At 60.3% G+C, this 105,296-nt stretch carries 98 protein-coding genes and 2 pseudogenes; 58 read left to right on the top strand and 42 right to left on the bottom strand.

Annotated features, from left to right (window positions below; all coding sequences use genetic code 11):
* The first annotated feature begins 66 nt into the window (after positions 1-66).
* Positions 67-4,401, top strand: a complete 4,335-nt coding sequence (locus tag H096_RS27710; protein ID WP_156717534.1) for an RHS repeat-associated core domain-containing protein — start codon at positions 67-69, stop codon at positions 4,399-4,401.
* 84 nt (positions 4,402-4,485) lie between these two features.
* Here H096_RS27710 and rhlB read toward each other — a convergent pair whose 3' ends face one another.
* Both rhlB and H096_RS27700 read right to left on the bottom strand, forming a co-directional pair.
* Entirely contained in the window at positions 4,486-5,955 is a 1,470-nt protein-coding gene (gene rhlB / locus H096_RS27705) for an ATP-dependent RNA helicase RhlB (RefSeq protein WP_206542906.1), read from the bottom strand.
* A 96-nt stretch (positions 5,956-6,051) separates the two neighbouring features.
* The gene (locus H096_RS27700; RefSeq protein WP_033902501.1) at positions 6,052-6,708 is read right to left on the bottom strand and encodes an alpha/beta hydrolase; all 657 of its coding nucleotides are present in this window, start codon (positions 6,706-6,708) and stop codon (positions 6,052-6,054) included.
* A gap of 346 nt (positions 6,709-7,054) precedes the next feature.
* Here H096_RS27700 and H096_RS27695 point away from each other — a divergent pair, with 346 nt between their 5' ends.
* From H096_RS27695 to H096_RS27680, 4 genes are all read left to right on the top strand, one after another.
* Positions 7,055-8,086: an amino acid ABC transporter substrate-binding protein gene (locus H096_RS27695; protein ID WP_016978213.1), complete on the top strand. Its 1,032-nt coding sequence runs from the start codon at positions 7,055-7,057 to the stop codon at positions 8,084-8,086.
* Between the two features lie 72 nt (positions 8,087-8,158).
* Positions 8,159-9,340, top strand: a complete 1,182-nt coding sequence (locus H096_RS27690) for an amino acid ABC transporter permease (RefSeq protein ID WP_033902500.1) — start codon at positions 8,159-8,161, stop codon at positions 9,338-9,340.
* A 10-nt stretch (positions 9,341-9,350) separates the two neighbouring features.
* A complete protein-coding gene (locus H096_RS27685) occupies positions 9,351-10,448 on the top strand; it encodes an amino acid ABC transporter permease (RefSeq protein WP_016978216.1) in 1,098 nt (365 codons plus the stop codon).
* An 11-nt stretch (positions 10,449-10,459) separates the two neighbouring features.
* Positions 10,460-11,224 (top strand): amino acid ABC transporter ATP-binding protein, encoded by a 765-nt coding sequence (locus H096_RS27680; RefSeq protein WP_003171943.1) that lies wholly within the window; start codon positions 10,460-10,462, stop codon positions 11,222-11,224.
* A gap of 51 nt (positions 11,225-11,275) precedes the next feature.
* On the opposite strand, the gene H096_RS27675 is transcribed toward H096_RS27680, so the two are convergent.
* Both H096_RS27675 and H096_RS27670 read right to left on the bottom strand, forming a co-directional pair.
* Positions 11,276-11,770 carry a type II toxin-antitoxin system MqsA family antitoxin gene (locus tag H096_RS27675; protein ID WP_033902499.1) on the bottom strand — a complete coding sequence of 165 codons (495 nt, stop codon included), beginning with the start codon at positions 11,768-11,770 and terminating at the stop codon, positions 11,276-11,278.
* Positions 11,767-12,078 carry a type II toxin-antitoxin system MqsR family toxin gene (locus H096_RS27670; protein WP_033902508.1) on the bottom strand — a complete coding sequence of 104 codons (312 nt, stop codon included), beginning with the start codon at positions 12,076-12,078 and terminating at the stop codon, positions 11,767-11,769. The genes H096_RS27675 and H096_RS27670 overlap by 4 nt, the downstream gene beginning before the upstream one ends.
* Positions 12,079-12,254: 176 nt before the next feature.
* On the opposite strand from H096_RS27670, the gene H096_RS27665 reads away from it, so the two are divergent.
* Entirely contained in the window at positions 12,255-13,508 is a 1,254-nt protein-coding gene (locus tag H096_RS27665; protein ID WP_033902498.1) for a CynX/NimT family MFS transporter, read from the top strand.
* Here the strand turns inward: H096_RS27665 and H096_RS27660 are convergent.
* From H096_RS27660 to H096_RS27610, 11 genes are all read right to left on the bottom strand, one after another.
* Positions 13,505-14,128, bottom strand: a complete 624-nt coding sequence (locus H096_RS27660; protein ID WP_033902497.1) for a DUF1120 domain-containing protein — start codon at positions 14,126-14,128, stop codon at positions 13,505-13,507. The two genes, H096_RS27665 and H096_RS27660, sit on opposite strands and share 4 nt — an antisense overlap.
* A gap of 30 nt (positions 14,129-14,158) precedes the next feature.
* Positions 14,159-14,779 (bottom strand): DUF1120 domain-containing protein, encoded by a 621-nt coding sequence (locus tag H096_RS27655; RefSeq protein ID WP_033902496.1) that lies wholly within the window; start codon positions 14,777-14,779, stop codon positions 14,159-14,161.
* 27 nt (positions 14,780-14,806) lie between these two features.
* Positions 14,807-15,451: a DUF1120 domain-containing protein gene (locus tag H096_RS27650; RefSeq protein WP_033902495.1), complete on the bottom strand. Its 645-nt coding sequence runs from the start codon at positions 15,449-15,451 to the stop codon at positions 14,807-14,809.
* Positions 15,452-15,461: 10 nt separating this feature from the next.
* Entirely contained in the window at positions 15,462-16,589 is a 1,128-nt protein-coding gene (locus tag H096_RS27645; RefSeq protein WP_033902494.1) for a DUF1120 domain-containing protein, read from the bottom strand.
* A gap of 11 nt (positions 16,590-16,600) precedes the next feature.
* A complete protein-coding gene (locus tag H096_RS27640; protein ID WP_033902493.1) occupies positions 16,601-19,048 on the bottom strand; it encodes a fimbria/pilus outer membrane usher protein in 2,448 nt (815 codons plus the stop codon).
* A gap of 126 nt (positions 19,049-19,174) precedes the next feature.
* The gene (locus tag H096_RS27635; RefSeq protein WP_237142547.1) at positions 19,175-19,921 is read right to left on the bottom strand and encodes a fimbria/pilus chaperone family protein; all 747 of its coding nucleotides are present in this window, start codon (positions 19,919-19,921) and stop codon (positions 19,175-19,177) included.
* Positions 19,922-19,923: 2 nt separating this feature from the next.
* Positions 19,924-20,550, bottom strand: coding sequence for a DUF1120 domain-containing protein (locus tag H096_RS27630; RefSeq protein WP_033902492.1), 627 nt, complete (start codon positions 20,548-20,550; stop codon positions 19,924-19,926).
* An 82-nt stretch (positions 20,551-20,632) separates the two neighbouring features.
* On the bottom strand, positions 20,633-21,253 hold the full coding sequence (locus tag H096_RS27625; RefSeq protein WP_033902491.1) for a DUF1120 domain-containing protein: 621 nt from the start codon (positions 21,251-21,253) through the stop codon (positions 20,633-20,635).
* 40 nt (positions 21,254-21,293) lie between these two features.
* Positions 21,294-21,908, bottom strand: coding sequence for a DUF1120 domain-containing protein (locus H096_RS27620; protein ID WP_033902490.1), 615 nt, complete (start codon positions 21,906-21,908; stop codon positions 21,294-21,296).
* A 29-nt stretch (positions 21,909-21,937) separates the two neighbouring features.
* Positions 21,938-22,576 (bottom strand): DUF1120 domain-containing protein, encoded by a 639-nt coding sequence (locus tag H096_RS27615; protein ID WP_033902489.1) that lies wholly within the window; start codon positions 22,574-22,576, stop codon positions 21,938-21,940.
* A complete protein-coding gene (locus H096_RS27610) occupies positions 22,573-23,211 on the bottom strand; it encodes a DUF1120 domain-containing protein (RefSeq protein ID WP_033902488.1) in 639 nt (212 codons plus the stop codon). The genes H096_RS27615 and H096_RS27610 overlap by 4 nt, the downstream gene beginning before the upstream one ends.
* Positions 23,212-23,623: 412 nt before the next feature.
* Here H096_RS27610 and H096_RS27605 point away from each other — a divergent pair, with 412 nt between their 5' ends.
* The 8 genes from H096_RS27605 to dacB all read left to right on the top strand — a co-directional run bounded on the left by H096_RS27605 (position 23,624) and on the right by dacB (position 31,930).
* Positions 23,624-24,352, top strand: a complete 729-nt coding sequence (locus H096_RS27605; protein ID WP_033902487.1) for a response regulator — start codon at positions 23,624-23,626, stop codon at positions 24,350-24,352.
* A 181-nt stretch (positions 24,353-24,533) separates the two neighbouring features.
* The gene (locus H096_RS27600; protein WP_033902486.1) at positions 24,534-25,169 is read left to right on the top strand and encodes a response regulator transcription factor; all 636 of its coding nucleotides are present in this window, start codon (positions 24,534-24,536) and stop codon (positions 25,167-25,169) included.
* A 198-nt stretch (positions 25,170-25,367) separates the two neighbouring features.
* Entirely contained in the window at positions 25,368-26,012 is a 645-nt protein-coding gene (locus H096_RS27595) for a DUF1120 domain-containing protein (protein ID WP_033902485.1), read from the top strand.
* A 96-nt stretch (positions 26,013-26,108) separates the two neighbouring features.
* On the top strand, positions 26,109-26,579 hold the full coding sequence (locus H096_RS27590; protein WP_033902484.1) for a nuclear transport factor 2 family protein: 471 nt from the start codon (positions 26,109-26,111) through the stop codon (positions 26,577-26,579).
* A 37-nt stretch (positions 26,580-26,616) separates the two neighbouring features.
* Entirely contained in the window at positions 26,617-26,892 is a 276-nt protein-coding gene (locus H096_RS27585; protein WP_016978233.1) for a GIY-YIG nuclease family protein, read from the top strand.
* A gap of 75 nt (positions 26,893-26,967) precedes the next feature.
* A complete protein-coding gene (locus H096_RS27580; RefSeq protein ID WP_033902483.1) occupies positions 26,968-27,903 on the top strand; it encodes a glutathione S-transferase family protein in 936 nt (311 codons plus the stop codon).
* A gap of 109 nt (positions 27,904-28,012) precedes the next feature.
* Positions 28,013-30,433: a TonB-dependent receptor gene (locus H096_RS27575; protein WP_082461908.1), complete on the top strand. Its 2,421-nt coding sequence runs from the start codon at positions 28,013-28,015 to the stop codon at positions 30,431-30,433.
* A 51-nt stretch (positions 30,434-30,484) separates the two neighbouring features.
* The gene (dacB, locus tag H096_RS27570) at positions 30,485-31,930 is read left to right on the top strand and encodes a D-alanyl-D-alanine carboxypeptidase/D-alanyl-D-alanine-endopeptidase (RefSeq protein WP_033902481.1); all 1,446 of its coding nucleotides are present in this window, start codon (positions 30,485-30,487) and stop codon (positions 31,928-31,930) included.
* A gap of 1 nt (position 31,931) precedes the next feature.
* Here dacB and H096_RS27565 read toward each other — a convergent pair whose 3' ends face one another.
* Entirely contained in the window at positions 31,932-32,711 is a 780-nt protein-coding gene (locus H096_RS27565; RefSeq protein ID WP_033902480.1) for an IclR family transcriptional regulator, read from the bottom strand.
* A gap of 120 nt (positions 32,712-32,831) precedes the next feature.
* Here H096_RS27565 and hmgA point away from each other — a divergent pair, with 120 nt between their 5' ends.
* Genes hmgA through H096_RS27545 form a run of 4 tightly spaced genes read left to right on the top strand, consistent with a single transcriptional unit; the run spans position 32,832 to position 37,467 of the window.
* Positions 32,832-34,115 carry a homogentisate 1,2-dioxygenase gene (hmgA, locus tag H096_RS27560; protein WP_033902479.1) on the top strand — a complete coding sequence of 428 codons (1,284 nt, stop codon included), beginning with the start codon at positions 32,832-32,834 and terminating at the stop codon, positions 34,113-34,115.
* Positions 34,116-34,118: 3 nt separating this feature from the next.
* Positions 34,119-35,405, top strand: coding sequence for a fumarylacetoacetase (gene fahA, locus H096_RS27555; RefSeq protein WP_033902478.1), 1,287 nt, complete (start codon positions 34,119-34,121; stop codon positions 35,403-35,405).
* Positions 35,406-35,417: 12 nt separating this feature from the next.
* On the top strand, positions 35,418-36,059 hold the full coding sequence (gene maiA, locus H096_RS27550) for a maleylacetoacetate isomerase (protein WP_033902477.1): 642 nt from the start codon (positions 35,418-35,420) through the stop codon (positions 36,057-36,059).
* Between the two features lie 40 nt (positions 36,060-36,099).
* Positions 36,100-37,467 (top strand): aromatic acid/H+ symport family MFS transporter, encoded by a 1,368-nt coding sequence (locus tag H096_RS27545; RefSeq protein WP_033902476.1) that lies wholly within the window; start codon positions 36,100-36,102, stop codon positions 37,465-37,467.
* Here the strand turns inward: H096_RS27545 and H096_RS27540 are convergent.
* Entirely contained in the window at positions 37,464-38,267 is an 804-nt protein-coding gene (locus H096_RS27540; RefSeq protein ID WP_033902475.1) for a transglutaminase family protein, read from the bottom strand. The two genes, H096_RS27545 and H096_RS27540, sit on opposite strands and share 4 nt — an antisense overlap.
* A gap of 187 nt (positions 38,268-38,454) precedes the next feature.
* Here H096_RS27540 and H096_RS27535 point away from each other — a divergent pair, with 187 nt between their 5' ends.
* Positions 38,455-39,474, top strand: a complete 1,020-nt coding sequence (locus H096_RS27535; protein WP_033902474.1) for a Glu/Leu/Phe/Val dehydrogenase dimerization domain-containing protein — start codon at positions 38,455-38,457, stop codon at positions 39,472-39,474.
* Between the two features lie 8 nt (positions 39,475-39,482).
* Here H096_RS27535 and H096_RS27530 read toward each other — a convergent pair whose 3' ends face one another.
* Positions 39,483-40,790 (bottom strand): acetamidase/formamidase family protein, encoded by a 1,308-nt coding sequence (locus tag H096_RS27530; RefSeq protein WP_033902473.1) that lies wholly within the window; start codon positions 40,788-40,790, stop codon positions 39,483-39,485.
* 246 nt (positions 40,791-41,036) lie between these two features.
* On the opposite strand from H096_RS27530, the gene H096_RS27525 reads away from it, so the two are divergent.
* A complete protein-coding gene (locus H096_RS27525; RefSeq protein WP_033902472.1) occupies positions 41,037-41,750 on the top strand; it encodes a dienelactone hydrolase family protein in 714 nt (237 codons plus the stop codon).
* Between the two features lie 89 nt (positions 41,751-41,839).
* On the opposite strand, the gene H096_RS27520 is transcribed toward H096_RS27525, so the two are convergent.
* Positions 41,840-42,100 carry a YebG family protein gene (locus H096_RS27520; protein ID WP_016978245.1) on the bottom strand — a complete coding sequence of 87 codons (261 nt, stop codon included), beginning with the start codon at positions 42,098-42,100 and terminating at the stop codon, positions 41,840-41,842.
* Positions 42,101-42,547: 447 nt separating this feature from the next.
* Between H096_RS27520 and H096_RS27515 the strand changes: the two genes are divergently transcribed.
* The 5 genes from H096_RS27515 (at position 42,548) to H096_RS27500 (ending at position 44,396) form a co-directional block, all read left to right on the top strand.
* Positions 42,548-42,793 (top strand): DUF6124 family protein, encoded by a 246-nt coding sequence (locus H096_RS27515; protein ID WP_033902471.1) that lies wholly within the window; start codon positions 42,548-42,550, stop codon positions 42,791-42,793.
* A 153-nt stretch (positions 42,794-42,946) separates the two neighbouring features.
* The gene (locus tag H096_RS27510) at positions 42,947-43,135 is read left to right on the top strand and encodes a hypothetical protein (RefSeq protein ID WP_033902470.1); all 189 of its coding nucleotides are present in this window, start codon (positions 42,947-42,949) and stop codon (positions 43,133-43,135) included.
* Positions 43,125-43,394, top strand: a complete 270-nt coding sequence (locus H096_RS33680) for a type II toxin-antitoxin system RelE/ParE family toxin (protein WP_082461904.1) — start codon at positions 43,125-43,127, stop codon at positions 43,392-43,394. Before H096_RS27510 ends, H096_RS33680 begins: the two co-directional genes overlap by 11 nt.
* A 168-nt stretch (positions 43,395-43,562) precedes the next feature.
* Positions 43,563-43,886: a phosphate-starvation-inducible PsiE family protein gene (locus H096_RS27505; protein ID WP_033902469.1), complete on the top strand. Its 324-nt coding sequence runs from the start codon at positions 43,563-43,565 to the stop codon at positions 43,884-43,886.
* 60 nt (positions 43,887-43,946) lie between these two features.
* The gene (locus H096_RS27500) at positions 43,947-44,396 is read left to right on the top strand and encodes a phosphate-starvation-inducible PsiE family protein (protein ID WP_033902506.1); all 450 of its coding nucleotides are present in this window, start codon (positions 43,947-43,949) and stop codon (positions 44,394-44,396) included.
* 253 nt (positions 44,397-44,649) lie between these two features.
* On the opposite strand, the gene H096_RS27495 is transcribed toward H096_RS27500, so the two are convergent.
* The gene (locus H096_RS27495) at positions 44,650-46,257 is read right to left on the bottom strand and encodes an AAA family ATPase (RefSeq protein WP_033902468.1); all 1,608 of its coding nucleotides are present in this window, start codon (positions 46,255-46,257) and stop codon (positions 44,650-44,652) included.
* 116 nt (positions 46,258-46,373) lie between these two features.
* Here H096_RS27495 and H096_RS27490 point away from each other — a divergent pair.
* Positions 46,374-46,625: pseudogene (locus H096_RS27490) on the top strand (phosphate-starvation-inducible PsiE family protein); the annotation flags it as partial.
* On the opposite strand, the gene H096_RS27485 reads toward H096_RS27490, so the two are convergent.
* The 3 genes from H096_RS27485 to H096_RS27475 all read right to left on the bottom strand — a co-directional run bounded on the left by H096_RS27485 (position 46,622) and on the right by H096_RS27475 (position 49,883).
* Positions 46,622-46,936, bottom strand: coding sequence for a DUF3509 domain-containing protein (locus H096_RS27485; protein ID WP_016978247.1), 315 nt, complete (start codon positions 46,934-46,936; stop codon positions 46,622-46,624). The pseudogene H096_RS27490 and the gene H096_RS27485 overlap by 4 nt on opposite strands.
* A 218-nt stretch (positions 46,937-47,154) precedes the next feature.
* Positions 47,155-48,444 carry a serine/threonine transporter gene (locus tag H096_RS27480; protein WP_033902467.1) on the bottom strand — a complete coding sequence of 430 codons (1,290 nt, stop codon included), beginning with the start codon at positions 48,442-48,444 and terminating at the stop codon, positions 47,155-47,157.
* A 62-nt stretch (positions 48,445-48,506) separates the two neighbouring features.
* Positions 48,507-49,883: an L-serine ammonia-lyase gene (locus H096_RS27475; protein WP_033902466.1), complete on the bottom strand. Its 1,377-nt coding sequence runs from the start codon at positions 49,881-49,883 to the stop codon at positions 48,507-48,509.
* A gap of 137 nt (positions 49,884-50,020) precedes the next feature.
* On the opposite strand from H096_RS27475, the gene H096_RS27470 reads away from it, so the two are divergent.
* Complete coding sequence (locus H096_RS27470; RefSeq protein ID WP_033902465.1) at positions 50,021-50,968, top strand: LysR substrate-binding domain-containing protein; 948 nt, start codon at positions 50,021-50,023, stop codon at positions 50,966-50,968.
* Between the two features lie 212 nt (positions 50,969-51,180).
* Entirely contained in the window at positions 51,181-51,591 is a 411-nt protein-coding gene (locus tag H096_RS27465) for an HPF/RaiA family ribosome-associated protein (RefSeq protein WP_016978251.1), read from the top strand.
* A 64-nt stretch (positions 51,592-51,655) separates the two neighbouring features.
* Here H096_RS27465 and fecA read toward each other — a convergent pair whose 3' ends face one another.
* From fecA to H096_RS27450, 3 genes are all read right to left on the bottom strand, one after another.
* A complete protein-coding gene (gene fecA / locus H096_RS27460; protein WP_033902464.1) occupies positions 51,656-53,992 on the bottom strand; it encodes a TonB-dependent Fe(3+) dicitrate receptor FecA in 2,337 nt (778 codons plus the stop codon).
* 91 nt (positions 53,993-54,083) lie between these two features.
* Positions 54,084-55,025, bottom strand: coding sequence for a FecR domain-containing protein (locus H096_RS27455; protein WP_033902463.1), 942 nt, complete (start codon positions 55,023-55,025; stop codon positions 54,084-54,086).
* Positions 55,022-55,510 carry a sigma-70 family RNA polymerase sigma factor gene (locus tag H096_RS27450; protein ID WP_033902504.1) on the bottom strand — a complete coding sequence of 163 codons (489 nt, stop codon included), beginning with the start codon at positions 55,508-55,510 and terminating at the stop codon, positions 55,022-55,024. Before H096_RS27450 ends, H096_RS27455 begins: the two co-directional genes overlap by 4 nt.
* A 170-nt stretch (positions 55,511-55,680) precedes the next feature.
* Here H096_RS27450 and H096_RS27445 point away from each other — a divergent pair, with 170 nt between their 5' ends.
* Genes H096_RS27445 through H096_RS27425 form a run of 5 tightly spaced genes read left to right on the top strand, consistent with a single transcriptional unit; the run spans position 55,681 to position 59,418 of the window.
* Entirely contained in the window at positions 55,681-55,983 is a 303-nt protein-coding gene (locus H096_RS27445; RefSeq protein WP_033902462.1) for a DUF3649 domain-containing protein, read from the top strand.
* The gene (locus tag H096_RS27440; protein WP_033902461.1) at positions 55,980-57,542 is read left to right on the top strand and encodes a PepSY-associated TM helix domain-containing protein; all 1,563 of its coding nucleotides are present in this window, start codon (positions 55,980-55,982) and stop codon (positions 57,540-57,542) included. The genes H096_RS27445 and H096_RS27440 overlap by 4 nt, the downstream gene beginning before the upstream one ends.
* Positions 57,543-57,869 carry a DUF3325 domain-containing protein gene (locus H096_RS27435; RefSeq protein ID WP_033902460.1) on the top strand — a complete coding sequence of 109 codons (327 nt, stop codon included), beginning with the start codon at positions 57,543-57,545 and terminating at the stop codon, positions 57,867-57,869.
* A gap of 8 nt (positions 57,870-57,877) precedes the next feature.
* Positions 57,878-58,444 carry an RNA polymerase sigma factor gene (locus H096_RS27430; protein ID WP_033902459.1) on the top strand — a complete coding sequence of 189 codons (567 nt, stop codon included), beginning with the start codon at positions 57,878-57,880 and terminating at the stop codon, positions 58,442-58,444.
* Positions 58,441-59,418, top strand: a complete 978-nt coding sequence (locus H096_RS27425; RefSeq protein ID WP_033902458.1) for a FecR family protein — start codon at positions 58,441-58,443, stop codon at positions 59,416-59,418. The genes H096_RS27430 and H096_RS27425 overlap by 4 nt, the downstream gene beginning before the upstream one ends.
* Here H096_RS27425 and H096_RS27420 read toward each other — a convergent pair whose 3' ends face one another.
* The gene (locus H096_RS27420; RefSeq protein ID WP_033902457.1) at positions 59,419-59,769 is read right to left on the bottom strand and encodes a glutaredoxin family protein; all 351 of its coding nucleotides are present in this window, start codon (positions 59,767-59,769) and stop codon (positions 59,419-59,421) included.
* Positions 59,769-60,773: a nucleoid-associated protein YejK gene (yejK, locus tag H096_RS27415; protein WP_010212893.1), complete on the bottom strand. Its 1,005-nt coding sequence runs from the start codon at positions 60,771-60,773 to the stop codon at positions 59,769-59,771. Before yejK ends, H096_RS27420 begins: the two co-directional genes overlap by 1 nt.
* A gap of 396 nt (positions 60,774-61,169) precedes the next feature.
* Here yejK and H096_RS27410 point away from each other — a divergent pair, with 396 nt between their 5' ends.
* Positions 61,170-61,451, top strand: a complete 282-nt coding sequence (locus H096_RS27410) for an HU family DNA-binding protein (RefSeq protein ID WP_003188840.1) — start codon at positions 61,170-61,172, stop codon at positions 61,449-61,451.
* Positions 61,452-61,515: 64 nt separating this feature from the next.
* Here H096_RS27410 and rlmF read toward each other — a convergent pair whose 3' ends face one another.
* From rlmF to H096_RS27385, 5 genes are all read right to left on the bottom strand, one after another.
* On the bottom strand, positions 61,516-62,535 hold the full coding sequence (gene rlmF / locus H096_RS27405; RefSeq protein ID WP_033902456.1) for a 23S rRNA (adenine(1618)-N(6))-methyltransferase RlmF: 1,020 nt from the start codon (positions 62,533-62,535) through the stop codon (positions 61,516-61,518).
* Between the two features lie 112 nt (positions 62,536-62,647).
* Positions 62,648-65,494, bottom strand: coding sequence for a valine--tRNA ligase (locus H096_RS27400; RefSeq protein WP_033902455.1), 2,847 nt, complete (start codon positions 65,492-65,494; stop codon positions 62,648-62,650).
* Positions 65,495-65,595: 101 nt separating this feature from the next.
* A complete protein-coding gene (locus tag H096_RS27395; RefSeq protein WP_033902454.1) occupies positions 65,596-65,979 on the bottom strand; it encodes a hypothetical protein in 384 nt (127 codons plus the stop codon).
* A 7-nt stretch (positions 65,980-65,986) separates the two neighbouring features.
* Positions 65,987-66,415, bottom strand: a complete 429-nt coding sequence (locus tag H096_RS27390) for a DNA polymerase III subunit chi (RefSeq protein WP_033902453.1) — start codon at positions 66,413-66,415, stop codon at positions 65,987-65,989.
* 54 nt (positions 66,416-66,469) lie between these two features.
* Positions 66,470-67,960 (bottom strand): leucyl aminopeptidase, encoded by a 1,491-nt coding sequence (locus tag H096_RS27385; protein WP_033902452.1) that lies wholly within the window; start codon positions 67,958-67,960, stop codon positions 66,470-66,472.
* 283 nt (positions 67,961-68,243) lie between these two features.
* Here H096_RS27385 and lptF point away from each other — a divergent pair, with 283 nt between their 5' ends.
* From lptF to tadA, 10 genes are all read left to right on the top strand, one after another.
* Positions 68,244-69,362 carry an LPS export ABC transporter permease LptF gene (lptF, locus tag H096_RS27380; protein ID WP_028618984.1) on the top strand — a complete coding sequence of 373 codons (1,119 nt, stop codon included), beginning with the start codon at positions 68,244-68,246 and terminating at the stop codon, positions 69,360-69,362.
* Positions 69,355-70,434 (top strand): LPS export ABC transporter permease LptG, encoded by a 1,080-nt coding sequence (gene lptG / locus H096_RS27375; RefSeq protein ID WP_033902451.1) that lies wholly within the window; start codon positions 69,355-69,357, stop codon positions 70,432-70,434. Before lptF ends, lptG begins: the two co-directional genes overlap by 8 nt.
* Before the next feature lie 151 nt (positions 70,435-70,585).
* Complete coding sequence (gene lepA / locus H096_RS27370; protein WP_003210439.1) at positions 70,586-72,385, top strand: translation elongation factor 4; 1,800 nt, start codon at positions 70,586-70,588, stop codon at positions 72,383-72,385.
* Between the two features lie 5 nt (positions 72,386-72,390).
* Positions 72,391-73,245 (top strand): signal peptidase I, encoded by an 855-nt coding sequence (gene lepB, locus H096_RS27365; protein WP_033902450.1) that lies wholly within the window; start codon positions 72,391-72,393, stop codon positions 73,243-73,245.
* Between the two features lie 150 nt (positions 73,246-73,395).
* Positions 73,396-74,085, top strand: coding sequence for a ribonuclease III (gene rnc / locus H096_RS27360; RefSeq protein WP_033902449.1), 690 nt, complete (start codon positions 73,396-73,398; stop codon positions 74,083-74,085).
* Entirely contained in the window at positions 74,078-74,980 is a 903-nt protein-coding gene (era, locus tag H096_RS27355; RefSeq protein ID WP_033902448.1) for a GTPase Era, read from the top strand. Before rnc ends, era begins: the two co-directional genes overlap by 8 nt.
* 144 nt (positions 74,981-75,124) lie before the next feature.
* A complete protein-coding gene (gene recO / locus H096_RS27350; protein ID WP_016978272.1) occupies positions 75,125-75,814 on the top strand; it encodes a DNA repair protein RecO in 690 nt (229 codons plus the stop codon).
* A 51-nt stretch (positions 75,815-75,865) separates the two neighbouring features.
* Positions 75,866-76,609 (top strand): pyridoxine 5'-phosphate synthase, encoded by a 744-nt coding sequence (gene pdxJ, locus H096_RS27345; protein WP_033902447.1) that lies wholly within the window; start codon positions 75,866-75,868, stop codon positions 76,607-76,609.
* Between the two features lie 103 nt (positions 76,610-76,712).
* Positions 76,713-78,089, top strand: coding sequence for a multicopper oxidase family protein (locus H096_RS27340; RefSeq protein ID WP_033902503.1), 1,377 nt, complete (start codon positions 76,713-76,715; stop codon positions 78,087-78,089).
* Positions 78,089-78,586, top strand: coding sequence for a tRNA adenosine(34) deaminase TadA (gene tadA, locus H096_RS27335; protein ID WP_033902446.1), 498 nt, complete (start codon positions 78,089-78,091; stop codon positions 78,584-78,586). Before H096_RS27340 ends, tadA begins: the two co-directional genes overlap by 1 nt.
* Positions 78,587-78,589: 3 nt before the next feature.
* On the opposite strand, the gene cmoB is transcribed toward tadA, so the two are convergent.
* The 7 genes from cmoB to H096_RS27300 form a co-directional block, all read right to left on the bottom strand.
* Positions 78,590-79,546 (bottom strand): tRNA 5-methoxyuridine(34)/uridine 5-oxyacetic acid(34) synthase CmoB, encoded by a 957-nt coding sequence (gene cmoB / locus H096_RS27330; RefSeq protein WP_033902445.1) that lies wholly within the window; start codon positions 79,544-79,546, stop codon positions 78,590-78,592.
* The gene (gene cmoA, locus H096_RS27325; protein ID WP_033902444.1) at positions 79,543-80,286 is read right to left on the bottom strand and encodes a carboxy-S-adenosyl-L-methionine synthase CmoA; all 744 of its coding nucleotides are present in this window, start codon (positions 80,284-80,286) and stop codon (positions 79,543-79,545) included. Before cmoA ends, cmoB begins: the two co-directional genes overlap by 4 nt.
* Before the next feature lie 124 nt (positions 80,287-80,410).
* Positions 80,411-80,833, bottom strand: coding sequence for a hypothetical protein (locus H096_RS27320; RefSeq protein ID WP_156487796.1), 423 nt, complete (start codon positions 80,831-80,833; stop codon positions 80,411-80,413).
* Between the two features lie 151 nt (positions 80,834-80,984).
* Positions 80,985-81,644 carry a lysoplasmalogenase gene (locus H096_RS27315; protein WP_033902442.1) on the bottom strand — a complete coding sequence of 220 codons (660 nt, stop codon included), beginning with the start codon at positions 81,642-81,644 and terminating at the stop codon, positions 80,985-80,987.
* Position 81,645: 1 nt separating this feature from the next.
* Positions 81,646-82,035, bottom strand: a complete 390-nt coding sequence (locus H096_RS27310) for a protease inhibitor I42 family protein (protein ID WP_033902441.1) — start codon at positions 82,033-82,035, stop codon at positions 81,646-81,648.
* 192 nt (positions 82,036-82,227) lie between these two features.
* Positions 82,228-84,648 carry an endopeptidase La gene (lon, locus tag H096_RS27305; RefSeq protein WP_033902440.1) on the bottom strand — a complete coding sequence of 807 codons (2,421 nt, stop codon included), beginning with the start codon at positions 84,646-84,648 and terminating at the stop codon, positions 82,228-82,230.
* Positions 84,649-84,740: 92 nt separating this feature from the next.
* Positions 84,741-85,730 carry a GntR family transcriptional regulator gene (locus H096_RS27300; protein ID WP_033902439.1) on the bottom strand — a complete coding sequence of 330 codons (990 nt, stop codon included), beginning with the start codon at positions 85,728-85,730 and terminating at the stop codon, positions 84,741-84,743.
* 337 nt (positions 85,731-86,067) lie between these two features.
* Here H096_RS27300 and H096_RS27295 point away from each other — a divergent pair, with 337 nt between their 5' ends.
* From H096_RS27295 to H096_RS34640, 14 genes and pseudogenes are all read left to right on the top strand, one after another.
* Positions 86,068-87,390 carry an amidase gene (locus H096_RS27295; RefSeq protein WP_033902438.1) on the top strand — a complete coding sequence of 441 codons (1,323 nt, stop codon included), beginning with the start codon at positions 86,068-86,070 and terminating at the stop codon, positions 87,388-87,390.
* Between the two features lie 11 nt (positions 87,391-87,401).
* A complete protein-coding gene (locus H096_RS27290; RefSeq protein WP_033902437.1) occupies positions 87,402-88,280 on the top strand; it encodes a polysaccharide deacetylase in 879 nt (292 codons plus the stop codon).
* Between the two features lie 24 nt (positions 88,281-88,304).
* Complete coding sequence (locus H096_RS27285) at positions 88,305-89,645, top strand: MFS transporter (protein ID WP_033902436.1); 1,341 nt, start codon at positions 88,305-88,307, stop codon at positions 89,643-89,645.
* A 10-nt stretch (positions 89,646-89,655) separates the two neighbouring features.
* The gene (locus tag H096_RS27280) at positions 89,656-90,417 is read left to right on the top strand and encodes an SDR family NAD(P)-dependent oxidoreductase (protein ID WP_033902435.1); all 762 of its coding nucleotides are present in this window, start codon (positions 89,656-89,658) and stop codon (positions 90,415-90,417) included.
* 13 nt (positions 90,418-90,430) lie between these two features.
* Positions 90,431-91,180 carry an SDR family NAD(P)-dependent oxidoreductase gene (locus H096_RS27275; RefSeq protein WP_033902434.1) on the top strand — a complete coding sequence of 250 codons (750 nt, stop codon included), beginning with the start codon at positions 90,431-90,433 and terminating at the stop codon, positions 91,178-91,180.
* A 13-nt stretch (positions 91,181-91,193) separates the two neighbouring features.
* Complete coding sequence (locus H096_RS33675; RefSeq protein ID WP_082461892.1) at positions 91,194-91,493, top strand: hypothetical protein; 300 nt, start codon at positions 91,194-91,196, stop codon at positions 91,491-91,493.
* The gene (locus tag H096_RS27265) at positions 91,490-92,464 is read left to right on the top strand and encodes a GTP-binding protein (RefSeq protein ID WP_033902432.1); all 975 of its coding nucleotides are present in this window, start codon (positions 91,490-91,492) and stop codon (positions 92,462-92,464) included. The genes H096_RS33675 and H096_RS27265 overlap by 4 nt, the downstream gene beginning before the upstream one ends.
* On the top strand, positions 92,461-93,636 hold the full coding sequence (locus H096_RS27260; RefSeq protein WP_033902431.1) for an extracellular solute-binding protein: 1,176 nt from the start codon (positions 92,461-92,463) through the stop codon (positions 93,634-93,636). Before H096_RS27265 ends, H096_RS27260 begins: the two co-directional genes overlap by 4 nt.
* Positions 93,637-94,646: 1,010 nt before the next feature.
* A complete protein-coding gene (locus H096_RS27255; RefSeq protein WP_033902430.1) occupies positions 94,647-96,983 on the top strand; it encodes a GGDEF domain-containing phosphodiesterase in 2,337 nt (778 codons plus the stop codon).
* A 210-nt stretch (positions 96,984-97,193) separates the two neighbouring features.
* Complete coding sequence (locus H096_RS27250; RefSeq protein ID WP_033902429.1) at positions 97,194-97,871, top strand: methylamine utilization protein; 678 nt, start codon at positions 97,194-97,196, stop codon at positions 97,869-97,871.
* Positions 97,855-100,203, top strand: a complete 2,349-nt coding sequence (locus H096_RS27245; protein ID WP_033902428.1) for an EAL domain-containing protein — start codon at positions 97,855-97,857, stop codon at positions 100,201-100,203. The genes H096_RS27250 and H096_RS27245 overlap by 17 nt, the downstream gene beginning before the upstream one ends.
* Before the next feature lie 5 nt (positions 100,204-100,208).
* Positions 100,209-101,072, top strand: coding sequence for a DUF3034 family protein (locus tag H096_RS27240; RefSeq protein WP_033902427.1), 864 nt, complete (start codon positions 100,209-100,211; stop codon positions 101,070-101,072).
* Entirely contained in the window at positions 101,072-101,491 is a 420-nt protein-coding gene (locus tag H096_RS27235; protein ID WP_033902426.1) for a group 1 truncated hemoglobin, read from the top strand. The genes H096_RS27240 and H096_RS27235 overlap by 1 nt, the downstream gene beginning before the upstream one ends.
* A gap of 108 nt (positions 101,492-101,599) precedes the next feature.
* Positions 101,600-101,701 (top strand): annotated as a pseudogene (locus tag H096_RS34640) (group 1 truncated hemoglobin); the annotation flags it as partial.
* A gap of 220 nt (positions 101,702-101,921) precedes the next feature.
* Here H096_RS34640 and H096_RS27230 read toward each other — a convergent pair.
* Positions 101,922-102,146 carry a hypothetical protein gene (locus tag H096_RS27230; RefSeq protein WP_033902425.1) on the bottom strand — a complete coding sequence of 75 codons (225 nt, stop codon included), beginning with the start codon at positions 102,144-102,146 and terminating at the stop codon, positions 101,922-101,924.
* 333 nt (positions 102,147-102,479) lie between these two features.
* Entirely contained in the window at positions 102,480-104,897 is a 2,418-nt protein-coding gene (locus H096_RS27225; RefSeq protein ID WP_033902424.1) for a glucose/quinate/shikimate family membrane-bound PQQ-dependent dehydrogenase, read from the bottom strand.
* Positions 104,898-105,296 lie beyond the last annotated feature (399 nt).

Below are 105,296 nucleotides of genomic sequence, written 5' to 3'. Positions count from 1 at the left end.
CCTGCTTCAATTCAATAACCGTGTTGCACTCAGCTCCTGCAACCGCCGGACGGTACACGTGAGGTATTGCAGCGTACCAGTAGTGCCAAACCATATAGGATTATATTTATTGATTTTGAAAACGGCGAGCGCTTGCAGTTTCGCTACGCAGTCAATGGTGAGCTCGAAAAAATCATCGGCCACAGTCAAGAAGCTTTATTAACAATGGTGTATTCGGGGAATCGACTTCAGTACACAGATACGCGTGTCGATAGCGGACGTCAGGCTCGCACGCGTTTTACGCAGGTAAACGGTTTCCTCACTCATGTCACTGCGCCTTATGATACGGTTGGCGTGCCGGGGGTAGCGGGTTATACGTTTGAATACACGGAGTTCCGTAATGGCCTGATCGCAATTACTCGGGTAAGATCGCCTATGGGGGGAGATGAGCTGATCGTATACACCGAGGCGGGCCACTCGTATGCACAGAATCAATATATTCCGCGGGTTAACCGTTGGGTAATAACCCCTGGCGCTAACCAACAGATGATGATATGGGCTTATAGCTATAGTCCGGTCAATAATTTTACGGGGTACCCATTTATCGGTGGCTATGACAAGAACGAGGACAACGCGTACACCATAGGTGGTGAGTATAATTACTGGGTTGAGGAGAAAAGGCTCGGGACTAATGACGTGGTTTTGCTGACCACTCGTTTGGCCTATAACAAATACCATCTGCTCATCGAGGAAGACGTCCTGCGCGAAGGCACCCGGACTACTAAACTCGTTGCTTATAACGCGAAACCTGGGCTCTTCCCGGCGCAGCCCGCTAACTATCAATTACCCACACTCATTACAACACGCTATGCACTTGTGGCAGGCGGTAATGTACGGGAGACAAAGGTCGCGATAACGACTGACGAATACGGCAATGAGTTAAGCCGTACCGAGGCCTCTGGTGTTCGTACCGAATACACCTATTATCCGGTCGCTGGGGAGAGCGGCAAGTGTCCGGCCGACTCCCATAATCAGTTCCAGCGCTACATAAAACAGGAACGCCTAGTTCCTGTCGGGGGAACGCCTGCCGCCCGACTCACCGAATACACCCACACTCGCTTGCCGTTGACGGGCGCCAGCTACTTTGTTGTGCAGCAGTCGACTTCTCAGGGGGCTGTATTCAACCAGCAGCAAACCTATTACGACACACCCGCGCAATTAGCCGGTCGGTTGAAGACCAGCACCTGCACTATCGATGGACAGTCACAGCACAGTGAGTTCAGCTACACCGTTACCGGTGACACGCTGACAGAAACGCGCAAGCTTGTTGGACGCGAGGGGCAATACCTGGAGTCGATCCGTACCCTCTCATTAGTCACCCGTCACCTGCTGTCGGTGACAGGGGACGGTAATTGCTCTTTGGATATGGTGTTCGATGCAAGTGGGCGGCTGGCGTCGGAGATAACCTCTGCCGGAAAACCGCAACAAGCTGGGCGCACCTATGCCTATCATTTCAAGGACGTGCAGAAAAACGCCCATCTGGTGACAACTGATGCACAAGGCAATCGTGTTATCACGTATTTTGATGGTAGGGGCCGCCGGGTATCGGAGGCTAAATTGCAGGCGGGTGGCGTGGAGGTTCTGACGGGGTCGTGGGCTTATGATGCGCAAGGGCGACAGGTTGAATCGGTGAAGACTGATTATCTGCCAGACGGCACTAGGACGCTAAAGAGCGTTTATACCTATAACCGTTGGGGCAATAGCAGTCGCACCACTAACCCGGATGGCAGCGTATCGATTGACGACTACGATCCACAGCTTAATCAAAGGCTGACAGGTACCGTCGGTGGCGAAAGAAAGGAGACTATTTTCAACGAATTTGGCCAACCGGTTAAGGTCAATCGCCTAGATACCCTGGACAACGCCGTTGAGATAGAGTCCAGCACCTACGATGGTTTTGGCCGGTGCACTACCCGTGAAGACAAAGGTAATAAACGGACTGATCATTTTTTTTATGATGCTTTCGACCGAGTAGTGCGGTTGCGTGAAGTACCCGCCGATGGGAGCCCAGCGCGAGAACAGACAATAGTCTACGCGTCGGGAAGCAGTGACGATCACGTAACGGCCATCAAGATAAACGGCATAGAAGTGGGTACACGCAGCTTCGACAGCCTTGGGCGATTGACCTCGCAAGCCAGGGGTAAGGCCGCTGCAACAACCTTCGGCTATGAAACTAACTGGACGGAGCCGGTCACTCGGACGTCGCCTCAAGGTGCTGTCCAAACGCTGTCCTATGACAAACAGCTTGGTGTGGTTGAGCAGGTGAAACTGGCGGGCCATCCCGACCGGGATTTTCTGTTCAATCCGTCCGATGCCAGCCTGACACGCTCCACTTCGGCAGGTCTGGTCCATGAGTTGCTCTATGACGAATCCGGTTTTCCCAAGAGCGAAGTTCATACGGCCAACGGTAGTGTGTTAACGGCTGGATATAGCCACTCTCCAGCAGGACGTATGCTGCAATACACCGCTGCTGATGGTCAGCGCAGTCAATATGATTACGACGGGCAAGGACGTTTTATCAAGATGACTGCTGGATCGCTTATCGTCGAGCAGCGCTACAATGCGTTCGGACAGCCCGATACCCTGATCACGGCGCAGGGCGCCACACGGGTTGACACTAAAATCACCTACGATGGGTTGGGACGTGAGCACGTACGTCGCTTCGAGCAAAACGGTGCGCTGTTGCAGACCCTGACCAGCACTTATCACCCCAGTGGTTTGTTGGCGACGCGGTTTATGCGGGACGCAAATGGGCAGGTGGTGATTGGGGAGGCCTATGAGTACGACTCGTTTGGGCATTTGCGGGACTACACGTGTCAAGGCCGTGAACGTCCGGTGGACCGACAAGGTCGCGATATTGCTGCGCAGCAATTTAGCCATGGTGCTTTCGACAACCTCACAAAGGTGGTTACGACCTTCGTTGATGGCTCTGAAGATATTTGCCAGCGTTACTTCACAGGGCTGGATCCTACCCAACTGACACGTCTGACCTATACCAATCCGGTTCGGGATATAACACTGGCTTATGATGCTGCGGGCAACCTGCGAAAGGGTCCGCAAGGCCAGGTGTATACGTTCGATGGCTTTGACCAACTGACCCGCGTGCAAACTGGCATAGAGAGCATTCGCTACGAGTACGACGCAGAGGGACGCCAAGTTGTGGCTGCTCGTGGCGCAGAGCCTGCCGTCAGCTTGGCCTACGTAGGCGATCGTCTCGATACGCTGGCAGAGGGTGCGAAAAAAGTGCGCTACTTCCAGGCCGGCGAGCAGTTAGCGCTACGCAGTGGCGGAGTAGATGGGCCGCAACTGCATGTGAGCGATGGAGCGGGTAGTGTGCGTGGGGTGACGGCGCCGGGTCAGGCTCACGTAAGGCGGCATTACACGCCCTATGGTGATACGACCATTCCCCTCAATGATGGCAAGGCCCGCACCTTGGCCGACCTACAAGTACCCGCGTTCAACGGCGAGCGATTGGACTTGTCCGTTAACCTCTATCACCTGGGCAATGGTCAGCGTGCCTATGACCCGGATCTCAAGCTATTTCTCTCAGCCGATCCGCTGTTCTCTTCTGATGCAGGACTCGATGCTAATGGCTACTGCAACGGTGACCCGATCAACCAAAGCGACCCCAGCGGGTTGTTTCCAACCTGGTTGAAGTGGGTGTTGACTGGAGCGGCGTTGGCGTTAGGGGTTGTTGCGCTGGGCATTGGCGTGGCAGGCATTGCGGCAGTCGGTTTAGCCGCTGCAACCACAGCTCAGATGGTGATGGTCGCCGGAACGGCATTGGGTGTCATTGGTAGCACGTTAGGGGTCGCGGCATTAGGCGTCGAAGCGGTAGATGCGGCAATGGGGTGGGACCGTTCCAGTCACATCCGTAATTTGGGGTGGGCGGCCTTCGGCTTTTCAATGGCCTCCTGGGCAGCCAGCTCGTACAACGCCTGGGGAGCGGCGAGTGGAGCCTATAATTCTGCAAAAGGGATCAAGGGTGTTGGGGACATCGCACACCGTTCGGGTTATTTCACCGAACCCGCGCGTGAAGGCCTGAGATCTGCAATCAAGATATTCAGTGGCCGAACCTTTAAAGTCGCTGGTCGCATAACCCCGGGGAGTAAAGCATTTGGTTCTACCCGAGCCGTCATCAGAGGTGTGAATTTAATGCGCAGTCTGAATGCGCGTTACAGTGCCCTGACATCAGAGTCGCAGGAGGTTACTGGCGATGGGGTGGGACAACAGCAGCAACGGATGATGAGGCAATTTGTTGATATGCCGCAGAGCGCCAGCCGCTTTTATCAGTCCTTCAGAGATGAGGCGAACCGTATCCGTCAGCCGATTTTGGCTGAGGCATACCAAGAGACATCATGAGGTCGTCGGTGTGATTCACGGAGGCTGAAAAAAAAGCAAAAAAAGCAGGCGCTCACAAGCCTGCTTTTTCATTTTGAGCAAGGCTTAAGGCCGCTTACGCTCCACCGCCCGCAACAAATGCGTCGGCGGTGTCTCGCAGCTGATCTTGCGCCCCAGCAACGCCTCGATCGACGGCAACTGGTAAGAGTCATCCTCACCCGCAAAGCTGATCGACACACCTGCAGCCCCCGCACGGCCCGTACGACCAATCCGGTGCACATAATCATCCGGCACTTCCGGCAGGGTGAAGTTGATCACATGGCTGATGCCATCAATGTGAATCCCACGGCCTGCTACGTCAGTGGCCACCAGCACACGAATCTTGCCTTCGCGGAAACCTTCCAACGTCTTGATACGTTTATGCTGCGGCACATCGCCCGACAGTTGCGCCGCGTTCACCCCATCACGCACCAGGCGTTCTTCGATGCGGCGCACTTCGTCCTTGCGGTTGGCGAACACCATCACGCGTTCCCAACCGTTGTCGTTGACCAGGTTGTAGAGCAACTTGTACTTGTCGGCACCGGCCACGGCATAGATGTGTTGCTCGACGTTTTCGCTGGCGACGTTTTCCGCTTCGATCTCGACGATGGACGGGTCGGTGGTCCACTGCTTGGCGAGGTTCATCACGTCTTCGGTGAAGGTCGCGGAGAACAGCAGGGTCTGACGCTCGGATTTCGGCGGGGTCTGGCGAATGATCTGACGCACTTGTGGGATGAAGCCCATGTCGAGCATGCGGTCGGCTTCGTCCAGCACCATCACTTCGACCATGTCCAGGTGCACGTCGCCGCGCTGGTTGAAGTCCAGCAGGCGGCCCGGTGTCGCCACCAGGATGTCGCAGTGACGGGCTTCGAGGTGCTTGAGCTGCTTGTCGAAGTCCATGCCACCGACGAACGTCATGACGTTGAGGCCGGTGTACTTGGTCAGGTCGGCGGCGTCCTTGGCGATCTGCACCACCAGCTCGCGGGTCGGGGCGATGATCAGTGCGCGCGGCTCACCCATGTAGCGCTCTTTCGGCGGCGGCGTCTGCAGCAACTGGGTGATGATCGAGATCAGGAACGCGGCGGTCTTGCCAGTGCCGGTCTGGGCACGGCCGATGGCGTCTTTGCCGGCCAGGGTGAAGCCCAACACCTGCGCCTGGATCGGCGTGCAGTACGGGAAACCCAGGTCCTGGATGGCGTGCATCAGTTCAGGCGCCAGTTTGAAATCGTGGAAACGCGTCTTGCCTTCCTGGGGCTCGACGACGAAATCTTCGAGTTTCCATGGGATCACCGGCGGCTTTGGCGCACGTTCGCGACGTGGCTTTGGCGCCACTGGCGCGGCAGCAGGTTCAACTGGCTTTGCCTGTTCAGGCGGTGTCACCGCTGGCTTCTTGGGCTGGGCAGCCGGTGCGTTCCGCGCGGGTTGTTGGCCGTCATTGCGGCTACCGGCTGTCGGGGCAGGAGCACTGGAATCAGGCGCGAGCGGCTCAGCCTCGCTTTTGCCGAACATCTTCTTGAGTGCTTTGAGCACGGTGATCTCATTAATTGGTTAAGGAATGTACGCCGGCCAGTGTAATGCAAGAATCGGGCGCGGCGTAGTGCGTCTGTCATACGGCTACATAAACCGTGGTTTTCAGCCCAGGCGAGCGGTCAACCAGGCACCGATATCGCGGATCTCCTCGGGTAACACTTCGTGGCCCATTGGGTATTCCTGCCATGTCACGGTGACACCACGGGTCTTCAAATGCTCATAGGCACTACGGCCCATGGCGTTTTGCACCACGTCGTCATATTGGCCGTGCAGGCACAGCGTCGGAATACGCTGCTGACTGGCGGACAATTCGAGTTCATCACTGAAGGTCGGCGCATAAGTGGAGAGGGCGATCACGCCACCCAACGGGCCTTCCCAATTCAGGAATGCGGTATGGAAAACCACGGCACCGCCTTGGGAGAAACCGGCGAGGAAAATGCGCGACGCGTCTATTCCGGTTCTCTTCTGCGCTTCGATCAAATCCGTGACCATTTTGGCTGAGACTTCCAGCTCTTCCAGGCTGATGGAGCGCGCCGGGCTCATGGCCTTGATGTCGTACCAACTCGGCATCTCGTAGCCACCGTTGATCGTCACCGGGCGGGTCGGTGCCTGGGGCAAAACGAAACGGGTGGTCAGCAAGCTTTCCTGCAGCGCTTCGGCCACCGGCAGGAAGTCGTAGCGATCGGCACCCAGGCCATGCAACCAGATGACGCAGGCGTCTGCGGGCTTGGCGGGCTGAAGAATCAAGGGGTCGGTCATGTCTGCTCCATTAATGTGCGCGCGCTCCGATTAAGTGCGACGGAACGGTGCGCGACAGGTTGATCTGTTAAGAAGATGTCGCACGGTTGAATCTTTTTCTATTGACCGTGGGCTGAATCGGCTCAGCCGACACTCTGGTACGCGCCTTGCTATGTGTTGAACGATGTCAGCGCTATCTCGGGACGGTAACACTATCAGTGACTGCCGCCTGTGGGATAGCAACTGGAATTACTGCGACAACTTCATGCCGCTTGACCCTAAAAAAAGCCAACACGGGTCGATATCGCCTCATAAGGGTGCGCTGAGGTTCGAGCTCCGACACAACAAGAGCAAACTGGAGGTTTGAATGAAGGTATTGAAATCCACCCTGGCCATCGTGACTGCGGCGGCTGTACTGGGTGTCAGCGGTTTCGCCCAAGCTGGCGCCACCCTGGATGCCGTGCAGAAGAAAGGCTTTGTGCAATGTGGCGTGAGCGACGGCCTGCCGGGTTTCTCGGTGCCGGATGCCAGCGGCAAGATCCTCGGGATCGACGCTGACGTGTGCCGCGCTGTAGCCGCTGCTGTTTTCGGTGACGCGACCAAGGTCAAATTCAGCCAGTTGAACGCCAAGGAGCGTTTCACCGCGCTTCAATCCGGCGAAGTCGACATTCTGTCCCGTAACACCACCATGACCAGCTCCCGCGACGCCGGCATGGGCCTGAAATTCCCAGGCTTCATCACTTACTACGACGGCATCGGCTTCCTGGTAAACAACAAGCTGGGCGTGAAAAGTGCCAAGGAGCTGGACGGTGCAACCATCTGCATCCAGGCCGGCACCACCACTGAGCTGAACGTTTCCGACTACTTCCGCGGCAACAACCTGAAATACACCCCGATCACCTTCGACACCTCCGACGAAAGCGCCAAGTCGCTGGAATCCGGGCGCTGCGACGTGCTGACCTCCGACAAGTCCCAACTGTTCGCCCAGCGCAGCAAGCTGGCCGCGCCGAAGGACTACGTGGTTCTGCCGGAAACCATTTCCAAAGAGCCATTGGGCCCGGTCGTACGTAACGGCGACGACGAATGGCTGGCCATCGTGCGCTGGGTTGGCTACGCCATGCTCAACGCTGAAGAAGCCGGCATCACTTCGAAAAACGTTGAAGCTGAAGCCAAGTCCACCAAGAACCCGGACGTTGCGCGTCTGCTCGGTGCTGACGGCGAATACGGCAAAGACCTGAAAGTGAAGAAAGATTGGGTTGTGCAGATCGTCAAGCAAGTCGGTAACTACGGTGAAGTGTTCGAGCGCAACCTGGGCAAGAGCACCCCGCTGGAAATCGACCGTGGCCTGAACGCGCTGTGGAACAACGGCGGCATTCAATACGCACCCCCTGTGCGCTGATCGCTGATGGTTCTGTCACCCGGTGGGCCAACCGCCGGGTGATGTTCTGTTCCATTATTTTCGGGGCATTTCATGCAAAAACAAATCGGCGCACCCAAGCAGAAGCTAAGCTTCAGCGACCCTAAAGTGCGTGCGTGGCTCTTCCAGATCATCACGATTGTGGCGGTGGTCTCGCTGGGCTGGTACCTCTTCAACAACACCCAGACCAACCTTCAACACCGGGGCATTACCTCGGGTTTCGACTTTCTTGAACGCAGTGCCGGCTTCGGCATCGCGCAGCATTTGATCGACTACACCGAATCGGACAGCTATGCCCGAGTCTTTGTGATCGGTTTGCTCAACACTTTGCTGGTGACCTTCATCGGCGTGATCCTGGCGACCCTGCTCGGTTTTGTTATCGGCGTGGCGCGGCTGTCGCCGAACTGGATGATCAACAAGCTGGCGACCGTGTATGTGGAAGTGTTCCGCAACATTCCGCCGCTGCTGCAAATCCTGTTCTGGTATTTCGCGGTGTTCCTGACCATGCCGGGGCCGCGTAACAGTCATAACTTCGGCGATACCTTCTTTGTCAGCAGCCGTGGCCTGAACATGCCGGCAGCGATTGCCGCCGATGGGTTCTGGCCGTTTGTGGTCAGCATTTTGGTTGCCATCGTGGCAATCGTGCTGATGGCGCGTTGGGCCAACAAGCGTTTTGAAGCGACTGGCGTTCCGTTCCATAAATTCTGGGCGGGCTTGGCGCTGATCATCGTGATCCCTGCGTTGTGCACCTTGATCTTCGGTGCGCCGCTGCACTGGGAAATGCCCGAGCTCAAGGGTTTCAACTTTGTCGGCGGCTGGGTCCTGATCCCCGAACTGCTGGCGCTGACCCTGGCGTTGACCGTCTACACCGCCGCGTTTATCGCCGAGATCGTGCGGTCGGGCATCAAGTCCGTCAGCCACGGCCAGACCGAAGCCGCGCGCTCCCTGGGCCTGCGCCCTGGGCCGACGCTGCGCAAGGTCATCATCCCGCAGGCCTTGCGGGTGATCATTCCGCCGCTGACCAGCCAATACCTCAACCTGGCGAAAAACTCGTCCCTGGCGGCCGGTATCGGTTACCCGGAAATGGTTTCGCTGTTTGCCGGCACGGTGCTCAACCAGACCGGCCAGGCCATCGAAGTTATTGCCATCACCATGAGCGTGTACCTGGCGATCAGCATCAGCATTTCCCTGCTGATGAACTGGTACAACAAGCGCATTGCGCTGATCGAGCGGTGAGGAAACGCCCATGAGTTCACATACTTTCAAACCGGATATGCCGCCGCCGAACAAAGTGTTCGGGCCGATGGCCTGGATGCGCGCCAACCTGTTTTCCAGCTGGCTCAACACCTTGCTGACGCTGCTGGCGTTCTACCTGATCTACCTGGTGGTGCCGCCGATCCTGAGCTGGGCGATCATCGACGCCAACTGGGTCGGTACGACACGCGCCGATTGCACCAAAGAGGGCGCCTGCTGGGTGTTCATCCAACAGCGCTTCGGGCAGTTCATGTACGGCTACTACCCCGGCGACCTGCGCTGGCGCGTGGACCTCACCGTGTGGCTGGCCATCGTTGGCGTGGCGCCGTTGTTCATCTCGCGCTTCCAGCGCAAGGCGGTCTACGGGCTGAGCTTTTTGGTGCTGTACCCGATCATCGCGTTCTTCCTGCTGCACGGCGGTGCGTTTGGCCTGACCAACGTGGCGACCAGCCAATGGGGCGGCCTGATGCTGACCCTGGTGATCGCCACCGTCGGCATCGCCGGCGCCTTGCCGCTCGGCATCATGCTCGCGCTCGGGCGGCGTTCGAATATGCCAGCGATTCGAGTGGTCTGTGTGACCTTCATCGAGTTCTGGCGCGGCGTGCCGTTGATCACCGTGCTGTTCATGTCCTCGGTGATGCTGCCGTTGTTCCTGCCCGAAGGCATGGGTATCGACAAGCTGCTGCGGGCGTTGATCGGCGTGATCCTGTTCCAGTCGGCCTATGTGGCCGAAGTGGTGCGCGGTGGCTTGCAGGCGATTCCCAAAGGTCAGTACGAAGCCGCTGCTGCGATGGGCCTGGGTTACTGGCGTTCGATGGGCCTGGTGATTCTGCCGCAGGCCCTGAAGATGGTGATTCCGGGCATCGTCAACACGTTCATTGCGCTGTTCAAGGACACGAGCCTTGTGATCATCATCGGCCTGTTCGACCTGCTCAACAGCGTCAAGCAAGCCGCCGCCGACCCTAAATGGTTGGGCATGGCCACCGAAGGCTACGTGTTCGCCGCCCTGGTGTTCTGGATTTTCTGTTTTGGTATGTCGCGCTATTCCATTCATTTGGAACACAAGCTCGACACAGGCCACAAGCGTTAGGAGTTGATGTTATGAGCGAAGCGATCAAACAGCCTGTGAGCCCTGAAGGCATTATCCAGATGCAGGGCGTCAACAAGTGGTACGGCCAGTTTCACGTGTTGAAAGACATCAACCTCAACGTCAAGCAGGGCGAGCGTATCGTGCTGTGCGGCCCCTCGGGTTCGGGCAAGTCCACCACCATCCGCTGCCTCAACCGCCTGGAAGAACACCAGCAGGGCCGCATCGTGGTGGATGGCGTGGAGCTGACCAACGATCTCAAGCAGATCGAAGCGATCCGCCGTGAAGTCGGCATGGTGTTCCAGCACTTCAACCTGTTCCCGCACCTGACCATCCTGCAGAACTGCACGCTGGCGCCGATGTGGGTGCGCAAGATGCCCAAGCGCAAGGCCGAGGAAATCGCCATGCACTACCTGGAGCGCGTGCGTATTCCGGAGCAGGCCCACAAGTTTCCGGGGCAACTGTCCGGTGGGCAGCAACAGCGTGTGGCGATTGCCCGGGCGCTGTGCATGAAGCCGAAAATCATGCTGTTCGACGAGCCGACCTCGGCACTCGACCCGGAGATGGTGAAGGAAGTACTCGACACCATGATCGGCCTGGCCGAAGACGGCATGACCATGCTCTGCGTGACCCACGAAATGGGCTTTGCGCGCACCGTGGCCAACCGCGTGATCTTCATGGACAAGGGCGAGATCGTCGAACAGGCGGCGCCGAACGACTTCTTCGACAATCCGCAGAATGACCGGACCAAGCTGTTCTTGAGCCAGATTCTGCATTGATCGATATGTGAATAAATGAACCCGGCCTGGCGCCGGGTTTATTTTTTTGGGCTAGGACGCTTTGAGTGTTTCGGCCTTATCGTGCTTGGTGTAGGTGAAGGCGCCGCGCATGTCTGCGCCCTCGGCCAGGGCTTTTGCGTCAGCCAGCAAGTGCGGGTGACGATCCAGCAAACGCATCAGTACCACTAGGGTTTTGGGGGCAAGCAGTTCGCCGCGCTCGTAACGTGAGAAGGCGTTGTGGCCGCCACCGGAGAGCAGTTCCACGGCCTCTTTTTGCGTAAGGTGCAGTTTGCGGCGGATGCGTTTTATCTCGGCGCCGATGATTTTTCGGGCGACGACGACGAGTTCATCGCCTGCTTCTCCAAAACGGTCGGCGCTATCTGTATCCGGATCCCAAAAGCCGTCTCCACATACATGACATTCCCAGCCGGAAAGATTATCCACCCGACGCTCCATGCCTTTGACACTGATGGTTTCACTGCGGCCCTCGAAGTAGTGCAGTGCGTCGGGTGCGCCGCAGATATAGCAAAGCTCTGGTTCTTTCATTGGCTTTTCTCCTTGAAGGAGATCACCGGTGGCCTTCCGTCTGCGCGGTAAGTCACCTTGATGTAAATCTCCCTGCCTTTCGAGTGGGTGTGGTACACGTCCTGCCAGACTCGATGGTCCCCATAAGTGGTCATCGATTTGTACAGCATCCAGTTTTGTAATTCATAAATGACGTCTTGCATTTGCTCGATGCTGAAGCGCAGCTCCCAACCGCACTTTTGTGCTGACTGTGTGAAGGCGCTTCTCCCCAGCCGTCTCACATCCGCCTTTATCACCGCCAAATCGTAATGAGGTGTGTACTTTTCCATAAGACACCTGAGTCCAATAATTACCCTCATAGGGTAATTTTACCAATCGAAAATACTGCTCCTTTTCCTGCCTAAAAAACCTAGTGCGTTGCTCTTGTAGGCACGTCCGAATAGGCTGTAGGACTTTTCAACCAGTGATCAGGGCAAACGCCCATCCCTCTGCCGGCAGTTGATCAATGACCTCTGAAACCAAACTTGAAGAACTGTTGATCGACGCAGAAGCCGACGACGAGGTGATCCAGCACACCCCACCGGTGGTGAGCCGCCCGTGGTTGTTGATCATGGGACTGGTCCTGGTGGCGATGAACCTGCGCCCGGCGCTGTCGAGCCTGTCGCCGTTGCTCAACGAGGTGTCGGCCAGTTTGGGACTGTCGGCGGCCAAGGCCGGTTTGCTGACCACCTTGCCGGTGCTGTGCCTGGGGCTGTTCGCGCCGCTGGCGCCGATCCTGGCGCGGCGTTTTGGGGCCGAACGGGTGGTGCTGGGAATTCTGTTGACGCTGGCCGCAGGTATCATCCTGCGCAGCTCATTCGGTGAAGTCGGGCTGTTTGTCGGCAGCCTGATCGCAGGTGCCAGCATTGGCATCATCGGCGTGCTGTTGCCCGGTATCGTCAAGCGTGACTTCGCCAAGCAAGCCGGCACCATGACTGGCGTCTACACCATGGCGCTGTGCCTGGGCGCAGCGCTGGCGGCGGGCGCGACGGTGCCGCTGAGTCATTATTTCGGTGGCAGCTGGAACCTGGGCCTGGGCTTCTGGATCGTGCCCGCGCTGGTGGCGGCAGTGTTCTGGTTGCCCCAGGTCGGGCAAAAACACGGCGCCCATCAGGTGGCCTATCGGGTCAAGGGCTTGCTGCGCGATCCATTGGCCTGGCAAGTCACCTTGTACATGGGCCTGCAATCCTCCCTGGCCTACATCGTGTTCGGCTGGGTGCCGTCGATACTGATCAGCCGTGGCCTGAGTGCCACCGAAGCCGGTTTGCTGCTGTCCGGTTCGATCATCGTGCAATTGCTCAGCGCCCTGACCGCGCCATGGCTGGCCACGCGTGGCAAGGACCAGCGACTGGCCATCGTAGTAGTGATGTTGCTCACCCTTGGCGGGCTCTTCGGCTGCCTGTTTGCGCCGCTTGAAGGCTTGTGGGGCTGGGCGATCCTGCTGGGATTGGGCCAGGGCGGTACGTTCAGCCTGGCGCTGACCCTGATCGTGCTGCGCTCACGCGACGCCCACGTGGCCGCCAACCTGTCGGGCATGGCCCAGGGCATCGGCTACACGCTTGCCTCCATGGGCCCGTTGGCGGTGGGGGTGTTGCATGACTGGACCGGTGGCTGGGGCGCCACCGGCTGGGTGTTCGGCGTGATCGGCCTGGGCGCGATCATCGCCGGGTTGGGGGCTGGTCGTGCCCTTTATGTCGGGGTGACCAGCGAGAAGGTTTAGAGGTAACGCACGGTCAGGGTGATCGAGCCGTCGATGGGCACTTCTTCGGTCAGTGTCAGGGTACTGGCGGGGGCGATGACCGGAGTCAGCATCATCTGGGCTTCGAACGATTGCACCGGGATTGGCGTGTAAGCCGCGCTGTTGGCGACTGAAGTGATGCTATTGGGGCTTATGGAGCGGTGTCGTTCCCAGGTCGAACCGCCATCCATCGAGTCGGTCGCCTTGGCCGCCACGCCATCGGCGAACACCTTCTCCAGAAATGCAGAAACGGAACCGAGTTTTTCACTGCCGTTGATCAGCCCCAGGCCAAAGTAGGACGGCTCACCCATGGCTTCCGAACCCGCCCGGTTGTCCTTTGGCTCAATGGCCATAAGGGTCGGGGCCTCGCAGGTCACGGTCAGTTGCGTGACATAATCGCCTAGCGATGTGTAGTCGTTGAGCTTGAGATCCTTGGCGGAAATCTTGCCGACATCGTACTGCCCGCCATTGCCCAGGCTGGGCGAGCACGCGCTCGGGGTGATCAGTCCGCGCACGCTCATGTCAATGCTGGAGGCGGCAAAACTGTTGCTGACGCCAACCAGCAGCAGCGTAGCGATCAGGGTATTCAGGGACTTGCTCAAGGTGTTGCTCCTATACAGGGGGGAAGGGGGTTACAGGTACGAAATCGTAAGGGTCACGGAGCCGTCGATGGGCACTTCATTGGTCAGGGTCAGGTTGCTGGCCGGGGCGATGACGGTGCCGACCTGCAGGCCAGTGACCAGTCGTTGCACCGGCAAGGGCGCCAGCGTGGTCATGTCTGCAACAGACGTCAGGCCGTCATCCATGAAGGCACTCTCGCGCTGCCAGGTCGTGCCGCCGTCCTGCGAACCAATGGCTCTGACGGAGACTCCGTCCCCGGTGGGGCCGGACATGGAGATCGTGAGATAGCCAAGTTTTTCACTGCCATTGATCAGTCCGAGGCCGAAGTTATAGAAGTCGAGACTGGACTCCGTGCCTTCCCGGTTGTCCTGGGCGGCGATGGCGAACAACGTCGCGGCTTCGCAGGTCACCGTCATCTCCAGGGTTTGGCGGGGCAGGTAAGTGGGTAGGTCAAGGCGTAGGTCCTTGGCCGACACCTTGCCCAATTCAATGACACCGGCGTTGGGCAGGCCAGGGGTGCAGGCACTCGGTGTAATCGCCCCCCTGACGCTCAGGTCGATACTGGACGCAGCGAAGGCAGGGCCGACGCTCGCCAGCAGCGCGGCGATCAGGAGGTTGCGGGGGGTACTCATGGTGGTGCTCCTACTCAGGGGTTAGGGTTACAGGTACACAACTTCCAACGTGGCCGACCCGTCCATCGGTGTTTCCACGCTGAGGTCCAGGTTCTGCCGGGCGTTGATCGTGGCTTCCAGCTTCAATGTGCTGGTCAGCATCTGGATGGCCGAGGGGCCGGCAGTGCTACCGACCACATCGGTAAAACCGAGCAAGCTGCGCGAGCCGACATCGATGGGGTTGAGGTTGGCGGTGCGCCAGGCCAGGCCACCGGTGGTGGACTCGGTGCCGTACACCACGGCCAGGTCATCGACCACGGTTTGCTTGGGATCGAAACTCACCGAGTACACGCCGATCTTGTTGCCGCTGGTGTCCAGCCCCAGTCCGTAGAAAATCTCGCTATTGACGTGGGCCGTGCCGTCGCGGTTGTCGCGCATGCGCAGAGCGAAGCGACCGGGGGCGTTGCAGTTGACGGTCAGCGTCAGGTATTTGTGGGGCAGGCGGGTGCCGTTGGTGAGGTTGAGGTCGTTGCGTGAGATCTTGCCGAAGTCCACCAGGCCGCCGCTGGACAACAATGGCGTGCAGGCCATGGGTGTGATCAGGCCTGTGACGGCCAGATCGGCAGTGGACGCGGCGTGTGCGGTGCCAGCCAGCAGGGCCAGCGCGGCCAGAGGGGTCAGAACGGGGTTCATGGGAAGGCTCCTAGAGGTAGTTGAGTTCGAGGGTGGCGGCGCCGTCGAGGCGCACTTCGCTGCCCAGGTCCAGCGTGCCCAGCGGTGCGATCACCGCTTCCAGGCTGGTGGTGGCGCTCAGTTGTTGAATCGGCTCGGGGCCGCCGGTGCTGCCGGCGCTGGCGCTGAAACCGAGGAACCGGCTGGCGCCAATCGCCAGCGGGTTGGCGCTCGCGCTGCTCCACGGCGCTGCGCCTGTGGGGGAGTCGGTGCGATAGAGCTGGGGGAAGCTGTCGGCGGTGGTGCGTGTCGGGTCGAAGATCAAGCGGTAGCGCCCGATTTTCTGCTGTCGTGCATCGAGCCCCAGGCCATATGACGTGTCATCCGCGGGGCCAGTGGCCGAGCCTTGGCGATTGTCCTGCAGGCGCAGCGTGAAGCCGGTGGGCGCATCGCACGCCACGCTGACCACCAGCGGTCGAGTGGGCAGGGCGGTTTCCTTGTCGATATTCAGGTCCATCACCGACAACTTGCCGAACGCCACCGTGCCGCCGTTGGACAGGCTTGGCGTGCAGGCCGCAGGAGCAAAGCGCGCTTGCAGGCGCAGTTCCCGTGAGCGGCCGGTGTTGATCGCATCGAACAGGCCGTTGGTTTCCCACGTGACCGCATCGCTGACGCGCAGGGCGTCCTCTTGCGCCCAGGCACTGAGTTCCAGTTGCAGCGACAAACTGCGCCCGTTGGCCGGCACGCCGGCGCGCATCGGCACAACTCCGTGCTCAGGTCGCCAACGCAATGTGGCGCCGCTGCTTACCACCGACTGGCCGCTGCCGGACAACAAGCCCAACTCCACCGCCTGGCCGTCGAGCAGTGCGTCGCTGACCCGCAGGCTGTAGCTGCCGCGCTGGGTGAACTGGAAACGTTCGTTGCCTGCCGCCAACCCTCGATAAAACAGGGACAGGTCGGTGGCTGTGGGGCAGTTCAGGCTCAGGCTCAAGCGGCGTTCACCCAACGAGTGTTCTGTAGGCGAACCCTGTGCAACAGCCCGGTTCATCAGGCCAAAGTCCACACGGGTTTCGCTCAGGTTCAACTGGCACTCATCCATGCCCCAGGCGTTTGCGCCCAGCAGCAGGCTGGCTGACAACAAGGCAGGTTTCAGGCCCATGGTGAAGCTCCTCATGGTTGGCACCGCGCCGGCGCGGTCTCATAATACACCTCGGGGTCACCGCGTTCGGGCAACGCGTAGCTCAGGCGGCAGCGGGCTTGGCCGGGGGCGCTGACCCACAGCTCGCGACGGTCGAGCACGTCGGGCAAGAACACTTGGCTGCCTTCCTGCACCAGGGTCACGAACTCACCGTCGACGGTGCTGACCGCCGCGCCACGGGGCAGAGGTTGGCCGTCTGCGGTGGTGACGTTCAGCAGCACGCGGCGGGTGAGGGCCACGCCAAACTCGACTTTGTCCACCGCGCCTCGCCCGGCCGACAGTACCGCCAGGCCATTGCTGATATCGGCATTGCGCGGCAACGAGCGGGTTTGCACTTCCACCGGGCTGCGTCCGTACGGGCTGAGTTGCGGCACCACCGCCTGGCCTTGCCAGTCGGTCCACACCGGGCCGCTGGGGGTGCTGACCTGGATGCCGGCCATGTCGCCGACCGACATCACCGCAAAAGTCTCGCGCACCGGGTAGGGCGAAAAGGTCAGGCCATCGCCGTGCAGCACTACACCACCGCGGGCGCCGCCCTGGTAGCTGGAGCGTTCCTGGTTGTTGCGGGTGTAGTTGAAGTCCAGCTGGCTGTAATACGGCAGCGCCGAGACGCCGACGGACGACTCCACCTCACGGTCGCGGCTGTCGCGTTCGACGCCCACCTGGTAGCTCAACTGGTCATTGAGCTGCTCGCTCACCCCAGCACCGATGCGGTGTTCGCCACCGGCATTGCGCGCCCAGGCGCGGCCTCGACGGTTCTCGCCCAAGGGCACGCTGATGTTCAGGTACACGCTGTCATCGCTTTGCTGGCGCCCGCCAACTTGCCATTCGGCGCTCGCCGAGACCGACACCCGTCCAAAGCTGGTGCCCCACGACGCCAATGCACGGCTGCTGCTCTCGCCGGTAAAGGTCGAGGAGCGTGAGAAACCGGCGCTGAAGGCTCCCAGCATCGGATGCGACCAGGACGCCGTGGCGCTCTGCTGATCGCGATAGCGTGAGCGTTGTTGTTCGCGGGTGTCAGTGGTGTAAGTCGAGTCTTCAAGGTCGCGATAGCCCATGGTGCGCCAGGAGCCGGCCGTGGTAACTGCCCAACGCTCGGTCAGGCGTTGCGACCATGACAGATTGGTTTGCACACCGCGCTCGTTGCCCAGGCGACTGGCCTGGGCGAGCTGGGTAGAGACCTGGAACTGGCTGTCCTGCCACGGCAGCCAGCCCAGGTTCGCGCCGACCGCGCGATAATCCTCAGCCGCCAGCAGGCCGCCGCCCACGCTGACCTGCGGGTGCAGCGCACCGCTCCAGCCGCCGCTGACCACCCAGGGCTCGGCGCCTTCGCCGGCGCCGACTTTGCGTATACGTCCAGCCGCCACCGAGTAACCCGGTGCTGGCAAACCCAGGCCCAGCATGGCGGCGGGCACGGTGAAGCGGCGCTCTTCGCCGCTGGTTTCCTTGACGGTGACTTCCACATCTGAGCGGCTGTTCAAGCGCCGCACATCGGTGAGGGCAAACGGCCCGGCGGGCACCACCGTGGAATGAATCAACGCGCCGTTCTGGCGAATTTCCACTTGGGCCGGGCTGTTGGCGATGCCGGTGATGGTCGCGCCCTGGTTCTGGTCCTGCAGCGCGGTTTCGGTGAGCACCTGGGCGCCGGTGATTTGCGCACCGGCCAGCACCGGGTTGTACAGGTTGATCTGCCCGGCCTGGAACACTGCTTGTTGCTCGGCAAAGGTTCGCTGGGCGTAGGCATCCAGATGCGTGGTACGCGATGTGCTGTCTTGCCAGGTGCGTACCTGGCGGCTGCGTACGATCCAGTCGCCCGCGTTAAAGCCGACCTCGGTATTGGCCGAGCCGAAGCGGCTGTTGTTGTCGCCGTATTCGTTGTACAGCCCACTTAAATCGTAGTTGAGCAACCCGGCAAAACCGCCGGTCTGGTAGCCGGACACGTCGCGTACAGCCGGGCGCAGTGCTTCGGTCGGCACCACCAACGACAGGCTTAGGGTGGCCGGATCTTGCTCGATCACGGTTTGTGGGTAGGCGTCGAGAAAGTCATGGCATTCGCCAGTGTCCGCCGGCACGCGCAGGTTGCCCGCATCCAACAACGCCTGGTTGAAACACAGCGCGCCTTGCCCGTTGAACACCACATCGACCCGCCCGCGTCGCTGCCCGTTCACGTTGAGATTGAGGGCGTGGTGGCCTGCGGCAAAGCGAGGCGCTTCCAGCAGCAGGTTGGCCAACTGCGGGTCGATACCGCGCTGGGCCAGGGTTTGCGGGTCGAACGAGCCGGCACTTTCATCGGCCAGAGGCTCATTTGTTGGCAACGCGGTGCCCAGGGTCAGCGCAAGGCTCGCCAGCAACCAGTGTGCCCGGGGCGATGAAATGCCAGGCACGGCTTTGCCGTCGCGATCAGTCATAACTGTGCTCACAAGTCATACTCGAATAAGTGGAGGCAGGCCCGTACCGATCCCTCGGTACGGACAGGCTCCCGGTGGCCTTCAATGGGAAGCCACTTCGTTATCAGGGCGCCGGCATGAATCCTTGCGGCGCTGGGATCAAAGGGTGATCGGTGCTTCGTAAGGTGCCACCGCAAACCCGTAAACGGTGGCCGGCTGCATCTGCACGGTGCTGGCCTGGGCTTGGCTTGCGGCGACGCTCAAGGTCTCGCCGGGCAGTACGTAAGTGCGCGGCAGTAGCGCCGAGCCCTTGCCCGGCAGTAGCGTCAGCTCCTGGGCCAGGCGCACCACATAGGGCGTTGGGTTGTTCACGCTCAGTTGCTGGTTTTTCAGGCTCCAGACCAGGCCGGTCCAAGGCGTTCGATTGGGCGCCAGGCCTTTGGGATGCAGGATCACCGGCAGGTTCTGGCGCACCGTCACACCCACCCGCGCATGGCCAGCCTGGCCGTTGGCGCGGCCTTGGGGCATACCCTCGAAAATCACCCGTTTCAGGCGCTGGGTGGTCAAGGGCGTGGGTGACTGAAGGATGAAACGGATCAGTTGGCTCTTGCCCTGTTCGACCCGCGTCAGCGGCGGCGTGACGAACAGCAGCGGTGCCGAGTCCTCGGGAATATCCTCCAGGGTGACGTGCAGCAGGGCGAGCTTGGAATCGGTGTTGGTCACCGACACCGAGGCTTCGCCGTCGGCTTCGTTGACGATCACCACGGACGTGTCCGGCACCATGCCGTCAGCAAGCACCAGCGTTGGCCCCCACAGCGTCAGGGCCAGTGCCGCGAGGTAGAGACCGGTGTAGCGAACCAGGTTGAACACCCGTGTTATCAAGGCAGCGCAAGGAGAAGGGAACATGACTACAGATACCTCAGGTCTAGCACGATGGAGCCGTCCAGCGGCACCTCTTGGTCGAGGGTCAGGTAGGCGGCGGCGTTGATCGATGTTTTGATTTCCAGCTTGGCGGTCAGCACGCTATGCGGGTCCGGGACCAGGGTGCCGGGGTGCGCAAAACCCATGTAGTTATCCGGGTAAGCGTTGGACTCGGGAAACCAGGTCAGGCCCTTGTTGCTGGAGGCCAGCACAATTGCGCGCTGCCCGTCGCCCTCGGCTTCGCGAATGGCCAGTGATACCGAGCCCAGGCGTTCAGCCGGGGCATACATGTTGTTGCCCAGGCCGTAATAGAAGCCCGGCCCCACGGATGAGTCGGCACGGTTGTCTACGCCTACCAGCACAAACAGGACTGACTGGTTGCAGGTCACGCTCAAGTCCAGCGTCCTGGCGGGCAGTTCGGTGAACTCATATTGATTGAGCGAACGCGCCGGCACCCGTCCGTGATCGACGACGCCGCTGGGTGACAGGGTGGGTGTGCAGGCGCTGGGGGTGATGCTGCCGGTCAACGTGACATCGACCTGCGAGGCGCACAGCGCGGGAGTGGCGGTCAGGCATAGACAGAGCGACATCAAGCGGCGTGAGAACGTGTTCATGGTCTGTTGTTGGAACCGTGTTGAGGAGACATCCGTGAGAACCGCGATGGGCGCAAGGCACTGCGTTGCGCCCGGTTTTGCGTTACAGGTACTTGACGGTCAAGGTGGCGGAGCCATCGATGGGCACTTCTTCGGTCAGGGTCAGACCATTGGCCGGGGCGATGCTGGGCATAATGGTCACGTCGGCCACCAACACCTGCACGGGGACTGGCGCGATGGTGGTGCTGTTGGCGACCGAGGTGAAGCCGTTGTTGATCAGGAACATCAGGCGTGTCCAAGTCAGCCCGCCATCGCGCGAGGCGATGGGCCCTACATCAGCGCCATCCGCCACTGCCGATTCCACGGCCATGGCAAAGTAACCCAGTTTTTCGCTGCCGTTGACCAGGCCCAGGCCGAAGGCCGCGTCGTCAACTGCGGAGGCCGAGCCCGCACGGTTATCCTTCGGTTCGATTGCCATCAAGGTTGCGCCATCGCAGGTGATGGTCAGTTGCAAGGTTTGGTCGGTCAGTCGGGTTTCTTCGTCAGCTTTGAGGTCCTTGGCGGAAATCTTGCCGATCTCCACATTACCGCCGCCGGACAGGGCTGGTTCACAGGCACTCGGGGTGATCAACCCGCGCACGGTCAGATCCACACTGGAGGCGGCGTAGGCTTGGCCTGCCCCTGTGAACAGCAGGGCGGCGAACAGGGCGTTAAGGGTCTTCATGGTGGTACTCCTAATGAGAGGCATTGAATGGAAAAGCGGCTTACCAGTACTTGAGTTGCAGCGTGGCCTGGCCGTCGAGCGGCACCTCATCGAGCAGGGTCAGGTCGGTGGCGGGTACGATGATGGTGAACGTACGCAGGCGCGCGTTCAGCGACTTGAGGGCAATGGGGGTGTTGGGGCCGTCGAGGGCGGCAAACGAGGTCAGTGCCTCGTGCCCCAAGTAGATGGATGGGACCCAGGTGGCGCCGCCATTGCTGGAGGTGATGACTTTGACGGGTGTTGCATCGGCCACCGGGTCGAACAGCGAAAACGCTACGCTGCCCAGTTTTTCCTTGTCGGGGGTCAGGCCCAGTCCGTGGTGTCGCGGGTTGATAGCGGAAGTGCCCGAGCGATTATCCACGGTGGTCAGCGTGAAAAACGTCTCACCCTCGCACTGCACTTCAAGGCGCATCTCGGCCGGTTCCAGCCGTGTAGGTGAGCCTGGTAGCAGGTCCTTGGCTGTCATTTTGCCGTGGTCGATCACGCCGCCATTCGACAGCACGGGGGCGCAGGCGCTGGGGGTGATGGACCCAGAGACATTCAAGTCGGTGCTGCTGGCAGCGAACACGTCGGGCGCAAGCGCCGCGAGCAGCAGGGCGAGGGTAGGTTTATCCATGGCACAGATCCTTGTGGTGGGTTGAGGTGCTAAAGGTAAATAACGTCCACGGTGGCGGAGCCGTCCAAAGGCACTTGTTCGGTGAGGCTCAGGCCGCTGGCCGGGGCAATACTGGTCTCGACATGCAAGTCGGCAGTGACGTTGAGCAATGGGATGGGGGCCGCGATACCCGACTCGACGGTGCCGAAAGCTGCCAGTTGATGGCGCACCAACCAGGTGCCGTGTGGAAAACTCCACCAGCCTGCTCCGCCATTCATGCTGGCGAGGGGGATCACTGCCGCCGTATCAGAAACGGGATCGCTCAACGTCAGCAGATAGGTTCCGACTTTCTGGTCGCCATTGATCAGGCCCAGGCCGTAGCCGTAGCCATCATCTTTGTGCGCGGTACCGGCGCGGTTGTCGTTGCCCCGCAGGGCGAACAGCGTCGGAGCTACGCAATCCACGTGCAGCTTGAGGATGTGGGTGGGCAGCCAGGTGGAGCTGTCGGCGGACAGGTCTTTGGCCGCAATCTTTGCGAAATCGACCACTCCACTGGCACTCAGGGTAGGGCTACAGGCACTGGGCGTGATGCTGCCGCGCACCGCCAGATCGGCGCTACTGGCGGCAAACGCTTGATGTGCCACGGCAACCAACAGCGCCGTCACCAGCGCCTGGAGACGGCCGCTCATAGGTAGCGCAACTCAAGCGTGGCGGAGCCGTCCAACGGCACGGTATCGATTAGGGTTAACCAGTCCACTGGTGAGATGGCGGGCCAGACGATCACGTCCAACGCCAGGTTCTGCATGGGAATGGGCGCCAGAACACCTGAAGACCGGTTGCCAAAGCCTGTGAAGGTGGATGGAGGCCAAGGCGCTCCCGGTTCGAGCAGGTCCCAGGTGAGTCCGTTATCCAGCGATTTGAGCGAGTCGACGCTGGCGCCATCCGCCAGGATGTTGGCCATGTCCAGGAAATACGCCCCCACCAATTCGTCGCCGTTGATCACGCCCAGCCCATACATGGACGGATGCACCGCTTGGGGGCGTTCGGGTCGGTTGTCATGGGTCTTGATGGCGAACAGGGCCTGTGCTTCGCAGTCGACCTTCAGTTCGAAGATGAATTTTGGCAGTTCGGTTGCCCCGGTTGGTCTGAGGTCTTTGACCGAAATTTTGCCGTAATCCACTACACCGCCTTCGCTCAGGCTGGGGGTGCAGGCGCTCGGAGTGATTGCGCCTTTGACCGATAAATCCACCGCGCTGGCGGCCAACGCAAGCGTGCCATGGGTAATCAGCAGGGCGCCGACCAAGGCGGCGAGAGAGTCTTTCATCTCAACAGGTATTCCTATGCAGGGACTAGGGGACAGATTGGCGCGGTGAAGTTGCCCATGGGTTTTATGGTTGTGGTGGGCACGCGCTGCTTCAGGGGAAAGCGGGGAGGAATTTAGCGCCGGGTCGGGGAGGCGGAAATGCAACTATTACGAATGACAGGGTGGCAATGACATAAAGGGGTTGTGGCGTGAGAAAAAGCGTTTTACGCCGTGGTTGTCGTAGTTCTTGTATCGCTGATGGCCACTCGTTCGGATATTTTTCGCGATCCTTGATTTTCTGAAGCCATTCATTTGGGTTTGGTTAATCGTCTTATTTTGCGAAGAATTAGGGTGAGCGGATCGCTCCCTTTGGGGCTGCATGCCTGGCCACTTTCCAGACCGACGTTTGTCCGGGCCACTGCCTGGAGCCCGGGTGCTCGTGGTGGACGACCATTACACCTATCGCCTGCTATTAAGCTCGCTGCTGGAAAAACTCGGCGTCGCCCATCTGTGCTGTAGTGATGGGCAACAGGCGCTGCATGCACTGGCAGCAGAGCGTTTCGACCTGGTGATCAGCGACTGTCGCATGCCGGTGATGGACGGTTACACCATGACCCGCCAATTGCGCCTGCGCGAGCAGGCCGAGGGCCGACCGCCCACGGTCGTTCTGGGCCTGACCGGAAGCCTGGGGCCGGAAGAAGTTCGCCAATGTGTGGCGTGCGGGATGGACGGTTGGTTGACTAAACCCATAGGCTTTGCGCAATTGCGTGAGGTGTTGCATTGCTGGCTACCGCTTGAACCGGGCGGGCTTACCGTCGCCCCATCGGGGCTAAACAGTACTTTTCCCAGCCGTACCAGTCTGATTGACGCGTTTGGTTCGTGGGACGTAGTAGAGCCGATGTTGTTCAGCCTGATCCAGGAGGCGCATGCAGACCTGGCCTTGCTGATTCATGCCCAAGCCGTTCTGGATGCCAAGCTGGCTGCCGAGTGTTTGCATCGCCTGGTAGGCAGCGTGGCGTTTCTGGGGGAAAACGGCCTGGAAGGGGGGGCAGTGGAGTTGATCAAGAATGTGCAGTTGACCGGCATGGCGCTGAGCCGGTCGGCGCTGGAAGAGTTTCACCATGATGTCGAGCAGTATCTGAATTATCTGGCACATCTATGAAGGAATATGTACCTCTGTGATGTAGTACTTTTCCGTATGTCATTTCTCTTAATTGTGTAGGCAGTTGTGTGTAACCCTTTAAATACGGGGTGGAGCGCTAAATCGATGATTTATTACCTATTGTTGCAGGAACTTGATCGCGTTATTTTCTCAGTCTCAAATTGCCATCATGGAAAAGCCGATGATCCGCATCATTATTGCTGACGATCACCCTATTGTTCGTGTAGGCCAAAAAGTGGTGATCGAGGCAAGTGGTAAGTACAAAGTAGTGGGCGAGGCCGATGGCCCGGATCAGCTTTTGGAGTTGGTCAGCCGTATACCGTGTGACGTGATCGTGACCGATTTTGCCATGCCCGGTAATCAACAAGCCGACGGCTACGGGTTATTGGGTTTGCTGAACCGTCAGTACCCGGATGTGCCGGTGATTTTGGTGACCATGTTCGCCAATATCGCCACCCTAAGGGCTGCTTTTGGCCATGGTGCGCGAGGGCTCATCGCCAAGAGCGCGTCAGCCCGGGAGCTGCCTATGGCGCTGAAAACCGTGGTGCAGGGGCGCCAATTTGTCAGCGAGTGCTTGCGCGCGCAACTTGACCAGGCCTGCCTGGAGCAGCCGACCCAGGCACCCAAGTTGTCTGGCAAGGAGCAGGAGGTGGTGCGCATGCTTGCCAGCGGTATGACGGTTAGCCAGATTGCGGCACGGGTTAATCGCAGTATTTCGACAATCAGTAAACAAAAAAGTACGGCGATGCATCGGTTATGTATCTCAACCGATGTGGATTTATTTACCTATGCGCGAGATGCCGGAATGGTGCCTTGATTATCAACTAAGTAAGTGTTCGTAATACTTGTATTGGGCAGGCGTTTGCTGCGCGGTAAAGTGCGTAAACGCTTTGGCGCCAATTGCGCCGGGGCTAAATCCCTAGTCTAATTACAAAGGGCGTATTGTTTGGGTGTTGGGTGCAGTGATGTACTTGGCGTTTAACAGTGACGCCCAACTTCTGCGAGCACGTTATAAATGAAACATATGTTGAGTTTGATGACGATGGCTATTGCTTTGGCCGGTGGTGGGCAAGCGATGGCGGCGTCGAGTGTGGATTTAAGCATCAAGGGGAGTATTACCCCTGCGGCGTGTACGCCGACGCTTTCCAATGGTGGGGTGGTCATGCATGGAAAAATATCGTACAGCGACTTAAACCGTTACGGCGCTACCAAGCTACCCACCGCAACGATTGCGTTGAGTGTCAATTGCACGGCGTTGACCTTGTTTGCAATCAAACCCACCGATAATCGCGAGGGCAGCTCGTCTGAGTGGCCTGGAGGTCCATCATCCTTTGGGCTGGGACTTGTCAACGGCGATGCTAAGGTTGGCTTTTATTCGTTGAAAATGAACAATTCCAAGGCTGACGGTGTGCTCCAGACGGTAATCGAATCTGTTGATGGGGAGACTTGGTTTGACGCGCTTGATAACGCTCAAATGTGGCAACCCAACTGGATGAGGTCCTTTAAAGATTCTGCGGGCAGTGGTATTACCCCGGTGCCGGTGCAAATCATGTCGGCCGATATCCTGGTGGACACCACCATCAACGACAAAGCGCTCTTGCCGGTTACCCAGGAAATCCCCATAGACGGCAGCGCCACCCTCGACGTGGTCTACCTCTGACCTACCCGCCACATTTATGCAGCAAATGGGCATAGCCTTCCTCTCACGTGCGGACTATCGTGCAACCCGGAGAACAACAACGCCCGGAGCCTGCCCATGACTGATGCCCACACCGCCCTGATCAACCATTTCTACCAGGCCTTCCAGCGCCTGGACGCCGAGGCCATGGCCGCCTGCTACACCGACGATGTGGTGTTCAGCGACCCGGCCTTCGGCGAACTGCGCGGCCGCGATGCCGCAGACATGTGGCGCATGCTCACCACCCGCGCCAAAGACTTCTCCCTGACCTTTGACAACGTGCGCAGCGATGAGCGCAGCGGCGGCGCGCATTGGGTCGCCACCTACCTGTTCAGCGCCACCGGCAACACGGTGGTCAACGATATCCAGGCGCGTTTTGTGTTTCGCGACGGCAAGATCTGCGAGCACCATGACAGTTTCGACCTGTGGCGCTGGTCGCGTCAGGCGTTGGGGACCAAAGGCCTGTTGCTGGGCTGGACGCCCATCGTCAAAAACGCTGTGCGCACCCAGGCGCTGCGTGGTTTGAAGGCATTCCAGGCCAGTCGTTGATAAGCTTGGCGCTCCTGTGTTTTAGCCGAATCTACCCGTGACTGATCCTTCTGAACCCAAGCCCTGGTTCGTCTACCTGGTGCGCGCCGCCAATGGCTCGCTCTATTGCGGCATCAGCAATGACCCGGTGCGCCGTTTTGCCTCACACCAGAGCGGCAAGGGCGCGCGGTTTTTCCTGTCCAGCCCGGCGGTGGCGCTGGTGTACACCGAGCAATGCGCGAGCAAGGGCGAGGCGTTGCGCCAGGAACGGCTGATCAAAAAGTTGAAGAAGAGTGCCAAGGAGTGCCTGGCGGCCAGTGGTTCATTGATTTGACTGATGGGTTCCCATCGCCCCGTTTCGGGTTGTTGCAGGCTAAGCTAGCGGCTCACTTCTAGAGCGGAGTCCGGCATGTCTGAATTGATTCTTCATCACTACCCACAGTCCCCCTTCGCAGAAAAAGCCCGCCTGTTGCTGGGCTTCAAGGGCTTGTCCTGGCGCTCGGTGCACATCTCGCCGGTGATGCCCAAGCCGGACCTCACCGCCCTCACCGGCGGCTATCGCAAGACGCCAGTGCTGCAAGTCGGCGCGGACATCTACTGCGACACCGCCTTGATCGCGCGCCGCCTGGAGCAGGAAAAATCCACCCCCGCGCTGTTTCCCCAGGGCCTGGAACTGGTCACCCAAGGCTTCGCCGCCTGGGCCGATTCGGTGGTGTTTTCCCATGCCGTGGCGTTGGTGTTCCAGCCCGAATCCCTGGCCGTCAAATTTGCCAAGGTGCCGCCTGAGATGCTCCAAGTGCTGGTGGCCGACCGCGGCAAACTGTTCAGCGGCGGCACGGCGACGCGTGTGCAACTGGACCAGGCCTTGCACCAATGGCCGGCGATTGTCAGTCGCATCGATCAACAATTGCGCCACCAGGCGGGGGATTTCCTGTTCGGCGAGCCATCGATTGCCGACTTCTCCCTGGCTCACCCGTTGTGGTTCCTCAAGGGCTCCTCCGTGACCGCGCCGTTGGTGGACGCCTATCCCGCCGTCGCCGCCTGGCTGGATCGCGTGCTGGGTTTCGGCCATGGCACTTGCACCCAGATGAGCGCCGAACAGGCCTTGGATGTATCGCGCAATGCGGCACCGGCGGTTTTGCCTGAAGAAGTCTTCGAGGACTTGAACGGCTTCAAGGCCGGCCAGCAGGTGACCATTTGCGCCACCGACTACGGCACCGACCCGGTCGCGGGCGAATTGTTGTTTGCCGGGCGCGAAGAGCTGATCCTGCGCCGCAGCGACGAACGTGCCGGCACCGTGCATGTGCATTTCCCACGCATGGGGTTTCGTATCCAGGCGCAATAAATAAAATATTTTGCAAATAAAGGTGAGGTAAATCCACCGCCCATCCGTGTAGTGCTTGAAACTGCGATCTATTCGCATTAACAGCGTTTTCTACACGGGTTCTCACAGCATGAAGTCGACGGCGGGCGGTTGGGTTAAACAGTGGCTGGGAGCCTCGGTATTGGCGGTATCGGGGTTGGCGTTGCTGCCCCTGAGCATTGCGCAGGCGCAGGAGCAGCAGAGCGCCCAGTTCAACTTTGCCCTGGCGGCTAAACCGCTGCCCCAGGCCTTGAGCGACTTCAGCCGGGTCACCGGCATCAGCGTGATCTACACCGACGAAGCGCCCTACGGCCTCAGCGCCCCGGCAGTCAGCGGGCAGATGAGTGCAAACCAGGCGCTTCAACGCCTGCTGGGCAACAGTGGCTTCACCTTCCGTCAGATCGATGCACGTACCTTGGCCCTTGAACCGCTGCCCACCGAAGGCGCGGTCAACCTCGGCGCCACCACCATCAGCGGTGTCGGCCAGGCCCAGGACAGCACCAGCTACCAGCCGCCGCCCACCAGTTCGGTGATGCGCTCCCACGCGCTGCTGCTGGAAACCCCGCAGACCGTCAACGTGGTGCCCGCCCAGGTGCTGCGCGACCAGACCCCGCGCAATCTGGATGATGCCCTCGCCAACGTCAGCGGTATCACCCAGGCCAACACCTTGGCCAGCACCCAGGACGCGGTCATGCTGCGCGGCTTTGGTGATAACCGTAACGGCTCGATCATGCGCGACGGCATGCCCATCGTGCAGGGGCGTGCATTGAATGCCACGGCGGAGCGCGTGGAAGTGCTCAAGGGCCCGTCGTCGCTGCTCTACGGTATTCAGGATCCGGGCGGCGTGGTGAACATCGTCAGCAAAAAGCCGGAACTGGTGCAGTCCACTGCCCTGACCGTACGCGGCTCTACCTTTGGCGACGGCAAGAACGGCAGCGGCGGCAGCCTCGACACCACTGGCCCGATTGGCGACAGCGGCCTGGCGTATCGCCTGATCGTCGACCATGAAGACGAAGACTACTGGCGTAACTTCGGTACTCACCGTGAGAGCCTGATCGCGCCGTCCCTGGCCTGGTATGGCGACAGCACCAAGTTGCTGTTTGCCTACGAACACCGTGAATTTCTCACGCCGTTCGACCGTGGCACCGCCATCGACAAGTCCAACCACCTATTGGATATCCCGGCCACTCGGCGTCTGGATGAACCTTTCAACAATATGGAAGGCCGCTCCGACCTGTACCGCTTCGAGGCTGATCACGACCTGAACGATGACTGGAAAGCCCATTTCGGCTACAGCTGGAACCGCGAGACCTACGACGCCAGCCAAGTGCGCGTCAGCGCGGTGAACACCAACGGCACCCTGACCCGCAAGATGGATGGGACCAAAGGGGCGATCACCACGGACCGTTTCGCCACGGCGAGCCTGGAAGGTAAGGTCAATGTGTTCGGCCTGCAGAACGATGTGGTGTTCGGCCTGGATGACGAGTACCGCAAGATCTACCGTGCCGACCTGATTCGCCAGAGTTCGCGCGCCACCAGCTTCAACTACAACAATCCGGTGTATGGCAACGAAGTAGCGGGCACTACCGTCAGCCCCGCGGACAGCGCCCAGACCGACCTGCTGCGCAGTGATTCGCTGTTCTTCCAGGACGCCCTCCACCTGAACGAACAGTGGATTTTCGTCGCCGGTGCGCGCTATCAGATGTACGACCAATACGCCGGCAAAGGCATACCGTTCAAGGCCAATACCAACGGCAACGGCCAAGCCTGGGTGCCGCGTGCGGGCCTGGTGTATCGCTACACCGATGAATTGTCGTTCTACGGCAGCTACACCGAGTCGTTCAAACCCAACTCCACCATCGCCGCCTTGGCCGATGGCAGCACCTTGACCGGCGACCTGACGCCCGAGGAATCCAAGTCCTGGGAACTGGGGGCCAAGCTCGACATTCCGGGACGTATCACCGCCAGCGCCGCGTTGTTCAATATCGACAAGCGCAACGTGCTGGTCTCCGTTGGTTCCGGTGCCAACACCGTCTACAGCATCGCCGGCCAAGTGCGTTCCCGTGGCCTGGAACTGGATGCCACCGGCCAACTGACCGACAAGGTCAGCCTGATCGGCAGCTACGCCTACACCGATGCACTGGACGTCAAGGACAAGGACCCGACCCTGGAAGGCAACCGCCTGCAAAACGTCGCCAAGCACACCGGCTCGCTGGCGGTGGCTTATGACTTCGGCAACATCTTTGGCGGCGACCAGTTGCGCGTGGGCACCGGTGCACGTTACGTCGGTGAACGGGCAGGCGATGCGGCCAACGATTTCACCTTGCCGGGTTACACCGTGGCGGATGCGTTCGCGACCTACGACACCAAGATCGATGGGCAAAAGGTCAAGTTCCAGCTCAACGTGAAGAACATGTTTGATCGCGTCTACTACACCTCGGCGGCCAGCCGCTTGTTTGTGTCAATGGGCGATGCGCGGCAGGTGTCGGTGTCCAGTACCCTGGAGTTCTAAAGGGTTTGTGGTAGCGTTGCCGCCACTGATGTCTTGGCGGAAACGATACTGATGCATTTTGGACGATGGCTACATCTGCTGTGCTTGAGCGTTTTGCTGGGTGGTTGCGCGAGTGTTTCACCGACTTCCACCCCGGCAAGCCTGGAGCAACTCCTGGCTGACCCGGCCCTCAACGGCGCTACTGTTTCCCTGATGGTGCGTGATGCCCGTAGCGGCAGCACGCTCTATCAACACAACCCGCGAACCCGCCTGATTCCTGCCTCCAATCTCAAGCTGCTCACCACCGCAGCGGCGATGGATGTGCTGGGGCCGCAGTATCGTTTTTCCACGCAACTGTTGAGTAACGGTACGCAGCAAGGTGAGCGTCTCACCGGCAACCTTTACCTCAAGGGCCTGGGCGATCCGACCACGCAACTCGCCGATTACCAGGCATTGGCGGCACAGCTTGCGGGCCAGGGTGTGCGGCAGGTCCAGGGCGACTTGGTATTTGACGATACCTTTTTCGACGCTGAACGCCTGGGGGTGGACTGGGCACACGACGATGAAAGCACCTACTACGGCGCGCAGATTTCCGCGCTGACCGTATCGCCTAACACGGATTTTGATGCGGGCACGCTGCTGGTCACGGCAAAGGCGCCCGCCATGATTGGCCAACCGGTCAGCGTGGTGGTGAGCCCTTCAACCGACTACGTACAGCTGAGCAACCGTGCAGTCAGCGGCCCTGGTAACAATTACGGGATCACTCGCCAGCACGGTACTAATCTGCTGCAACTCACCGGCGCATTGGCGCCAGGCAAACAAAGCCGGCAGTGGGTGAGCGTGTGGGAACCGACGCAATTGGTGGCCAATCTGTTTGAGCAGGCGTTGGCGCAGCAGGGCATTCAGGTACTTGGGCGACGTGTGATCGGTGGCGTCAGCCCAGTAACGGCCAGGGTGTTGGCCGAGCACCAATCGGCGCCGTTGCAGGAACTGATCACGCCGCTGCTCAAGCTTTCGAACAACAACATGTCCGAAGCGTTGCTAAAGACCATGGGCCGCAAGGCGTCCAATGCCGGGACGGCGCAGGCCGGTGTCGCAGCGGTGGCGGACTTCATGCGCCGCCAGGGCTTGGACCCGCTGACGCTGAGCCAGGTCGACGGTTCGGGCTTGTCGCGGCGCAATCTGGTGTCGTCGCAGAACCTCACCGATCTGCTGGTGGCGACGGCCAAACAGCCCTGGTTCGAGGCCTGGTATGACGCCTTGCCGATCGCCGGAAACACCGATCGAATGAGCGGCGGGAGCTTGCGTTATCGCCTGCGCGGGACGGCGGCGGAAAACAACCTGCACGCCAAGACCGGCTCCATGGCCGGCGTGTCTTCGTTGAGCGGCTACATCACCGACGCCCAGGGACGGCGCCTGGTGTTTTCAATGATCAGCAACAACTACCTGAGCACCGCCGCACCGATCCGCGCCTTGGAAAACCGTGTGGCGCTGGCCCTGGTGCAGTGGCACGACTAGTTCAGGGCTGATAGCCCATGCGCCAACTCACGGCCCGGGTCGCCGCCAGCAAGTGCTGCGCCGCCGGGCCGTCTTCATCGGCATGGAACAACGAGGTGGGGCCGACCACGGTCATCACTGCCGCCACTTGGCCAATGGCGTTGAAGACCGGCGCGGATAACGCATCGACGCCGGGCATCAGCAAACCATGCACAAAATGCAGGCCACGGTGGCGGATCTGTTCGCAGGCGGTGGCGTAGGCCTGGTCGTCTGCCAGGGCATGGGCAGTGCCGGCCTGAATTTCGCGTTCACGCAGCTCCACGGTTTCCCGCGACGGTAGAAAGGCGCTGAACACCAACCCGGTGGACGAACTGAGCAGCGGCAGCACCGAACCCAATTGCGTCACCACGGTGACGGCGCGCACCGCCGGTTCGATCTGCACCACGGTTGCGCCCTGGTTGCCCCATACCGCCAGGAAGCAGGTTTCATTCAACTCATCGCGCAGCTCCGCCAGGGGCATCGCGCCGACTTTCAATACGTCCATGCTGCCCAACGCCGCCAGGCCCACGCGCAAGGCTTCGCGGCCCAGCCCGTAATGGTTGGTGGCGGTGTTCTGTTCGGCGAAACCCGAGGCAATCAGCGCCTGCAGATAGCGGTGCACTTTGCTTGCCGGCATCTGCACGTGTTCGGCCAGGCGCGACAGCGAAGTCGCCGGGGACAGCTCGGCCAGGGCCTTGAGGATATCGGTGCCCACTTCGGCCGAGCGGACTTTCTGTTTACCGGTGTCGCGGGGCTTTTCCATGGAGGGGCGAGAATCCGAGAGATGAATGGGCGTCTTTATAGCTTGACGGTCGATAGTGATCAAATTACGTTATGCGTAACTGGATTACGATAAAAGCAACTTCCGCACAGAGGACGATCCATGAACCTCGAATACCTGTCGGGCTTCGGCAATGAATTCGCCAGCGAAGCCTTGCCCGGCGCACTGCCGGTCGGCCAGAACTCCCCGCAAAAAGCGCCCTACGGGCTGTACACCGAACTGTTCTCCGGCACCGCGTTCACCATGGTGCGCAGTGAAGCCCGGCGTACCTGGCTGTACCGCATCCAGCCGTCGGCCAATCATCCGGCATTCGTCAAACTTGAGCGGCAATTGGCCGGTGGGCCGTTGGGGGCGGTGACGCCGAACCGCTTGCGCTGGAACCCGTTGGATTTGCCGAGCGAGCCGACGGATTTCATTGATGGGCTGGTAGGCATGGTCGCCAATTCGGCGGCGGAGAAACCCTCTGGCATCAGCGTCTACAACTACCGCGCCAACCGATCCATGGAGCGTGTGTTCTTCAATGCTGATGGCGAGTTGTTGATCGTCCCCGAGCAAGGTCGCTTGCGCATCGCCACCGAGTTGGGTGTGCTGGACGTGGAGCCGCTGGAGATCGTCGTGCTGCCCCGTGGCCTTAAATTCCGCGTCGAACTGCTGGATGCGCAAGCGCGCGGTTACGTCGCCGAGAACCATGGCGCGCCACTGCGCCTGCCGGACCTGGGGCCCATCGGCAGTAATGGCCTGGCCAATCCGCGTGACTTTCTGACGCCGATTGCCCACTACGAAGACGTGAAGAAACCGACAACGCTGGTGCAGAAATTCCTCGGCGAACTGTGGGCCTGCGAGCTGGACCATTCACCGCTTAACGTGGTCGCCTGGCACGGCAACAACGTGCCGTACAAATACGACCTGCGCCGCTTCAACACCCTTGGCACCGTGAGCTTCGATCATCCGGACCCGTCGATCTTCACCGTCCTGACCTCGCCCACCAGCACCCACGGCCTGGCCAACCTCGACTTCGTGATCTTCCCACCGCGTTGGATGGTGGCCGAGAACACCTTCCGTCCGCCGTGGTTCCACCGCAACCTGATGAACGAATATATGGGCCTGATCCAGGGCGCCTATGACGCCAAGGCCGAAGGCTTCCTGCCCGGCGGCGCATCGTTGCACAGCTGCATGAGCGCCCATGGCCCGGACGGCGAAACCTGCACCAAGGCCATCAACGTAGAGCTGGCACCGCACAAGATCGACAACACCATGGCCTTCATGTTCGAGACCAGCCAAGTGCTGCGTCCCACCCAGTTCGCCCTGGACTGCTCGCAACTGCAAACCACTTATGACGCGTGCTGGGCCTCGTTGCCCGCCACCTTCAACCCGAACCGGAGATAACCCATGACTCAGTCCATACTTACCCGCAGCTGGGTGGCCTCCGCCAATGGTCACACCGATTTTCCCCTGCAAAACCTGCCGTTGGGCGTGTTCAGCATCAACGGCTCGGCTCCGCGCGCGGGCGTGGCGATTGGCGACTCGATCCTGGATCTGCACGCCGCCATCGATGAATTCGACGGTGAAGCCCGTCGCGCCGTCGAAGCGACGGCGGGTGGTCAGCTGAACGCCTTTTTTGAACTGGGTCGCGGCCCGCGCGTGGCCTTGCGCGAGCGCCTGCTGGAACTGCTGGCCGAAGGCAGCACGTTGCACACCCGTGAAGCGCAGGTGCTGCACCGCGCCGCCGATTGCCAGATGCAGGTACCGGCGCGGATTAATGACTACACCGACTTCTACGTCGGCATCGAGCACGCGCAGAACGTCGGCAAACTGTTCCGTCCCGATAATCCTCTGCTGCCGAACTACAAGTACGTGCCGATTGGTTACCACGGCCGCGCTTCGACTATTCGCACCTCGGGCACCGACGTGCGCCGCCCCAAAGGCCAGACCCTGCCGGCCGGGCAGACCGAGCCGACTTTCGGCCCGTGTGCGCGGTTGGACTATGAACTGGAGCTGGGCATCTGGATCGGCCAGGGCAACGAGATGGGCGACTCGATTGCCATTGGTGACGCGGCCGATCACATCGCCGGTTTCTGCTTGCTCAATGACTGGTCGGCACGGGATATCCAGGCCTGGGAATACCAGCCGTTGGGGCCGTTCCTGTCGAAAAGCTTCATCACCACCATCTCGCCTTGGGTCGTCACGGCTGAAGCCCTGGAACCGTTCCGCAAAGCGCAACCAGCGCGCCCTGAAGGCGACCCGCAACCGCTGTCGTACCTGCTGGATAAACGTGACCAGGCCGCAGGGGCCCTGGATATCGAGCTGGAAGTGCTGCTCACCACGGCCGCCATGCGCGAGCAGAACCTGCCGGCCCATCGCCTGGCCCTGAGCAACAGCCTGCACATGTACTGGACGGTTGCGCAATTGGTGGCCCACCACAGCGTCAACGGCTGCCAGTTGCAGGCGGGCGATCTGTTTGGTTCGGGCACCTTGTCCGGCCCGCAAGCCGGTCAATTCGGCAGCCTGCTGGAAATGACCGAAGGCGGCAAAAAAGCCGTTGAATTACCGTCCGGCGAAGTGCGCAAGTTCCTTGAAGACGGCGACGAAATCATCCTGCGTGCCCGTTGCAACCGTGAGGGGTTTGCCTCCATCGGTTTCGGCGAATGCCGTGGCACCGTGATCGCGGCGCGCTAGGAGGGCAGGGTAATGGAACTCTACACCTACTACCGTTCCACTTCGTCGTACCGGGTGCGTATTGCCCTGGCGCTCAAGGGCCTGGATTTCACCGCGGTGCCGGTCAACTTGCTGGTGCCGGCGGGCGGCGCCAATCGTCAGCCCGAGTACCTGGCGATCAACCCGCAAGGTCGCGTCCCGGCCTTGCGTACCGAGGAGGGCGAACTGTTGATTCAGTCGCCGGCGATCATCGAATACCTGGAGGAACGTTATCCACAGGCGCCGCTGCTCTCCAAGGACCTGGCGACCCGCGCCCACGAGCGTGCGGTGGCCTCGATCATCGGCTGCGATATTCATCCGCTGCACAACTCCAGCACCCAGAATCTGCTGCGCCAATGGGGGCATGACGAGGCGCAACTGCTGGAGTGGATCGGCCATTGGATCAGCCAGGGCTTGGGCGCGGTGGAGCAGTTGATCGGCGACCAAGGGTTTTGCTTCAGCGAGCAGCCGGGATTGGCCGACACGTTCCTGATTCCGCAACTGTATGCGGCCGAGCGTTTCAAGGTGCCGCTGGCAGCGTACCCGCGCATTGGGCGGGTAGCGGCGTTGGCGGCGCAGCATCCGGCCTTTGTGCAGGCACATCCGGCCAACCAGCCAGATACGCCTGCCGCCTGACGCTTGCTGTTCCATAAAAATAAAAAAACAGGTACTTGCGATGCACAATCAGATTGCCAGCTTTCGCGCGGCACTCGACGCCCGTCCGGTGTCGCGCTATCAGTGGCTGATTCTCCTGTTGCTGGCGCTGCTGCTGGTGACCGACGGCTACGACGCCCAGGTGCTGGGTTACGTAGTGCCGGCACTGGCCCAGGATTGGGGGCTGGAGAAGGCTGCATTCGGCCCGGTGTTCAGCGCCAACTTGCTGGGGCTGACCTTGGGCTCGTTGCTGGTGACGCCGCTGGCGGATCGGTTCGGCGTGCGCCGCATCCTGCTTGGCTGTGTACTGATCTACGCCACGCTGACGGTGCTGATGGTATTCGCCAATTCGCTGAACACGCTGATGGCCGCCCGGTTTATCTGCGGCATCGGCATGGGCGGCGCGATGCCCAGCGCGATGGCGTTGATGTCGGAATATTCGCCGCCGCGCCTGCGTACGTTGATGGTGACCCTGGCGGCGTGTGGCTTCTCGTTCGGTGGTGCAGCGGGTGGTTTTGTGGCGGCAGGGTTTATCGAAGGCTTCGGCTGGCAGGCGGTGTTTCTGGCGGGGGGCGTGACGCCACTGCTGTTGTTCCCGTTTCTGGTGTGGCTGCTGCCGGAGTCACTGCCGCGTTTGCTGCGTGATGCACCGCCCTATGCGCGGCTGAAGAAGGTGACCTCACGCATGCTGCCGGACTGGCAACCGCCGCCGGCGAGCGAGGCCGAAAACCAGCAGGAACAGGGCAGCAAGCTGACGGTGGTGGAGTTGTTCCGCAATGGCTACGCACGCCCGACGCTGCTGATCTGGGCGACGTTTTTTGTCAGCCTGATCCTGCTGTATTTCATGATCAGTTGGCTACCGTCGCTGTTGCTGGAAAGTGGCTTGGCGTTGAAAGAAGCCAACCTGGTGACCTCGATGTTCCTGTTCGCAGGCACCGTGGGCGCCATTGGTATGGCCTGGTTCGCTGATCGCTTGAAAAGCAAAGTGCGCCTGTTGTCCTGCGTACTGGCCGCGGCTGCGGCGTGCACCATTCTGCTCGGCCTCAACCATGACAACCCGCGCTATCTGGTGGCCTGCGTATTTGCGGCCGGGTTTTGCATCATCGGTGGTCAACTGACCCTTAATGCCTTCGCCAGTAACTTCTACCCGGCGCACGTGCGCGCCACCGGAACGGGCTGGGCGTTGGGCGTGGGGCGTTTTGGTTCAATCCTGGGGCCGTTGTTTGGCAGTATGTTGCTGGCGATGCATATTCCGGTGCAGCAGATTTTCTTCTTCTGCGCGATACCGGCGGTGATCGCAGCGTTGTTGATTATTCAGGTGCGTTCGCCTGGAACCGAGGCGCCGAAGAGTCCGCTGCCGGGCGATATTCTCAAGACACCGCAGGCTTAATGCACCACTGAATTGGGCGGCAGGTGGCCCAGGCGTTCGGTCAGGCGCAGGCGTTGGATCGGGTCTTCGCTGAGCATCAGCGCGTGTTCCAGATCGAAGCGTTCGGCGTTGGGGCAGTCCAGGCGCTGATAGAGGCTGGCCCTTGCGAGGTAATCGGCGGCGCTGGCGTTGCCCAATTCCAGCACGCGTTCGGCGTCGATCAAGGCCTGGAGCGGAACGTCGTTGGAAAGGTGCAGTTGGCGCAGGTTGCGGGACAACCTTTGCAGGATCGAACGCGGATCGGCGGTGTGCAGGTGATCGGCCTGCAACTTGAGGTTGGGGCCGTATTGGCGCTGCAACAGGTCGCGGCAATCGTTGGGGTACAACCGTCGACCGCCGCAGGGGTCCAGCAGATGATCGGCGCCGGGCACGCGCAACAGGAAATGGCCGGGGAAATTCACGCCAACCATGGGAATCTCCAGGCGCCGCGCCAGCTCAAGGGCAATCAGGCCCATGGCCAGAGGTTGTCCGCGTTTTCGCTGCAAGACTTTGTCCAACAGGGCGGCGGCGGGGCGCAGGGGCGTAAATTCATCCTGGGCAAACCCCAGGTCATTCAAGCGCCGCAACAGCGGCTGGCCCAGTTCATCCGCCGGCAGCAGCGGCATGCCCAGGCTGACCTGTTGTTGCAGCAAGGTCAGTTCCTGCAGGATCTGCAAGGGCTTCACGGCCGGGTCGTGCTCGGCAGCAATCCACAACGCCGCTTCAAACAGCGCGGGTGGGGAGCGTTCCAGGCAGGCGAAAAAGGCTTTGCGGGGATTCATTGCATTCTCCGGCGGATGCCCCCGTTTTAGCCTTGCTGGGAATTTTCGTCCAGTGGCTTGGAAAATATCCTGCGTGCTTATGTCGCAAGACCTGCGAAATCGGGCGGCTTATTCCAGCCTGGTCCGGCAGTTTTCTGCCGCAAGCCTATACTTGGCCCACTACCAGAAGTGATTCGGGAGCTTGACGATGTTTGCTCTCATGCACAGCACCCGCCTTGAATCGCTGCACTTGAGCATCGACCCGGCCACTGGGCTGAAGGCGGTCATCGCCATTCATAACAGCCGATTGGGGCCTGCTCTCGGTGGCTGTCGCTACCTGTCCTACCCCGACGACGAAAGTGCCGTGGCCGATGCCGCGCGCCTGGCCCAAGGCATGAGCTACAAGGCGGCACTGGCCGGTCTGCCGGTGGGCGGGGGTACCGCCGTGATCCTGCGTCCCGGCCACGTGGAAAACCGCGCGGCATTGTTTGAAGCCTTTGGCCGTTGCATCGAACAACTCGACGGGCGCTACATCACCGCCACCGACAGCGGCACTTCGGTGGCCGACATGGACTGCATCGCCCAGCACACTCGTTACGTCACCAGCACCACCGCCGCAGGCGACCCATCACCCCATGCGGCGATGGGTGTGTTCGCCGGCATTCGCACCACCGCGATGGCGCGCCTGGGCAGCGATAACCTTGAAGGCTTGCGTGTGGCGATCCAAGGCCTGGGTAATGTCGGCTACGCCCTGGCTGAACAACTGCACGCTGCCGGTGCGGAATTGCTGGTAAGCGACATCGACCACGGCAAGGTTCAACTGGCCATGGAACAATTGGGCGCACACCCCATCGCCAACGACGCGTTACTGAGCACGCCATGCGACATCCTCGCGCCCTGCGGTCTCGGCGCCGTGTTCAACCGCCAGAGCGTCGGCCAGTTACGCTGCGCCGCCGTCGCCGGTTCGGCCAGTGCGCAATTGACCAACTTGCAAGTGGCCGACCAACTGGAAGGGCGCGGCATCCTTTACGCGCCCGACTATGTGATCAACTCCGGCGGCCTGATCTACGTCGCCCTCAAGCACGGCGGGGCGGAACTACCGACCATCACCGCGCACCTGTCCAACATCGGCACGCGCCTCACCGAGATCTTCGCCCACGCCCAGGCGGAAAAACGCTCACCCGCACGGGTGGCGGATGAGCTGGCCGAGCGCTTGCTGTATCGCTGATACACCGATCAGAGTTGATACTTCTCACGTACCAGTGAGCCGACCCCCATGCGATCCAGAATGTGCATTGGGCACAGAATCGTGACGCGAACGGTCCCTGGCAGCCGACTGATTTCAATCGAGCCGTTAAGCGTTGCGCGGTTGCGCACCTCGTCCATCGACAGGCCCGTGACCGCCGCCGCGCGCTCCAGGCCGTTTTCCGTCGCCAGGTTGAGGTCGGCGCCGCTGCCGATAAAGGTAATGGGCCCGTTGTCTTCGATCTCGAACTGCCCCCAGCGCTCGCCCAATGCCTTGACGTGCAGCCGTTGCTCGGCGGTCATCGGTCGAGCCATGGGCGGCAAGTCATCAAGGTTTTGCAGCAGGATCGGGCCGTCGAGGGCCAACCCCTTGATCACATGGGCGGTCAGTTCGGTTTCACCCGATACGTCTGTGGCATGCCCGGCAATTTCGCCATTGCCTTGCTGGGCGTGCATATCGCCCATGTACACCCCGGCGCCGGGAACTCTCACCGGGCAAATCAGCACGCAACCTTCGCGTACGGAGTTGGTGTCCATATGCCCGTCGGTTTTCGCCGCATGCAATTGGTCATGGGTCATGCCGTAGCGGTGGGGCGCGCCGACCAGATACTGGCCGAAGTCGGCGCAGTTGTGGGAATCCGGCAGATCCCGTGAAGGCGTGGTGCCGATATTGCCCAGGAAAGGCCGCATGTGCGCGGCAAGGCCGGGGATATCGGCGCGGGCCAGGGAGAGAATCGAGTGTTGCGCGGACATCTCCGGCAACGCCGCCATATCCGGTGCCTGGCCGGCGAGGCGGTCGGCTACCGCCTGGTTCACGGTCAGGCTCACCTGATGCTCGGCATCGAACACGATGACGTAGCCATGGCTGAACCGAAACGCGCTGACCTCCGCCCCGCAAGCGTTGCAACGAATGGCGTCGGCGCCGATCCCCTCGACATGGCTGGCGGGATGTTCTTGCCCACAGTTGGAGCAGAACTTGGCGACAAAGGGATCGCCGTGATAGCGCCCCTCAACAAAGCGCATGACGCCTGACGAAGTGGCCAGGGACGTCACGCGCATGCGTTTGATCTTCAGGGCCACGGCGTCACCGACTTCGGCGCCGGCGATGAATACGGGTTGAGTCACCTCATGCCCGCCCTCAAACGCGGGCGTGATCATCGGGCCCCAACACCCCGGTGGCGTACCGGTGATGAGGGTGCCGCCATTGGCGAGTGGGCCGAGCATCTTCTGGCTGGGGCCGATGAGGCCGTTGGTATAGGTGTTGACGATCAGGCGATCAACCGGTTTTGATTCGTGCATTTTTATTCTCCGGGTCCTATGTGATTGAACCTTCGGTCACGGTGTATTGATCAGTGAAGGTTCAGGCAGGCCCAGTAGACCGGTGTTTTGTATCCCGAATATGTCGCGCGGGTGCGCTAATACACAGTGGTACATAACGAGGGAAGAGGAAGGTTTTTCAGCTTGAAAATCCTGATAGGGTTCTGAGGGCGGGCGTTTTTCGGTACTTGCCCGCTATCGTTTTCCTACTTGCCGCGGAGAGTCTTCATGTCCAATCAAGCAACAGCGCATTCCGTAACGTTCAAGCGCCCAGACGGTGCCGAGGTCAACGGCTACCTGGCCAGCCCGGCTGAGCTGGAAGGGGCGCCGGCCATCGTATTGATTCAAGAGTGGTGGGGGCTTAACGAGCAGATCAAGGGCGTGGCCATCCGCCTGGCCGAATGCGGTTACCGGGTGCTGGTGCCGGACCTTTATCGCGGCGCCTCGACCGTGGAAGAGGAAGAAGCCCATCACCTGATGGACAGCCTGGATTTTGGCGATGCGGTGTCCCAGGACATCACAGGCGCAGTGCGTTACCTGCAGGCCGACTCGAAAAAAGTGGGCGTGACCGGCTACTGCATGGGCGGGGCGTTGACGCTGTTGGCGCTCAATGCCATTCCGGAGCTGGCGGCGGGTGTGGTCTGGTATGGCTTCCCACCGCTTGAATACCTGGATGCAGCAAAAATCAAAGCACCGCTGATTGGCCATTGGGGCACGCAGGATGCTTTTTTCAACATCGAAACCGTTGCGGAGCTGGAGTCAACGCTGCACGCGGCCGGTGTTGACGCTACGTTTTATCGCTACCTGGCGCGCCATGCCTTTGCCAACGAAACGGCGATCGGCCATGGCCGTATCCCCGACACGCAATACGACGCCGCTTGGTCGCAACTGGCGTGGGACCGCACGTTGACCTTCTTCGGTAAAACCTTGTGGCAGGCCTAAGGCGCAAACAGCCTTCGGTAAAACCTTGAGCCGCCGGTCTGCCTGAACCCGTTGGTTCACCCTGAATCAACGGCGGCGGGCCGTTCCCCTTACTCCGCCTCCGGCTGCCCGATCTCGGCCAGGGCGCTGGCGTTGTTCTTGAATGCTGCTGCAAAGGCGGCGCGGTTCTTGGCCATGAAAATACCGGCGTCTTCTGCCTGCTTTTCAGTCAAGCCTTCCACGTTTTTCAACAGGACATCCATCAGAGACTCTGCCAGTTCAAGCATCTGGTCGTGTGCGTCGGCAAGTTTGCGATCCACGAATGTAGTCTCCAAGTCGCGGGTACTGCGATACAGGGTTTCAACAGCCATTTTTTGGCCTCGTCATCAGGGTGCAGTAGTGAAGGGGAGTAGCCCTTGTGTTCGGGTGTTGCGATAACTGTATTTATATACAGCTAAAAGAGTAAGCCAAACCACGGGGGTTTGGGTAGCAGTTTTTTAATGTAGTTGGGAAATGGGGGTTTGCTACAACGGAAATTTCTGACAACTTGCCGGGGTTGCGCTGGAATTGTCCAGTGGCTTACCTTCCTCGGGCGCTGCATTTGCAGCGAGTGGGCTTGGCGGCCCAACAAGGAAGCGCAACAACCCCCTATGAGATTGCAGACGATTTTGCATTTGCATTCTTGTGTCATGGCGGGTTGCGCATGGACCCCTCGGGGTGCCGGGTCGTTCCTTACCGGTCCGCCAACCTTGTGCAATCCGTCACCCAACCTGCTTGGCGGCAGACGGTGATGGTTTCCTTACTAAGGAACTAGACCAATGAAGAAAATCACTCCCAACCCTCCGTCTACCGATTCGACGCTATTTTGCGTTACACCTGAAGCTGACACAGAAACCTTGCTGGCCAACGCCAGCGAAACCCTAAGCAGTGCCCGTGAAATAGCCAACGCGCTGGCATTCGACCTTGACGGTCCGCAGCGGAGTTTAGTGTTAGCCATTCACCAATTGGTTGAGATGGGCTGCCTGTTAGTCGACCGCGCGCTAGAGAAAGTCGCACCAGTTTGATGCCTCGCCCTCTGATCGCTCCCGCGGTTGCGGGAGCGGTCAAAACATAGTCCAGATGGCTTCGATTTTTCCTGTTACTCACTTCATCGCTCAAAGCACGACAGCGAAAACCCGAGCGACTAGACTTCTTCTTCATCGACAACGGAGGCTTTGATGGACACTTCCTTTTCCTCTGGTATCCACGCAGATACCGAAGAGCAGGCTGATAGCTACGACCGCTGGTTTCGGGCCAAGGTACAAGCCGCTCTTGATGACACCAGCCCCGGTATTCCTCACGACGAGGTGATGGCCGAGATGCAAGCGCTGATCGAGTCCAAACTCAAGAAAGGCGATGCTGATTGAGTGGGTGCCCGCAGCGCGGGTGGAACTTCGGCAAATTATTGAGTACCTCAGTCATCGCAATCCTGTCGCAGCTCTTGAGCTAAAGCGCTCAATCGAAGCTTCAGTTCTGGCTCTCTCCCGCAGACCCCACCTTTACCGTCCTGGCAGAATCCTTGGTACGCGCGAGATGGTGGTACATCCGAATTATCTGGTCGTATACAAAGTGACAGACAACATTCGGGTTCTCTCTGTTTTACACGCACGCCAGCGATATCCCTGATCGATCCGTCCTTCGGATGAGCAAAGTATCTACTCTGCTCATCCTTACACGTGCCTCATGTCACCCCGCCATCATCTTATACCTGCCCCTGGCCTTTTTTCTGCATGCAGAACAACCGTCACGTCCAACCCGCATTATCCGGTCGAGTCGACCTAAGGAAGCATCATCGTGAAAATCAACTGGGCCGAAAGGCTGCGTCAGCAAGTCCACGGGCTGGCCGAATCCCTGGGTAACCTGTTCGTCGAGTCGTTCCACTACTTGGCGCTGTTCGCCATTGGTGCGGTGACGGCCTGGGCGGCGGTGATGGAGTTTCTGGGGATGTTGGAGAACGGGCACATCAAGATCGATGACATCTTGCTGCTGCTCCTCTACTTGGAGCTGGGTGCGATGGTCGGCATTTACTTCAAGACGAAGGTCTACGTTACTAACAATTTTGTTGAGGGTGCCGAAAACGATGCAAGCTCCTTCGATCCTCGTGCATGGTATGCATGACCTACTCCTGAGTAGCTGTGTGGTTAATGATTCGCTCAATTCTGAACAGTGGTGGGTATGATGACGCAAGAAGTGAAATGGGCTGAAAACCTACGTCGAAAGCTGCATGGCGGTGCTGATTCGATTGGTAATTTATTCGTGGAAACGTTTCATTATCTCGCGCTTTTCGCCATTGGACTAATAACCGTATGGGCTGGAATATCGACATTTCTTGGAATGCTTCAACAGCCCAAAATAACGGTTGATGATATTTTGCTACTATTTATCTATCTGGAATTATTAGCGATGGCGGGTATTTATTTTAAAACTAATCACATGCCCCTGAGATTTTTGTTGTATATCGGCGTAACCGCATTGATTCGATTGTTGATAAGTGATGTTTCTCATCATAATGCGCCGGATACCGGGATTCTTTACGTGTGTGGTGGTGTGTTGCTGCTGTCGATTTCGATTTTGGTGGTTAGGTATTCATCTTCAAAATACCCATCAGTTAAAGAAAGGACAGACTAAGCTATCCATGACGATGATGGTGGTTTTGAAGGGTAGTAAAACGCAAGCATTAAACCAGTTTCATGGATCTTTTAAAGCGCCATGGGCCATCCTTAGCTGCTGAGCTGATAATTTTTTGGTCAAAAGATCTTTTAAAAAAGTTAGTAGATGTGTAGGGAGATAATGTTTTTAGTCTGTAGTTGGCATTATTTAAGGCTGCCGATAGATTGGCGAAGCACGGCCCGTGTAAATGCACCGCGCTAGCGCTAAGTGTTCACTGCTTTTTAAAGAATATAGAAGCTTCAAGTTCTCTGTATGTGTCTGAATCCTTTGGCAGGTGCTCTGCGATATTTAATTTGAATTTTTCAGGGTTGATGTTGGTTTTTATATTACAGAAGTTTCGGATGTGACTTGATAATTCTTTTACGCTTTGATCGTCGATATTGTGTACGGCTGAGTCGTATGCGGGCTCGTCGAAAATAAGGTTGTTGTGTGCGCAATAGCTCATTAATGCATCTTTGCTGAAGAGATAGTTTTCAATCTCCCAGCGGTTAAGCATGCGATGGTGCTCAAGATTATTGTTGAGATACTGCTCTCTTTCTTGAAGGGATACGCATCTTCCGGAGCCGGAGTCTCGATCCTTCAATACCAATATTTCCAAGCTGGGTAGCGCTTTAGATAATATCGCTATTGCTATGTCACTCCGCTGGTCTAACTCAGTATTTCCGCCACTGGAAACAAATAGAGTTTCTGGGTACCGCTCATTAAAGATAGTGTTGTAGGCTTGAGCATCCAATCCACGCTCTCGACCTCCCACCCCAGGGCTATCACGCCCCTCGCAATACACGATCCGCTTTGGGCTAAGTAGATGAGTCAGGTCGTCTAGCGCTACCCCAAAAATTTTTCGCCACATTGCTGGGTTTTTTGGAGCAGGCGTTAGAGTTTTTGTCTCTGATGCTAAGTTGTACTGTTCGTCAAAGTAAATTATTTGGCATTGTTCTTTCAGCTCATCTTGCAAAGCTCTTATAAAACCGATGCTATGTGTAGTAAGCCAGATTTGGCAGTTTTCACCAATTAATTTATTTATTTCGATTAGAAGGTTTCTTTGGATGGAGCTATTTATGTGTAACTCTGGTTCGTCAAACATAAAAATTGTATTGTTGTATTCGTCTTTTCGTAGGTATAGATCAAGCAATATGTCAACAACTTCTTTCTCTCCTGAAGAAAGCACATTGAATGAAAAAACTGTAGGGTGGTCGGGTTTTCTGAAAAAAAGCGTTCCTTGGCCGCTTTCAATGTTGCCAATATTGTCGATCTCTAAGGTAAGGCAGTTTCTAATTGAGTCGTTTAAGTCGTTTATTATCTTGGCTTTTGCTTCGCTAGGTTTGCAGTCCTTACTATGCATGTAATTTGTAAATTTTACATTAAGCCTTCGGTAGTTTTCTTCCATTTTATCGTCTAAATCTGAAGAAGTGATTGCTCCATAGTTATTTAGATATATTTCTGTAACTGCTCTGATGTCTTTGACGTTTAAGCTGCTGTTGTAACGATAGGGACTTCTAAAAGAAAATATTGTGTTTTCTTTGCCTGCTCGGCTTGTTCTGAGTGGGTAATAAGCACCCGTATCAAAGGTCAGTGATACACTTTCAAAGTTAAACGACGGATCGGATCGCATTGAGTGGTATAAATGATCTTTGCCTCCCTTATTGCCCAAAGCACCATGAGCGTTGTGGTGAAAAAGTATTCCGTCCAAAACACTACTTTTCCCGCTGCCGTTAGGGCCGACAAGAGCAATAATGCGGGAGGGCGTTTCGCCTAAATCGATAGTAAGGTCATGAAAGCGTTTATACCCATTGAATAAGCGTAACTTTTTGATTCTCATTCTTTATTGAGTCCATTCAGGATGCATGAAAGTGAAAAGCTAACATGTGAGCATCGGCGGCGATAGGCTGCTATGGGGCTATCTAGGTGAATTGTAAAAAGGGCGCAGCTGTCGTCAAGACCAACCACATGCCGGTACGCTTCCTGATCTACGTGGCGATCACCGCGCTGACGCGACTGCTGATCTCCAACGTGTCGCACCACAATCCGCCGGACGTGGGAATCATCTACCTGTGCGGTGGGATTCTGCTGTTGGCGTTCGCGATTCTGGTGGTGCGCTACGCCTCGTCGGCCTTCCCTTCGGTGAAGGTCGAAGGCCCGCGTCGCAAGGGCGAGGCGAGCCTGGAAACCGAGAAGGGCGAGCTTTAAAGCCCGACGCTGAACGGCAGGGCGCGGGTCGGCGGTCGATGAAGGACTTTGTGATCGCCATCCGTCATCACCGCCAGGATCTCCATGGCGCTGTGACCCTGTTCGATGGCGATACCGAATTGAATGCTTTGCACCAGGCGTTTCAGCCGCTTGGGATCATTGCGCTGTTCGGCGCTGATCATGCGCTTGGCCACCACGCCTTGTTCGTTGGAGAGGGTCAGCATGATGCTGCCGTCCAGGCGTTGGATGCTCAAGTTGACGCGGTATTCAGGGGTGAAGGTGTCGGTGATGATCTGAAAAGGATTGTCCATGGTGCGTACCGCCTGATAAGAACATGCAGTCATTGACGACCGGTGTCGGGATTAGTTCGCGTCTCCTGACCATCGGCCACTCCGTCGCTGAGGTTTTCACAAGGTCCGTTTCCCTCTACAGCTCTACAGCAAAGGCCGTGCCGCATAAGGCGCCGAGCCGTTATTGCGGGACATGAAAAAGGCGAACCGAGGTTCGCCTTTTTGTTGGGTGATCTATTTCAGGGCAGTACCGAGAAAACGATCGCAGACAGCGCAATCAACCCAATCACCACTACAAACACATTCGACACCTGGCCCGAATACTGGCGCAGAGATGGCACGCGACGAATGGCGTACATCGGCATCAGGAACAGCAGGCAGGCGATGATCGGCCCGCCCATGGTTTCGATCATGCCCAGGATGCTCGGGTTGAAGGTAGCCACGGCCCAGCAGGTCAGCACCATGAACAGTGCGGTGCAGCGTTCCAGCCATTTGGCCGACATCGAGCGATTGCGCCCGCGCAGGGATTTGACGATCAGGCCCTGAAAACCTTCGCTGGCGCCGATGTAGTGGCCGAGGAAGGATTTGGTGATAGCTACCAGCGCAATCAACGGCGCGGCGTAGGCGATCACTGGCGTCTGGAAGTGGTTGGCCAGGTAGGACAGGATCGAGATGTTCTGCGCCTTGGCTGCCGCCAGGTCGGCCGGCGACAGTGCCAGTACGCAACTGAAGCAGAAGAACATCACGGTCAGCACCATCATGCCGTGGGCCGTGGCCAGGATGCCGCTGCTTTTGCGCTCGGCCTGGGCGCCGTACACGCGTTTCTGGTCGACGGCGAAGGCAGAGATGATCGGCGAATGGTTGAAGGAAAACACCATCACCGGAATCGCCAGCCACAGGGTCTTGAAGAACAGCGGCAGGGGCATGCCATCACCCGCGGAGGCAAAGAAGGCGCCGTTCCAGTTGGGGATCAGGCTGAACGCCAGCAACAGCAGGGCGGCGACGAACGGGTACACCAGCACGCTCATGGCCTTGACGATCACGCCCTGGCCGCATCGTACGATAGCCATCAGGCCAAGAATCAGCACCAGCGACAGGATCGCCCGAGGGGGCGGGGCCATGTGCAGTTGGTGTTCCATGAAGCTGCTCAGGGTGTTGGTCAGCGCCACGCTGTACACCAGCAGGATCGGGAAGATGGCAAAGAAATACAGCAGGGTGATCAGCTTGCCCGCACCGACACCGAAGTGTTCTTCGACCACTTCGGTGATGTCACCGGATTTGCCTGACAGCACAAAACGCGTCAGCCCACGGTGGGCGAAGAAGGTCATCGGGAAGGCCAGCAGGGCCAGCACGATCAACGGCCAGAAGCCGCCGACGCCGGCATTGATCGGCAGGAACAACGTGCCGGCGCCGATGGCGGTGCCGTAGAGGCCCAGCATCCAGGTGGTGTCGTGTTGGGTCCAGCCGGTGGTCACGGTTGTTGCTGTAGCAGCAGGATTTTCAGCAGCAGGTGTACGTACATCGGTCATCGGTATTGCCTCGTTATTATTTTTGCGCGGGCTCACGTAAGGGGCGGGTAGCAGTGCTCCGATCAGCACTCCACCCAGCTGACCGCCAGGCCGCCCCGTGAAGTTTCTTTGTATTTGTCATGCATATCGGCGCCGGTATCACGCATGGTGCGGATCACCCGGTCGAGGGAAATAAAGTGTTTGCCGTCACCGCGCAGGGCCATTTGCGTGGCGTTGATCGCCTTGACCGCGGCGATGGCATTGCGCTCGATGCACGGCACCTGTACCAGGCCGCCGACCGGGTCGCAGGTGAGGCCGAGGTTGTGTTCCAGGCCGATTTCGGCGGCGTTTTCCAGTTGCTCTGGAGTAGCGCCCAAAATATCGGCAAGCCCTGCTGCAGCCATGGCGCAGGCCGAACCCACCTCACCCTGGCAGCCGACTTCGGCGCCGGAAATCGAGGCGTTTTTCTTGCAGAGGATGCCGACTGCCGCAGCGGCCAGGAAGAAATTGACCACATCGTCGTCAGACGCGTCGGCGTTGAACTTCATGTAGTAATGCAGCACCGCCGGGATGATCCCGGCCGCGCCATTGGTCGGTGCGGTGACCATGCGCCCACCGGCTGCGTTTTCTTCGTTGACGGCGAGGGCGAACAGGTTGACCCACTCCATGGCCGACAGGGTCGAGGTGATGACATTCGGTTTACCGATTTCCAGCAGGCTGCGGTGCAATTTTGCCGCGCGGCGCGGTACGTCCAGACCGCCCGGCAAGATGCCTTCATCGCGCAAGCCTTGTTCCACGCATTCGCGCATCACCGACCAGATGTGCAACAGGCCACTGCGGATGTCGGCGTCGCTGCGCCACGCGCGTTCGTTGGCCATCATCAGCTCGGAAACCCGCAGGCCGTGCTTGTTGCACAAAGCCAGCAGTTCCACGGCGCTGGAAAAGTCGTAGGGCAATTGCACATCGCTGGTCGGCGCAATGCCCGAGGCCGCTTCCGCCGCTTCGATGATGAAACCGCCGCCCACCGAGTAATAGGTCTGCTCGCTCAGCAGGCCGGTTTCGCCGTAGGCGTGTAGGGACATGGCGTTGGGGTGGTAGGGCAGGCTTTCGTCCAGCAGTAGGAGGTCGTGCTTCCAGTTGAAGTCAATGTCGTGCTGACCTGCAAGAAGCAGTCGGCCGGATTCGCGCAGTTGCTGGATGCGTGCGTTGATCGAGGTGGGGTCGACCCGGTCCGGCCATTCGCCCATCAGGCCCATTACGCAGGCGCGGTCGGTGGCGTGGCCGACGCCGGTGGCGGACAGCGAGCCATATAGGCGCACTTCTACACGGCGGGTGTCGTTCAGCAGCTGTTGATCGATCAGGGCTTGGGCAAAGGTCGCCGCCGCCCGCATCGGGCCGACGGTGTGAGAGCTGGAAGGGCCGATGCCCACTTTGAATAGATCGAAAACACTGATAGCCATGCTAAAGCCTTACAAGCAATGGAGTAGAAATCGCTGCCATGTTTTGTAGAGCGAGCGGAATTGGCGCGATACTGAGCCTCTGGAACGGCACTGACCAACGAATTATCCTAAGACACCCTTTAGCAGGACTAAACGCTATGCCCCGGCCCCTTCATGGCCAGACTTACGTCTGGTTGCACGTGTTTTCCTGTGCTGCGCGGCATTTGTCGTTCACCCGCTGCGCCGAGGAACTGCACATCACGCCGGGCGCGGTGAGCCAGCAGATCCGTCAGTTGGAGGAGCGATTGGGTTTCCGCTTGTTTCATCGGCGCGCGCGTGGGGTGGAGCTGAGTGCCGAAGGGCAGCGACTGGCGACAACGGTAGGGGAGGCCTACGGCAGCATCGACGCGGAGTTGCAGCGCCTGGACGCGGGGATGATCAGCGGCACCCTGCGCCTGCGCTCGATCCCATCGTTTCTCGGCAAGTGGCTGACCCCTCGGTTACCGCGCTTGCAGCAGCGCTTTCCGGATATCCAATTGCGCATGGTCGCCGAAGACAGCAGCATCGCCCTGCATGAGGGTGACTTCGACCTGGCCATTGACTTGAACGACGGCAGCTACCCTGGCCTGTTATCCACAGCCCTGCTGGACGAACAGATTTTCCCGGTCTGTGCCCCGAGCCTTCTGCGCGGCCGGCCACCGCTGCATGGTCCCGCCGACCTCGTGCATTTCCCACTGCTCCACGACATCACCGCCTGGCGTGGGAGTTATGAGTACGCCGAATGGGAGTTTTATCTGAATGCTATCGGCTATCACCACGCCGACGTGCGCCGTGGCCACACCTTCAACCGCAACCACCTGACCATCGAAGCCGCCATCGCCGGCATGGGCGTGGCCATTGCGCGGCGCACCTTGCTCAACGATGAGTTGGACCGCGGCACCTTGATCGTGCCCTTCGGCCTGGCCGTGCCTAACCACAAACGTTACGTGTTGCTGTATGCACCAGGCGCACTGAGCCATCCGGGCGTACGCGCGGTGCACGATTGGTTGGTTGAAGAAGCAGGGATTTTCCGCGGATTGCACCCGTTGGGAGAGGGGCAATTGTGAGGTTGGCGGGCCGTAAGAAGATGTAACTAACTCCCCACCCTAACAGCGTTTTTGCTCGTAGTCAGACTTAATTTGTAATGTGGGATTTATCTTTGCAAAGGGGTTGAATTGTTCTGCTGACTGCTCAATTGTGTAATCAAGAGGTCATGGTTTCACCGACCCGGTGTTGCAGTTGTGACCTCTCGCGAGCTAGCTGAAATAAGGGAAGAACTATGCAAATCCAAGTCAATAGCGATAACCATATTGAAAGCAGCATCCGACTGGAGGAGTGGGTACGTACTACCATTGAGAGCACGCTCGAACGTTACGAAGAAGACCTGACCCGAGTGGAGGTCTACCTGCGGGATGAGAACGGCGACAAGCCCGGTCCCCACGATTTAAGTTGCCGCCTGGAAGCGCGGCCAAAAGGCCATCAACCGCTGTCCGTGCTGCACAAAGCCGATACCCTGGAACAGGCGATCGACGGTGCGGCGACCAAGCTGGACCATGCGTTGGAACATCTGTTCGGCAAACTGCAAGGCAAGCCACGCGCTGCCGGGAAAAACCAGCCGACCACCAAAGTCAACGAAGATGAGCTTGAGCAGGAGTTTCTGGAAAAAGAACGCGCCGTGTTCAACGGCTGATAGCTTTCTCACGCGCCACTAAAAACGGGCCTGCATTTGCAGGCCCGTTTTCGTTTGAGTGGCGTTAGAACGCAATGGAGGTCTGTACGTAGACCGTGCGGGGTTCGCCCACGTATTTACCCTTGTTGTTATCGTCGAACGAGCGGGTGAAATACTGGGTGTTGAAGATGTTTTTCACACCCACTGCCACATTCAAATCCGACAGTTGCGGGCCGAAGTCATAGGCCGCGCGGCTACTGAACAACATGTAGCCAGGTATGCGTCCGTTGGCGCCGTTGGCGGTTTCCTTCTCGGTGTTGGCGTTGTCGGCGAACTGGCTGCTTTGGTAGCTGCTGTCCAGGTTGAGCTTCCAGCGGCCTTCGGTGTAGCCCACGCCAAGGGTGCCTTTGTGCTTGGACGAGAAGGGCACGCGGTTGCCTTTGTTCGGGCCGTCTTCGCGGATGGTCGCGTCGACGTAGGCGTAAGTGGCGTACACATCAAAGCCAGCCAGCGCCGGGCTCAAACCGTCGAGCGCGTAGTTGACGCTGGTCTCGATACCCTGGTGGCGGGTTTCGCCACGGGCAATCACCGAGTCGTTGGTCTGGTTGCTTTCGTACTGGTTGTCGAAGTTGATCAGGAATGCGCCGATTTCCGCACGCAAGGTGCCGTCGTCGTAGCGGGTACCGAGTTCCCAGGTACGGGCTTTTTCCGGTTTCACTTCGCCGCTGGTCACGCGGTTCGGCATCTGGCTGTACTGCACGCTGCCGAACGAACCTTCGGTGTTGGCGTAGAGGTTCCAGCTGTCGCTGAGGTGGTACAGCACGTTCAGTGCCGGCAGCGCGGTGTTGTAGTCGCCTTTGTATTTGACGTTGGTCAGGTTGTTGGTCTGCTGGGACTCGATCATCTCGTAGCGCACGCCCGGCGTGATGGTCCACTTGCCGATATCGATCCGGTCATCGATGAAGAACGCATTGGCTTCGGTGCCGTCACGGGTGTCGCGGTCGTTGCGGCTGTCGGTGGTGGGGATCTGCTGGTTGGCGGCAATCGGCGTGCGGTAACGCAGTTCGTGGCCGGCCTCGTTGATGTAGCGGTAGCCGACGCCGACTTCGTGGCTGGTCGGGCCCAGGTCAAAGCCTTGGGCGAAGCGGGTCTCGATGCCACGCACCCAGTATTCACGCGGGGACAGCGAAAGGAACGTGCCCTGGTCCAGGTAACCGCTGCGCAAGGTCTTGGTGAAGAAGCTGTTCACGGTGAACTCGCGGCGGTCCTGCTCATAGCGATAGCCGACGTTGAACATCGTACGGCGGCCCCAGAATTTGTCGTAGGGGCGGGTGGACTGGTAGGGATCCGCCTTGTAGTCCGCGACGTTCAAGCCCCCCGGCATATCGGCCTGGCCTTCGTAGTATTGCGCCATGGCGTTGAAGCTGTTGGCGTCATCCAGTTGATATTTGCCCTTGAGGATCAGGTCGTCGATACGCGTATTGCTGTTTTCGCGCCAGTCGCCGCCACGGGTGCCGGAGTACAGAATCGCCCCGCCCAGGCCGTTATCAGCCGTGCCGCCGGCCAGCAGGTTGCCGGTGGTCTTGAAGCCGTCGTGGCTGGAGGAAGGGCTGGTTTCGGTCTGCAAGCCGCCTTTGACCGTCGGTGCATCCGGGATCGCGCGGGTCACGAAGTTGACCACGCCGCCGACGTTCTGCGGGCCGTAGCGCACCGCACCGCCGCCGCGCACTACGTCGACCGCGTCCATGTTGCCCATGCTGATCGGCGCAAAGGAAAGCTGCGGCTGGCCGTAGGGCGCGAACGGCACCGGAATGCCATCCATCAGCACCGTGGAGCGCGACGCCAGGCGTGGGTTGAGGCCACGAATGCCGAAGTTCAGTGCCATGTCGTGGCTGCCGGTGCCGTTGTTGTCCGGGGCGTTGACGCCGGGAATGCGGTTGAGCACGTCCTTGGCCTGGGTGGCGCCCTGGCGTTCGAATTCTTCACGGCGGATCACATCGCGGGCGCCGGGGTGTTCGAACACATTGGTCTGCGCTGCGTCGCCCAGCCAGTCGCCGACCACGCTGGAGGTGCCCAACTCAATGCTGGCCGGTGCCGTGGTCGGTTGCAGGCTGTAGGCATTGTCGCCTTCGGCACGGGCTTGCAGGCCGGTGCCTTCCAGCAATTTTTGCAGGCCGTCCGCAGCGCCGTAGTTGCCGGACAAACCACGGCTCTGCATACCCGCCGTGACTTCGGAGCCGAAGGAAATCAACACGCCGGCTTCGCGGCCAAACTGGTTCAGTGCTGCTTCCAGCGACGTCGGGGCGATGTGATAGGGCTTGGCGTCGGCCGCCATCACCGGGGGCAGCACAGTCAGACTGAGGCTGGCGCCGAGTAGGAGTTGGCGCACGGTGCGGGCAAGAAGCGTCGGTTGCTGGGGCATGAAGAGCGGTCCTGAGAAGGAAGGATCAAGGTGGCTTTCCTTCTCTGTCACGCGAGGGGTGGAAAACGGCTCACTGTTTTTTGAATTAATTTCAGGCGCGTGCCTGCACGGTCACCCAGTAGCGGGTAAAGCGCCGTACCTTCACCGGTAGGCTCACTTCCAGCAGGTCGAGAATGCGCTCGCTGTCATCCAGCGGGTAGCTGCCGGAGATCAGCAGGTTGGCTACCTGTGGGTCGCAATTGACCTGGCCACGGCGATAACGGCCGAGTTCGCCGAGGAAATCTTCCAGGCGCATGTGGGCAGCAACCAGCATGCCGTCGGCCCAAGCGCCGCTGTTGGCGTCGGTGGGGCGCGGGGTGTCCCAGCCTTTGCGGGTGAAGTTGACCTGGTGCGCGGCCTGGACGCTCAGCGGCAGGCCGGTGTAGGTATTGGGCATGACGTCGACGCGGCCGTCGAGCACGGCCAATTGCGTGTGATCGTTGAATTGTCGCACGTTCATGCGCGCCGCCTGGCTGGTGAGCAGGCCCTGGCCGGTCAGCACCTGCAATGGTGTGCTGCCTGCAATACCGGTCAGCAGGATCTCGCCTTCAAGCAGGCGGATCAGCCGTTGCTGGCCATCGAAATGCACATCCACCGCGGTGCCGGTGTTGAGCTGTAACTGGCTGCCATCGGCCAATTGCACCTTGCGTCGCTGGCCAACGGGGCTGCGATAGTCGGCGGTTAGCGGCGGCAAAATATGCTGTTGGCGAAGGCTCCAGGCGGCAGCGGAACCGGCGCCGAGGATCAACAGCAATTTCAGCGCCTGACGACGGCTGGTGGAGGTTGGCGCATTCAACGCCGCATGGGCCAGGGGCGACGGCATGCCGCGCAGGCGCTGGTTAACGCGCTGCATGTGGTCCCAGGCACGCTGGTGTTCGCTGTGGGCATTCAACCACTGTTGCCAGGCGGCTTGCTGGCGTGGGTTGAGCGCGCCTTGCTGCATTTCCATCAGCCAGTGCACGGCTTGTTCGGCGACTTGGGTGGAGAAGTTCATAGGGCGAAGTAGCAGCGCATAGCCGCTTTGCTCAGGTGGCGTTTGACGGTGGCGATGGAAATGCCCAGTTCCGCGCCGATTTGCGCGTAGGTCAGGCCATCGAGTTGGGCCAGCAGGAACGCACGTTTGACCTGGACGGGCAGGCCATCGAGCAGTTGGTCCAACTCCACCAGGGTTTGCAGGATGATTGCGCGTTCTTCTTCCGACGGTGCCACGTGCTCGGGCATCTGCGCCAAGGCGTCGAGGTAGGCGCGCTCCAGGTCCTGGCGGCGGTAGAAGTTGAACAGCACACGCTTGGCGACTGTGGTGAGGAACGCGCGGGGCTCGACCAGCGTGGGTGTTTCCCGCGCGGTGAGCACGCGGATGAAGGTGTCCTGGGCCAGGTCGGCAGCGCTTTCCGGGCAGCCGAGCTTGCGTCGCAACCAGCCGGTGAGCCAGTGGTGATGGTCGTTGTACAACACTTCGACGGTATTGGACGGGCTCAACGCGAACACTCCACAAGCATCGCCATGCTTTAGAGAACAAGAATTGTTCGCATTGTAGGGTTCGCGGCGGGCTTCGGCAATCCGTCAGGGCAGGTCTTTCATCCGTTCTGTTTTGCTTATGAGAATATTTATCATTAATATTGCGGCCTGATGAACCTGGCGCCTCCCGCATGAAAAGCAAAACCTCGCTGCCTGTCTCCTATCGCCTCGCCGTTACCTCGCGCGTGCTGGCTGCCGTGGTGGGCGGCTATCTGATGGCTTCCCTGGCCAGTATCTGCCTGGCGCTGTGGATACCCACTTCTCGCGCTGACGCAGTGATCACTGGGATGATGAGTTCTTTCGTGTTCTACCTGCTGGCCGTGCTCTGGTGTTTCGCTTGCCGCAGCGCCGCGCGCGCCTGGTTTGGCGTGATGCTGCCAAGCGCGGTATTTGCCACCCTGGCGGGTGTGGGCTTCTGGATGGCACGCACATGAAAGAGGGCTTTCGCCAGGCCATGGCCTGGCTGCACACGTGGGCGGGGCTGATCTTTGGCTGGCTGCTGTTTGCAATTTTCCTGACGGGCACCTTGGCGTATTTCAAGGATGAGATCAGCCATTGGATGCAGCCTGAAGTGCAGGCCCGCCCCTTGGACGACGCGCGCAGCCTGACGGTCGCCCAGAACTATCTGCAGCAAGTCGCGCCGACCGCCGCACGCTGGTTTATCACCCTGCCGGACAGCCGTGACCCCGGCCTGTCGGTGATGTGGCAAGACAAGGTCGACCCCGGCAAACGCGGCAACTTCATCCAGAAAACCCTCGACCCCGTCACCGGCCAGGCCGTGCAAGCCCGTGAAAGCATGGGCGGCGATTTCTTCTATCGTTTCCACTTCCAACTGCAAATGCCCCATCCCTGGGGCCGCTGGCTGTCGACTATCGCTGCGATGGTGATGTTCATCGCCTTGATCACCGGCATCATCACCCACAAGAAAATCTTCAAGGACTTCTTCACCTTCCGCCCCCGCAAGGGCCAGCGCTCCTGGCTCGACGGGCACAACGCGGTCGGCGTGCTGGTGTTGCCGTTTCATCTGATGATCACCTACAGCAGCCTGGTGATCTTCATGAGCATGGTGATGCCGGCCCCGATCCTGGCTTCCTATGGCGGAGACACCCGAGCGTTTTTCAGCGAAGTGTTCCCGAATACCAACAACGCGCCGGCAACGGGCCAGCCAGGCACATTGCTGCCGCTGATGCCGATGTACGAGCAAGCGCGGGCGCAATGGGCCGGTGGCCATGTGGGGCGCGTCGCCGTGAATAACCCCAGCGATGTGAACGCCTCGGTCAATGTGTTCCGCGCGGGTTCCGACAGCGTGGTGCATGATTTCGGCAGCACCGTTTCTTTTAATGGCACGACCGGCGAGCTGGTGCGGGTCAGTGGTGGGCAGTCGCTGCCTTCTGCCATCGGCGGTACTTTCTATGGCCTGCACATGGGCCACTTCGCTGGGCCGGTGTTGCGCTGGTTGTACTTTATCTGTGGCCTGGCGGGCACGGCGATGATTGGTACCGGCCTGGTGATCTGGCTTGGCAAGCGTCAGCTCAAACATGCCAAGGCTGCGGTCATGCCGTTTGAGTTGCGCTTGGTGGAAGTGTTGAACATCGCCAGCATGTCCGGGTTGATGATCGCCATTGCGGCGTTTTTCTGGGCTAACCGTTTGTTGCCGGTGAGCTTTGCCGAGCGTTCCGATTGGGAAGTGCAAACCTTCTTTATCGCCTGGGCCCTGAGCCTGTTGCACGCCATGCTGCGTCGCGGTCGCCAGGGCTGGGTCGAGCAACTGAGCTTCGGCGCGTTGCTGTTTATCGCGATCCCGCTGCTCAATGCACTGACGACATCGCACCACCTGGGCGTTTCGCTGGCAACCGGCGACTGGGCTATGGCTGGCTTCGACTTGACCTGCCTTGCCAGTGGCGTCTTCCTCGGCTGGGCCGCCTGGAAGATGCAGCCTGCGCCTAAACCAGCGCGCGCACGCCCACTGGCGCTGAAGCAGGAGGCGAACTGAATGCTGCTCGCGCTGCTGATGTGCTATGCCGGGTTCACTGCACTGTGCCTGTCCACTGACCGTCACCACGGCGAGTTGTTGCACAGCAAACCCTCGCCCGGTCGGCGCCTGGGCTTGCGGGTGATCGGTTGGTTGTTGCTGGTGGTGTCGATCTGGCCGGCAGTGGATGTCGCCGGTTGGGGCCGGGGCCTGGTGGAGTGGTGCGCCGTGCTGATGCTCAGCGCATTGCTGCTGGTGCTGTTGTTGCCGTACCGGCCAAGGCTGGCCTTGATCCTGGCGGGTGTCGGCCTGCTCGCCAGCCCTGTTGCAGCCTTCGCCGCCCTCTGAGCCCGCCCATGATGATCAGCACGCCACCCGAGTCCCAGGACAGCCCGCACGCTGACGCGGCGGGTGGACGTGCGCATTTCCTGCAGGTGTTCTTGTCCCAGCGTTCGCAGATGGAAGCCTTGGTGAGTCGCCGCGTGGGCTGCCGCGCCACGGCGGCCGACCTGGTGCAGGATCTGTTCCTGCGTTTCTGGCGCCGGCCCTTGGTGCAGGTCGAGGAGCTCAGCACTTACCTGCTGCGTTGCGCCGGCAACATCGCCATCGACCACCTGCGCAGCGAAGGCGCGCGGGTACGCAGCAGTGAAGGCTGGCTGCCTGAACAGCAAGACAACCAAGGCTCCGAACCCCAGGCGGCACTGGAAGCCGGCAATGACCTGCGCCATGTCGAAGCTGCCTTGCGCAGCCTGCCGGAGCGTACGCGGCAGATTTTCCTGCTCAACCGCATCCACGGCCGCAAGTACGCAGAAATCGCCAAGGCCATGGGCCTGTCCCAAAGTGCCGTGGAAAAACATATGATGCGTGCCCTCGAAGCCTGCAAAGCCAGCCTTCGCGAACCATCGCCAGGGAAAGCACCGTGAACGTCACTCCTACGCCCGCCCAGGAACAAGCCGCACTGGCCTGGTTGAGCCTGCTGCATGACCAGCCCAGCAGTGGCGACCAGGCCACTTTCAGCCAGTGGTTGCGGGCAGATCCGGCGCACGTCGAGGCCTATTCCCAGGCCCAGGTGTTGTGGGAGTTGAGCGAAGTGCCAGCGCGCAAGCTGGCGGACGAAAATTCGTTGGTGTTGCAGGGCTACCTCAATGCCATGAACGCCCCGAAACGCTCGCGGGTGGCGCGTTGGTCCGGCGCCTTGGCGATGGCTGCGTGCCTGCTGTTGATGGTGTCCATGGGCGCCGGCTGGCAGCCGTCACGCTGGATCGATGATTTCGGGGCCGACTATGTGACCGCGCCGGGTGAAGTCAAAACCGTCACGCTGGCGGATAATTCCCAAGTCACCCTCGATGCCGACAGTGCGATTGCCGTGGACTTCAGCCATGGCGAGCGGCACATCCAGCTGCGTCGAGGCGCCGGTTTTTTCAGCGTGACCCACACCGGGCAATCCTTTGTGGTGGAGGCGGGCAGCGGTGAAGCGCGGGTGCTGGGGACGCAATTCGAAGTGCGCCTGCAACCGGCAGGCGCTCAGGTAACGGTGTTGTCCGGGCGGGTTGGCGTGACGCCCTCCAAGCAAGGTGCGCAGCAAATTCTTACGGCGGGACAGCAAGTGGCCTACGTAGACGGCGTTGCTGACCCTCTGCACGCGGTGGACAGCGAATCACGCCTGGCCTGGCGCGACGGTTGGCTCAATTACTACAAGGCGCCGTTGGCGGACGTGGTCAAGGACCTGGAGCGTTACTACCCAGGCCGCATTCTGTTGCTCAACGAAGCGATGGGCGCCAAGCGCGTCAGCGGCAGTTTCCCGAGCAAGGACCCGCAGGCGGTGTTGAATGCCTTGCAGGCCGTGCTTGGCTTTGAGTTGCACACAGTATTGGGACGGATGATCGTGGTGCGCTGATTATTTCAGCGCCGCCATGATCGTCTCGGGGTTGTAATCGCGAATCAGCGTGCCGTTCACGTCTACAAACGGAATCCCGCCCCCGCCCAACGCCTCATACGCCTTGCGCGCCTGGGCGTCCTTCTCTATATCGAACGCCTGGTAGGGGATACCCTTCTGGTCCAGAAAGCGGCGGATCTGCTTGCAGTAACCGCACCACTCGGTGGCATAAAGCACCACACGCGCTGAAGCACGTACCTGCTCCGGCGCCACCTGTGAAGGGTTGAACACCCGCTCGATCTTGCCCCAGTTCTGGATCACCACCACGACCAGCAACACCAGCAGGACTTTCTTGAAAACCCCGCCGAGCATCAGTTACGGCGCTTGAGCTGATCGGTCAGTTGAGTCGGTAGACCCTTGATGATCAAGGTGCCGGCAGCTTCGTCGTACTCGATCTTGTCGCCCAGCAGGTGCGCTTCGAAGCTGATGGACAAGCCTTCGGCACGGCCGGTGAAGCGGCGGAACTGGTTGAGGGTGCGCTTGTCCGCCGGGATTTCCGGCGACAGGCCGTAGTCCTTGTTGCGGATGTGGTCGTAGAACGCCTTAGGCCGATCTTCATCGATCAACCCTGACAATTCTTCCAGCCCCATCGGTTCACCGAGCTTGGCCTGGCTGCTGGCGTAATCCACCAAAGTCTTGGTTTTCTCGCGGGCGGATTCGTCCGGCAGGTCTTCGCTTTCGACAAAGTCACTGAACGCCTTGAGCAGGGTACGGGTCTCGCCCGGGCCGTCGACGCCTTCCTGGCAGCCGATGAAGTCGCGGAAGTATTCCGAGACCTTCTTGCCGTTCTTGCCCTTGATAAACGAGATGTACTGCTTGGACTGCTTGTTGTTTTGCCACTCGGACACGTTGATGCGGGCCGCCAGGTGCAATTGACCGAGGTCCAGGTGGCGCGACGGGGTCACGTCCAGCTCGTCGGTCACCGCCACGCCTTCGCTGTGGTGCAGCAGGGCGATGGCCAGGTAATCGGTCATGCCTTGCTGGTAGTGGGCGAACAGCACATGGCCGCCGGTGGAGAGGTTGGACTCCTCCATCAGCTTCTGCAGATGCTCGACCGCCGTACGGCTGAAGGTGGTGAAATCCTGACCACCGTCGAAATACTCCTTCAACCAGCCGCTGAACGGGTGCGCGCCGGATTCGGCATGGAAGAAACCCCAGGCCTTGCCTTGTTTGGCGTTATAGCTCTCGTTGAGGTCGGCAAGCATGTTCTCGATGGCGGCCGACTCGGCAAGCTCGGAGTCGCGGGCGTGGAGAACTGCAGGTGTGCCGTCGGGTTTTTTGTCGATCAGGTGGACGATGCAATGACGGATCGGCATAGGCTTCTCGGCTGGTTGAGCGGGGAGCGGTGGGCCTCCCCGAAAAGTCGCCAAGTGTACCGCACCATTGGCCGAGACGGGCTTCGAAGGGTGTTTTGGGCGCCGTCCGACGGGCCATATGCCTTTTTTTCACGGTTTAGAGCGATAAAGCTGACCAAATGGGTAGGTAGAAGCGGATATTTCCCCGTCTCTGTGCTAGTTTTGCCCCGTCTTACGCCAAGTCTCGGCGATAAGCGTGCATTCAGCATCTGTCAGGTCGAACCAATCCCCGTTTCAAGCATCTATAACCCCGATCTCCGTGGTTATAGCCGGGGGTGCCAGGCCTAGACGGTCGGGCTCGACGGCTGACACTGCACTCTGCAATCCATATGAATTTGATAGGGAAGGAACACCACAATGGCTATTACTAAAGACCAACTGATCGCTGACCTGGCTGAAGCAGTAGACGCACCGAAAACCACCGTGCGCGCTCTGCTGGACCAACTGAGCCAAGTTGTTGCTGACCAGCTGGAAAACGGCGGCGAAATCACTCTGCCAGGCGTTGGCAAACTGAAAGTGACCGAGCGTCCTGCCCGTACTGGCCGTAACCCTTCGACTGGCGCTGCCATCGAAATCGCTGCCAAGAAAGTTATCAAGCTGGTTGTGGCCAAAGGCCTGACCGACGCTGTTAACAAGTAAGACGCAGCAAAAAAAACCGTGCTCCGGAGCGATCCGGGCACGGTTTTTTGTTGCCTGCGATTTGTCAGTCGCGAACCCAGCGCTGGCGCCAGATCTGTTGTTCGTTTTTGGTTTGGAAGGTCCACGCCACAAATCGGCTTTGTTTCTGGCCCTGGGACATTTCCACGACCTGGCTTTCCAGGACACCGGCCTTTTTCAGGGCGGTCTCGATGGCGGGCAAGTTCGATGCTTTTGACACCAGGGTGCTGAACCACAACACCTTGTGGGCAAAATGCGCGCTCTCGGCGATCAGTTGCGTTACAAAACGCGCTTCACCGCCTTCACACCACAGCTCGGCCGATTGGCCGCCGAAGTTCAGCACCGGCAACTTGCGCTTCGGATCGGCCTTGCCCAGGGCGCGCCACTTGCGTTCGCTGCCTTTGGTCGCTTCCTCCATGGACGCATGGAACGGCGGGTTGCACATGGTCAGGTCAAAACGCTCGCCCGGCTCCAGCAGGCCCAGCAGGATCTGCTTGGGATTGCTCTGCTGGCGCAGCTGGATGACCTTGCTCAGGTCATTGGACTGCACGATGGCCTTGGCGGCGGCCACGGCGATAGGGTCGACTTCCGAGCCCAGGAAATTCCAGCGGTATTCCATGTAGCCAATCAGCGGGTAGACGCAGTTGGCGCCCATGCCGATGTCCAGCACCTTGACGATAGAACCGCGCGGGATCTTGCCATCGTTGGTGCTGGCCAGCAGGTCAGCCAGGAAGTGTACGTAGTCCGCACGCCCCGGTACCGGTGGGCACAGGTAGTCCTGCGGGATGTCCCAGTGCTGGATGCCATAGAAGGCTTTCAGCAGCGCTCGGTTGAACACCCGCACCGCATCCGGGCTGGCGAAGTCGATACTTTCCTTGCCGTACGGGTTGATGATCACGAATTTCGCCAGTTCCGGCGTGGTCTTGATCAGCGCCGGGAAGTCGTAACGGCCTGTGTGGCGGTTGCGCGGGTGCAGGGTCGCCTCTTTACGCGGCGCGACGGGCTTGGCCGGGGCGGCGGTTTTGGGCTTCTTGCGTGGAGGCTTGGGCGTGCTGGGGGCGGTCATGATGATTCTGGTGTTGGCTCAAAGTGGTGGGCATTGTCCCACATTCTCCGGCGACTTACGGCAGGCATAAAAAAAGAGACCCGAAGGTCTCTTTTTTCACACGGTTTACACCTTACAGGCTGGAAATCCGCGCATGTTGCTCTGCCAGCTTGCCCAGGGCCTGTTCAGCCTCGGCCAGCTTGGCGCGTTCTTTCTCGATCACTTCAGCCGGTGCCTTGTCGACGAAGGCCGCGTTGGACAGCTTGCCGCCCACGCGTTGCACTTCGCCTTGCAGGCGGCCGATTTCCTTGTCGAGACGCGCCAGTTCGGCATCTTTGTCGATCAAGCCGGCCATCGGCACCAGCACTTCCATTTCGCCAACCAGTGCGGTGGCGGACAGCGGTGCTTCTGCGCCGGGCGCCAATACGGTGATCGACTCCAGCTTCGCCAACTTCTTGAGCAGCGCATCGTTCTCGGTAAGACGACGCTGGTCTTCAGTACTGGCGTTCTTCACAAACACCGCCAATGGCTTGCCCGGCCCGATGTTCATCTCGGCACGGATGTTGCGCGTGCCCATCATCAGGGTCTTGAGCCATTCGATATCGCTTTCGGCTGCCTCATCGATGCGCGCTTCATTGGCCACTGGCCAAGGCTGCAGCATGATGGTCTTGCCTTCGATACCGGCCAGCGGCGCCAGGCGCTGCCAGATTTCTTCGGTGATGAACGGCATGAACGGGTGTGCCAAACGCAGCGCCACTTCCAGTACGCGCACCAGGGTGCGACGGGTGCCGCGCTGGCGTTCGACCGGCGCGTTTTCGTCCCACAAGACTGGCTTGGACAGTTCCAGGTACCAGTCGCAATACTGGTTCCAGATGAACTCGTACAAAGCCTGTGCGGCCAGGTCGAAACGGAACTGGTCGAGCTGACGGGTCACTTCGGCTTCGGTGCGTTGCAGCTGCGAAATGATCCAGCGGTCGGCCAGGCTCAGCTCGACGGCTTCGCCGTTCTGGCCGCAGTCTTCGCCCTTGTCCAGCACGTAGCGCGCCGCGTTCCAGATCTTGTTGCAGAAGTTGCGATAGCCTTCGACGCGGCCCATGTCGAACTTGATGTCGCGACCCGTGGACGCCAGCGAGCAGAAGGTGAAGCGCAGGGCGTCGGTGCCGTAGCTGGCGATGCCGTCGGCGAATTCGTCGCGGGTCTGCTTCTCGATCTTCTTCGCCAGTTTCGGCTGCATCAGGCCCGAGGTGCGTTTTTGCACCAGGGTTTCCAGGTCGATGCCGTCGATGATGTCCAGTGGGTCCAGCACGTTGCCCTTGGACTTGGACATCTTCTGGCCCTGGCCATCACGCACCAGGCCGTGCACGTACACGGTCTTGAACGGTACTTGCGGCGTGCCATCCTCGTTCTTCACCAAGTGCATGGTCAGCATGATCATCCGGGCAACCCAGAAGAAAATGATGTCGAAACCGGTAACCAGCACGTCGGTGGAATGGAATTTCTTCAGGAATTCGGTCTGCTGCGGCCAGCCCAGGGTGGAGAAGGTCCACAGGCCCGAGCTGAACCAGGTATCCAGTACGTCGTTGTCCTGTTGCAGCGCAATGTCGGCACCGAGGTTGTGCTTGGCGCGCACTTCGGCTTCGTCGCGGCCTACATAGACCTTGCCCGACTCGTCGTACCAGGCCGGAATGCGGTGGCCCCACCACAACTGACGGCTGATGCACCAATCCTGGATGTCACGCATCCACGAGAAATACATGTTTTCGTACTGTTTCGGCACGAATTGGATGCGGCCATCTTCCACGGCGGCGATGGCAGGTTCTGCCAACGGCTTGGTGGACACGTACCACTGGTCGGTCAACCACGGCTCGATCACGGTGCCGGAACGGTCGCCTTTCGGCACTTTAAGGCCGTGGTCGTCAACGCTCACCAGCAAACCTGCGGCGTCGAAGGCGGCCACGATCTGCTTGCGTGCTTCGAAACGGTCAAGGCCGGCGTATTCGGCCGGGATCTTGCCGTCGATGCTCTCGTTCAGCGTACCGTCCAGGTTAAACACCTGGCAGGCTGGCAGTACGGCGGCGTTTTTGTCGAAGATATTCAGCAGCGGCAGGTTATGGCGCTTGCCGACTTCGTAGTCGTTGAAATCGTGGGCCGGGGTGATTTTCACGCAGCCGGTGCCGAATTCAGGGTCGCAGTAGTCGTCCGCGATAATCGGGATGCGGCGGCCGACCAATGGCAGCTCGACGAACTTGCCGATCAGCGCCTGGTAGCGCTCGTCGTTCGGGTTAACCGCGACGGCGGCATCGCCGAGCATGGTTTCCGGACGGGTGGTGGCGACGATCAGGTAGTCGTTGCCTTCAGCGGTCTTGGCGCCGTCGGCCAGCGGGTACTTGAGGTTCCACAGGAAACCTTTCTCGTCGTGGTTTTCCACTTCGAGGTCGGAAATTGCCGTGTGCAACTTGGTGTCCCAGTTGACCAGGCGCTTGCCGCGGTAGATCAGGCCGTCTTCATGCAGGCGCACGAAGGCTTCTTTCACGGCTTCCGACAGACCGTCGTCCATGGTGAAGCGCTCGCGGCTCCAGTCAACGGACGAGCCCAGGCGACGGATCTGACGGCTGATGTTGCCGCCGGACTGGTCTTTCCATTCCCAGATCTTTTCCAGGAATTTCTCGCGGCCCAGGTCATGACGGCTCTGGCCGGTGGCTTCGAGTTGGCGTTCCACCAGCATCTGGGTGGCGATACCGGCGTGGTCGGTACCCGGTTGCCACAGGGTGTTGCGGCCCTGCATGCGGCGGAAACGAATCAACGCATCCATGATCGCATTATTGAAGCCATGGCCCATGTGCAGGCTGCCAGTGACGTTCGGTGGCGGAATCATGATGGTGTAGGAATCGCCCGCGCCTTGCGGGGCGAAATAATTCTCGGATTCCCAGGTGTTGTACCAGGAAGTTTCGATGGCGTGCGGCTGGTAGGTCTTATCCATGCGCGGCGGGACCCTAGTTGGCATTTATTCAGGAAAGCCGGCAAGTATAACGGGGGATAGGGGAGAGGGGTAGGAGCGAGCAAAATCGCTCCTGATAGGACTTATGACTGGTATTGGCTCAACAACCGCTCCATCCGCGCATCCAGCCGGCGCTTGATCTCGGTCTCGATATGCGGGGCAAAGTCGTCGATCACGTCTTGCATGATCAACTGCGCGGCGGCGCGCAGTTCGTTGTCCAGGTGCAGCAGCAAGGCGTCTGGCCCTTTTTCAGCAGCGGCAGGTTCGACGGCGGGGGCTACCGCAACCGGCTCCGGCGCGACGGGTTTGCCGCCGACCATGTCGAACAACAGCGGAATCTGTACCTCGCCCTCGACCGTCTCGGTCAACAGCGGCGGTTGCAAGTCATCATCACCGAGCAACTGACGGATCGACTCCAGGTCGTCCAGCAGGTGGTCGTCTTTTTTTATAGGGTTGGGATTGTCCATCATGTACTCAAAGTCGTTGTAGCCGGTGATCTTGCAGAGGATAGCCCTGTTCGCGGTAGAAACGGAAACTCTCCCGCGCGGCCTGACGAATCGCCGGGTCTTCCACCACCACTTCCGCCACACGGGCGAAGGCCTTGGCGAACGGCGGTACTTTCAGGTCCAGGTTGACCAGCAGGTCCTGGTGATCGCCACAACTGTCGCCTAAACCCAGGACAACCAGGCCGTCGGGTTCGGACTCGGCGGGGCCGTGAGGCACGAAACTTTCGCCCTTGAAGCGCCACAGTCGGGCATCCAGCTCGTCGCGTTGGGCGGCATCGCTGCAATGCAGGTAGATGCGGTGGCCCATGCGCCAGGCTTTTTCGGTGAGTTTGCAGGCAAAGTCCAGGCGCGCGAGCGGGTCGGCGCTGGGCAATATATAGAAGTCGACTTGGGTCATTGCGGTTCCTGAGGCCGGGGCGGTGAGACAATCACCACCCCGGCGTCTTCAGTTTCAGGCCTTGGCGCGATCCAGCAGGTACTGGGTCAGCAGGGGAACCGGACGGCCGGTTGCGCCCTTGTCCTTGCCGCCACTGGTCCAGGCCGTGCCGGCGATGTCCAGGTGTGCCCAGTTGAAGTTCTTGGCAAAGCGCGACAGGAAGCAGGCCGCAGTGATGGTGCCGGCTTTCGGGCCGCCGATGTTGGCGATGTCGGCGAACGGGCTGTCCAGCTGTTCCTGGTACTCATCGAACAGCGGCAGTTGCCAGGCACGGTCGTCGGCGGCTTTGCCGGCGCTGAGCAGTTGCTCGATCAGCTCATCGCTGTTGCCCAGCAGGCCCGAGGTGTGGGAGCCCAGGGCGACGATGCAGGCGCCGGTCAGGGTGGCGATGTCGATCACCGCCTGTGGCTTGAAGCGCTCGGCGTAGGTCAGGGCATCGCACAGCACCAGGCGGCCTTCGGCGTCGGTGTTGAGGATTTCGACGGTCTGGCCGCTCAGGGTGGTGACGATGTCGCCCGGACGGGTCGCGCCGCCGCTCGGCATGTTCTCGGCACAGGCCAGGATGCACACCAGGTTGATCGGCAGCTTGAGTTCCAGCACGGCGCGCAGGGTGCCGAACACGCTGGCGGCGCCGCCCATGTCGTACTTCATTTCGTCCATGCCCAAGCCCGGCTTGAGGCTGATGCCGCCGGTGTCAAAGGTGATGCCTTTACCGACCAGGGCGTAAGGCTTCTCGGACTTCTTGCCGCCGTTGTATTGCATCACGATCAGGCGAGGCGGCTGGTCGCTGCCCTGGCCCACGGCATAGAACGAGCCCATGCCCAGTTCCTTGATCTTCTTCTCGTCCAGCACTTCGACCTTCAGGCCCTTGAACTCTTTGCCCAGCGCCTTGGCTTGTTCGCCGAGGAACGTCGGGTGGCAGATGTTCGGCGGCAGGTTGCCCAGGTCACGGGTAAACGACATGCCGTTGGCGATGGCGGTCGCGTGGGTTACGGCGCGCTCGACTTCAGCCTGGGCGGCCTTGATGGTCAGCAGGGTGATTTTCTTCAGGGCGCGGGGTTCGGCCTTGGTGCTCTTGAACTGGTCGAAAAGGTAGCCGCCGTCCACCAGGCTCTCGGCCAGCAGGCGGGTCTTGCCGTAGCTGTCACGGCCTTTGACCACGACTTCATCGAGTGCCAGCGCGGCGTCGGTGCCGCCCAGGCCCTTGAGGGTGGTGAGGATGCCGCTGACGATTTTGCGGAACGGACGGTCGCCCAGTTCAGCGTCCTTGCCCACGCCTACCAGCAATACGCGGTCGGCTTTCAGGTTGGGCAGGCTCTGCAACAGCAGGCTCTGGCCGACTTTGCCGGCCAGGTCGCCGCGCTTGAGCACTGCGCTGATGGCGCCGCCGCTGAGTTCGTCGAGTTGCTTGGCGGCAACGCCGAGCTTGCGGCCTTCGCCGATGGCGACCACGAGGGTGGCGGTTTTCAACGTTTCGGGGCTAACGCTTTTTACAACCAATTCCATTTTCGGGTCCCTTATAAAGGTCGGTTAGCCAGGAGTCTGTACTCCGGCTTTAATACCAGGCAGCTGTGTAAACCGCCGGCGACAAAGGCCGCAGTTTGAACCTCGCCGGCGGAGCCTGACAACCCTTGTCACCCGCTTTGTGCACGTGCATGAGCAAGCTCCGTGACAGGCGCGGTCAATCACAGGATAATGCGCCATCTTTTTAGCCGGCCCGTGCAAGCGGGCTGACTCGGTATGCTTGCTTGTTTGGCCGCCTTAGCCTGACAACCCTGGAGTGTCTGGTTTGATCGTCTTCCGTTATCTGTCCCGCGAAGTCCTGTTGACCCTGAGTGCCGTGAGTGCGGTTTTGCTGGTCATCATCATGAGTGGTCGTTTCGTCAAATACCTGGCCCAGGCTGCCTCCGGCGCACTGGATCCGGGCTCGCTGTTCCTGATCATGGGCTTTCGCCTGCCGGGCTTCCTGCAGCTGATCTTGCCGCTCGGCCTGTTCCTCGGGATCCTGCTGGCCTACGGCCGCCTTTACCTCGAAAGCGAAATGACCGTGCTCTCGGCCACCGGCATGAGCCAACAGCGCCTGTTGGGCATGACCATGATCCCGGCCGCCGGCGTCGCGCTGATCGTGGCCTGGCTGAGCCTGAGCCTGGCCCCCCAGGGCGCCATGCAGTTTCAGTTGGTACTGAATAAACAGGACGCGATGACCGAGTTCGACACCCTCGAGCCGGGCCGCTTCCAGGCGCTCAATGACGGTTCACGGGTGACCTACACCGAAACCCTGACCGACGACCGCGCCAACCTGGGCGGCGTGTTCATCTCCGAGAAGCGCCTGGGCCAGGACAAGAAGGACCGTGGCATTTCCGTACTGGTGGCCGATTCCGGTCGCCAGGAAGTGCGTCCTGACGGCAGTCGCTACCTGATCCTGGAAAATGGCTATCGCTACGATGGCAGTCCGGGCATGGCCGATTACCGTGCGATCAAATACGACACCTATGGCGTGATGCTGGCCCGTCCGGATATCAGCGACGAAGTCACCGACCGCGACGCCATCCCGACCACCGAGCTGTTCGGCAGCAAGGAGCTGCGCTCGATTGCCGAGCTGCAATGGCGGATTTCCCTGCCGCTGCTGGTGTTTATCGTGACCTTGATGGCGGTGCCGCTGTCGCGCGTCAACCCGCGTCAGGGCCGCTTCCTCAAGCTGTTGCCGGCGATCCTGCTGTACATGGCTTACCTCACCATTCTGATTTCCGCCCGTGGTTCCCTGGAGAAGGGCAAGCTGTCGCCAACCCTGGGCTTGTGGTGGGTGCACGGGATCTTCCTGGTGATTGGCCTGGGCCTGCTCTATTGGGAACCGATCCGTTTGAAAATGATGAGCCGTCGTGGCCAGAAGGAGTTGGCTCGTGGCTAAGCTCGATCGCTACATTGGTAGCAGCGTACTGATCGCCATTCTGGCGGTGTTGGGCATCATCCTCGGCTTGGCATCGTTGTTCGCCTTCATCGATGAAGTGGGTAACGTCACCGACACCTACACCGTGTGGGACGTGCTGAGCTACGTGGCCCTCACCGCGCCGCGCCGCCTCTACGACATGATGCCGATGGCCGCTCTGATCGGCTGCCTGATCGGCCTGGGCAGCCTGGCCAGCAACAGCGAACTGACCATCATGCGCGCCGCCGGCGTGTCCATCGGTCGTATCGTCTGGGCGGTCATGAAGCCCATGCTGCTGCTGATGGCGTGCAGCGTGCTGATCGGTGAATACGTCGCGCCGCCGGCCGAAACCACGGCCCAGGCCAATCGTGCCCTGGCCCAGGGTTCGGGCGACGCACAAAGCTCCAAGCACGGCCTGTGGCACCGCCAGGGTGATGAATTCATCCACATCAACGCCGTGCAGCCGGGTGGCCTGTTGATTGGTGTAACGCGTTACACCTTTGACAAAGAACGCCACCTGCTGTCGTCGAGTTTCGCCAAACGTGCGCAATACAGTGGCGAAAAGTGGCAGCTGAGCGACATTACCACTACGTATTTCCGCAACATCGACAAAGGCTCAAACGCCAGCACCGAAGTGATCAATGTGCCGAGCGAAGAGTGGGACATCGCCCTTAAGCCGCAATTGCTCAATACCGTGGTGATGATCCCGGAAAGCCTGCCGATCTCCGGGCTGTGGGGTTACATCCACTACTTGAAGGACCAGGGTTTGAACAACGGTCGCTACTGGCTGGCATTTTGGGTCAAGGTGTTGCAGCCGGTGGTGACGGCCGCGTTGGTGCTGATGGCGATTTCCTTCATCTTCGGCCCATTGCGTTCCGTGACCCTCGGTCAGCGCGTATTCACCGGCGTGCTGGTGGGCTTCACCTTCCGCATCGCCCAGGACCTGCTTGGCCCGTCGAGCCTGGTGTTTGGCTTTTCGCCGCTGTTTGCGGTGCTGGTGCCCACGGCCATCTGTGCCCTGGCCGGCTTCTGGCTACTGCGCCGGGCGGGCTGATTGCGCGCTTATGAACAAAAAATGCCCCGGTCGAGAGATCGGGGCATTTTTGTTCTGGTCAGCAAAGATGACGTCTGGCCCGAGCATCAGGTACAATTCCCGGCTATTTTTCAGCGGGCAATCTGCCTGCAGCCTTTTTGAGTGTTGATCCGTGAGTGATTTGAGTCATATCCGCAATTTCTCCATCATCGCCCACATTGACCATGGTAAGTCGACGCTGGCCGATCGATTCATCCAGATGTGCGGCGGCCTTGCCGAGCGTGAAATGGAAGCCCAGGTCCTGGACTCCATGGACCTCGAACGCGAGCGCGGGATCACCATTAAGGCCCACAGCGTCACCCTGTACTACACCGCCAAAGACGGTATCAAGTACCAGCTGAACTTCATTGACACCCCTGGCCACGTTGACTTCACCTACGAAGTCAGCCGCTCGCTGGCTGCCTGTGAAGGTGCGTTGCTGGTGGTGGACGCGGGCCAGGGCGTTGAAGCCCAGTCCGTCGCCAACTGCTACACGGCCATCGAGCAGGGCCTTGAAGTGATGCCGGTGCTGAACAAGATCGACTTGCCACAAGCCGATCCGGACCGCGTCAAAGAAGAAATCGAGAAAATCATCGGCATTGACGCCACCGACGCCGTCGAGTGCAGCGCCAAGACCGGCCTGGGCGTCGACGAAGTGCTTGAGCGCCTGGTCAAGACCATTCCTGCGCCAACCGGCAACTACGAAGATCCGCTGCAAGCGTTGATCATCGACTCTTGGTTCGACAACTACCTGGGCGTTGTTTCCCTGGTCCGCGTGCGCCATGGCCGTGTGAAGAAAGGCGACAAGATCCTGGTCAAGTCCACCGGCAAGATCCACCTGGTGGACAGCGTCGGTGTCTTCAACCCCAAGCACACCGCTACCACTGATCTGAAAGCCGGCGAAGTAGGCTTCATCATTGCCGGTATCAAGGACATCCACGGTGCGCCAGTCGGTGACACCCTGACCTTGAGCTCCACCCCTGACGTCGACGTGCTGCCGGGCTTCAAGCGCATCCAGCCGCAAGTCTACGCCGGCCTGTTCCCGGTCAGCTCCGACGACTTCGAAGACTTCCGCGAAGCCCTGCAAAAGCTGACCCTCAACGACTCGTCGTTGCAGTACACCCCGGAAAGCTCCGACGCCCTGGGCTTCGGCTTCCGTTGCGGCTTCCTCGGCATGCTGCACATGGAGATCATCCAGGAGCGCCTCGAGCGTGAATACGACCTGGACCTGATCACCACCGCGCCGACGGTTATTTTCGAGTTGGCGCTGAAAACCGGTGAAACGATTTACGTCGACAACCCGTCCAAGCTTCCAGACCTGTCTTCCATCGAAGACATGCGCGAACCGATCGTGCGCGCCAATATTCTTGTGCCGCAGGAACACCTGGGCAACGTCATTACCCTGTGTATCGAAAAGCGTGGCGTACAGCACGACATGCTGTTCCTCGGTACCCAGGTGCAAGTGACCTACGATTTGCCGATGAACGAAGTGGTGCTGGACTTCTTCGACCGTCTCAAATCCACCAGTCGCGGCTATGCTTCGCTGGATTACCATTTCGACCGTTACCAATCGGCTAATCTGGTGAAACTGGATGTGCTGATCAACGGCGACAAGGTCGATGCCCTGGCACTCATCGTGCACAAGGACAACGCGCACTACAAAGGTCGCCAGTTGACCGAAAAGATGAAAGAACTGATTCCGCGCCAGATGTTCGACGTCGCGATCCAGGCCGCCATTGGCGGGCAGATCATTGCACGGACCTCCGTCAAGGCACTCAGAAAGAACGTACTGGCCAAATGCTACGGCGGTGACGTAAGCCGTAAGCGCAAGCTGCTTGAGAAGCAAAAGGCCGGTAAAAAACGCATGAAGCAAGTAGGTAACGTGGAAATTCCACAAGAAGCCTTCCTTGCGGTGCTCAGGTTGGATAGTTAGGTCCTATGTCGCTAAATTTCCCGCTGTTGCTGGTCATCGCCGTTGCCGTTTGCGGTCTCTTGGCGTTGCTCGATCTGGTGTTCTTCGCCCCGCGTCGGCGGGCGGCTATCGCGTCCTATCAGGGCAGCGTCAGCCAGCCCGATGGCGTGGTGATCGAGAAACTGAACAAAGAGCCGTTGCTGGTTGAGTACGGCAAGTCGTTCTTCCCGGTGTTGTTCATCGTGCTGGTGCTGCGTTCGTTCCTGGTAGAGCCGTTTCAGATCCCGTCGGGGTCGATGAAACCTACCCTGGACGTCGGCGACTTCATCCTGGTGAACAAGTTTTCCTACGGGATCCGCCTGCCGGTGATCGACAAGAAGGTCATCGAAGTCGGTGACCCGCAGCGCGGCGATGTGATGGTGTTCCGCTACCCGAGCGACCCGAACGTCAACTACATCAAGCGTGTGGTTGGCCTGCCGGGCGATGTGATCCGCTACACCAGCGACAAGCGCCTGTTCATCAATGGTGAGTCGGTGGCCGAGAAACTGATCGGCTCCGAGCCGAACAGTTTGGGCAGCGCCGAGTTGTACCAGGAAAAACTCGGTACGGTAGAGCACGAAATCCGCAAGGAAATGAGCCGCTACCGTGCCCAGCCTGACGGCCAGTGGACAGTGCCGGCCGGGCACTACTTCATGATGGGCGACAACCGCGACAACTCCAATGACAGCCGGTACTGGGATGACCCCAACATTCCCAAGGACCTGCTGGGCATGGTTCCCGACCAGAATATCGTCGGCAAGGCCTTCGCGGTCTGGATGAGCTGGCCGGAACCCAAACTCAGCCACCTGCCGAACTTCTCGCGGGTCGGGCTGATCAAGTAATACAGGCGGCGCTGTGAACACAGCGCCGAATGCTTTTCTGGGGTGGGGACAAATCTGTCCTGCCTCATGCTGTACCAACCAGGATTTGAATTTGAACACTGCGTCAATCGTCGATGGCCGCCGGTGCCACCAAACAGATATGGGTAAACCGTGACCGTTTCTCTAAGTCGTCTCGAGCGTCAGCTCGGCTACACCTTCAAGGATCAGGAATTGATGGTCCTTGCCCTCACACACCGCAGCTTTGCAGGGCGCAACAACGAGCGCCTGGAATTCCTCGGTGATGCCATCCTCAATTTCGTCGCCGGTGAAGCGCTGTTCGAACGCTTCCCCCAAGCCCGTGAAGGCCAGCTTTCGCGCCTGCGCGCACGCCTGGTGAAGGGCGAGACCCTGGCGGTGCTGGCCCGTGGCTTCGGCCTGGGCGAGTACCTGCGCCTGGGGTCCGGTGAGCTGAAGAGCGGCGGTTTCCGCCGTGAGTCGATCCTGGCCGACGCCCTCGAAGCGCTGATCGGTGCCATCTACCTCGATGCAGGCATGGAAGCAGCCAAGGAGCGCGTCACCGCGTGGCTGACCTCCGAGATTGAAAGCCTCACGCTGGTCGACACCAACAAAGACCCCAAGACCCGCCTGCAGGAATTCCTGCAGTCCCGTGGTTGCGAACTGCCACGCTACGAAGTGGTGGATATCCAGGGTGAGCCCCATTGCCGCGTGTTCTTCGTGGAATGTGAAATCACCTTACTGAACGAAAAAAGCCGAGGTCAGGGTGTGAGCCGTCGCATTGCCGAACAGGTAGCGGCCGCTGCAGCACTGATTGCCCTGGGCGTGGAGAATGGCCATGACTGATTCAACCGCAACACGCTGTGGCTATGTTGCCATCGTCGGCCGCCCGAACGTGGGCAAGTCCACGCTGCTGAACCACATCCTCGGCCAAAAGCTCGCGATCACCTCGCGCAAGCCGCAGACCACCCGCCACAACATGCTGGGCATCAAGACCGAAGGCACCGTGCAAGCGGTCTACGTCGACACCCCAGGCATGCATAAAGGTGGCGAGAAAGCCCTGAACCGCTACATGAACAAGACCGCTTCGGCGGCGTTGAAAGACGTCGACGTGGTGATCTTCGTGGTTGACCGCACCAAGTGGACCGACGAAGACCAGATGGTCCTGGAACGTGTGCAGTACGTCACCGGCCCGCTGATCGTCGCGTTGAACAAGACCGACCGCATCGAAGACAAAGCCGAATTGATGCCGCACCTGAGCTGGCTGCAGGAACAACTGCCGAACGCGCAGATCATCCCGATCTCCGCCCAGCACGGCCACAATCTGGATGCCTTGGAGCGCGTGATCGCCGAGCACCTGCCGGAAAACGAGCATTTCTTCCCGGAAGATCAGATCACCGACCGCAGCAGCCGTTTCCTCGCCGCCGAACTGGTGCGCGAGAAAATCATGCGCCAGATGGGCGCCGAGCTGCCGTACCAGATCACCGTCGAAATTGAAGAGTTCAAGCAGCAGGGCAAGACCTTGCACATCCATGCGCTGATCCTCGTCGAACGTGACGGCCAGAAGAAAATCATCATTGGCGACAAGGGCGAACGCATCAAGCGTATCGGCACCGAAGCGCGCAAGGACATGGAATTGCTGTTCGACTCCAAGATCATGCTCAACCTGTGGGTGAAGGTGAAGGGTGGTTGGTCCGATGATGAGCGTGCATTGCGCTCCCTGGGCTACGGCGACCTCTAACACACCGCGGAACCTCTGTGTGAGCGGGCTTATGTGGGAGCTGGCTTGCCTGCGATAGCGGTGGTGAATTCACTACAGCTTTCGCGGGCAAGCCCGCTCCCACATTGGTTGGTCGCTGTTCTTAAGTTCTGCGAAGAGACTCCCATGTCCCAATCCCCGCCCCCCAGCCAACTCGCCTACGTCCTGCACAGCCGCGCCTACCGTGAGACCAGCGCCCTGGTAGACTTCCTCACGCCCCAAGGCCGCTTGCGCGCGGTCTTGCGTAGCGCACGGGGCAAGGCGGGCACATTGGCACGGCCATTCGTGGCCCTGGACGTGGAGTTTCGCGGCAAGGGCGAGCTGAAGAACGTCGGTCGCATGGAAAGCGTCGGCACGTCCGCCTGGCTCAATGGCGAGGCGCTGTTCAGTGGTCTCTACCTCAATGAGCTGTTGATCCGCCTGCTTCCTGCCGAAGACCCGCACCCGGCTGTCTTCGATCACTACGCCGCCACCTTGCTGGCCCTGGCCGAAGGGCGCCCTCTGGAACCACTGCTGCGCGCCTTCGAATGGCGCCTGCTCGACGACCTGGGTTACGGTTTCGAACTGGCCAACGACCTGCACGGCGACCCCATCGCGGCCGACGGCATGTACCGTCTGCAGGTCGACGCCGGCCTGGAGCGCGTCTACCTGCTGCAACCGGGCCTGTTCCAGGGCACCGAGCTGCTGGCCATGAGCGAAGCCGACTGGACCGCTCCCGGCGCCTTGTCTGCCGCCAAGCGCCTGATGCGCCAGGCCCTGGCCGTGCACTTGGGCGGACGGCCGCTGGTCAGTCGCGAGTTGTTTCGAAAGCCCTGACAACCCCGTGTATGCTGTGCAGCGTTTCTTTCCCTTTTCAGGAGCGCTTCCGTGACCACCAGCAATCGCATTCTTCTTGGCGTCAACATCGACCACGTCGCTACCCTGCGCCAGGCCCGGGGCACCCGTTACCCTGACCCGGTCAAGGCCGCGCTGGACGCCGAAGAAGCGGGCGCCGACGGCATCACCGTGCACCTGCGCGAAGACCGCCGCCACATCCAGGAGCGTGACGTGCTGGTGCTCAAGGAAGTACTGCAAACCCGCATGAACTTCGAAATGGGCGTCACCGAGGAAATGATGCAGTTCGCCGAGCGCATCCGCCCGGCGCACATTTGCCTGGTGCCGGAAACCCGTCAGGAACTGACCACCGAAGGCGGTCTCGATGTGGCCGGCCAGGAAGCGCGGATCAAGGCCGCCGTGGAGCGCCTGTCGAAGATCGGCAGCGAAGTGTCGCTGTTCATCGACGCTGACGAGCGCCAGATCGAAGCCTCGCGCCGTGTCGGTGCACCGGCCATTGAACTGCACACCGGGCGTTACGCCGATGCCACCACGCCCACCGAAGTGGCCGACGAACTGCAACGTATCATCGACGGCGTGAGCTGCGGCCTCAAGGAAGGCTTGATCGTCAACGCCGGTCACGGCCTGCACTACCACAACGTCGAAGCCGTGGCCGCGATCAAGGGCATCAATGAGTTGAACATCGGCCATGCGCTGGTGGCGCACGCGCTGTTCGTCGGTTTCAAGGGTGCCGTGGCCGAGATGAAAGCCCTGATCCTGGCGGCCACCAAGGCCTGATCCGCCTACTGCGGCAATGCGAAGCCTTACTGTTTAGCCAGGGCAGGTGTATCGTATCTGCCCTTTGCAGGCCCTGGGCCTGCGGCCGATACGTGAGGTTGTTGTGTCCCGATCCTTTTCCCGTCGACAAATCCTGGGTGGTCTTGCAGGCCTGGCCGTAGTAGGCGTCGGTGCCGGTGGCGCCTACCGCTACTGGCTGGGGAAAGTTGCCGAGGCCGAGGCGGGGCATGACTACGAGCTGATCGCCGCGCCCCGGGAGGTGGAACTGGTGCCGGGCCATAAGACCGAAGCCTGGGCGTTCGGTCCGTCAGCGCCGGGCACCGAGTTGCGGGTGCGCCAGGGCGAATGGCTGCGGGTGCGTTTTATCAACCACTTGCCGGTCGCCACCACCATCCATTGGCATGGCATCCGCCTGCCGCTGGAAATGGACGGCGTGCCCTACGTCTCGCAGTTGCCGGTACTGCCCGGTGAGTATTTCGATTACAAATTCCGTGTGCCCGACGCCGGCAGCTACTGGTATCACCCCCACGTGAACAGCAGCGAAGAACTCGGCCGTGGCCTGGTCGGCCCGCTGATCATCGAAGAGCGCGAACCCACCGGTTTCAAACACGAACGCACGCTTAGCCTGAAGAGCTGGCATGTGGACGAAGAGGGCGCTTTCGTGGCCTTCAGCGTTCCTCGTGAGGCGGCACGCGGCGGCACGGCCGGGCGGTTGTCGACGATCAATGGCGTGTCCCAGGCAGTCGTCGATTTGCCCGCCGGACAGATTACTCGCGTGCGTCTGCTCAACCTCGACAACACCCTGACCTATCGCATCAACATTCCGGATGTCGAGGCGCAGATCTACGCGTTGGACGGCAACCCCATCGAGCCGCGCCCGCTGGGCAAGGAATACTGGTTGGGCCCCGGCATGCGCATCTGCCTGGCGATCAAGGCACCGCCGGCCGGCGAAGAGCTGTCGATCCGCAACGGCCCGGTACGCCTGGGTACCTTCCGTTCGGTGGCCAACGCCGATGCGCCGACCGAATGGCCGCCAGCGCTGCCGGCCAACCCGATTGCCGAGCCGGACCTGGCCAATGCGGAGAAACTCAACTTCAATTTCGAGTGGGTCGGCACGGTGTCCGTGGATGACGGGAAACCACCAAGCCTGTGGCAGATCAACGGCAAGGCCTGGGACATCACCGACAAGACCTGTGCCGACCGCCCGATCGCCAAGCTGGAAAAGGGCAAGAGTTACATTTTCGAATTGAAGAACATGACCCAGTACCAACACCCGATTCACCTGCACGGCATGAGCTTCAAGGTGATCGCCTCGAACCGACACAAGGTGATCCCATACTTCACCGACACCTACCTGCTGGGTAAAAACGAGCGCGCCCGCGTAGCGTTGGTAGCGGATAACCCAGGGGTGTGGATGTTCCACTGCCACGTGATCGACCACATGGAAACCGGCCTGATGGCCGCCATCGAGGTGGCGTGATGCGCCAGTTTCGTCCCACTGCGATCATCGACCGCAGCCGCGACCAGGATTTCATGCGCGAAGCCCTGGCCCTGGCTGCCCAAGGCGCGGCATTGGGTGAAGTGCCCGTCGGTGCGGTGCTGGTGCAAGACGGCGAAATCATCGGCCGTGGCTTCAACTGCCCCATCAGTGGCAACGACCCCAGCGCCCACGCCGAAATGGTCGCCATCCGCGCCGCCGCGCAAGCCATCAGCAACTACCGCCTGGTGGGCAGCACGCTGTATGTGACGCTGGAGCCGTGCAGCATGTGCGCGGGGCTGATCGTGCATTCGCGGATTGCGCGCGTGGTGTACGGCGCGCTGGAACCCAAAGCGGGGATCGTGCAAAGCCAGGGGCAGTTTTTTACCCAGGGCTTTCTCAATCATAAGGTGCTGTTTGAAGGGGGGGTGTTGGCCGAGGAATGCGGGACGGTCTTGAGTGAGTTCTTCAAGGCGCGAAGAGCCAAGCCGTCCCTTTGAGATTTATTTGCGGGCGATGATCACCGCCCGCATCGGCGCCGGCAGCCCTTCAATCGTCTTGCTGTGATCGTGCGGATCGAGGAAATCACTCAGCGACTGGTACTTCATCCACTCTGTCCCACGCTGTTCCTCGACCGTGGTCACACTCACATCCACACAGCGCACGTCGCTGAATCCTGCGCGGCGTAGCCACAGCATCAACGCCGGCACTGACGGCAGGAACCATACGTTGCGCATCTGCGCGTAGCGGTCTTCCGGCACCAGCACCTGTTGCTGATCGCCTTCCACCACCAGGGTTTCCAGCACCAATTCACCACCTTTGACCAGGGTGTCCTTCAACGCCAGCAAATGCTCGATGGGCGAACGCCGGTGATAGAACACCCCCATGGAAAACACCGTGTCGAAGCCTTCCAGATTCGCCGGCAGGTCCTCGAACGGGAACGGCAGGTGCCACGCCTTGGGTTCTGACAGGTAACGCTGCACCGCCTGGAACTGACAGAAGAACAACCAGTTCGGGTCCACGCCAATCACGCTGTCGGCCCCGGCGCCGAGCATGCGCCACATGTAGTAACCGTTGCCGCAGCCCACGTCGAGGATGCGCTTGCCCTTCAGGTTCAGGTGCGGTGCCACGCGGGACCACTTCCAGTCCGAGCGCCATTCGGTGTCCACATGCACGCCGAACAGGTTGAATGGACCTTTGCGCCACGGGCTCAGGCCCATCAGCGCGGCATGCATCTGCTCGCGGGTGTCGTCGTCGCAATCGGTATCGAGCGTCAGTCCGTTGAGTAAATCCACTTCGCTGGGCTGGATTTTTGGCAATGCATCCAGCGCACTCTGCCAGCGCTCCAGGTCGCCATGACCCTTTTCCATCTTGCTATCGAGTTGCGCTTGCAGGCCCTGGGCCCACACGGCCAGGGGAGTGCCGACCAGATGGCGGGCGAGGGGAGACAGATCAATCATGGCAAGGCAATCAACGAGGCAAAGTTAAGACACTGGAACCACGGCACGACTGTCGAAAACCCGGCCGCCAGCAGGCGCTCGCGGTGTTCTTCGAGGCTGTCGGGCTTCATGACGTTTTCGATGGCGCTGCGTTTCTGGGCGATTTCCAGTTCGCTGTAGCCGTTGGCGCGTTTGAACGCGATGTGTAGATCGGTGAGCAGCGCGTGTTCTTCGGGATCATTGAAGCGCAGCTTTTCCGAGAGGATCAGCGCGCCACCCGGCAACAGCGACTGGCGGATGCGCGCGAGCAAGGCCAGGCGCTCATCGGGCGCGATGAATTGCAGGGTGAAATTCAGCGCCACCACCGAGGCCGGCTGGAACTGCAGCGCGAGGATATCGCCCTCGATAACCTCGACCGGCAGCAGCTCCTGGAACATCGAGTCTTGGCCATTGAGGTATTCACGGCAACGCTCGACCATCGCGGCCGAGTTATCCACCGCGATCACCCGGCAACCGTCGGTGCGCACGTGGCGGCGCAGGGCCTGGGTCACCGCGCCCAGCGAGGATCCCAGGTCATATAGCACGCTGTTAGGTTGGGCAAACTGCGCGGCGAGGACGCCGAGGTTCTCGACGATGGTCGGGTAACCGGGCACCGAGCGCTTGATCATGTCCGGGAACACCCGCACCACGTCCTCGTTAAAGGCGAAGTCCGGCACCTGGGGCAGGGGCTGGGCGAATAGGCGATCGGGTTCTTTGCTCACGGTTGTTCCGGCGACGATTGGGGAAAGGCCGGCATTTTAGCCAAGTTGGCCCCGGTGTGCGCGGGTTGTCTGATAAACCGTGACGGAGCTGTCGGTACTGGCTTCACCGCCCCGGCGATCTCCGTTACTTTTTGGCGGTAGGGTCCGTGTGAATAGCAAAAGCACCCTCAACCTCAATGATGTTTTTTGGTGGAAAGACGTTTTGTGCAGTGAACTTGAACTGGCCCTCGTAGCGACCAGTTTTATGGTCAAAATCAATACCCACACGACCGGTGCTAGTTAGGTAGTGCGAGGGAGCAGTGTTTCCACCGGCTATGAGTGCGCGAATGTGATCGCCTGGAAAATCATGTTCGCCGTAGGGTATGTGCGCCACCATATCAATCTGGATGATGCGCAGAAGGCTGGCTGAATCCTCATCCACGCCTACGATCCTTGTCAGTCCATTCTCGTGCGTCAGATAAACCGCGTTTGCAACGAAATTCGCTTTACCGTTGATGGATGCGGTCAATGTTCCCTTGGCTTTCTTGAGTGTTCTACGGGTGGCCATGATTGAACCCTTCTGACCCATTCGCCCACATGATTATGCGCGTTGTCCCATGACGTTATCGGCAGACGCCTACTTTACGTAACTGTCAAAACTACCAGTCGTTTAGACGTTTTGATTCTAGGCAGGGCGTAGGAAAGAGGACTTGGTTTTTTCAAGGATTGTCGCTGGGGTGTTCTGTCTGTGTACCGAGTGCAAACGCAGATGCAGTGATACCCCATTGTCCCAGCCAATACGTGGTGATCAGCAAATACGGCGCCGCATCGAACGCCGCCACAAACCGATTGATACCGATCAGCGTGTCAGAAAACACAAACGACGCCGCACCCGCCGCCGCCAGCCATGCCGAACGCTTCGGCACATCGCTGCCCAGCCGGGCCAGTGCGCGCCAGAGCATGGCGCTGATCACCAGCGCGTAAACCACCACCGGAACCAGCAGGTCGCCCAGACCATGGGAGATCAGGATGTTCAACAGGATTGCGCCTACGCCCAGCGCCAATATCAGCGGCAGCAGCGCCAGGCGGCGGCAATCGCTGAAGTAGGCTTTCAGATACGCCAAATGTGCAAACAGGAAGGCACCCAGGCCAAAGATAAACAGGTCGCCCGGCCAGGCGAGCAATACGTCACCCACCAGGGAAAAAATCAGCCCCAGGCTGATCCAGCGTCGATAGTCGGTGGGCGGTGCATCATGCAGCCAACCCAGCAGCGCCAGCACCGGCAGCGGTTTGACCAGCAGGCACAATAATGTGGCATGGGTGGTCAGGCCGTAGATAAAGGTGCCGGCGCCCATCAACGCAAGAATCAGCCATGGCATATCAGTTCACCGTGATGGCGCAGTCAAAGGTTTCGACGGGTTCGGCTTCCGGCTCCCAGGGTTGCTGGGAGGTCAGGCGCAAACGACCCTGGCCGGCTGCGAAAGCCTGGAAACGCCAGGTCGACTGGCCACCGCCACCGATCACACCGGATTCCGAGCTGCTGTAGACCTCCGGGCTCAGTGCGCGCAGCACGCCGCCAGCGGAGTCCTGGATGGCCCAGCGGTAGCCGGTGGTGGGGTTGCTTGGCAGGGTGAGGATAAGGTTTTGTCCGCTTTTGAGCTGGAGCGGGCAGGCGCTCTGGTTATCCACGGTGACGTTTTGCTTCGGTGCACTGGCGCACGCGGCCAGCAGGGCAAGGCTCAAGGGGAGAAGCAGGCGGGCAGCGGTCATGGGGGCTCCGTTGATTCACGACGAAGGGCGAGCATAACCGAAGATGAGACAAGGTGTGACAAGGAGGGATTTGCGCTGTGGCGACTGGCGCCTTCGCGGGCAAGCCCGCTCCCACATTTTGATGGGTGAACACATTCAAAGGTGGGAGCCGGGCTTGCCCGCGATGAGGCCAGGGCGGGTACTACATAATTGTCAGAACAGCACTTTCGCCACATCCGCAAAACGCTTGGCAAAGTGCACCGTCATGCCTTCCTTCAGGTACTCCGGCAGCTCTTCAAAACTGCCGCGATTCGGCTCCGGCAAGATCAGTTCATGGATCTTCTGGCGCCGCGCCGCAATCACCTTTTCGCGTACGCCGCCAATCGGCAGTACGTGCCCGGTCAGCGTCAGCTCGCCGGTCATGGCCACGCCTTTTTTCGGCGGTTGGTTACGCGCCAGCGACAGCAGCGCACTGGCCATGGTCACCCCGGCGCTCGGGCCGTCTTTCGGCGTGGCGCCTTCCGGCACGTGCAAGTGCACGAAGGCTTCGTCGAAAAACTTCGGATCACCACCAAACGACTTCAGGTTCGAGCTGATGTAGCTGTAGGCGATTTCCGCGGACTCCTTCATCACTTCACCCAACTGCCCGGTGAGTTTGAAACCACGATTGAGCGTGTGGATACGCGTCGCCTCGATCGGCAAGGTCGCGCCGCCCATGCTGGTCCAGGCCAGGCCTGTGATCACGCCGGTGCCGGACAGCACTTGCTCGTTGCGGAATACCGGGATGCCCAGGGAGCTTTCCAGGTCCTTGTTGCCGATCTTGATCACCGAATCCGGCTCGTCCAGCAACTTGACCACCGCCTTGCGCACCAGTTTGCCCAGCTGTTTCTCCAACTGACGCACCCCGGCTTCGCGGGCGTAACCGTCGATCAACGCACGCAAGGCGCCATCGCTGATGGTCAGGCTGTTTTTCGACACGCCGGCTTTTTCCAGCTGTTTCGGCCACAGATGGCGCTTGGCGATAGCGACTTTTTCTTCGGTGATATAGCCCGACAGGCGAATCACTTCCATACGGTCCAGCAGTGGGCCGGGGATGGAATCCAGGGTGTTGGCGGTGCACACGAACAGCACTTTGGACAGGTCCAGCCGCAGGTCCAGATAGTGGTCGAGGAATTCGACGTTCTGCTCAGGGTCAAGGGTTTCCAGTAAGGCCGACGCCGGGTCGCCCTGGAAGCTCTGGCCCATCTTGTCGATCTCGTCGAGCATGATCACCGGGTTCATCACTTCCACATCTTTAAGCGCCTGCACCAGCTTGCCCGGCAGGGCGCCGATGTAGGTGCGGCGATGGCCCTTGATCTCGGCCTCGTCGCGCATGCCGCCGACGCTGAAGCGGTAGAAAGGCCGGCCCAGGGATTCAGCGATGGATTTACCCACGCTGGTCTTGCCCACGCCCGGCGGGCCGACCAGCAGCACGATGGAACCGGCGACTTCGCCCTTATAGGCACCCACCGCAAGGAACTCAAGGATGCGGCTCTTGATGTCATCCAGGCCCGCATGGTGTTTATCCAGCACTTTTCGCGCATGTTTCAGGTCGAGTTTGTCCTCGCCAAACACGCCCCACGGCACCGAAGTGGCCCAGTCCAGGTAGTTGCGTGTCACCGCGTATTCCGGTGAACCGGTTTCGAGGATCGACAGTTTGTTCAATTCTTCATCGATGCGTTTTTTCGCCTGGGGCGGCAGCACTTTGCCTTCCAGGCGTTGCTCGAACTGTTCGACGTCCGCGCTGCGGTCGTCCTTGGTCAGGCCCAGTTCCTGCTGGATGACCTTGAGTTGTTCCTTGAGGAAGAACTCGCGCTGGTGCTCGCCGATCTTGCGGTTGACCTCGGCGGACAGTTCTTTTTGCAGGCGCGCGACTTCAACCTCTTTGCGCAGCATCGGCAGCACTTTTTCCATGCGCTTGAGCATGGGCACGCAGTCCAGCACTTCCTGCAACTCGTTACCGGTGGCCGACGTCAGCGCGGCGGCGAAGTCGGTGAGTGGCGACGGGTCGTTGGGGCTGAAGCGGTTGAGGTAGTTCTTCAACTCCTCGCTGTACAGCGGGTTGAGCGGCAGCAGTTCCTTGATCGCATTGATCAGCGCCATGCCGTAGGCCTTGACCTCATCGGTCGGCTCGCTCGGCTGGTGCGGGTATTCGACTTCCACCAGGTACGGTGGGCGGTGGTGCTTGAGCCAGGTCTTGATGCGCACGCGCGTCAGGCCCTGGGCGACGAATTGCAGCTTGCCGTTTTCGCGGCTGGCGTGGTGCACCTTCACCAGGGTGCCGTACAGCGGCAGGCTGGAGGTGTCGAAGTGGCGCGGGTCTTCCGGCGGCGTGTCCATGAAGAACAGGGCCAGGGAGTGGTGGTCGGATTTGCTCACCAACTCCAGGGTTTCGGCCCACGGCTCTTCGTTGACGATCACCGGCAGCACTTGGGCCGGGAAGAAAGGCCGGTTGTGGATCGGAATGATGTAGACCTTGTCCGGCAGGTTTTGCCCAGGCAGGGCCAGGCCGGTATTGGACGAGGCGGATTCAGCGTTTTCGGGGTCGGCGTAGTCGTTGAGGTCGTAATCAGGGAATTCTTGCTGGTCGCTCATGGGGCACCTGCATAAGGAAGTATGCAGGTTAGATGGGGCGGGGTAGCGGTGGTTTCAATGGTCGCGTGAAGTTAGCAACAAATTGCATGAATTCAGCTGATCTTATGCAGATAGCTCGGCAATGGCTGCTCCGGCAGCACTGACAACACTTTCAACCGTTGCAGCATGCGCTGCCGCGCCCGTTGCAGGTGCTCACGCAGGTTCAACGCCGCTGCATCAAATGCACCGTGCAGCAGTAATTCCAGAATCAACCGATGTTCGGCCAGCATGGCCGGATCGGCGCCGATCCCCAGCAAACGGTAGAAAATCCGGCTGATGATCATCGGGCTTTGGCCCTGGCGGATCAACGCCGCGATCTTGCGGTTCTGCAGGCCGGCGAGGCAGCGCTGGTGCAAGTCCTCCTCGATCTGTTCGATGGCCTCCAGGCTGCAATGGGCGCTGTCCTGGGCGTCCAGCACGCGTTGTAACATCGCTTCCAGCATCTCGCGGTCCAGCCCCGGCGCACTTTGGCGCAAAGCTTCGGGCTCCAGGCAGGCGCGCAGTTCGTAGTCTTCGGTGACTTCACGGGCGGTCAGCGGTCCGGCCAGCCATTGGGAGTAGGGCTCTTTTTCCACCAATCCCCGGTCGCGCAAGCGCATCAGCGCTTCACGCACCACCGCGCGGCTGACGCCGTAGTGGTCGGCGGCGGCTTGCTCATCGAGGCGGTAATGGCCGAAGGCAATGCAGGTGGACAACGCCGCGCCGATCTCTTCGACGATGCGCTCGCCCAGTGGCCGCGTATCCACCAACTCATCTTCGCCGTTGAGGCCCAGGTGTGCATGGCTCAAGGGCAAGCGTAGCGGTTCCATGGCCAGGCCGTCGGGGTTGATCAGGTAACCCCGACCGTTGAAGCGGCAGATCAACCCTTCCTCATGCAGCAGGTCCAAGGCCCGACGCACCGGCACACGACTGGTGCCGAACAATTCGGCCAGCGGCGCTTCCAGCAAGACCAGGCCGTGGCGCGCGGTGCCGTTGACGATCGCATCACGCAATACCTGGTGAATCATCGCGTAACGGGAGGCCGAGGCGGACGCTGCTTTCATCGCTTTCTCTGGGGCTTGTAGGACGGTGGCCGGGGATTCTCTCATAAGTTACGCCTGTCACCCTGCGCCACAGCGGTGGCACCTTTGTGGGGCTCGGAATCGGGGAATGTTACTTTTCTGCACCAAAATGTACTTATTAATAAAAGATACATTATTTCATTGAAGGCGCTTTCCTTCTTCCTGGCAAGATTTTTTCCGGCTGATTAAAACCATCTATCCCGTAGTTCTGGGCGAAATCCCCTGATTGCGTAAATGCTCCCGGAGAAAGACTGGCACGAAATCTGCCTTTGTAAAATGTACATTTTATTAATATGTACGTTTTATGAGGGTCACCCTGATGTCAGACGCCACATCAATGGCCGAGGATTTCGCCAGCGGTCGCAGCGATCCGGTGCAAATCCTCGAACAGGCACTCGAAAAGGCAAGTGAGGTCCCGGCGGTGTTTATCAGCCTGACCGCCGAGCGTGCGCGTCGCGAAGCCGAAGCCGCTGCCGCCCGTTGGCGCGCCGGCCAGCCGTTGAGCGTATTCGACGGCGTGCCCCTGGCTTGGAAGGATCTGTTCGACGTGGCCGGCAGCGTCACCACTGCGGGCGCGGCCTACCGCCGCACTGCGCCTGCCGCGTTGCTCGACGCACCAAGCGTAGGTCTGCTGTGCCGCGCCGGGATGGTCAGTGTGGGCAAGACCAACCTCAGCGAACTGGCCTATTCCGGCCTGGGCCTGAACCCGCATTTCGGCACGCCGCACAACCCCCATGGCACTGACCAACCGCGCATTCCTGGCGGTTCGTCGTCCGGTTCAGCCGTGGCCGTCGCCGCTGGCATCGTGCCGATCGCCATGGGCACCGACACCGCCGGTTCGATCCGCATTCCCTCTGCCTTCAACGGCCTGGTGGGGTACCGCAGTAGCAGCCGACGCTACAGCCGCGACGGCGTGTTCCCGTTGGCCCATACCCTCGATAGCCTGGGCCCGCTGACTCGCAGTGTGCGTGATGCCCTGGCCATTGACGATCTGCTGCATGGCCGCACTCAAACCCACACCGCCCGCAGCCTCAAGGGTCAGCGTTTTGTGCTGGCGCAACAGGATGTTGAACCCGCTGTGCGCAACAACCTGCTGCGCGCCGTGGAGCAACTCAAGGCCCACGGCGCACTGATCGAAGAGCGCGAATGCCCGACCTTCCAGGCCACCCTCGACCTGATCAAACACCACGGCTGGCTCGGTTCCTTCGAAGCCTTCGCCCTGCACGAAGCCTTGCTCGACAGCCCTGACGCCGAACAACTCGACCCGCGTGTACGCCGCCGCCTCGAAGCCGCGCGCACGCTGCCGGCCAGCCAACTGCTGCATCTGGTCGATGCCCGCCGCCGCCTGCAACAGCAACTGGTCGACGACCTCGACGGCGCCATCCTCATCATCCCCACCGTCGCCCACGTCGCACCCGCATTGGCACCGCTGGAAGCCGACGACGACCTGTTTGTGAACACCAACCTCGCCACCCTGCGCCTGACCATGCCCGGCAGTTTGCTCGACATGCCTGGCGTGAACCTGCCCAGCGGCCGCGATGCCCAGGGCCTGCCCACCGGGCTGCTGCTCAGCGCCCCGACGGGGGAAGACGCTCGCCTGCTGCGCGCAGCGTTGTCCGTCGAATCCGTACTCAACGTTTAAGGAGACACATCATGGCTAAAGACATTCTCTGTGCATTCGGCGTCGACGTTGACGCCGTCGCCGGCTGGCTCGGTTCCTACGGCGGCGAAGATTCGCCGGACGACATCTCCCGTGGCCTGTTCGCCGGTGAAATCGGCGCGCCACGCCTGCTCAAACTGTTCGAGCGCTACGGCCTGCGCACCACTTGGTTTATCCCTGGCCACTCGATGGAAACCTTCCCCGAGCAAATGAAAGCCGTGGCCGACGCCGGTCACGAAATCGGTGTGCACGGCTACAGCCACGAAAACCCCATCGCCATGACCGCCGAGCAGGAAGAAATCGTCCTGGATAAATCCATCGAGCTGATCACCCAGGTCACCGGCAAACGCCCGACGGGTTACGTGGCGCCGTGGTGGGAATTCAGCAAGGTCACCAACGAACTGCTGCTGAAAAAAGGCATCAAGTACGACCACAGCCTGATGCACAACGACTTCCACCCCTACTACGTGCGCAAGGGCGACAGCTGGACCAAGATCGACTACAGCCAGCACCCCGACACCTGGATGAAACCCCTGGTGCGCGGCGAAGAAACCGACCTGGTGGAGATCCCGGCCAACTGGTACCTGGACGACCTGCCGCCGATGATGTTCATCAAAAATGCCCCCAACAGCCACGGCTTCGTCAACCCGCGTCACCTGGAAGAAATGTGGCGCGACCAGTTCGACTGGGTCTACCGCGAACACGAACACGCGGTGTTCACCATGACCATCCACCCCGACGTATCCGGCCGCCCACAAGTGCTGCTGATGCTGGAGCGCCTGATCGAACACATCCAGAGCCATGCCGGCGTGCGCTTCGTCACCTTTGACGAAATCGCCGACGACTTCATCCGCCGCCAACCCCGTACCTGACCCCTTATTCCTGAGGCGCGACCCATGTCCATCTACAACAAGCTTGACCTGACTGGCTGGAAACCCCGGCAATTGACGTCCAAGGAGGTGCGTTTCGCCACCTGGATCGCGTTTTTCGCCTGGGTGTTTGCGGTGTATGACTTCATCCTGTTCGGCACCTTGTTGCCGGAGATCGGTCGGCATTTTGGCTGGGGTGAAGTGGAGCAAGCGGAAATCGCGACGTGGGTGGCGGTGGGCACGGCGGTGGTCGCGTTTGCCATCGGCCCGGTGGTGGACAAATTGGGGCGGCGCACCGGGATTATCTTCACGGTGGCCGGCTCTGCGCTGTGCTCGGCGCTGACGGCGATTGGCGGGGCGTGGGGTAAGTCGCCGCTGATCTTGATCCGTTCCTTGGGCGGTTTGGGGTATGCCGAGGAAACCGTCAACGCCACGTATTTGAGTGAATTGTACGGCGCCTCTGAGGATCCGCGCCTGACCAAGCGCCGGGGTTTTATCTACAGCCTGGTGCAGGGCGGCTGGCCGGTGGGTGCTTTGATTGCCGCCGGTTTGACCGCGCTGTTGCTGCCGGTCATTGGCTGGCAGGGCTGCTTCATCTTCGCCGCGATCCCGGCCATCGTCATCGCGATCATGGCGCGCAAGCTCAAGGAGAGCCCGCAGTTCCAGATCCACCAGCGCATCAGCCAATTGCGTAAAAGCGGCGCCGTCACAGAAGCGCAAAACGTCGCCATGACCTACGGCGTGGATTACGACGAACACAGCAAGGCGGGCCTTAAAGCCGCGTTCCGTGGCCCGGCGCGTCGCGCCACCTTAGTGATTGGCGCGGCACTGTTGCTCAACTGGGCGGCGATCCAGGTGTTCAGCGTGCTCGGTACCTCGGTGATCATCAGCGTGCACCACATCTCGTTCGAGAACTCGCTGATCATCCTGGTGCTGTCGAACCTGGTCGGCTATTGCGGTTACCTCAGCCACGGCTGGATGGGCGACAAGATCGGCCGTCGCAACGTGATCGGCCTGGGCTGGATGCTCGGCGGCCTGTCGTTTGCCGGGATGCTGTTTGGCCCAAGCAATATGCCGATGGTGGTCGGGCTGTACAGCCTGGGCCTGTTCTTCCTGATCGGGCCGTACTCGGCGGCGCTGTTCTTTATCAGCGAGAGTTTCCCCACCAGCATCCGCGCCACCGGTGGCGCAATCATCCATGCCATGGGCCCGATTGGTGCGGTAGTCGCAGGTTTTGGCGCGACCCAGGTGTTGTCCGCTGGCAGCGACTGGCAGACCGCTGCGCTGTGGTTCGGTGCGCTGCCGTGCTTCCTGTCTGGCGCCTTGATGTTTGCCGCACGTCATGTGCGTCCGGAAACCGTTCAGTAAGGAGTGTTCGATGAGCCGTAAAGTTGCCTTGATTACCGGTGCCGCCAGCGGCATCGGCCAAGCCCTCGCCGTGGCTTATGCCCGTAATGGCGTAGCGGTGGTCGGCGGGTATTACCCGGCCGATCCCCATGACCCGCAGACCACCGTCAGCCTGGTGGACGAGGCGGGCGGGGAGTGCCTGATGCTGCCGTTGGACGTGGGTGACACCGCTTCGGTCGATGCACTGGCCGCGCAAGCCATCCAGCATTTCGGCCGACTCGATTACGCCGTGGCCAACGCCGGCCTGCTGCGCCGCGCACCCTTGCTGGAGATGACCGACGCGTTGTGGGACGAAATGCTCAATGTCGACCTCACGGGGGTGATGCGCACCTTCCGCGCGGCAACTCGACATATGCATGCAGGCGGCGCGCTGGTGGCGATTTCGTCGATTGCCGGCGGCGTGTATGGCTGGCAGGAACACAGCCACTACGCGGCGGCCAAGGCTGGCGTGCCGGGGCTGTGCCGGTCGCTGGCGGTGGAATTGGCGGCCAAGGGCATTCGTTGCAATGCGGTGATTCCTGGGTTGATCGAGACGCCGCAGTCGCTGGATGCAAAGAACTCGCTGGGGCCGGAAGGCTTGGCCAAAGCGGCGCACGCGATTCCGTTGGGCCGGGTAGGGCGGGCGGATGAAGTGGCGTCGCTGGTGCAGTTTTTGACCAGTGACGCGTCGAGCTATCTGACCGGGCAAAGCATTGTCATCGACGGTGGCCTTACCGTGCGCTGGCCGGACTGATTGAGGAATGAACATGAGACAACTGGAAAACCGCCGCGCGGTGATCACCGGCGCTGGCAGCGGCATCGGTGCCGCCATCGCCCGTGCCTACGCCGCTGAAGGCGCGCGCCTGGTGCTGGCCGACCGCAACGCTGCCAGCCTCGCGGAAACGGCGATCACCTGCCGCAACCTCGGCGCCGAGGTGTTCGAATGCCTGGCCGATGTCGGCACTGTCGAAGGTGCCCAGGCGAGCGTTGACCGTTGCGTCGAACACTTCGGCGGCATCGATATCCTGGTCAACAACGCCGGTATGCTCACCCAGGCGCGCTGCGTCGACCTGTCCATCGAGATGTGGAACGACATGCTGCGCGTCGACCTCACCAGCGTGTTCGTCGCCAGCCAGCGCGCCTTGCCGCATATGCTCGCGCAGCGTTGGGGACGGATCATCAACGTCGCCTCGCAACTGGGCATCAAGGGCGGCGCCGAGCTGACCCATTACGCGGCGGCCAAGGCCGGGGTGATCGGCTTCACCAAGTCCCTGGCCCTGGAAGTGGCCAAGGACAATGTGTTGGTCAACGCCATCGCGCCCGGCCCGATCGAGACGCCGTTGGTGGGCGGTATCAGCGACGACTGGAAACGTGCCAAGGCCAAGGAACTGCCCCTGGGGCGCTTCGGCCTGGCGGATGAAGTGGCGCCCACGGCGGTGCTGCTGGTCAGCGAGCCCGGTGGCAACCTGTTCGTCGGTCAGACCCTGGGTCCGAACTCCGGCGATGTCATGCCATGAGTGAGGTATAGCCATGTGTGGACTCTGCGGCTTGCTCGGCGAAGACTTGCACTGGAGCGATCCTTTGGGCGACGAACTGCCCCGACGCCGCGAACGCCTGCGCCGAATCGCCGCCATCAATCAGGTGCTGGCGGTGTTCCGGCTTAAGGTCGAAGATTTCCAGGGGGCGTCGTATCTGCTGCTGGGCGCTACCGGCAAGCAGGAATTGGCTAGCGGTCTGGATCAACTCTGGCAGGCGGCTGAGACGATGCTCGGCCGTTCGCTGGATCCCCTTGACCCACGCTTGCTGGATCATCTGGAGTCATCCGTATGAGCATCGCCCTTAATGTCATCACCGGCTTCCTCGGCAGCGGCAAGACCACCTTGCTCAAGCGTCTGCTGCAAGGCGAGAGCCTGGGCGACACGGCGCTGCTGATCAACGAATTCGGCGATGTCGGCATCGACCATCTGCTGGTGGAAGAAGTCGCGCCGGACACCGTACTGCTGCCCAGCGGCTGCGTGTGTTGTTCGATCCGAGGCGAGCTGAAGGACGCGCTGCTCGGCCTGCTGCAACGCCGCGAGCGTGGTGAAATCCCGGCGTTCAAGCGCGTCATTCTGGAGACCACCGGCCTGGCCGACCCGGCGCCGATTCTTGCCACCCTGAACAACGACGTGCAACTGCGCGGGCGTTTCCATATTGGCTTGGTGATCACCCTGGTCGATGCCAGCCACGCCGACCTGCAAGAACGCCTGCACCCGGAATGGCTGGCGCAGGTGGCGGCGGCGGATCGCCTGCTGTTGAGCAAGACCGACCTGGCCGGCGATTGCACGGCGTTATGCGCTCACTTGCAGGCGCTGAATGCCGGTACGCCGATCCTCGATACCCACGACATCCACAGCGGCGATCAACTGTTGCTCGGCGAAGGCCTGCGCAGCGCCGAACCCGCCGTGGAAGTCAGTCGCTGGCAACTGCATCGCACCACCACCGCTACCCACGGCGCCGCCCAAGTGTGCAGCCTGACCTTCGACCAGCCGCTGGACTGGGTGGGTTTCGGGGTGTGGTTGTCGATGCTGTTAAGATGCCACGGCGAACGAATCCTTCGTGTCAAAGGGCTGCTCAACGTGAACGCCAGTAACGCTCCCATCGTCATTCATGGTGTGCAGCATTGCCTGCATGCGCCGGTTCATTTGTCTGCATGGCCGGGCACCGATCGGCAGTCGCGTCTGGTGTTTATCCTGCGTGGCCTAGACCCCGAACTGTTGCGACGCTCCTTCAACGTGTTCTCGCGGCGGTTCGCGGCATGATCACTCTGCGCGTCCTCGGCACCTCCGTCACCCTGCTTGAATGCCTGCGCGTCCGTGCGGAACAGGAACTGGGTATTCGCCTGGTCTACCAAGTGCACGATGTCGAGCAGGCCCAGCGCATCGCGGTGATGCAACCCGAGAGCTACGACCTCTACGACCAATGGTTCCACAACGTCGACTTCGTGTGGCCGGCTCGGGCCATCCAGCCTATCGACACCCGGCGCATTGCGCTGTGGCACGAGATTAATGACCTGCCCAAGCGTGGGCGCCTATCACCGGATGACCGACTGGGCAGCGGCAGCGTGCCCAGCGAACGGTTGTTCGTGCAGCACGACGGCAGCCTCGGCAGCACGGTCACCGAGCGCATCAGCATGTTGCCCCTGACCCACAACGCCGATAGTTTCGCCTACCGCCCCGAACGCTTGCCCGAAGGCTTTTGCCACGGTAATGAAAGCTGGGGCTGGCTGCTCGATCCTGCTTGGCGTGCACGCACGGCTTTGCAAAGTGATGCCGCCATCGGCGCGCTGGATGCTGCATTGGCGGTGCAGGGTGCGGGGCTGGCCAGTTTCAGGGACATCGGCAATATGAGCATCGAGGAGATCGACGTGCTCGCCGATATCCTGGTGCGCAAGCAGAGGGAGGGGCACTTTGCGGCGTTCTGGTCTGATGATGAAGAGGCGGCGCAATTGATGCTCAGCCCGAGTATCGATATCCAGAGCCTGTGGTCGCCGACCTTGATGCGCCTTCATCGCGCGGGTGTGAAATACCGCTTGGCGGTGCCGCGTGAAGGCTATCGCGCGTGGTTTGGTGGGTTGTCGTTGTCGCGACATGCGAAGGGGCCGGTGTTGGATGCGGCTTATGCGTATTTGAATTGGTGGTTGTCGGGGTGGCCTGGGGCGGTGATGGCGCGCCAGGGGTATTACATTGGCAATCCGGCGCGGAGTCGGGATCACTTGAGCAGTGCGGAGTGGGATTACTGGTATGCCGGCAAGCCTGCTCGGGAGGAGTTGCTCGGGAGTGATGGGTTGCCGTTGATTGATGTGGGTGAGGTGCGGGATGGGGGGTCTTATGAGGCGCGTATGGGGCACATTGCGGTGTGGAATTCGGTGATGGATGAGCATAATTATCTGGTGCGCAGGTGGGGGGATTTTATGCGGGCTCGGTGTGTTTGATTGATTGAGTACATATCCGTTTCTTCGGTAACGGCGGATATTGGTTCCGCTCTTACAGCGGGTCACTTTTGGAAAAGAGCCCGGAATGCCGGCCCAGCCAAAAGTAACCAAAAGGGCTCTTGCCCCAACACTCGGCACCTCGCCTAGGCTCGGTGTGCCCGTAATCCGACAGGGATTTGGGGGGCCGCCGCCACGCGCCATCCATGGCGCGGGGCGGCTAAACCGGCATCCCTGCCGGTTTACCCCCCAAATCCCTGCCGAATTCCGGCCAGCGTGTTTGACGGGGCGCCTAAGATCAAAATCAAGATCTAAAGCAAAGCCAGAGCCAGAGCAGAGTGATATCTACCTGATATAGGAGATCTAAATTGTGGGAGCGGGCTTGCTCGCGAAAGCGGTGGATCAGTCAAAGATGTAATAGCTGACACCCCGCCTTCGCGAGCAAGCCCGCTCCCACATTTGGACCGAGACCGGCTTCCAGAAACCGGTCGGCTACCAGGCCGCCGCGCTTTCGCTTTTGATTTTGATCTTAGGCGCCCCGTCAAACACGCTGGCCGAACGCAGGCTTGAATCCGTGGGTAACCCGGCAGGACGCCGGGTTAGCCGCGCTGGGCCAAGGATGGCCCATCGCGGCGGCCCACGCTCCAAAGCCGGAGTGAGGGCACACCGAGCCTAAGCGAGGTGCCGAGTGTTGGGGCAAGAGCGTTTTGGTTACTTTGCCGCTTTTGCAAAGTGACCCGCCGTAAGGGCGGAACCCATATCAGCCGTTACCCAAATAACGGATATGTACTCAACTCAATCCCCCTCCCAGCCAACCCATTGTCGCCAAAAAACCGCCACCAAACTCCCCGCTTTTATTGGGTGCACTTAACCCAAGTCCCAGCTAATCTCCTAAGACCTAATATTCAATCCAAATGGATATTTTTTTGACGCCAGGTCAGCAGTCGCAAGGAATGCACATGACAAAGGGACGTAATGGCAGAGAGAGGCGAACGCTGCCAGAGGGCACTGCAATGAGGTGGCGCCACACGTTCCAAACCCGCATCGCCGGGGTGCTGGCGCTGTTATTGCTGGTGGTGGTCGGCGCCACCTATTTCGCCGTCAAGACCGCCACCACCCGCGCCGTGGAAAACCAGGCGCAAGTCCAGTTGCAAACCGGCAGCCAAGTGTTCGAGCGCCTGATCGACCTGCGCGGTCGGCGCCTGCAATACGGGCTCGACTGGCTGACCGTCGACCTCCCGTTCAAACAAGCTGTGGCCGAAGGCAAGACTGTGCCGATTCTGGCTGCATTGCGTCGCCACGGCACGGGCATCCGTTCCAGCGAGGTCTTCGTACTGGACCTGGACGGCAAGGTCATGGTCAGCACCTTGCCCATCCTCACGCGCGGCCAGCTTTTCCCCTATGACAACGCCCTGCGCCATGCCCGGCGCACGGGCCTGCAGATGCTGATCGTGGCCTTGGACGGACGGCCGTATCTGTTGGTGCAGGATGAAGTGCTCGACGAGTTGCCCATCGCACGCATCGTCATGGGCTTTCCCATGGACAAGCTGTTCGCCAATGAGCTGCGTTCCATGAGCAATCTGGAGGTGTCGTTCCTCAGCGTGCAAAACGGCATCCCCGGCCCGCTGTACAGCACGCAGCCGGATGCTTACCAGGCCGCCACTCTCAGCCTGTTGCGCGAGGGGCATGTCGACCCCGAGCCGAAAATCCACTTGTTCTATGGCCAGCGGGTACTCAGCCAGGTGCTGCCGCTGGCCAACACCGACGATGGCGATGAAGTGCGCGTGCTGCTGCAAAGCCCACTCGACCATGCCCTGGAATCCTTTGCGCCGCTGGACCGGCAGTTCCTCGGGATTGCCCTGGCAGTGCTGCTGGTGTCGTTGGCCGGCGCGCTGTTTCTGGCGCGACGGGTATCGCGCCCGCTCAATGCCCTGGTGCAGGCGGCCGAGCGTATCGGTGCCGGTGATTACCGCACACCGGTGCGAGTACGCAGTCACGATGAATTCGGCTTGCTGGCCCGCGCCTTCAATGCCATGCAAAGCGGCATTGCCGTGCGTGAGCGGCAGTTGGCGCATAACGCCCTGCACGATCCATTGACCGGTTTGCCCAACCGCGCCCTGGCCATGGAGCGCCTGGGCAGTGCGATCAGTGCGCGACGGCCGGTGGTGTTGCTGTACGTCGGCATCGAAAATTACCGGGTGATCAACGAAGGTTTCGGCCCTGAAGGCGTTGAAGAGATGCTGCGCGAAGCCAGTCGCTGCCTGTCCATGAGCCTGTTGGCCAGCGATACGGCGGCGCGTATCGCTGGCAGTGAGTTCCTGCTGCTACTGGAAAACACTGAGGTTGATCGCGCCGTGGCCCGCGCCGACCGTCTCTACGCGCTGCTCACCGAGCCGCAGCGCATCGGCCATGACGAGCTGCGCCACGAAGTGAGCATCGGCATCGCCGCCTACCCGGCCGACGGCCAGCAAGTGGAAGAGTTGATCAGCCGCGCCGCCATCGCCCGGCATGACGCGGCCAGCCTGCCGGGGCATTTGCAGATCTACCAGCAGGACCGCGACCTGGCCCACCAACGTCAGATCACCCTGATTCGTGACCTGCGTCGAGCGGCCATCGAGGGTGAGTTGTTCCTGTGTTACCAGCCCAAACTCGACCTCAAGCATGGCCACGTACGCCAGGCCGAAGCCTTGTTGCGCTGGCAGCACCCGACCCTCGGCCAGGTGTCTCCGGCAGAGTTCATCCCCTTGGCCGAACGCACCGGCAGCATGGGCAGCCTGACCCTGTGGGTGATTGAAGAAGCCATCCGCCAGATCGCCGAGTGGTCGCAGCGCGGCATGCTGATCCAGCTGTCGGTGAATATCTCGGTGGATGATTTGGCTGATGATGACCTGGCGATTCGTGTCACTGCGCTGTTGATGCAATATCAGGTGGACGCCGAGCAACTGATTTTCGAGATCACCGAAAGCGCGATCATGCACAACCCACAACAGGCCCTCAGTGTGTTGGAGCAGTTGCGCGGCTGCGGCATCAGTTTGTCGGTGGATGACTTCGGCACCGGCTATTCATCGCTCGCGCAATTGCAGCGCCTGCCGGTGCAGGAGTTGAAGATCGACCAATCCTTCATACGCAACCTCGACAGCACCAGTGGCGACGGGGTGATCGTGCGCTCCACCATCGAGATGAGCCATAACCTTGGGCTCAAGGTCGTCGCCGAGGGCGTGGAATTCGCCCCCAGCCTGAAGCTGCTCAAACAGTGGAATTGCGACACTGCCCAGGGCTACCTGATCAGTCGGCCCTTGAATGCCATGGCGTTCGAGATGTGGATGCGTCGCGAACGGGTGCCGATCTAGATAAGCCCTTCCCATCGACTACAGATTTTCAAGACGGGGTCGATAACCTCTACAGAGCCTGACCGGTTGCATAGGTTTTTGCCGACCGGCGGTCATGTATTGATGCATGTCCAGTGATGGCAATTGGCCTTATTTGCGTCATCATGCTCGCAGTTCAATGCTGTTGTGCCAAGGCTGGCCGCTCTTTTAGCCCTTTTCTGCGGATCGACCATGGCTCGGACTTTCTCTCTGTTATCCCTTGCTGCGCTGTTGCTGGCGGCGGCCGGCCTTGTGCCTGCGGCGACACTTGAGGTGTTGGCTTACCAGGCCGATGGCCGCCCGGTGACCGATGCGGTGGTGACCGTGCGGGGCCCGGTTGGTGCGCCCGAGGGTGTGCTCAAGGCGGATATGGACCAGCGCGGCCAACGCTTCGCGCCCCATGTGTTGGCGGTGCATACCGGCACGCAGGTGCGCTTCCCCAATAGCGACAATATTCGTCATCAGGTCTATTCGTTTTCCACCGCCAAGCGCTTTGAGCTGCGGCTATACGAGGGCACGCCATCCGACCCGCTGCTGTTCGACAAGCCCGGGGTCGTGGTGTTGGGCTGCAATATCCATGATTGGATGCTCGGCTATATCTACGTGACCGATGATCCACGCTTCGGTGTCAGCGATGCCGAGGGACGCGTGCGCCTGGAGCAACTGCCGGCCGGTGACTACCACCTGACCCTGTGGCACCCGCAGTTGGCGGGTATGCAACCGCTGGACGGCGGTACCTTGAAAATCCCCGCTGCGGGCCTGAGCCATCGGGTTTCAATGAGCCTGGAGCCTGCGTCCGCGGATCTGCCGCCGACGCCCAGCGCCTTTGGTGATGCCTTCAATCGAGCCGTCCGTGAAACTGCGCAGTAGTTTCCAGGCGCGTGTCGCCAGTGTGCTGATCCTGCTGTCGCTGGTGGTGATCGGCGCGCTGTACTTCAGCGTCAAGGTGGCGACCCGCTCGGCGGTACACGGCCAGGCCCTGTCCCAGTTGGAAGTGGGCACGCGGGTGTTCGAGCGCTTGCTCGATGTTCGTGGTCGGCGCCTGGCTGACGGCGTTCAGCTGTTGGCCGCCGACTTCGGTTTTCGCGATGCGGTCGCCAGTGGAGATTCGGCGACGATGCGCTCGGTGCTGCTCAACCACGGCAAGCGCATCAACGCCAGCGACATGATCCTGCTGGGCATGGACGGCAAAGTCCTGGCCAGCACCCTGGAGGAAGTCCCGGAGGGCTCGACCTTTCGTTACGACCAGGCCTTGCGCGAAGCACGACGCAATCGCCAGGCGATGTTGATGGTGCCGTTGCAAGGCGAGCCGCATCTGTTGGTGGAGGCTTCGGTGCTGGCGCCATTGCCGATTGCGCGGGTGGTGATGGGTTTCAGCATGGACGCAGCGTTTGCCGATGAGCTGCGTTCGTTGAGCAACCTGGAAGTCTCGTTCCTGGCGATTGACCATGACCGCCCTGGCGAGTTGGTCAGCACCCAGCCACAGGTGCTGCGCGAGAGCATCAGCGTATTGATGCAAGGCGACTCGACGCGCCGTGGCGTGTCGACCACCGATCATCTTGAACACAGCTTTCTCAGCCAGTCGTTGGTCCTGGCCAGCGATGAAAACGGCAAAGTCCTGGCCTTGCTGCAAAGTCCGCTGGACGCGGCGATGCAGGCGTTTGTGCCGCTGGATGAAAAGATCCTCGGGATAGCCTTGGTCGCGCTGATAGCGTCTCTGGTCGGTGCCTTGCTGCTGGCCCGTACGGTGTCGCGCCCGGTGCAGGCGCTGGCGCTGGCGGCCGAGCGAATCCGCAGCGGCGACTACCAGACCCCGGTCGTGCTGGCGCGCAGTGATGAACTGGGGCGCCTGGCGCTGGCGGTCAACACCATGCAAAGCGGGATTGCCGAGCGTGAACAACAGCTGGCGCACAACGCCCTGCATGATCGTCTCACCGGCCTGCCAAATCGTGCGCTGGCGATGGAGCGCCTGGGCAGTGCGATTGCCCTGCAACGACCGATGGCGCTGATTTACCTGGGCATCGACAACCTGCGCGCCGCCAGCGAAGCCGCCGGCCCCGAAGCCGTGGACCAATTGCTGTTGACGGTGAGCCAGCGCCTGCAGGCGGCGCTGCGCCCCGGCGACACCTTGGCACACCTGATCGCCGATGAGTTCCTGCTGCTGCTGGAAGGCGCGGGCAGTGACGAGGCGGTGGGCATGGCTGACAAACTTCAGCAACTGTTGCTGCGTCCCCAGCGCATCAATGGCCATGACCTGGCGTTGGATTGCCGCCTGGGCATCGCGGCCTACCCGGCCGATGGCGAAAGTCCCCAAACCTTGCTGGAACGCGCGGCCATCGCCATGAAAGACGCCGCGCAAATGCCGGGGCGCTTGCAGATCTACGAGCAGGGCCGCGACTTGGCACACCGCCGCCAGATCACTCTGATCCGCGACCTGCGCCACGCGCCTAACCAGGGCCAACTGCTGCTGCACTACCAGCCCAAACTGGATATTCGCCAGGGCCACGTGCGCCAGGCCGAAGCCCTGTTGCGCTGGCAACACCCGCAATTTGGCATGGTCTCGCCCGCGGAATTCATCCCCTTGGCCGAACGCTCGGGCAGCATCCAGTTGCTGACCCAATGGGTGATCGAAGAGGGCATTCGCCAGTTGTGCGAATGGAACCGGCGTGGCCTGTCGCTACAGTTGTCGCTGAACATCTCGGCCGACGATCTGCTCGGCGATGAACTGGCCCACCGCGTGTCGGCGTTGTTGCGTCGCTACGGCTTGCCAGCGGAACAGCTGTTGTTCGAAATCACTGAAAGCGCGGTGATGCGCGAGCCGGAAAAAGCCCTCAAGGTACTCAACTTGCTGCGCGACTGCGGTATCGGCCTGTCGGTGGACGACTTCGGCACCGGTTATTCGTCATTGGCCCACCTCAAGCGCTTGCCGGTGCAAGAGTTGAAGATCGACCAATCCTTTGTGCGCAACCTCGATGAAACCAGTGAAGACGCGGTGATCGTGCGCTCCACCATCGAGATGAGCCACAACCTGGGCCTCAAGGTGGTCGCCGAGGGCGTTGAGTACGCCCACAGCCTGCGCTTGCTGGAGCGTTGGCAGTGCGACACGGCCCAGGGTTACCTGATCAGTCGGCCTTTGAGTGCCGACGCCTTCGAAGCCTGGGTGGCCTTGCCCCTCAGTGCGCAAACTTCCCTGGTTCATTGAGTGGCATGACGGTGCGTGTTTCTTTTCTGATCGGTTGCCTTGGTGTACTGACCCTGCAAACGGCGTGGGCCGATAACGGCCGTCTGATTGCCACGGGTGGCGCCAGCAGCATTGAAGGTACGGCGGGCGGCGGGATCACGCCGTGGGCGGTGCTGGCCGGTTATGGCGAACAGCACGAGTGGGGTGCCACGGCGTTCGCCACCACGGTCAACCTGCCGGACTATCGGCTGGACGTGGCCGGGTTGGCGCTGGCGTATGACAACCGCGTCGAAGTGTCTTTCGCCCGCCAGCGTTTCGACCTCGGCACGCTGGTGCACACGCTCAATCTGCCCGAAGACAACCTCGGCCAGGACGTGCTGGGCCTCAAGGTGCGACTGTTTGGCGACGTGATCTACGACGATTTGCCCCAAGTGTCCCTGGGCTTGGAATACAAGCACCAGACCAACTTCGACATCCCGAAGTTGGTGGGCGCCAAGCGTGACAGCGACGTCGAAGGCTACCTCGCCGCCAGTCGCTTGTTCATGGGCGCCGCGTTTGGCTACAACGTGCTGGTCAACGGCAGCCTGCGCTACAGCCGGGCGAATGAAATCGGTTTGCTTGGCTTTGGCGGCGACCGCCGCGACAGCCGCAGCCTGCTCAAGGAAGGCTCGCTGGCGCTGCTGCTCAACCCGCGCTGGGCGGTGGGCGTGGAGTACCGCGAGAAGCCCGACAACCTGTCGTTTGCCGGCGAAAGTGACTGGGCGGATGTGTTCGTCGGCTACTTTCCCAACAAGCATGTGTCGTTTGTATTGGCCTACGCACGCCTCGGCGAAATCGCCACGCTGGCTAATCAGAACGGCACTTATCTGTCTGTGCAGGGGAGTTTCTGATGCGCTGGTTACCGCTGGTTCTCGTCGTGTGCCTCAGCGCCTGCGCGCAACAACCACCGAAGGATGACAGCCTGTACCGCGACCTTGGCGCCATGCCCGGCATCACGCGGATTGTCGAAGGTCTGCTGCTGAACATCGCCCGGGATGAACGCATCGTCGAGCGGTTTCGTCGCATTGATATCCAGCGTTTGCGCAACAAGTTGATCGAACAGTTTTGTGTGGAGGCGGGCGGGCCGTGCACCTATACCGGGGATAGCATGGCGGAGAGTCATAAGGGGCAAAATGTGAGCCGCAGTGATTTTAATGCGTTGGTGGAGGATTTGATCAAGGCGATGGATCAGGAAGGCATCTCGGTGCCGGTACAGAACCGCCTGATTGCGCGGTTGGCGGTGATGCGCGGCGAAGTGATCGAACACTGACGGCTGATCGTTCCCACGCTCCGCGTGGGAACGCAGCCCCGGACGCTCCGCGTCCCGAAGCGTGACGCGGAGCGTCACAAGTGGCATTCCCACGCAGAGCGTGGGAACGATCAAATCAAGGCAATGGATCAAGAGGGCATCGCGGTGCCGGTACAGAACCGCCTGATTGCGCGGTTGGCGCTGATGCGCGGCGAAGTGATCGAACACTGACGGCTGATCGTTCCCACGCTCCGCGTGGGAATGCAGCCCCGGACGCTCCGCGTCCCGAAGCGTGACGCGGAGCGTCATAAGCGGCATTCCCACGCAGAGCGTGGGAACGATCAATGGGGGCGATCAAACACTGACCCCCCCCCCGGACGATGATGTTCAAATGTGGGAGCAGGCAAGTCAGTTTCCACATTTGACCTGTGTTGTATATGAAAAATACGGCTTATTTGAAGCCTGTTACTTGGTTCATATCGTAAGTTGTAGAAGCACTTTGCCACAAAACCACAAAGGTTTTTGTGTTCATATCATAGCTTTTCAACGTTCCAGTTTTAGTTTCTTCAGCGCCGTTACTGTTGACATAAGAAAAAGTCATTCCTTTGTTCAGGCGCTTCGCGAACTCTTTTTCCACGTCTGCATCAGAAACAGTGTTATTCTTACTACCAGTCATAAGTCACCTCATCGCAATGTTCGTTAAGTTTTAGAACGGTATTAAAAACTTCTACCCCAGGGCTCTTGTCGCTATGAAATTATGTGGGGGGTACCTGCTTTTGGTTACTGTTATAAATCACAGTTTTTTAGAGTTTTTTGCAATATAAGTTATTACAGCGAGCGTTTAAATGTGGGAGCTGGCTTGCCTGCGATAGCGGTGTGTCAGTGAAAGCTGTTCTGGCTGATACACCGCTATCGCAGGCAAGCCAGCTCCCACATTCTGATCGGTGTTGTAAATGAAAAAGGCGGCGACCCTCAACAGGTCGCCGCCTTTTTTTACCGCCAGTGAAGCTTAATCCGGCAGTTTAAACGCCATCACATAGTCACCCTGCTTGGTACCCAGGGAACCATGACCACCCGCCATGACCAGCACGTATTGCTTGCCGTCTTTACCGGTGTAGGTCATCGGGGTGGTTTGCGCGCCGGCTGGCAGGCGGCCTTCCCACAGTTGCTTGCCGTTTTTCACGTCATAGGCACGCAGGTACTGGTCGAGCGTACCGCTGAGGAACGCCACGCCACCGGCGGTGGTGAAGGTGCCGCCCAGGCTAGGCACGCCCATGGTCAACGGGATCGGAACCGGCGCGCTGTCACGCACGGTGCCGTTCTTGTGCATCCAGATGGTTTTATGGGTGGTCAGGTCGACCGCCGCCACGTAACCCCACGCCGGTGCCTGGCACGGCAGGCCCATTGGCGACAGCATGGCTTCGAGGATCACACCGTACGGCGCGCCTTTGTTCGGCTGCACGCCTTCGGTTTCGCTGACGCGTGGACCTTGCTTGGCAATATCGGCGGCCGGGATCAGCTTGGATTTGAACGCCATGTAGCTCGGGTTCACGAACGCGATCTGGCGCACCGGGTCGACGGAAATGCCACCCCAGTCGAACACGCCGAAGTTACCTGGGTAAACGATCGAACCTTGCAGCGAAGGTGGCGTGAAGGCCCCGTCGTAGCGCATGGATTTGAAATCGATGCGGCACAGCAGTTGGTCGAACGGCGTCACGCCCCACATGTCACGCTCTTTGAGCGGCGGTGGCATGAAGTTCAGGTCGGACTTCGGTTGGGTCGGCGAGGTGTGATCGCCAGCCACTGCGCCTTGCGGTACAGCGACTTCGTGGATCGGCACCACAGGCTGGCCGGTCGCACGGTCCAGCACGTAGATGCTGCCTTGCTTGGTCGACGCCATCACCGCCTGCTTCACGCCGGCTTCGGTCTTGATGTCGATCAGCGACGGCTGGCCGCCCACGTCCATGTCCCACAGGTCATGGTGAGTGAACTGGAAGGTCCACTTCACGTGGCCGCTGTCGATGTCCAGGGCGGTCAGGCCGGCGCTGTATTTTTCCGAGTCTTCGGTACGGTCGCCGCCGTATTGGTCGGGCATCTGGTTGCCCATCGGCAGGTAGAGCATGCCGAGTTTTTCATCCACGGCGAACATGGACCACATGTTCGGCGAGTTGCGGGTGTAGGTCTTGCCTTCGGCCAACGGGGTGGTGTCGTCCGGGTTGCCGCTGTCCCAGTTCCACACCAGCTTGCCGGTGTGCACGTCGAACGCGCGGATCACGCCGCTCGGCTCGTCGGTGGAGACGTTGTCGGTGACGTGGCCGCCGATCACGACCAGGTTTTTGGTCACGGCCGGTGGGGAGGTGGAGTAGTAACCGCCTGGGGCGAAACCACCAATGTTGGCTCGCAGGTCGACCTGGCCTTTGTCACCGAAGTCTTCGCACATCTTGCCGGTGTCGGCGTTGAGGGCGATCAGACGGGTGTCGGCGGTCGGCACGAAGATGCGTTTCGGGCAGGCATTCGGTGCGGCAGCCGGGCTGGCGCTGCCGGTCGGGCTCTGCTCGGAAGCGTAGGCCGCGTCATCGTGATACGACACGCCACGGCAGGTCATGTGGGCCCAGCCCTTGAAGTTCTCGGCGCCCATGCTGCTGATCTTAGGATCGAAGCGCCAGATTTCCTTGCCGGTGTCCGGGTCCAGCGCAATCACCTGGCTATGCGGCGTACACACGTAGAGCATGCCGTTGACTTTCAGCGGGGTGTTTTCTGCGGTGGTCTCGCCTGGATCGTTCGGGCCAGGGATGTCACCGGTGCGATACGTCCACGCCGGCACCAGCTTATGGGCGTTTTCCGGAGTGATCTGCGCCAGTGGCGAGTAGCGGTCGCCATAGGCCGAACGGCCGTAGGAGTTCCAGTCGCCATCGGCCTGGGACGGTGCAGCGCTGGCCATGCCAGGGACTGCGTCGCGGTCGAGTTGGCCGGTCTTGACCATTTCACCGGGGTTGGTGAACTGGCTGGCCAGGGCGGTAGCACCCGCCAGCACCACGGCCACGCTCAGCGCGCCAGTGCCCAGCGGGGCAGGTTGGCCACGTAGCAACGGACGGCGAAACCACGGGAGCAACATAACGATGCCCAGGGCAAACAGCAGCGCCAGGCGCGGCACCAACTGCCACCAATCCAGGCCGACTTCCCACAAGGCCCACACGGTGCTGGCAAACAGCACCAGTGCGTACAGGCCCAGCGCGGCGCGACGGGTGGCCAGCAACAGGATGCCGGTCAGGGTGATGCCGATACCGGCCAGCAGGTAATACAGCGACCCGCCAAGCATCGTCAGCTTGATACCCCCGGCCAGCAAGGCCAGGCCCATGATCAGCAGCAAGACGCCGAGCAGCCTGGGCAGCAGGCGGCTTGGGCTCGAAGCACCATCAGTGCTCATAGTGTGTTTCTCCGTGACGTTGGAATTATGTATCCCCGTGTTTCTTCACTGTAGATGACGATTCGACACGGGCTTGGTTCAGCGTTAATTCGGTTTTTCTGGGGATAAGTGGGGTTATCCACAGACGGGCGATTTATCCCCAGGCGCAGGTCGGTGTAAGACAGCGCTGTCTTGGGCAGAGGGGGAATTCGGCAAGATGGGGTCGACCGCGGAAGTGAAACGTTTCAGTTTGTTGCGGGCAAGGATAAAGGGAGTTGTCTTGGAGAGAAAGGACGAATCGCGATATGCATCATTTCTGAATTGGTAACAGTGACCAAGTGTCGCTGCAAAAGCTGAGCGTGGTAGGGCCTTTGTGGGAGCAACTGTCTTTGAGGATTTATTTTCAAAATAATCCTTTCG

This window comes from Pseudomonas sp. FH1, assembly GCF_000510895.2.
GTDB classification, from domain to species: domain Bacteria; phylum Pseudomonadota; class Gammaproteobacteria; order Pseudomonadales; family Pseudomonadaceae; genus Aquipseudomonas; species Aquipseudomonas azotoformans_A.
The sequence above is the reverse complement of the archived record's forward strand: the minus strand, read 5'-3'. Positions and strand labels throughout refer to the sequence as shown.

Excerpts from the sequence above, each read along its gene's own strand:
- yejK (WP_010212893.1), bottom strand. The coding sequence starts at position 60,773 with ATGCCGATCCGTCATTGCATCGTCCACCTGATCGACAAAAAACCCGAC.
- H096_RS27300 (WP_033902439.1), bottom strand. The coding sequence starts at position 85,730 with ATGAAAGCAGCGTCCGCCTCGGCCTCCCGTTACGCGATGATTCACCAG.
- H096_RS27230 (WP_033902425.1), bottom strand. The coding sequence starts at position 102,146 with ATGACTGGTAGTAAGAATAACACTGTTTCTGATGCAGACGTGGAAAAA.
- H096_RS27590 (WP_033902484.1), top strand. The coding sequence starts at position 26,109 with ATGACTGATGCCCACACCGCCCTGATCAACCATTTCTACCAGGCCTTC.
- H096_RS27600 (WP_033902486.1), top strand. The coding sequence starts at position 24,534 with ATGATCCGCATCATTATTGCTGACGATCACCCTATTGTTCGTGTAGGC.
- maiA (WP_033902477.1), top strand. The coding sequence starts at position 35,418 with ATGGAACTCTACACCTACTACCGTTCCACTTCGTCGTACCGGGTGCGT.
- H096_RS27610 (WP_033902488.1), bottom strand. The coding sequence starts at position 23,211 with ATGAAAGACTCTCTCGCCGCCTTGGTCGGCGCCCTGCTGATTACCCAT.
- H096_RS27540 (WP_033902475.1), bottom strand. The coding sequence starts at position 38,267 with ATGAATCCCCGCAAAGCCTTTTTCGCCTGCCTGGAACGCTCCCCACCC.
- era (WP_033902448.1), top strand. The coding sequence starts at position 74,078 with ATGACTGATTCAACCGCAACACGCTGTGGCTATGTTGCCATCGTCGGC.
- H096_RS27285 (WP_033902436.1), top strand. The coding sequence starts at position 88,305 with ATGTCCATCTACAACAAGCTTGACCTGACTGGCTGGAAACCCCGGCAA.
- H096_RS27435 (WP_033902460.1), top strand. The coding sequence starts at position 57,543 with ATGCTGCTCGCGCTGCTGATGTGCTATGCCGGGTTCACTGCACTGTGC.
- H096_RS27290 (WP_033902437.1), top strand. The coding sequence starts at position 87,402 with ATGGCTAAAGACATTCTCTGTGCATTCGGCGTCGACGTTGACGCCGTC.
- H096_RS27625 (WP_033902491.1), bottom strand. The coding sequence starts at position 21,253 with ATGAAGACCCTTAACGCCCTGTTCGCCGCCCTGCTGTTCACAGGGGCA.
- H096_RS27665 (WP_033902498.1), top strand. The coding sequence starts at position 12,255 with ATGACCTCTGAAACCAAACTTGAAGAACTGTTGATCGACGCAGAAGCC.
- fecA (WP_033902464.1), bottom strand. The coding sequence starts at position 53,992 with ATGCCCCAGCAACCGACGCTTCTTGCCCGCACCGTGCGCCAACTCCTA.
- H096_RS27485 (WP_016978247.1), bottom strand. The coding sequence starts at position 46,936 with ATGGACAATCCTTTTCAGATCATCACCGACACCTTCACCCCTGAATAC.
- H096_RS27520 (WP_016978245.1), bottom strand. The coding sequence starts at position 42,100 with ATGGCTGTTGAAACCCTGTATCGCAGTACCCGCGACTTGGAGACTACA.
- rlmF (WP_033902456.1), bottom strand. The coding sequence starts at position 62,535 with ATGACCGCCCCCAGCACGCCCAAGCCTCCACGCAAGAAGCCCAAAACC.
- H096_RS27525 (WP_033902472.1), top strand. The coding sequence starts at position 41,037 with ATGTCCAATCAAGCAACAGCGCATTCCGTAACGTTCAAGCGCCCAGAC.
- H096_RS27465 (WP_016978251.1), top strand. The coding sequence starts at position 51,181 with ATGCAAATCCAAGTCAATAGCGATAACCATATTGAAAGCAGCATCCGA.
- H096_RS27255 (WP_033902430.1), top strand. The coding sequence starts at position 94,647 with ATGAGGTGGCGCCACACGTTCCAAACCCGCATCGCCGGGGTGCTGGCG.
- H096_RS27310 (WP_033902441.1), bottom strand. The coding sequence starts at position 82,035 with ATGACCGCTGCCCGCCTGCTTCTCCCCTTGAGCCTTGCCCTGCTGGCC.
- H096_RS27410 (WP_003188840.1), top strand. The coding sequence starts at position 61,170 with ATGGCTATTACTAAAGACCAACTGATCGCTGACCTGGCTGAAGCAGTA.
- H096_RS33675 (WP_082461892.1), top strand. The coding sequence starts at position 91,194 with ATGTGTGGACTCTGCGGCTTGCTCGGCGAAGACTTGCACTGGAGCGAT.
- lon (WP_033902440.1), bottom strand. The coding sequence starts at position 84,648 with ATGAGCGACCAGCAAGAATTCCCTGATTACGACCTCAACGACTACGCC.
- H096_RS27620 (WP_033902490.1), bottom strand. The coding sequence starts at position 21,908 with ATGGATAAACCTACCCTCGCCCTGCTGCTCGCGGCGCTTGCGCCCGAC.
- H096_RS27315 (WP_033902442.1), bottom strand. The coding sequence starts at position 81,644 with ATGCCATGGCTGATTCTTGCGTTGATGGGCGCCGGCACCTTTATCTAC.
- H096_RS27395 (WP_033902454.1), bottom strand. The coding sequence starts at position 65,979 with ATGGACAATCCCAACCCTATAAAAAAAGACGACCACCTGCTGGACGAC.
- H096_RS27690 (WP_033902500.1), top strand. The coding sequence starts at position 8,159 with ATGCAAAAACAAATCGGCGCACCCAAGCAGAAGCTAAGCTTCAGCGAC.
- H096_RS27530 (WP_033902473.1), bottom strand. The coding sequence starts at position 40,790 with ATGCACGAATCAAAACCGGTTGATCGCCTGATCGTCAACACCTATACC.
- H096_RS27650 (WP_033902495.1), bottom strand. The coding sequence starts at position 15,451 with ATGAACCCCGTTCTGACCCCTCTGGCCGCGCTGGCCCTGCTGGCTGGC.
- H096_RS27675 (WP_033902499.1), bottom strand. The coding sequence starts at position 11,770 with ATGAAAGAACCAGAGCTTTGCTATATCTGCGGCGCACCCGACGCACTG.
- H096_RS27280 (WP_033902435.1), top strand. The coding sequence starts at position 89,656 with ATGAGCCGTAAAGTTGCCTTGATTACCGGTGCCGCCAGCGGCATCGGC.
- H096_RS27445 (WP_033902462.1), top strand. The coding sequence starts at position 55,681 with ATGAAAAGCAAAACCTCGCTGCCTGTCTCCTATCGCCTCGCCGTTACC.
- H096_RS27535 (WP_033902474.1), top strand. The coding sequence starts at position 38,455 with ATGTTTGCTCTCATGCACAGCACCCGCCTTGAATCGCTGCACTTGAGC.
- H096_RS27400 (WP_033902455.1), bottom strand. The coding sequence starts at position 65,494 with ATGGATAAGACCTACCAGCCGCACGCCATCGAAACTTCCTGGTACAAC.
- H096_RS27265 (WP_033902432.1), top strand. The coding sequence starts at position 91,490 with ATGAGCATCGCCCTTAATGTCATCACCGGCTTCCTCGGCAGCGGCAAG.
- H096_RS27595 (WP_033902485.1), top strand. The coding sequence starts at position 25,368 with ATGAAACATATGTTGAGTTTGATGACGATGGCTATTGCTTTGGCCGGT.
- H096_RS27440 (WP_033902461.1), top strand. The coding sequence starts at position 55,980 with ATGAAAGAGGGCTTTCGCCAGGCCATGGCCTGGCTGCACACGTGGGCG.
- H096_RS27500 (WP_033902506.1), top strand. The coding sequence starts at position 43,947 with ATGACGCAAGAAGTGAAATGGGCTGAAAACCTACGTCGAAAGCTGCAT.
- H096_RS27455 (WP_033902463.1), bottom strand. The coding sequence starts at position 55,025 with ATGAACTTCTCCACCCAAGTCGCCGAACAAGCCGTGCACTGGCTGATG.
- H096_RS27275 (WP_033902434.1), top strand. The coding sequence starts at position 90,431 with ATGAGACAACTGGAAAACCGCCGCGCGGTGATCACCGGCGCTGGCAGC.
- recO (WP_016978272.1), top strand. The coding sequence starts at position 75,125 with ATGTCCCAATCCCCGCCCCCCAGCCAACTCGCCTACGTCCTGCACAGC.
- H096_RS27470 (WP_033902465.1), top strand. The coding sequence starts at position 50,021 with ATGCCCCGGCCCCTTCATGGCCAGACTTACGTCTGGTTGCACGTGTTT.
- H096_RS27225 (WP_033902424.1), bottom strand. The coding sequence starts at position 104,897 with ATGAGCACTGATGGTGCTTCGAGCCCAAGCCGCCTGCTGCCCAGGCTG.
- H096_RS27420 (WP_033902457.1), bottom strand. The coding sequence starts at position 59,769 with ATGCTCGGCGGGGTTTTCAAGAAAGTCCTGCTGGTGTTGCTGGTCGTG.
- hmgA (WP_033902479.1), top strand. The coding sequence starts at position 32,832 with ATGAACCTCGAATACCTGTCGGGCTTCGGCAATGAATTCGCCAGCGAA.
- H096_RS27385 (WP_033902452.1), bottom strand. The coding sequence starts at position 67,960 with ATGGAATTGGTTGTAAAAAGCGTTAGCCCCGAAACGTTGAAAACCGCC.
- tadA (WP_033902446.1), top strand. The coding sequence starts at position 78,089 with ATGCGCCAGTTTCGTCCCACTGCGATCATCGACCGCAGCCGCGACCAG.
- H096_RS27700 (WP_033902501.1), bottom strand. The coding sequence starts at position 6,708 with ATGACCGACCCCTTGATTCTTCAGCCCGCCAAGCCCGCAGACGCCTGC.
- H096_RS27495 (WP_033902468.1), bottom strand. The coding sequence starts at position 46,257 with ATGAGAATCAAAAAGTTACGCTTATTCAATGGGTATAAACGCTTTCAT.
- H096_RS27260 (WP_033902431.1), top strand. The coding sequence starts at position 92,461 with ATGATCACTCTGCGCGTCCTCGGCACCTCCGTCACCCTGCTTGAATGC.
- H096_RS27655 (WP_033902496.1), bottom strand. The coding sequence starts at position 14,779 with ATGAGTACCCCCCGCAACCTCCTGATCGCCGCGCTGCTGGCGAGCGTC.
- H096_RS27670 (WP_033902508.1), bottom strand. The coding sequence starts at position 12,078 with ATGGAAAAGTACACACCTCATTACGATTTGGCGGTGATAAAGGCGGAT.
- H096_RS27635 (WP_237142547.1), bottom strand. The coding sequence starts at position 19,921 with ATGTTCCCTTCTCCTTGCGCTGCCTTGATAACACGGGTGTTCAACCTG.
- H096_RS27565 (WP_033902480.1), bottom strand. The coding sequence starts at position 32,711 with ATGGAAAAGCCCCGCGACACCGGTAAACAGAAAGTCCGCTCGGCCGAA.
- H096_RS33680 (WP_082461904.1), top strand. The coding sequence starts at position 43,125 with ATGCTGATTGAGTGGGTGCCCGCAGCGCGGGTGGAACTTCGGCAAATT.
- H096_RS27240 (WP_033902427.1), top strand. The coding sequence starts at position 100,209 with ATGACGGTGCGTGTTTCTTTTCTGATCGGTTGCCTTGGTGTACTGACC.
- lepB (WP_033902450.1), top strand. The coding sequence starts at position 72,391 with ATGTCGCTAAATTTCCCGCTGTTGCTGGTCATCGCCGTTGCCGTTTGC.
- H096_RS27645 (WP_033902494.1), bottom strand. The coding sequence starts at position 16,589 with ATGGGCCTGAAACCTGCCTTGTTGTCAGCCAGCCTGCTGCTGGGCGCA.
- H096_RS27510 (WP_033902470.1), top strand. The coding sequence starts at position 42,947 with ATGGACACTTCCTTTTCCTCTGGTATCCACGCAGATACCGAAGAGCAG.
- H096_RS27630 (WP_033902492.1), bottom strand. The coding sequence starts at position 20,550 with ATGAACACGTTCTCACGCCGCTTGATGTCGCTCTGTCTATGCCTGACC.
- H096_RS27515 (WP_033902471.1), top strand. The coding sequence starts at position 42,548 with ATGAAGAAAATCACTCCCAACCCTCCGTCTACCGATTCGACGCTATTT.
- H096_RS27545 (WP_033902476.1), top strand. The coding sequence starts at position 36,100 with ATGCACAATCAGATTGCCAGCTTTCGCGCGGCACTCGACGCCCGTCCG.
- H096_RS27390 (WP_033902453.1), bottom strand. The coding sequence starts at position 66,415 with ATGACCCAAGTCGACTTCTATATATTGCCCAGCGCCGACCCGCTCGCG.
- H096_RS27480 (WP_033902467.1), bottom strand. The coding sequence starts at position 48,444 with ATGACCGATGTACGTACACCTGCTGCTGAAAATCCTGCTGCTACAGCA.
- H096_RS27580 (WP_033902483.1), top strand. The coding sequence starts at position 26,968 with ATGTCTGAATTGATTCTTCATCACTACCCACAGTCCCCCTTCGCAGAA.
- fahA (WP_033902478.1), top strand. The coding sequence starts at position 34,119 with ATGACTCAGTCCATACTTACCCGCAGCTGGGTGGCCTCCGCCAATGGT.
- H096_RS27320 (WP_156487796.1), bottom strand. The coding sequence starts at position 80,833 with ATGGCCACCCGTAGAACACTCAAGAAAGCCAAGGGAACATTGACCGCA.
- H096_RS27430 (WP_033902459.1), top strand. The coding sequence starts at position 57,878 with ATGATGATCAGCACGCCACCCGAGTCCCAGGACAGCCCGCACGCTGAC.
- H096_RS27475 (WP_033902466.1), bottom strand. The coding sequence starts at position 49,883 with ATGGCTATCAGTGTTTTCGATCTATTCAAAGTGGGCATCGGCCCTTCC.
- dacB (WP_033902481.1), top strand. The coding sequence starts at position 30,485 with ATGCATTTTGGACGATGGCTACATCTGCTGTGCTTGAGCGTTTTGCTG.
- H096_RS27680 (WP_003171943.1), top strand. The coding sequence starts at position 10,460 with ATGAGCGAAGCGATCAAACAGCCTGTGAGCCCTGAAGGCATTATCCAG.
- H096_RS27250 (WP_033902429.1), top strand. The coding sequence starts at position 97,194 with ATGGCTCGGACTTTCTCTCTGTTATCCCTTGCTGCGCTGTTGCTGGCG.
- H096_RS27695 (WP_016978213.1), top strand. The coding sequence starts at position 7,055 with ATGAAGGTATTGAAATCCACCCTGGCCATCGTGACTGCGGCGGCTGTA.
- cmoB (WP_033902445.1), bottom strand. The coding sequence starts at position 79,546 with ATGATTGATCTGTCTCCCCTCGCCCGCCATCTGGTCGGCACTCCCCTG.
- H096_RS27615 (WP_033902489.1), bottom strand. The coding sequence starts at position 22,576 with ATGAGCGGCCGTCTCCAGGCGCTGGTGACGGCGCTGTTGGTTGCCGTG.
- H096_RS27575 (WP_082461908.1), top strand. The coding sequence starts at position 28,013 with ATGAAGTCGACGGCGGGCGGTTGGGTTAAACAGTGGCTGGGAGCCTCG.
- H096_RS27295 (WP_033902438.1), top strand. The coding sequence starts at position 86,068 with ATGTCAGACGCCACATCAATGGCCGAGGATTTCGCCAGCGGTCGCAGC.
- H096_RS27685 (WP_016978216.1), top strand. The coding sequence starts at position 9,351 with ATGAGTTCACATACTTTCAAACCGGATATGCCGCCGCCGAACAAAGTG.
- H096_RS27235 (WP_033902426.1), top strand. The coding sequence starts at position 101,072 with ATGCGCTGGTTACCGCTGGTTCTCGTCGTGTGCCTCAGCGCCTGCGCG.